The sequence below is a fragment of the Halorubrum xinjiangense genome (assembly GCF_900102375.1).
GTDB lineage: Archaea > Halobacteriota > Halobacteria > Halobacteriales > Haloferacaceae > Halorubrum > Halorubrum xinjiangense.
Map to the genome: position 1 here is coordinate 1 of NZ_FNBO01000005.1, position 112,853 is coordinate 112,853.

Annotated in this window: 104 protein-coding genes, 2 tRNA genes and 3 pseudogenes (1 of these 109 running past the window's edge); 58 read left to right on the top strand and 51 right to left on the bottom strand. The window is 69.4% G+C overall.

Annotation, left to right across the window (positions count from 1 at the left end):
• Positions 1–214, bottom strand: a 214-nt coding sequence (tnpA, locus tag F3H13_RS07205; RefSeq protein ID WP_149798369.1) for an IS200/IS605 family transposase, incomplete at its 3' end; no start/stop codon positions are given.
• Between the two features lie 296 nt (positions 215–510).
• Here tnpA (F3H13_RS07205) and carB point away from each other — a divergent pair.
• A complete protein-coding gene (gene carB / locus F3H13_RS07210) occupies positions 511–3,732 on the top strand; it encodes a carbamoyl-phosphate synthase large subunit (RefSeq protein WP_149798370.1) in 3,222 nt (1,073 codons plus the stop codon).
• A gap of 12 nt (positions 3,733–3,744) precedes the next feature.
• On the opposite strand, the gene F3H13_RS07215 is transcribed toward carB, so the two are convergent.
• Positions 3,745–4,359 carry a nitrous oxide reductase accessory protein NosL gene (locus tag F3H13_RS07215; RefSeq protein ID WP_149798371.1) on the bottom strand — a complete coding sequence of 205 codons (615 nt, stop codon included), beginning with the start codon at positions 4,357–4,359 and terminating at the stop codon, positions 3,745–3,747.
• A 105-nt stretch (positions 4,360–4,464) separates the two neighbouring features.
• On the opposite strand from F3H13_RS07215, the gene F3H13_RS07220 reads away from it, so the two are divergent.
• From F3H13_RS07220 to F3H13_RS07230, 3 genes and pseudogenes are all read left to right on the top strand, one after another.
• A complete protein-coding gene (locus tag F3H13_RS07220) occupies positions 4,465–6,498 on the top strand; it encodes a NosD domain-containing protein (RefSeq protein WP_149798372.1) in 2,034 nt (677 codons plus the stop codon).
• Positions 6,495–7,292: pseudogene (locus F3H13_RS07225) on the top strand (ABC transporter ATP-binding protein). Before F3H13_RS07220 ends, F3H13_RS07225 begins: the two are co-directional and overlap by 4 nt.
• The gene (locus tag F3H13_RS07230; protein ID WP_149798373.1) at positions 7,289–8,152 is read left to right on the top strand and encodes a copper ABC transporter permease; all 864 of its coding nucleotides are present in this window, start codon (positions 7,289–7,291) and stop codon (positions 8,150–8,152) included. The pseudogene F3H13_RS07225 and the gene F3H13_RS07230 overlap by 4 nt, the downstream one beginning before the upstream one ends.
• Positions 8,153–8,206: 54 nt before the next feature.
• Here the strand turns inward: F3H13_RS07230 and F3H13_RS07235 are convergent, their stop codons facing one another.
• Positions 8,207–8,557, bottom strand: a complete 351-nt coding sequence (locus F3H13_RS07235; RefSeq protein WP_149798374.1) for a DUF7471 family protein — start codon at positions 8,555–8,557, stop codon at positions 8,207–8,209.
• A gap of 112 nt (positions 8,558–8,669) precedes the next feature.
• Here F3H13_RS07235 and F3H13_RS07240 point away from each other — a divergent pair, with 112 nt between their 5' ends.
• The 4 genes from F3H13_RS07240 to F3H13_RS07255 all read left to right on the top strand — a co-directional run bounded on the left by F3H13_RS07240 (position 8,670) and on the right by F3H13_RS07255 (position 11,707).
• Entirely contained in the window at positions 8,670–9,182 is a 513-nt protein-coding gene (locus F3H13_RS07240; protein ID WP_149798375.1) for a winged helix-turn-helix transcriptional regulator, read from the top strand.
• Between the two features lie 112 nt (positions 9,183–9,294).
• Positions 9,295–10,149, top strand: coding sequence for a sulfite exporter TauE/SafE family protein (locus F3H13_RS07245; protein ID WP_149798376.1), 855 nt, complete (start codon positions 9,295–9,297; stop codon positions 10,147–10,149).
• A gap of 137 nt (positions 10,150–10,286) precedes the next feature.
• Positions 10,287–10,976 (top strand): SCO family protein, encoded by a 690-nt coding sequence (locus F3H13_RS07250; RefSeq protein WP_149798377.1) that lies wholly within the window; start codon positions 10,287–10,289, stop codon positions 10,974–10,976.
• A gap of 80 nt (positions 10,977–11,056) precedes the next feature.
• Positions 11,057–11,707 (top strand): DJ-1/PfpI family protein, encoded by a 651-nt coding sequence (locus F3H13_RS07255; protein WP_149798378.1) that lies wholly within the window; start codon positions 11,057–11,059, stop codon positions 11,705–11,707.
• 48 nt (positions 11,708–11,755) lie between these two features.
• On the opposite strand, the gene F3H13_RS07260 is transcribed toward F3H13_RS07255, so the two are convergent.
• Positions 11,756–12,232 (bottom strand): universal stress protein, encoded by a 477-nt coding sequence (locus F3H13_RS07260; RefSeq protein WP_149798379.1) that lies wholly within the window; start codon positions 12,230–12,232, stop codon positions 11,756–11,758.
• A gap of 64 nt (positions 12,233–12,296) precedes the next feature.
• On the bottom strand, positions 12,297–13,274 hold the full coding sequence (locus F3H13_RS07265; protein ID WP_149798380.1) for an aldo/keto reductase: 978 nt from the start codon (positions 13,272–13,274) through the stop codon (positions 12,297–12,299).
• A 137-nt stretch (positions 13,275–13,411) separates the two neighbouring features.
• Between F3H13_RS07265 and F3H13_RS07270 the strand changes: the two genes are divergently transcribed.
• Positions 13,412–14,053: a ribonuclease HI family protein gene (locus F3H13_RS07270; protein ID WP_149798381.1), complete on the top strand. Its 642-nt coding sequence runs from the start codon at positions 13,412–13,414 to the stop codon at positions 14,051–14,053.
• A gap of 19 nt (positions 14,054–14,072) precedes the next feature.
• Here F3H13_RS07270 and F3H13_RS07275 read toward each other — a convergent pair whose 3' ends face one another.
• From F3H13_RS07275 to F3H13_RS07285, 3 genes are all read right to left on the bottom strand, one after another.
• Complete coding sequence (locus F3H13_RS07275) at positions 14,073–14,426, bottom strand: hypothetical protein (protein WP_149798382.1); 354 nt, start codon at positions 14,424–14,426, stop codon at positions 14,073–14,075.
• Between the two features lie 58 nt (positions 14,427–14,484).
• Positions 14,485–15,537 carry an HTH-type sugar sensing transcriptional regulator TrmB gene (trmB, locus tag F3H13_RS07280; protein ID WP_149798383.1) on the bottom strand — a complete coding sequence of 351 codons (1,053 nt, stop codon included), beginning with the start codon at positions 15,535–15,537 and terminating at the stop codon, positions 14,485–14,487.
• An 88-nt stretch (positions 15,538–15,625) separates the two neighbouring features.
• Positions 15,626–16,375 carry a proteasome assembly chaperone family protein gene (locus tag F3H13_RS07285; RefSeq protein WP_149798384.1) on the bottom strand — a complete coding sequence of 250 codons (750 nt, stop codon included), beginning with the start codon at positions 16,373–16,375 and terminating at the stop codon, positions 15,626–15,628.
• A gap of 231 nt (positions 16,376–16,606) precedes the next feature.
• Between F3H13_RS07285 and tnpA (F3H13_RS07290) the strand changes: the two genes are divergently transcribed.
• The 6 genes and pseudogenes from tnpA (F3H13_RS07290) to F3H13_RS07315 all read left to right on the top strand — a co-directional run bounded on the left by tnpA (F3H13_RS07290) (position 16,607) and on the right by F3H13_RS07315 (position 22,386).
• Positions 16,607–16,996 (top strand): IS200/IS605 family transposase, encoded by a 390-nt coding sequence (gene tnpA, locus F3H13_RS07290; RefSeq protein ID WP_149798385.1) that lies wholly within the window; start codon positions 16,607–16,609, stop codon positions 16,994–16,996.
• Positions 16,993–18,231: an RNA-guided endonuclease InsQ/TnpB family protein gene (locus F3H13_RS07295; RefSeq protein ID WP_149798386.1), complete on the top strand. Its 1,239-nt coding sequence runs from the start codon at positions 16,993–16,995 to the stop codon at positions 18,229–18,231. Before tnpA (F3H13_RS07290) ends, F3H13_RS07295 begins: the two co-directional genes overlap by 4 nt.
• Positions 18,232–18,393: 162 nt before the next feature.
• Complete coding sequence (locus tag F3H13_RS07300; protein WP_149798387.1) at positions 18,394–19,443, top strand: mechanosensitive ion channel family protein; 1,050 nt, start codon at positions 18,394–18,396, stop codon at positions 19,441–19,443.
• A 44-nt stretch (positions 19,444–19,487) separates the two neighbouring features.
• Positions 19,488–21,128 (top strand): MATE family efflux transporter, encoded by a 1,641-nt coding sequence (locus tag F3H13_RS07305; RefSeq protein WP_149798388.1) that lies wholly within the window; start codon positions 19,488–19,490, stop codon positions 21,126–21,128.
• 497 nt (positions 21,129–21,625) lie between these two features.
• Positions 21,626–21,945: pseudogene (locus F3H13_RS07310) on the top strand (toxin-antitoxin system TumE family protein).
• Positions 21,946–21,978: 33 nt separating this feature from the next.
• Entirely contained in the window at positions 21,979–22,386 is a 408-nt protein-coding gene (locus F3H13_RS07315; protein ID WP_149798389.1) for an HVO_A0114 family putative DNA-binding protein, read from the top strand.
• Between the two features lie 135 nt (positions 22,387–22,521).
• Here F3H13_RS07315 and F3H13_RS07320 read toward each other — a convergent pair whose 3' ends face one another.
• From F3H13_RS07320 to F3H13_RS07340, 5 genes are all read right to left on the bottom strand, one after another.
• The gene (locus F3H13_RS07320) at positions 22,522–22,749 is read right to left on the bottom strand and encodes a DUF7385 family protein (protein WP_149798390.1); all 228 of its coding nucleotides are present in this window, start codon (positions 22,747–22,749) and stop codon (positions 22,522–22,524) included.
• Between the two features lie 65 nt (positions 22,750–22,814).
• The gene (locus tag F3H13_RS07325; protein WP_149798391.1) at positions 22,815–24,011 is read right to left on the bottom strand and encodes a DUF418 domain-containing protein; all 1,197 of its coding nucleotides are present in this window, start codon (positions 24,009–24,011) and stop codon (positions 22,815–22,817) included.
• A gap of 598 nt (positions 24,012–24,609) precedes the next feature.
• Complete coding sequence (locus F3H13_RS07330; protein ID WP_149798392.1) at positions 24,610–25,674, bottom strand: Gfo/Idh/MocA family protein; 1,065 nt, start codon at positions 25,672–25,674, stop codon at positions 24,610–24,612.
• A gap of 88 nt (positions 25,675–25,762) precedes the next feature.
• Positions 25,763–26,254, bottom strand: coding sequence for a hypothetical protein (locus tag F3H13_RS07335; protein ID WP_149798393.1), 492 nt, complete (start codon positions 26,252–26,254; stop codon positions 25,763–25,765).
• 72 nt (positions 26,255–26,326) lie between these two features.
• Positions 26,327–28,114, bottom strand: coding sequence for a thiamine pyrophosphate-binding protein (locus F3H13_RS07340; protein ID WP_149798394.1), 1,788 nt, complete (start codon positions 28,112–28,114; stop codon positions 26,327–26,329).
• Between the two features lie 144 nt (positions 28,115–28,258).
• On the opposite strand from F3H13_RS07340, the gene F3H13_RS07345 reads away from it, so the two are divergent.
• Together F3H13_RS07345 and F3H13_RS07350 are read left to right on the top strand one after the other, a co-directional pair.
• Positions 28,259–28,543 carry a DUF5789 family protein gene (locus F3H13_RS07345; protein WP_149798395.1) on the top strand — a complete coding sequence of 95 codons (285 nt, stop codon included), beginning with the start codon at positions 28,259–28,261 and terminating at the stop codon, positions 28,541–28,543.
• Entirely contained in the window at positions 28,543–29,097 is a 555-nt protein-coding gene (locus F3H13_RS07350; protein ID WP_149798396.1) for an adenylate kinase, read from the top strand. Before F3H13_RS07345 ends, F3H13_RS07350 begins: the two co-directional genes overlap by 1 nt.
• Before the next feature lie 73 nt (positions 29,098–29,170).
• Here F3H13_RS07350 and F3H13_RS07355 read toward each other — a convergent pair whose 3' ends face one another.
• The 3 genes from F3H13_RS07355 to F3H13_RS07365 form a co-directional block, all read right to left on the bottom strand.
• Positions 29,171–31,081: a DEAD/DEAH box helicase gene (locus tag F3H13_RS07355; RefSeq protein WP_149798397.1), complete on the bottom strand. Its 1,911-nt coding sequence runs from the start codon at positions 31,079–31,081 to the stop codon at positions 29,171–29,173.
• A gap of 657 nt (positions 31,082–31,738) precedes the next feature.
• A complete protein-coding gene (locus F3H13_RS07360; protein ID WP_149798398.1) occupies positions 31,739–32,497 on the bottom strand; it encodes a hypothetical protein in 759 nt (252 codons plus the stop codon).
• Between the two features lie 33 nt (positions 32,498–32,530).
• Complete coding sequence (locus F3H13_RS07365) at positions 32,531–33,364, bottom strand: thermonuclease family protein (RefSeq protein WP_149798399.1); 834 nt, start codon at positions 33,362–33,364, stop codon at positions 32,531–32,533.
• A 427-nt stretch (positions 33,365–33,791) separates the two neighbouring features.
• On the opposite strand from F3H13_RS07365, the gene F3H13_RS16175 reads away from it, so the two are divergent.
• Positions 33,792–33,953: a hypothetical protein gene (locus F3H13_RS16175; RefSeq protein ID WP_188128020.1), complete on the top strand. Its 162-nt coding sequence runs from the start codon at positions 33,792–33,794 to the stop codon at positions 33,951–33,953.
• Between the two features lie 105 nt (positions 33,954–34,058).
• The gene (locus F3H13_RS07370) at positions 34,059–35,333 is read left to right on the top strand and encodes an RNA-guided endonuclease InsQ/TnpB family protein (RefSeq protein WP_149798554.1); all 1,275 of its coding nucleotides are present in this window, start codon (positions 34,059–34,061) and stop codon (positions 35,331–35,333) included.
• Positions 35,334–35,721: 388 nt separating this feature from the next.
• Here F3H13_RS07370 and F3H13_RS07375 read toward each other — a convergent pair.
• Positions 35,722–35,795: transfer RNA gene (locus F3H13_RS07375), tRNA-Tyr, on the bottom strand.
• Positions 35,796–35,957: 162 nt separating this feature from the next.
• Between F3H13_RS07375 and F3H13_RS07380 the strand changes: the two genes are divergently transcribed.
• Positions 35,958–36,842, top strand: a complete 885-nt coding sequence (locus F3H13_RS07380; RefSeq protein WP_149798400.1) for a hypothetical protein — start codon at positions 35,958–35,960, stop codon at positions 36,840–36,842.
• Positions 36,843–36,881: 39 nt separating this feature from the next.
• Here the strand turns inward: F3H13_RS07380 and F3H13_RS07385 are convergent, their stop codons facing one another.
• Entirely contained in the window at positions 36,882–38,612 is a 1,731-nt protein-coding gene (locus F3H13_RS07385) for a S8 family serine peptidase (protein ID WP_149798401.1), read from the bottom strand.
• 119 nt (positions 38,613–38,731) lie between these two features.
• Between F3H13_RS07385 and F3H13_RS07390 the strand changes: the two genes are divergently transcribed.
• Positions 38,732–39,319 (top strand): NAD(P)/FAD-dependent oxidoreductase, encoded by a 588-nt coding sequence (locus tag F3H13_RS07390; protein WP_149798402.1) that lies wholly within the window; start codon positions 38,732–38,734, stop codon positions 39,317–39,319.
• A gap of 52 nt (positions 39,320–39,371) precedes the next feature.
• Here the strand turns inward: F3H13_RS07390 and F3H13_RS07395 are convergent, their stop codons facing one another.
• Positions 39,372–41,030 carry a succinic semialdehyde dehydrogenase gene (locus F3H13_RS07395; protein ID WP_149798403.1) on the bottom strand — a complete coding sequence of 553 codons (1,659 nt, stop codon included), beginning with the start codon at positions 41,028–41,030 and terminating at the stop codon, positions 39,372–39,374.
• A gap of 122 nt (positions 41,031–41,152) precedes the next feature.
• Complete coding sequence (locus F3H13_RS07400) at positions 41,153–42,193, bottom strand: AI-2E family transporter (protein WP_149798404.1); 1,041 nt, start codon at positions 42,191–42,193, stop codon at positions 41,153–41,155.
• A gap of 661 nt (positions 42,194–42,854) precedes the next feature.
• Between F3H13_RS07400 and F3H13_RS07410 the strand changes: the two genes are divergently transcribed.
• The 4 genes from F3H13_RS07410 (at position 42,855) to speB (ending at position 45,679) form a co-directional block, all read left to right on the top strand.
• The gene (locus tag F3H13_RS07410; protein ID WP_149798406.1) at positions 42,855–44,009 is read left to right on the top strand and encodes an aminotransferase class I/II-fold pyridoxal phosphate-dependent enzyme; all 1,155 of its coding nucleotides are present in this window, start codon (positions 42,855–42,857) and stop codon (positions 44,007–44,009) included.
• A complete protein-coding gene (locus F3H13_RS07415) occupies positions 44,009–44,293 on the top strand; it encodes a hypothetical protein (RefSeq protein WP_149798407.1) in 285 nt (94 codons plus the stop codon). Before F3H13_RS07410 ends, F3H13_RS07415 begins: the two co-directional genes overlap by 1 nt.
• A 142-nt stretch (positions 44,294–44,435) precedes the next feature.
• Positions 44,436–44,813 carry a translation initiation factor IF-5A gene (locus tag F3H13_RS07420; protein WP_017344606.1) on the top strand — a complete coding sequence of 126 codons (378 nt, stop codon included), beginning with the start codon at positions 44,436–44,438 and terminating at the stop codon, positions 44,811–44,813.
• 5 nt (positions 44,814–44,818) lie between these two features.
• A complete protein-coding gene (speB, locus tag F3H13_RS07425; RefSeq protein ID WP_149798408.1) occupies positions 44,819–45,679 on the top strand; it encodes an agmatinase in 861 nt (286 codons plus the stop codon).
• A gap of 55 nt (positions 45,680–45,734) precedes the next feature.
• Here the strand turns inward: speB and F3H13_RS07430 are convergent, their stop codons facing one another.
• The gene (locus F3H13_RS07430) at positions 45,735–45,986 is read right to left on the bottom strand and encodes a SelT/SelW/SelH family protein (protein ID WP_149798409.1); all 252 of its coding nucleotides are present in this window, start codon (positions 45,984–45,986) and stop codon (positions 45,735–45,737) included.
• A gap of 100 nt (positions 45,987–46,086) precedes the next feature.
• On the bottom strand, positions 46,087–47,730 hold the full coding sequence (locus F3H13_RS07435) for an amidohydrolase (RefSeq protein ID WP_149798410.1): 1,644 nt from the start codon (positions 47,728–47,730) through the stop codon (positions 46,087–46,089).
• A gap of 80 nt (positions 47,731–47,810) precedes the next feature.
• Here F3H13_RS07435 and F3H13_RS07440 point away from each other — a divergent pair, with 80 nt between their 5' ends.
• Positions 47,811–48,260 (top strand): universal stress protein, encoded by a 450-nt coding sequence (locus tag F3H13_RS07440; RefSeq protein ID WP_149798411.1) that lies wholly within the window; start codon positions 47,811–47,813, stop codon positions 48,258–48,260.
• Positions 48,261–48,308: 48 nt separating this feature from the next.
• Here the strand turns inward: F3H13_RS07440 and F3H13_RS07445 are convergent, their stop codons facing one another.
• Entirely contained in the window at positions 48,309–49,256 is a 948-nt protein-coding gene (locus F3H13_RS07445; protein WP_149798412.1) for an alpha/beta hydrolase, read from the bottom strand.
• 49 nt (positions 49,257–49,305) lie between these two features.
• Here F3H13_RS07445 and F3H13_RS07450 point away from each other — a divergent pair, with 49 nt between their 5' ends.
• Positions 49,306–50,688, top strand: a complete 1,383-nt coding sequence (locus tag F3H13_RS07450) for a DEAD/DEAH box helicase family protein (protein ID WP_149798413.1) — start codon at positions 49,306–49,308, stop codon at positions 50,686–50,688.
• Positions 50,689–51,170: 482 nt separating this feature from the next.
• On the opposite strand, the gene udk is transcribed toward F3H13_RS07450, so the two are convergent.
• On the bottom strand, positions 51,171–51,869 hold the full coding sequence (gene udk / locus F3H13_RS07460; protein ID WP_149798415.1) for a uridine kinase: 699 nt from the start codon (positions 51,867–51,869) through the stop codon (positions 51,171–51,173).
• A gap of 183 nt (positions 51,870–52,052) precedes the next feature.
• Here udk and F3H13_RS07465 point away from each other — a divergent pair, with 183 nt between their 5' ends.
• The 4 genes from F3H13_RS07465 (at position 52,053) to F3H13_RS07480 (ending at position 53,869) form a co-directional block, all read left to right on the top strand.
• Positions 52,053–52,787 carry a CBS domain-containing protein gene (locus F3H13_RS07465; RefSeq protein ID WP_149798416.1) on the top strand — a complete coding sequence of 245 codons (735 nt, stop codon included), beginning with the start codon at positions 52,053–52,055 and terminating at the stop codon, positions 52,785–52,787.
• A 66-nt stretch (positions 52,788–52,853) separates the two neighbouring features.
• Complete coding sequence (locus tag F3H13_RS07470; RefSeq protein ID WP_149798417.1) at positions 52,854–53,444, top strand: GNAT family N-acetyltransferase; 591 nt, start codon at positions 52,854–52,856, stop codon at positions 53,442–53,444.
• 82 nt (positions 53,445–53,526) lie between these two features.
• Positions 53,527–53,600, top strand: a tRNA-Thr gene (locus tag F3H13_RS07475).
• 65 nt (positions 53,601–53,665) lie between these two features.
• On the top strand, positions 53,666–53,869 hold the full coding sequence (locus tag F3H13_RS07480) for a hypothetical protein (RefSeq protein WP_149798418.1): 204 nt from the start codon (positions 53,666–53,668) through the stop codon (positions 53,867–53,869).
• Positions 53,870–53,907: 38 nt separating this feature from the next.
• Here F3H13_RS07480 and F3H13_RS07485 read toward each other — a convergent pair whose 3' ends face one another.
• The gene (locus F3H13_RS07485) at positions 53,908–54,327 is read right to left on the bottom strand and encodes a universal stress protein (RefSeq protein WP_149798419.1); all 420 of its coding nucleotides are present in this window, start codon (positions 54,325–54,327) and stop codon (positions 53,908–53,910) included.
• 71 nt (positions 54,328–54,398) lie between these two features.
• The gene (locus F3H13_RS07490; RefSeq protein ID WP_149798420.1) at positions 54,399–54,911 is read right to left on the bottom strand and encodes a CinA family protein; all 513 of its coding nucleotides are present in this window, start codon (positions 54,909–54,911) and stop codon (positions 54,399–54,401) included.
• Positions 54,912–54,971: 60 nt separating this feature from the next.
• On the opposite strand from F3H13_RS07490, the gene F3H13_RS07495 reads away from it, so the two are divergent.
• The 4 genes from F3H13_RS07495 to F3H13_RS07510 all read left to right on the top strand — a co-directional run bounded on the left by F3H13_RS07495 (position 54,972) and on the right by F3H13_RS07510 (position 57,871).
• Positions 54,972–55,643 (top strand): class I SAM-dependent methyltransferase, encoded by a 672-nt coding sequence (locus tag F3H13_RS07495; RefSeq protein ID WP_149798421.1) that lies wholly within the window; start codon positions 54,972–54,974, stop codon positions 55,641–55,643.
• Positions 55,640–56,272 carry a transcriptional regulator FilR1 domain-containing protein gene (locus F3H13_RS07500; protein WP_149798422.1) on the top strand — a complete coding sequence of 211 codons (633 nt, stop codon included), beginning with the start codon at positions 55,640–55,642 and terminating at the stop codon, positions 56,270–56,272. Before F3H13_RS07495 ends, F3H13_RS07500 begins: the two co-directional genes overlap by 4 nt.
• A 67-nt stretch (positions 56,273–56,339) precedes the next feature.
• Positions 56,340–56,621: a hypothetical protein gene (locus F3H13_RS07505; RefSeq protein ID WP_149798423.1), complete on the top strand. Its 282-nt coding sequence runs from the start codon at positions 56,340–56,342 to the stop codon at positions 56,619–56,621.
• Between the two features lie 68 nt (positions 56,622–56,689).
• Positions 56,690–57,871, top strand: a complete 1,182-nt coding sequence (locus F3H13_RS07510) for a PAS domain-containing response regulator (RefSeq protein ID WP_149798424.1) — start codon at positions 56,690–56,692, stop codon at positions 57,869–57,871.
• A gap of 65 nt (positions 57,872–57,936) precedes the next feature.
• Here F3H13_RS07510 and F3H13_RS07515 read toward each other — a convergent pair whose 3' ends face one another.
• The 5 genes from F3H13_RS07515 to F3H13_RS07535 all read right to left on the bottom strand — a co-directional run bounded on the left by F3H13_RS07515 (position 57,937) and on the right by F3H13_RS07535 (position 62,446).
• Positions 57,937–58,575, bottom strand: a complete 639-nt coding sequence (locus F3H13_RS07515) for a thymidine kinase (protein WP_149798425.1) — start codon at positions 58,573–58,575, stop codon at positions 57,937–57,939.
• 80 nt (positions 58,576–58,655) lie between these two features.
• Entirely contained in the window at positions 58,656–59,111 is a 456-nt protein-coding gene (locus tag F3H13_RS07520) for a hypothetical protein (RefSeq protein ID WP_149798426.1), read from the bottom strand.
• Positions 59,112–59,188: 77 nt separating this feature from the next.
• The gene (locus F3H13_RS07525; RefSeq protein WP_149798427.1) at positions 59,189–60,253 is read right to left on the bottom strand and encodes an amidohydrolase family protein; all 1,065 of its coding nucleotides are present in this window, start codon (positions 60,251–60,253) and stop codon (positions 59,189–59,191) included.
• 59 nt (positions 60,254–60,312) lie between these two features.
• Positions 60,313–61,092, bottom strand: coding sequence for a class I SAM-dependent methyltransferase (locus tag F3H13_RS07530; RefSeq protein ID WP_149798428.1), 780 nt, complete (start codon positions 61,090–61,092; stop codon positions 60,313–60,315).
• 31 nt (positions 61,093–61,123) lie between these two features.
• The gene (locus F3H13_RS07535) at positions 61,124–62,446 is read right to left on the bottom strand and encodes an HD domain-containing protein (protein ID WP_149798429.1); all 1,323 of its coding nucleotides are present in this window, start codon (positions 62,444–62,446) and stop codon (positions 61,124–61,126) included.
• A gap of 148 nt (positions 62,447–62,594) precedes the next feature.
• On the opposite strand from F3H13_RS07535, the gene F3H13_RS07540 reads away from it, so the two are divergent.
• On the top strand, positions 62,595–62,999 hold the full coding sequence (locus F3H13_RS07540; RefSeq protein ID WP_149798430.1) for a universal stress protein: 405 nt from the start codon (positions 62,595–62,597) through the stop codon (positions 62,997–62,999).
• A gap of 67 nt (positions 63,000–63,066) precedes the next feature.
• Here F3H13_RS07540 and F3H13_RS07545 read toward each other — a convergent pair whose 3' ends face one another.
• The 3 genes from F3H13_RS07545 to F3H13_RS07555 all read right to left on the bottom strand — a co-directional run bounded on the left by F3H13_RS07545 (position 63,067) and on the right by F3H13_RS07555 (position 66,854).
• Complete coding sequence (locus F3H13_RS07545; protein ID WP_149798431.1) at positions 63,067–64,269, bottom strand: HD domain-containing protein; 1,203 nt, start codon at positions 64,267–64,269, stop codon at positions 63,067–63,069.
• Positions 64,270–64,351: 82 nt separating this feature from the next.
• Positions 64,352–64,912 (bottom strand): helix-turn-helix domain-containing protein, encoded by a 561-nt coding sequence (locus F3H13_RS07550; protein WP_149798432.1) that lies wholly within the window; start codon positions 64,910–64,912, stop codon positions 64,352–64,354.
• Between the two features lie 631 nt (positions 64,913–65,543).
• Positions 65,544–66,854, bottom strand: a complete 1,311-nt coding sequence (locus F3H13_RS07555) for a phosphoribosylamine--glycine ligase (protein ID WP_149798433.1) — start codon at positions 66,852–66,854, stop codon at positions 65,544–65,546.
• Positions 66,855–67,010: 156 nt separating this feature from the next.
• Between F3H13_RS07555 and F3H13_RS07560 the strand changes: the two genes are divergently transcribed.
• From F3H13_RS07560 to F3H13_RS07600, 9 genes are all read left to right on the top strand, one after another.
• Positions 67,011–67,817: an alpha/beta fold hydrolase gene (locus F3H13_RS07560; protein ID WP_188128021.1), complete on the top strand. Its 807-nt coding sequence runs from the start codon at positions 67,011–67,013 to the stop codon at positions 67,815–67,817.
• Between the two features lies 1 nt (position 67,818).
• A complete protein-coding gene (locus tag F3H13_RS07565) occupies positions 67,819–69,429 on the top strand; it encodes an AMP-binding protein (protein WP_149798434.1) in 1,611 nt (536 codons plus the stop codon).
• Between the two features lie 54 nt (positions 69,430–69,483).
• Positions 69,484–70,185 (top strand): helix-turn-helix domain-containing protein, encoded by a 702-nt coding sequence (locus F3H13_RS07570; protein ID WP_149798435.1) that lies wholly within the window; start codon positions 69,484–69,486, stop codon positions 70,183–70,185.
• A 169-nt stretch (positions 70,186–70,354) separates the two neighbouring features.
• Positions 70,355–71,782 (top strand): ABC transporter substrate-binding protein, encoded by a 1,428-nt coding sequence (locus tag F3H13_RS07575; RefSeq protein WP_149798436.1) that lies wholly within the window; start codon positions 70,355–70,357, stop codon positions 71,780–71,782.
• Positions 71,782–72,750 carry an ABC transporter ATP-binding protein gene (locus F3H13_RS07580; protein WP_149798437.1) on the top strand — a complete coding sequence of 323 codons (969 nt, stop codon included), beginning with the start codon at positions 71,782–71,784 and terminating at the stop codon, positions 72,748–72,750. The genes F3H13_RS07575 and F3H13_RS07580 overlap by 1 nt, the downstream gene beginning before the upstream one ends.
• On the top strand, positions 72,747–73,445 hold the full coding sequence (locus tag F3H13_RS07585; RefSeq protein ID WP_149798438.1) for an ABC transporter ATP-binding protein: 699 nt from the start codon (positions 72,747–72,749) through the stop codon (positions 73,443–73,445). The genes F3H13_RS07580 and F3H13_RS07585 overlap by 4 nt, the downstream gene beginning before the upstream one ends.
• Positions 73,442–74,494 (top strand): branched-chain amino acid ABC transporter permease, encoded by a 1,053-nt coding sequence (locus F3H13_RS07590; protein WP_149798439.1) that lies wholly within the window; start codon positions 73,442–73,444, stop codon positions 74,492–74,494. Before F3H13_RS07585 ends, F3H13_RS07590 begins: the two co-directional genes overlap by 4 nt.
• Positions 74,495–74,666: 172 nt before the next feature.
• Positions 74,667–75,851 (top strand): branched-chain amino acid ABC transporter permease, encoded by a 1,185-nt coding sequence (locus tag F3H13_RS07595; RefSeq protein WP_149798440.1) that lies wholly within the window; start codon positions 74,667–74,669, stop codon positions 75,849–75,851.
• Between the two features lie 150 nt (positions 75,852–76,001).
• On the top strand, positions 76,002–77,075 hold the full coding sequence (locus tag F3H13_RS07600; RefSeq protein ID WP_149798441.1) for a 3-oxoacyl-[acyl-carrier-protein] synthase III C-terminal domain-containing protein: 1,074 nt from the start codon (positions 76,002–76,004) through the stop codon (positions 77,073–77,075).
• A 455-nt stretch (positions 77,076–77,530) separates the two neighbouring features.
• On the opposite strand, the gene F3H13_RS07605 is transcribed toward F3H13_RS07600, so the two are convergent.
• From F3H13_RS07605 to F3H13_RS07620, 4 genes are all read right to left on the bottom strand, one after another.
• Positions 77,531–77,941 carry a MaoC family dehydratase gene (locus F3H13_RS07605; RefSeq protein WP_149798442.1) on the bottom strand — a complete coding sequence of 137 codons (411 nt, stop codon included), beginning with the start codon at positions 77,939–77,941 and terminating at the stop codon, positions 77,531–77,533.
• 82 nt (positions 77,942–78,023) lie between these two features.
• Complete coding sequence (locus tag F3H13_RS07610) at positions 78,024–79,256, bottom strand: FAD-dependent oxidoreductase (RefSeq protein WP_149798443.1); 1,233 nt, start codon at positions 79,254–79,256, stop codon at positions 78,024–78,026.
• 179 nt (positions 79,257–79,435) lie between these two features.
• A complete protein-coding gene (locus F3H13_RS07615) occupies positions 79,436–79,669 on the bottom strand; it encodes a YgaP family membrane protein (protein WP_149798444.1) in 234 nt (77 codons plus the stop codon).
• A gap of 168 nt (positions 79,670–79,837) precedes the next feature.
• On the bottom strand, positions 79,838–81,448 hold the full coding sequence (locus F3H13_RS07620) for an FAD-binding domain-containing protein (protein ID WP_149798445.1): 1,611 nt from the start codon (positions 81,446–81,448) through the stop codon (positions 79,838–79,840).
• Between the two features lie 270 nt (positions 81,449–81,718).
• On the opposite strand from F3H13_RS07620, the gene F3H13_RS07625 reads away from it, so the two are divergent.
• Complete coding sequence (locus tag F3H13_RS07625; RefSeq protein WP_149798446.1) at positions 81,719–83,617, top strand: S9 family peptidase; 1,899 nt, start codon at positions 81,719–81,721, stop codon at positions 83,615–83,617.
• A gap of 68 nt (positions 83,618–83,685) precedes the next feature.
• On the opposite strand, the gene F3H13_RS07630 is transcribed toward F3H13_RS07625, so the two are convergent.
• From F3H13_RS07630 to F3H13_RS07650, 5 genes are all read right to left on the bottom strand, one after another.
• Positions 83,686–84,558: a sulfurtransferase gene (locus F3H13_RS07630; RefSeq protein ID WP_149798447.1), complete on the bottom strand. Its 873-nt coding sequence runs from the start codon at positions 84,556–84,558 to the stop codon at positions 83,686–83,688.
• 139 nt (positions 84,559–84,697) lie between these two features.
• Positions 84,698–85,120 carry a universal stress protein gene (locus tag F3H13_RS07635; protein WP_149798448.1) on the bottom strand — a complete coding sequence of 141 codons (423 nt, stop codon included), beginning with the start codon at positions 85,118–85,120 and terminating at the stop codon, positions 84,698–84,700.
• 69 nt (positions 85,121–85,189) lie between these two features.
• Positions 85,190–86,206, bottom strand: coding sequence for a Gfo/Idh/MocA family protein (locus F3H13_RS07640; protein ID WP_149798449.1), 1,017 nt, complete (start codon positions 86,204–86,206; stop codon positions 85,190–85,192).
• An 81-nt stretch (positions 86,207–86,287) separates the two neighbouring features.
• Complete coding sequence (locus tag F3H13_RS07645) at positions 86,288–86,863, bottom strand: GNAT family N-acetyltransferase (protein WP_149798450.1); 576 nt, start codon at positions 86,861–86,863, stop codon at positions 86,288–86,290.
• Positions 86,860–88,146, bottom strand: coding sequence for an ornithine cyclodeaminase (locus F3H13_RS07650; RefSeq protein ID WP_149798451.1), 1,287 nt, complete (start codon positions 88,144–88,146; stop codon positions 86,860–86,862). Before F3H13_RS07650 ends, F3H13_RS07645 begins: the two co-directional genes overlap by 4 nt.
• 315 nt (positions 88,147–88,461) lie before the next feature.
• On the opposite strand from F3H13_RS07650, the gene F3H13_RS07655 reads away from it, so the two are divergent.
• The gene (locus tag F3H13_RS07655) at positions 88,462–90,165 is read left to right on the top strand and encodes an ATP-binding protein (protein ID WP_188128022.1); all 1,704 of its coding nucleotides are present in this window, start codon (positions 88,462–88,464) and stop codon (positions 90,163–90,165) included.
• Between the two features lie 31 nt (positions 90,166–90,196).
• Here the strand turns inward: F3H13_RS07655 and F3H13_RS07660 are convergent, their stop codons facing one another.
• Together F3H13_RS07660 and F3H13_RS07670 are read right to left on the bottom strand one after the other, a co-directional pair.
• Positions 90,197–90,904 carry a type IV pilin gene (locus tag F3H13_RS07660; RefSeq protein WP_223174391.1) on the bottom strand — a complete coding sequence of 236 codons (708 nt, stop codon included), beginning with the start codon at positions 90,902–90,904 and terminating at the stop codon, positions 90,197–90,199.
• Positions 90,905–91,450: 546 nt separating this feature from the next.
• Positions 91,451–93,352 (bottom strand): site-2 protease family protein, encoded by a 1,902-nt coding sequence (locus tag F3H13_RS07670; RefSeq protein WP_149798454.1) that lies wholly within the window; start codon positions 93,350–93,352, stop codon positions 91,451–91,453.
• A 136-nt stretch (positions 93,353–93,488) separates the two neighbouring features.
• Between F3H13_RS07670 and F3H13_RS07675 the strand changes: the two genes are divergently transcribed.
• Both F3H13_RS07675 and F3H13_RS07680 read left to right on the top strand, forming a co-directional pair.
• Positions 93,489–93,920, top strand: coding sequence for a DoxX family protein (locus tag F3H13_RS07675; protein ID WP_149798455.1), 432 nt, complete (start codon positions 93,489–93,491; stop codon positions 93,918–93,920).
• An 86-nt stretch (positions 93,921–94,006) separates the two neighbouring features.
• Positions 94,007–94,246, top strand: a complete 240-nt coding sequence (locus F3H13_RS07680; protein WP_149798456.1) for a hypothetical protein — start codon at positions 94,007–94,009, stop codon at positions 94,244–94,246.
• Positions 94,247–94,282: 36 nt separating this feature from the next.
• On the opposite strand, the gene F3H13_RS07685 is transcribed toward F3H13_RS07680, so the two are convergent.
• The 3 genes from F3H13_RS07685 to F3H13_RS07695 form a co-directional block, all read right to left on the bottom strand.
• Positions 94,283–95,971: a methyl-accepting chemotaxis protein gene (locus F3H13_RS07685; RefSeq protein WP_149798557.1), complete on the bottom strand. Its 1,689-nt coding sequence runs from the start codon at positions 95,969–95,971 to the stop codon at positions 94,283–94,285.
• A 260-nt stretch (positions 95,972–96,231) separates the two neighbouring features.
• The gene (locus F3H13_RS07690) at positions 96,232–97,215 is read right to left on the bottom strand and encodes a 5,10-methylenetetrahydromethanopterin reductase (RefSeq protein ID WP_149798457.1); all 984 of its coding nucleotides are present in this window, start codon (positions 97,213–97,215) and stop codon (positions 96,232–96,234) included.
• Positions 97,216–97,217: 2 nt separating this feature from the next.
• Positions 97,218–97,973 carry a coenzyme F420-0:L-glutamate ligase gene (locus F3H13_RS07695; RefSeq protein WP_149798458.1) on the bottom strand — a complete coding sequence of 252 codons (756 nt, stop codon included), beginning with the start codon at positions 97,971–97,973 and terminating at the stop codon, positions 97,218–97,220.
• Positions 97,974–98,408: 435 nt separating this feature from the next.
• Between F3H13_RS07695 and F3H13_RS07700 the strand changes: the two genes are divergently transcribed.
• The 3 genes from F3H13_RS07700 to F3H13_RS07710 all read left to right on the top strand — a co-directional run bounded on the left by F3H13_RS07700 (position 98,409) and on the right by F3H13_RS07710 (position 100,940).
• A complete protein-coding gene (locus tag F3H13_RS07700) occupies positions 98,409–98,912 on the top strand; it encodes a DUF367 family protein (protein WP_149798459.1) in 504 nt (167 codons plus the stop codon).
• A 91-nt stretch (positions 98,913–99,003) separates the two neighbouring features.
• Entirely contained in the window at positions 99,004–99,477 is a 474-nt protein-coding gene (locus F3H13_RS07705; RefSeq protein WP_149798460.1) for a redoxin domain-containing protein, read from the top strand.
• Positions 99,478–99,683: 206 nt separating this feature from the next.
• A complete protein-coding gene (locus tag F3H13_RS07710) occupies positions 99,684–100,940 on the top strand; it encodes an RNA-guided endonuclease InsQ/TnpB family protein (RefSeq protein ID WP_149798461.1) in 1,257 nt (418 codons plus the stop codon).
• Between the two features lie 563 nt (positions 100,941–101,503).
• Here the strand turns inward: F3H13_RS07710 and F3H13_RS16710 are convergent.
• Positions 101,504–101,626, bottom strand: a pseudogene (locus F3H13_RS16710) (DUF5518 domain-containing protein); the annotation flags it as partial.
• A gap of 124 nt (positions 101,627–101,750) precedes the next feature.
• Here F3H13_RS16710 and F3H13_RS07715 point away from each other — a divergent pair.
• Together F3H13_RS07715 and F3H13_RS07720 are read left to right on the top strand one after the other, a co-directional pair.
• Positions 101,751–104,198, top strand: a complete 2,448-nt coding sequence (locus F3H13_RS07715; RefSeq protein WP_149798462.1) for a heavy metal translocating P-type ATPase — start codon at positions 101,751–101,753, stop codon at positions 104,196–104,198.
• Positions 104,199–104,296: 98 nt separating this feature from the next.
• On the top strand, positions 104,297–106,450 hold the full coding sequence (locus F3H13_RS07720; protein WP_149798463.1) for a GH32 C-terminal domain-containing protein: 2,154 nt from the start codon (positions 104,297–104,299) through the stop codon (positions 106,448–106,450).
• Here F3H13_RS07720 and F3H13_RS07725 read toward each other — a convergent pair.
• Both F3H13_RS07725 and F3H13_RS07730 read right to left on the bottom strand, forming a co-directional pair.
• Positions 106,444–107,814 (bottom strand): glycoside hydrolase family 68 protein, encoded by a 1,371-nt coding sequence (locus F3H13_RS07725; protein WP_149798464.1) that lies wholly within the window; start codon positions 107,812–107,814, stop codon positions 106,444–106,446. The two genes, F3H13_RS07720 and F3H13_RS07725, sit on opposite strands and share 7 nt — an antisense overlap.
• 108 nt (positions 107,815–107,922) lie before the next feature.
• On the bottom strand, positions 107,923–108,750 hold the full coding sequence (locus tag F3H13_RS07730) for a hypothetical protein (protein WP_149798465.1): 828 nt from the start codon (positions 108,748–108,750) through the stop codon (positions 107,923–107,925).
• 158 nt (positions 108,751–108,908) lie between these two features.
• On the opposite strand from F3H13_RS07730, the gene F3H13_RS07735 reads away from it, so the two are divergent.
• The 4 genes from F3H13_RS07735 to F3H13_RS07750 all read left to right on the top strand — a co-directional run.
• Complete coding sequence (locus F3H13_RS07735; RefSeq protein WP_149798558.1) at positions 108,909–109,883, top strand: aldo/keto reductase; 975 nt, start codon at positions 108,909–108,911, stop codon at positions 109,881–109,883.
• Between the two features lie 156 nt (positions 109,884–110,039).
• Entirely contained in the window at positions 110,040–111,473 is a 1,434-nt protein-coding gene (locus F3H13_RS07740) for an extracellular solute-binding protein (RefSeq protein ID WP_188128024.1), read from the top strand.
• A 149-nt stretch (positions 111,474–111,622) separates the two neighbouring features.
• Positions 111,623–112,627, top strand: coding sequence for a carbohydrate ABC transporter permease (locus F3H13_RS07745; protein WP_149798467.1), 1,005 nt, complete (start codon positions 111,623–111,625; stop codon positions 112,625–112,627).
• A gap of 1 nt (position 112,628) precedes the next feature.
• Positions 112,629–112,853: the 5' portion of a carbohydrate ABC transporter permease gene (locus F3H13_RS07750; protein WP_149798468.1), read on the top strand. Its footprint extends 753 nt past the window's final position; the window shows 225 of its 978 coding nt (coding positions 1–225); it begins with the start codon at positions 112,629–112,631; its stop codon lies beyond the right edge, outside the window.

Consider the following 112,853-nt stretch of genomic DNA (forward strand, 5'->3'; position numbering starts at 1 on the left):
GGGCGTTCTTGGGTGGACTTCCGATGAACAGGTGTACGTGATCGGGCATGACTTCGCACTCGACCAGTTCGAGGCCCTTGTCCTCACAGATTTCCGCGAAGATGGTTTCGAGACGTTCCTTCGTCTCCCCCGTCAGGTGCGAACGCCGATATTTCGGTACAAACACTATGTGGTAGTAGAGTTCGTATTTCGCGTGACGGGTACTCTTTACCATCTATGTATACTATCACGGTTGGACGGCTTAAAGACTGCGTTGGAACCCCGTCTATGCCATTGACGGCGGTTGAATACTGTTGGTTGGCTTCATCCCCGCGCTGAAGCGCGAGGCTTTCGCCTCGTATTTCCCGTAACCGGGGTTTGTCACGGGGGCGTCGTGCGGCGCCCCACCAACCACCGTGGTGTGTCGTATCACCGACCGTGGCACGCACTCACTTGCGAAAATCGCAAACTTGCTGCGAGATTCGTACTCTACCGCCGACCTTATTACGATGAGCGTATTCCGTCCGCGTAATGAGCGAGGACCGGACGATTCTCCTTATCGGCAGCGGACCGATCCAGATCGGACAGGCGGCCGAGTTCGACTACTCCGGGGCACAGGCGTGTCGCGCCCTCCAAGAGGAGGGCGCCCGCGTCGTCCTGGTGAACTCGAACCCCGCGACGATCATGACCGACCCCGAGACGGCCGACCGGGTGTACATCGAGCCGATCACGCCCGAGGCCATCGCGGAGGTCATCCGGATCGAGGAGCCGGACGGCGTCATCGCCGGGCTCGGCGGGCAGACCGGGCTCAACGTCACCGCCGAGCTCGCCGAGGAGGGAATCCTAGAGGAACACGACGTCGAGGTGATGGGGACGCCGCTCGACACCATCTACGCGACGGAGGACCGCGACCTGTTCCGCCAGCGGATGGAGGGCCTCGACCAGCCGGTCCCCAAGTCGACGACCATCTCCTTGGACGACGACGAGTCGGTCACCGACTTCGACGAGGAGTACTTCCGCGAGCGCGTTCAGGACGCGGTCGACGCGGTCGGCGGCCTCCCCGTCATCGCCCGGACGACGTACACCCTCGGCGGCTCCGGCTCGGGCGTCGTCGACGAGTTCGAGGAGCTCGTCGAGCGCGTCCGCAAGGGACTCCGCCTCTCGCGGAACAGCGAGGTGCTGATCACGGAGTCTATCGCCGGCTGGGTCGAGCTGGAGTACGAGGTGATGCGGGACGCCGACGACTCCTGTATCATCATCTGCAACATGGAGAACATCGACCCGATGGGGATCCACACCGGCGAGTCGACGGTCGTCACCCCCTCGCAGGTGATCCCCGACGACGGTCACCAGGAGATGCGCGACGCGGCGCTCGAAGTTATCCGGGATCTGGGCATTCAAGGCGGCTGTAACATCCAGTTCGCGTGGCACGACGACGGCACCCCCGGCGGCGAGTACCGCGTCGTCGAGGTGAACCCGCGCGTCTCCCGCTCCTCCGCGCTCGCGTCGAAGGCGACCGGCTACCCGATCGCCCGCGTCACCGCGAAGGTCGCGCTCGGCAAGCGGCTCCACGAGATCGACAACGAGATCACCGGCGAGACGACCGCCGCGTTCGAGCCCGCCATCGACTACGTGGTGACGAAGGTGCCGCGCTGGCCCATCGACAAGTTCGACGACGTCGACTTCGAGCTCGGCACGGCGATGAAATCCACCGGCGAGGCGATGGCGATCGGCCGGAACTTCGAGGAGAGCCTCCTGAAGTCGCTCCGCTCGTCGGAGTACGACCCGGCGGTCGACTGGGAGACCGTCGACGACGACACCTTGGAGACCGAGTACCTCGAGCGCCCCTCGCCCGACCGCCCGTACGCGATGTTCGAGGCGTTCGACCGCGGCTACACCGTCGCGGACATCGAGGACCTGACCGGGATCAAACCGTGGTACCTCGAGCGGTTCAAGCGCGTCAGCGACTCCGCGCAGGCGGCCCAGAACGGCGAGTTCGCGCAGGCGGCCACCGCGGGCCACACGAACGCCGAGATCGCGGCGCTCGCCGGTGGCGGGACCGACGTAGAGGCGGTCGAGGAGGACGTCCCCGGTCGGACGTACAAGCAGGTCGACACCTGCGCCGGTGAGTTCGCCGCCGAGACCCCGTACTACTACTCCGCGCGTCAGTCGGAGTTCAACCGGGGACCGCTGAAGGGCGACGCCGCGGCTGGCGAGCTCGTCGTCGACAAGAGCGTCGACAGCGTGGTCGTCGTCGGGGGTGGCCCGATCCGGATCGGGCAGGGCGTCGAGTTCGACTACTGCTCGGTCCACGCGATCCAGGCGCTCCGCGAGCTCGGCATCGAGGCGCACGTCGTCAACAACAACCCCGAGACCGTCTCGACGGACTACGACACCTCCGACGGGCTGTTCTTCGACCCGATCACCGCCGAGGAGGTCGCCGACGTGGCCGAGGCGACCGGCGCAGACGGCGTGATGGTCCAGTTCGGCGGGCAGACGTCGGTGAACATCGGCGAACCGCTCGAGGCGGAGCTCGACCGTCGCGGGCTCGACTGCTCGATCTTGGGGACGAGCGTCGAGGCGATGGACCTCGCGGAGGACCGCGACCGGTTCAACGTCTTAATGGACGAGATGGGGATCGCCCAACCGGAGGGCGGCACCGCGACGAGCGAGGCGGAGGCGCTCGAGCTCGCCCACGACATCGGCTACCCCGTCCTGGTGCGCCCCTCCTACGTGCTCGGCGGTCGCGCGATGCGGGTCGTCGAGGACGACGCGGAGTTAGAGGAGTACATCGAGGAGGCGGTCCGCGTCTCGCCCGACAAGCCCATCCTCGTCGACCAGTTCCTCGACGACGCGGTGGAACTGGACGTCGACGCGGTCGCGGACGGGGAGGACGTGCTGCTCGGCGGCGTGATGGAGCACGTCGAGAGCGCGGGCGTCCACTCGGGCGACTCCGCGTGCATGATCCCGCCGCGCTCGCTCGGCGACGAGACGCTCGGGCGGGTCCGCGAGGTCACCGAGGACATCGCCCGCGCGCTCGACACCGTCGGCCTGCTCAACGTCCAGCTGGCGGTGACGGGCGTCGAGGGCGAGGCGGAAAGCGAGGTGTACGTGTTAGAGGCGAACCCGCGCTCCTCGCGCACCGTCCCGTTCGTCTCGAAGGCGACGGGCGTCCCCATCGCCAAGCTCGCGGCGAAAGTGATGACCGACGACCTGACGCTCGCCGACCTCGACGCCGACGAGCAGATCCCCGAACACCGCTCCGTGAAGGAGGTCGTCCTCCCGTTCGACCGCCTGCCGGGTTCGGACCCGCGGCTCGGTCCGGAGATGAAGTCGACCGGCGAGGTCATGGGTACCGCGACCTCCTTCGGCAAGGCGTACGACAAGGCGCAGGACTCGACCGGGAAGCCGATCCCCGAGTCCGGCACCGCCGTCGTCGACCTCTCGGCCGAGGAGTTCCCGGACCCGGGCACCGAGGCCGGCGAGGCGCTCGTCGAGGGGTACGCGGCGCACTTCGAGCTGAGCGAGGCGACGGACCTGATCGAGGCGGCCAAGCGCGGCGACCTCGACCTCATCGTCTCGCGCCAGCGGGACCTGCTTGAGGTCGCCGTCGAAGAGGAGATCACCTACTTCTCGACGCACGCCTCCGCGACGGCCGCCCTGGAGGCGCTCGACCACGCGAGCGACGACCTCGACGTGATGGCGGTGTCTGACCGCCCGAAGCGCGTCGCGAAGTGGGGCGCCGCGGAGTAGTCCGCCCGGGCGCTACAACGCCTCCAGCGTCGCGCGGTCCACCTCGGTCGCGGGCATCTCCTCGCCGCCGTACTCCGCGACGAAGTCGTCGACGTCGCCGTCGTCGGTGAACGGGATCAGGTCCGGCCCCATCGCCCCGATGACCTCGCTGCGAACGACGACCGTGAGAGCCGACTCGCGGGCGAACGCCTCGCTCTCGACGTGCGAGGAGAACATCGTGTCGTCGCCCTCCTCGAACACCTCCTGATCGACCGCCGAGTAGTCGGTGAGGAACGTCGCGACCGGGCTCCGCCCCTCGTCCTCGGCGTCGAAGCGGTAGGTGTACGCGCAGGTGCCGCTACAGAACTGCGCCGGGCGGCCCCCCTCCGGCTCGTCGTCCTCGAAGTGGACCTGTCCGACCGTCCCGGGATGGTCGGCGACGATCATCCCGCACTGGTCACAGGCCTGGTCGTCGTCGATGGAGACGGGCGAGATCGACGCCGACTCCTGACCGGAGCAGCCGGCGACGGTCGCGGCGCCGGCGGCGGCGAGTCCCGCGAGCAGCCGGCGCCGGGGGAGCGTCGCGCCGCTTTCGGATCGGCTCGTCGGCGGGTCGGAGACGGGTGTCGACCGGTCGGATAGCGCCATGTGTAGATCTTACTAAACGGCCCTCTTAGCCCCTCGGGACGCGTTCAACGGCGCGTTCGAGGAACGAACCAGACGCCCTAAGTCGCGGCCGTTCGAAGCTGTCGCGTGGCAGTTTTCGACCCCGATACCGCCCGGTCGCGTCGCGTCCGGATCGCGGCAGTCGGCTTCGTCGCGCTCGCCGCGGTCGCGACCGCCGGCGCGTTCGCCGCCGACCCGAGCGAGTCGGTCCCCGAGCCGGTGCGGTTCGACGACGCTGTCGAACTCGGGCTCTCCTCGGAGACGGACGCGCTGATGGCCGGGGACGCGACCCTTCCGCGGGTTCAGGTGTTCTACTCGCAGCTCCAGTACGTCGTCGGCTACAACGGAGTCGGCGCGTTCGTCGACTCGCGCTCGGACGGGCGGACGGAGCGGCAGTTCGGCTACCCGCTCGTCGCGTACGTCGAGACGTTCGATCACAGGGACCCGGGGAGGACCGACTCCGGGCTGTTCTCGGCGACCGGAGCAGGGGGGTGGACGCCGGTCGGGGAGGCCCGGTACGTCGTCGGGAGCGACGCGCGGACCCCGGCGGGCGAGGTCGTCGTCCCCTTCCGTGACCGCGAGGCCGCGGCGGCGTTCGCCGCCGACCACGGCGGGTCGGTCGTGGGCTGGGAGGCGGTCCGGACCCGGTCGTTCGACGTCGACTCCGCGGCGACCGTGCGCTCGCTCGCCCCGGAGCGCTGGCGGACGGCGACCGGGCGGCTCGCGGCGGCGGAGGAGCGGGCGGACCGGCCGGTCTCCGTCGTCGTCGGCGAGGACGCCCCCACCATCGACGCCGCCGTCGCAGCCGCGCCGCCGAACACGACGGTCCGCGTCCCGCCCGGGACGTACAAAGAGAACGTGACGGTGAACCGGTCCGTGACGATCGCCGGGGCGGGCGCCGGCGGCGAGCGGGGCGACGCCGGCGCGACCCGCGTCGTCGGGAACGGGACCGGCTCGGTGATCACCGTCCGCGCGCCCGACGTGGCGCTCACGGGGATGCGGATCGCGGGCACCGGGAACGAGACTCGCGACCCGGAGGCGGCCCGCGAGTCACGGGACCCCGAGGGCGAGGCGTGGGACACGAACATCCAGCTCGGCTACGGCCACGGCGACGCCGGGATCAAGGCGGTCGGCGCGCCGGGGCTCGTCGTCGACGACGTCGCCATCGACGCGGGCGCGAGCGGGCTCCTGCTGCGGGAGGGCTCGCACGCCACCGTCAGGGAGCTCTTCGTCGACGGGACCGACGAGTGGCAGGAGGGGTTCATGGGGATCACCGGAATGGAGTCGCGGGTCACCGTCACGGACAGCCGGTTCGAGGGCGGCCGCGACGGGATCTACCTCCACCGCGCGGACGGCTCGGTCGTGCGGAACTCGACGTTCGCCGACAACCGATACGGGACGCACCTCATGTACACCGGCGACGCGCTCGTCGCGGACAACGCTTTTCGGAACGAGCTGTTCGCCGGCGTCACCGTGATGACGCGTCCGGCCGGCAACGCGATCGTCGGCAACGACGTCCGCGGGTCCAGCGCGGGCATCCAGGCGTCTGGCACGCGGACGTACGTCGGCCACAACACCCTGGTCGGGAACGAGCTCGGCTTCTCCACGAGCGCCCGCGGGTCGCTCTACGAGCACAACGTCGTCGTCGACAACGAGCTCGGCGCACGCGCGACGACCGTCGTCCCGTCGAGCCGCGTCGTCGCGAACGACTTCGTCGGCAACGACGACCACGCGGCCGCCGGCGCAGGCGCGCTACGCGTCTGGGCCGACGGCGACCGGGGGAACTACTGGGAGGGCGCGAACGTCGGCCCGCACGACCCCGGAAGCCGGGCGTACCGGCCGACGTCTCCGGTCGACGCGGCGCTCCACCGGGAGGCGGGCGCGGTCACGGTACGCGAGTCGCCCGCCGCGCGGCTCCTCGACCGCCTCCGCGGGACCGTCCCCGGGGCCCGGTCCGGGAGCATCGTCGATCCGGCGCCCGCGACAGAGCCCTACCACCCGGACCGAGTCGACGCGGTCACCGGAGCGGACGCCGGCGCCGACGGGCCGGTTCGGACGGACTGGCGGGTCGCGAGCGATCCCGACGGAAACGCCACGGCGACCGCGGAGGGGTCGGCGTGAGCGATCGCCCGCTCGCGGCGGTCGACGGAGTCGCCCGTTCCTACGGCGGCGTCCGGGTCCTCGACGACGTCTCGCTGTCGGTCGAGACGGGCGTCACCGCCGTCGTCGGCCCGAACGGCTCCGGCAAGTCGACGCTTCTCGGCGTGCTCGCGGGCGCGGTCGAACCCACAGCGGGATCGGTCCGGTAACGACGCGGCGACCACCGAGAGGAGACGGAGAGGCACGTCGGCTATCTCCCGCAGCGCGTGCCGTTCCGCGACGACTTCACCGCCCGCGAGACGCTCGGGTTCTACGCGGCGCTCGTCGACGGCGACCCGGACGAGGCGCTGGCGGCGGTGGGGCTCTCCGACGCGGCCGACAAGCGGGTGGCGGACCTCTCCGGCGGGATGCGACGGTTGCTCGGGATCGCGCAGGCGACGCTCGGCGACCCGGCCGTCGTCGTCCTCGACGAGCCGACCAGCGGGCTCGACCCCGAGATGCGAGAGCGGGCCTTCCGCGCGGCGGCCCGCGCCGGCGACGACGCGGCGGTCGTCGTCAGCTCGCACGACCTCGACCTCGTCGACGCGCACGCGGACGCCCTCGTCGTCCTCAGCCGCGGACGGGTCGCCGCGTCGGGACCCCGCGAGCGGCTCCTCGCCGAACACGGCGCCGCCGACGTTCGGGAGCTGTACCGCGCCGTCGCGAGCGGATCGTCCGACCGACCGACGACTCCCGACGGCGAGGAGACTGGGGACGACGCCGACGGTGACGCGACCGGGGAGTCGGTCCACGTCACGGGGGTATCCGACCGATGAGGTCCTCGCTCGGCGGCGTCTGGGTCGTCTTCCGTCGGGAGCTGACGACGGTGGGGCGGACGCCAGGCTACGCGGTCCTCGCGGTCGGACTGCTCGTCGTGCTCGGCGGGCTCGTCGCGGTCGGCGGTGGCGGCGCCACCGGGTTCGTGCCCGCCGTCGTCGACCTACTCCTACCGACCGAGGTGCTGGTCCCGCTGCTCGCGGTCGTGCTCGGCTACCGCGCGCTGTACGCCGACGCCGCGAGCGGCGAGCTCGCCGTGATCCGGACCTACCCCGTGAGCGCGGTCGCGTACGTCCTCGGCGTGCTGCTGGCGCGGACGGTCGCGCTCTTCGCGCTCGTCGGCGGCCCGTTCGCGCTCGTCGGGGCGTACGTCTGGCTCACCGCCGCGCCGGACACCGGGATCTTCGCGACGCACGCGGGCGTCGACTCCCCCGTGCTCTTCGTCCGCTTCGTGGCGCTCGTCGTCCCGTTCGGCGCGGCGTACCTCTCGCTGTCGGCGGCGGTGTCCACGATCGCGACGAGCCGCCGGAGCGCGGTCGCGCTCGGCGTGCTCGCGCTGCTCGCCGGGATCCTCGGCGGCGACCTCGCGGTGCTCCGGTCGCTGTCGGCGGGGGCGTCGCCGAGCGGTATCGCCGAGTCGATCGCGTTCACCCCCAACGGGGCGTTCAGGGGGCTCGTCTTCGAACACGTGATCGGGGTCGCCTTCGCGCCGGAGGGCGGCTTCGTCGACACGGGCCGCGCGGTGGCTTCGCTCGTCGGCTGGTGCCTCCTCGGGGCCGCCGCGGCGGTCGCGGCGGTCGCCTTCGGCTCGCGCGTCGACGTCGCGGTCGAGCGCCTCCGCGGGCGGCTCGGCCGGTAGACGGGACGGGCGGCCGGTAGACGGGACGGGCGGCCGGTAGACGGGACGCCCGGCTCAGTCCGAGGCGGCGTCGTCGCCGACGGCCCCGGGCGCGTGGGCGTACACGGCGTAGAGGACGAGCGCGGCGATCAGGAAGTCCAGGCTGTGCGCGATGAGGTGGTGGGCCGGCATCGGCACGACGCCGAGGACCGTGCCGGCGCCCACGACCGACCGGGCGAGGAGCGCGCCGACCGCGAGGGAGATCAGTCGGTACTGCGCCCGCCGCCGGCGGCGGTACGCGGCGAGGCTGACGGCGAAGAGGAGGGTCGTCCCGAGGCCAGCGACGATCACGACCGCCAGGATCGGGAGCGACCCCTCTACCGACCACCCGGCGAGCGCCGGCACCGACGCGAGCGGCTGCGTCACACTCCCCCTTCGACCGCGACGAATAAGAAGACGTTCCCCTCGCGGCGTTCCCAGACAGGGAGACAGCGCGCGCGGCTTTTATCCCGCGCGAGGGAAGGTCGGATAGTCACGAATGTCGGACACCAGATCCCGGATCCGGCGCCACGTCCGCGACACCCCCGGCGTCCACTTCAACCGGATCGGCCGCGATCTCGACATCGCGACCGGGCAGGCGCAGTACCACCTCCGGCGGCTCGTCCGCGACGGCGAGCTAGCGGTCGAGCGGATCGGCGGGCGCGCGCACTACTTCGATCCGGCCGTCGACGCGTGGGACCGCCGGACGCTCGCGTTCCTTAGGCGCGAGACGGCGCGCGAGATCGTCGTCCGCCTCCACGCGGGCGGTCCGACCCGGCCGGCGGCGCTCGCGGACGACCTCGACCTCGCGAAGAGCACGGTGTCGTGGCACGTCTCGACGCTCGCCGACCACGGGATCGTCGAGAAGTCGCCCGACAGGCCGATGACCGTCGCGCTGGCGCGTCCCGAGCGGACGGCGGCGCTCCTCGACGAGGTGTCGCCGTCGCTGCCCGACCGGCTCGTCGACCGCTTCGTCCGCACGGTCGATTCCCTGTTCGACGCCGAGAGCTGACGGCGTCGACGCCGACCGAGCGGCGACTCGCTCCGGACCGACGCCGCGCGCGGGCGCTCCCGTTCGCCATTCGCACCAGATCGGTTAGCGCCCTCCGGGCCGTTTCGCCGACATGTACGTTGCCAGCGCCGGGACGCTCCGTTCGCTCCTCGCTACCGCCGACCCGGCGACCTGCGAGCCGAGCGGCTCCCTGTACGCGACCGACTCGCTCGGCCTCGGCGTCTTCCTCCTCGTCGGGCTGCTCGGCGGCGCCCACTGTCTCGGGATGTGCGGGCCGCTCGTCACCACCTACGCCGACCGGATGCGGTCCGAGGACCCCGGCGGACGCGGCGGGCGCGACGACCTCACCGTGCGGCAGGTCCGACAGCACGCGTTGTTCAACCTCGGGCGGACGGCGAGCTACGCGGTCCTCGGCGGCCTCTTCGGCCTCGCGGGGAGCCTCGCCTTCGTCACGGGACGGACGGTCACGACCCTCGCCGACGACGTCCACGCGCTCACCGGCATCGCGGTCGGCGGGGTGATCGTCGCCGTCGGCGCCCGCTACGCGCTCCGACTGGAGTTCCGCTCCGTCCCGATACCGGGGTTCGACCGGGCGGCGTCGGCGGTGAGCGACCGGATCGTCGCCCGCGTCGACGCGTGGGTCGGCGACTGGCGCATTCTCGGGTTGGGTGCGGCCCACGGGCTCCTGCCGTGTCCGCTCCTCTACCCCGCGTTCCTGTACGCGTTCGTTCAGGGGAGCGCGCTCGGCGGCGCCGTCGCGCTGGGCATCCTCGGCCTCGGGACGGTGCCGGCGTTGCTGCTCTTCGGCACGGCCTTCCAGTCCGTGCGCCTCGAAACGCGGCTCCGGTTCCACCGCGTCCTCGGGGTCGCGTTCGTCGCGCTCGGGTACGTTCCGCTCCAGCACGGGCTCGCGACGCTCGGCGTCCCGCTGCCGCACCCGCCGATCCCGTACTACGCGCCGTTTTAAAAGGTGACTCGGCATGGTGAGTCGCCAGGTCGAATCACTGGGCCGGGCCGCTGCCCGATCGCCTTTGTAAGGCAGCGCCGCACGCGTTCGTCGATCGCACCAGACGCGTTATGCGCCGCTCGGCCGTTTGCCCGGGTATGAAGCGCCGAACGCTGCTCGCCGGCGTCGGAACGGCCGCGGCCGGCTCCGTCGCGGGCTGTACCTCGCGCCTGTTCGGCGGGAGCCCGGACGGGGTCGCGCTCGACCCGCAGGAGGACCAGATCGCGGACAGCGAGGACCTCGCGTACCCCGCCTACGGGCAGCCGCTCCCGTCGTTCGAGCTGCCGGCCCCGCTCGCGGACGAGACGTTCGACAGCGACGAGCTCGACCGGACCGCCCTCGTGACGGGCGTGTTCACCTTCTGCCCCGCGGAGTGTTCGATCCTGCTCCGACAGTGGGTGACGGTCCAGCGCCGCGTCGCGGACGCGGGACTGACCGACGACGTGTACTTCCTCCCGATCACGTTCGATCCGGAACGCGACGACGCGGCCGCGCTCCGCGACAACGCCGAGTCGATCGGCGCCGACCTCGACGCCGGCAACTGGATCTACCTCCGTCCCGAGACGCCCGAGCGCGCGAAGGCCGTGGTCGAAGACGAGCTGGGAATCGGGTTCGAGCGGACGACCGACAGCGACCGGCTCTCGGGATACGACTTCACGCATATCGTCGTGACCATGCTCGTCAACCCCGACGGCGTCGTCGAGCGGGCCTACCGCGGCGAGCGGCTCGACCCGGAGCGCGTCGCCGCGGACGTCGAGCGGGTCGTGGCCGCCTTCGCCGACGAGTGACGGGAGGTGGGCTCGGCCGCGCGGCGCCACCCGCCGGCGGGAGGGGAACGCACAAGCCGTCCGCCGCCCTGCGGACCGGTATGAACGTCGACATTCTGCTGTACGACGGGTTCGACGAGCTGGACGGGATCGGCCCGTACGAGGTGTTCGACTACGCGCTCGGTTTCGCCGCCGAGGAGGCGGCCGACGACGAGACCGGCGACGGCGGGCGGTCCGGCCGCGTCCGATACGTCACGCTCGACGAGCGCGACCGGGTGACGGCGAGCCACGGAACGCGCGTCGGGGTGGACGGAACGCTCCCCGACGCGGACGCCGCCGACGCGCCCGATCTGTTGGTCGTGCCCGGGGGCGGGTGGAGCGCGCGCGACGAGGAGGCGAGCGCGTGGGCGGAGGCGCGGAAGGGCGACGTGCCGCGGGCGCTCGCGGCGCACCACGAGTCGGGCACGCGGATCGCCTCCGTGTGCACCGGTTCGATGCTGCTCGCGGAGGCGGGCGTCACCGACGGGCGCCGGGCGGTTACGCACGCCTCGGCGATCGAAGAGCTCCGGGAGTCGGGCGCCGAGGTCGTGGACGCGCGCGTCGTCGACGACGGCGACCTCCTCTCCGCGGGCGGGGTCACCTCCGGGATCGACCTGGCGCTGTACGTCGTCGAGCGCGAGTTCGGCGAGGCGGTCGCCGACCGGGTGGCAACCGTCATCGAGTACGAGCGGAGATACGAGGTCGCAGAGTAGGCCGGCGCGGCGGACGTCTCCGCAGATGGAACGGACCGAGGGGGACGGTCAGTCGCCGCCGTCGTTCGGGAGCGGCACGTCGCCCCCGTCGTCCGGGTCCGCTTCGTCGCCCGCGGTTTCGCCGTCGGCGTCAACGGTGATCACGGTGCAGTCGAGTTCGCCCCGGAGGAACGAGTCGATGTCGGGGTCGGAGAGCAGCTTCTGGACCATCCGGCGCCACCGGCCGGCCTGCTTCGAGCCGATGACGACGACGTCGGCGCCCTCGGCGACGATCTCTTCGAGGATCGTCTCCTCGACGAGGAAGCCGCGGCGGACGACGTAGCGCGCGCGGTCGACCCGGCCGATCCGCTCTTCGACCGCGCGCTTGAGGTCGCTGCGCGAGACGCCCCCCGAGCGCTGGTATAAGTCGACGTGGAGGACCGTGAGGTCGGCGCCGCGCTCCTCGGCGATGCGAGCCGCTTCTCGGAGCGTCGCCGCCGAGTGCGACGAGGGAGGGAATCGGACCGGGACCACGACGAGAGTCATGTCAGGAAGATGGGTGCCGCGGCGTGAATACGCTGTCGATGTGGCGGCTCCCCCGGGGCCACGATTAGCTGTGCCCGTCTATCGGCACCGGCTCGTACGGTTCGGCCAGCCAGTCGAGGTCGGAGTCGGAGAGGTCGACGTCGAGCGCCTCCACGGCGTCGACGACGTACTCCGGTTTCCGGGCGCCGACGATCGGCGCGTCGACGGCATCCTGATGCAGGAGCCACGCCAGGGCGATCTGCGCCATCTTGACCCCCTTCTCCTCGGCGAGTTCCGCGACGCGCTCGTTGATCTCACGGCCGCCGTTCGCCGCGTACGTCGTCAGCCGCTCGTGGAGGTGCCGGTCCGTCTCGCCGCGGACGGTCGCCTCCAACTCGTCGTGCGGCCGCGTGAGGAACCCGCGGGCGAGCGGGCTCCACGGGATCAGCCCCACGCCCTTCCGCTCGCAGAAGGGGACCATCTCGCGCTCCTCCTCGCGGTACGCGAGGTTGTAGTGGTCCTGCATGGTGACGAACGGCTCGTACCCGTCCCGCTCGGCGACGTGAAGCGCCTCCGCGAACTGGTGGGCCCACATCGAGGAGGCGCCGACGTGCCGGACATCTCCGCGCCGGACGGCGTCGTCGAGCGTCCGCAGCGTCTCCGCGATCGGGGTCTCGTCGTCCCAGCGGTGGATCTGATAGAGGTCGATCGCGTCGGTGCCGAGCCGGTCGAGGGAGTTCCGGAGCTCCTGTTCGATCGCCTTCCGCGAGAGTCCGCCCGAGTTCGGGTCGTCGTCGTCCATCTGGAAGTACACCTTCGTCGCGATCACCTGCCGGTCGCGGTCGTACCCGTCGAGCGCCTCCCCGAGCACACGCTCGCTCTCGCCGGTGTTGTAGGCGTTCGCGGTGTCGAAGAAGTTGATCCCGTGGTCGATTGCGGTGTCGACGACGTCCTGCGCCTCCTCGGCCGAGAGGTGCCACTCCGCGTCTCCGCCGAAGGTGTTCGTCCCGATCCCGATCCGGCTCACCTTCGTCCCCGAGCTCCCGAGGGTGGTGTACTCCATACGACGGCCACGCGCGGCGGGGAGGAATTCGTTCGGGTTGCGCCGTGGCCCTCGCCGCGCCCGCGGCTTTTTGTTCTCGCCCTCGAACGTACCGGTGATGGATCGAGACGGAGCGCGCCGCGCGACGGGCGGGTAACATGGAGCCACTCCCGACGGACAGGCTCTCGCCGCTCGCGAGCCGAGTCGACGACGTCCTGGCGCTGTACGGCTACGAGATCGGCCCCGCGATCGAGGCGATAGACGGGGCCGTGGCGGGCTACGGCGGCCTGTTCTCGCCGGGAACGAGCGACGGTGAGATCCGCGCCGCCGTCGAGGAGGTCCTCGCCGCCGGGCCGCCGTCCGGGGGCGATCCGTGGCGATCCGGCGACCTCGACGTGGTCCTCTACGTGGACGGGAGCTCCCGCGGCAACCCGGGACCGGCCGGAGCGGGCGCGGTCCTGCGGGCCGCGGAGGGACCGACCGTTCGGTTGGGTCGACCGGTCGGCGCCAGCGCCGAGAACAACACCGCGGAGTACGCGGCCCTCCATCTCGGGCTGGAGGCGCTGGCCGCGCGCTGTGACCCGGCGACCGTCGAGGTCCGCATCGACTCGCGGACCGTCATCGACGACATCTGGGGCGACGGCGAGGGCGTCGCGGCGGCCGCGCCGTACAGGCCGGCGATCCGGGACCGCCTGGCGGCGCTGTCCGCCTGCGAGTGGACCCACCTCGTCGACAGCGACCCGAACCCGGCGGACGCGCGCGCCGCGGTCGGTGCCGACATCGCGGCGCTCGGTCCGTAACGGACCCGCGAGAAGCGTTCTACGACCCGTCCGGCGTCTCCTCGACGGAGACGGTTTCGGCGGCGCCGGTCGGCGGGTCGAGCCGGACGCTGTGCCGGGTGTGTCGCGCGTGGGTCCGGGCCCAGCGTCGCGCGGGCCGCTCGGAGAGGAACCGCTCGCCGCCGGGACAGCGGTCACACCGGACGACCCACGGGGTCACGTCGTCCGGGTAGTGGCCGGTGTGGCGCTCGTGGTCGAGCGCGAACTGCTCGATCGCGTGGCCCCCCGGACCGAGGTCGTCGAGGTCGCTGTCGAGGGTCCACTCGCGGCCGCACCGCTCGCAGGAAACGGTCGGTGCCTCCCGCGTATCGTCCGAAAGGGCGTCGTCGGTCACGGGCCCGCTTGGGGGCGCGGCTACTTCAACGGCGACCTCTGGCTGTCTCGAACCCGCCTCAAAGCGCCGGCGGTTCGCCGCGGCCGATGACGATCTCTTGGCCCTCGACGTCCTCTAAGGCGGCGACGCGGCCGCCGATCTCGACGCGGCCGTTCTCGGTCTCGACGACGAGCGAGGCCACCTCCTCGGTGTCGACGAACGCGACGTCGACGACCCTCCCGCGGACCGTCACCTCCTCGCCGGTCTCGATGTCGCGACCCTCGACGCTCGCGTAGAACTCTTCGTCGTCGAACTCGCGGACGTCCTTGACGGCGCGGCGGATCGACGCGTAGCGGCGGGGGAAGGGGCGCTCCTCGCCGTCGGCGGCGAGCGTCTCCGCGGTCGTCCACAGGACCGTCCCGAAGAAGCCGGAGACGAGGAAGCCGAGCGCGGAGCGGTTGAAGATGACGCCGTAGCGCTCGCGGTCGTCGCGCAGCGCGTCCTGCGTGGCGTAGACGGAGTACTCGCCGTCGCCGACCGCGAGGACCGGCGTGGTGATCCCGCGGCGTGCCCGGGCGATGGTCGCGACCTCCAGATAGTCGAACTCCGACGGGTCTGGCGCGTTCGACGCGGGCGTGACGAGCAGTTCGACGCTGACGCCCGCGGCGACCTTCGCGGCGAGCTCGTCGCGGAACCGGCGGAGGAGCCCGGGGGTGAGCGACAGCGCGAGCTCGTACTCCGCGTTCGCGATCACCTCCTCGAGGTACCGGAGGATCGTCGAGCGCGACTTCACGAGCGACACCGCCTCGGTCTCGCGGGTCGGCGCCGTGTAGCGGGCCTCCAGCTCGTCGACCATCTCCGCGAACGACGAGCGCAGGTCGCCGAAGGCGTCGTCGGGATCGACCGCGACGATCTTCATCGGTCGCGACTCGCGGAGCTCGACGAGCCCGCGGTCCGAGAGGCTCCGGACGGTGTCGTACACCCGCGGCTGCGGGATGTCGGTCCGATCGGCGATGTCGCTCGCCGTCAGTTCCCCGTGTTCCAACACCGCGAGGTACGCGTCGATCTCGTACTCGCCGAGGTTGAATCGGTCCCCGACGCGGTCGAGCGTGTCGCGGAGGTCGTCGGTCATGGGCGGAAGAAGGAGGGCGGGGATTATAGCTTTTTACTATGAGTCGAGTTGTACGCGTTTTCAGAGTTCGGTCCTCCCGTTCGGCCGACTACATGTACATCCGGTCGTACGTTCCCTCCGGCTCCCGCTCTTCGATCCGCTCGGCGAGGTCCTCGTAGCGGCGCCGGATCTCCTCGGCGAACGCCTCCAGCGGGGCCGCGTCGACGCCGACGTCGTAAATCGCGTTCGCCGTGTCGACCAGCCGCACCGCGGCGTCGACGTCGGGCGCCTGCGCGTGGACCGGCGTGACGAGCACCCCGACGCCGAGCGGCGAGTCGAGCCCGCGTTCGAGCAGCCCGGCGTTCGCCCCGTCGAGGAAGCCCGACTCCATCGCCGGCACGTCGACCCCGTCGCCGAGGCGCTTGTCGCGGTAGTCCTCGGTGGCGACGTGGAAGGTCCGGTGCGCGTCCGGGCCGTGCGGCACGGGGACGCCCGCCAACACGGCGATCTCTTCGACCCCGTTCGCTTCCGTCCAGTCGATGAGGGCGTCCGCGAGCAGTTCGCCCAGGAACGGCGGAACGAACTGCTCGGCGACCAGGACGGTGACGTCGCGGGCCGGGTCGGTGTACAGCCGGATCGGGTGCCGCGGCGTCCCCTTCGTGAACGGCGTGATGGACGGCGCGCCGCCGATCCGGACGTGGCCCGTCTCCTCGAGGTCGAGGTCGTCGACGAGGTAGTCGACGGCGGTCAGCCCGGCGAGCCCGAACGAGGAGAACCCGGCGATCAGCGTTTCGCCCGGCTTCGAGTCGTGTTCGACGCTGAACCTCGGTACCGTCGGATCCGCGGCCTGATGTGACATACTCCCCGTTCGCTCAGCCGGGCCATAGTGATTGTGCCGCGCTCAGCCGCGCCGTAGTGATTGTGCCGCGCTCAGCCGCGCCGTAGTGATAGAGTTACGAGCGCATACCCCCGTCTTTAGGCGGGGGTCGAGCGGACAATAGCGTACACTTCCACCGACGACGCTACGGCTGGATTTCCCACCGGTTCACCACCAGTATTAACACACCTTGATACATAGTGTGTAACGCAGATGAAGACCACACGGCACGCGACTTACAACCTCAACTACCACATAGTGTGGTTGCCGAAGTACCGCAACTCGGTACTCAAAGGCGATGTCGCTAACCGTGTGCGAACCATCCTCCAGGAAATTGCCGACGACAAGGGCCTCGAAATTCTCGATCTCACCGTACAGCCCGACCACGTTCACCTGTTCGTCAGTAGTCCGCCTAAGAACGAACCGGCGCTCCTCGCCAACTGGTTCAAGGGTATCTCCTCGCGCAAGTACAACCACCGATACGCCGACCACGACGGCGAGAAAATCGGATGGGCGAGAGGCTACTACGCAGGGACCGCTGGGCACGTTTCGAGTGAGACTGTCCAGAACTACATCCAGCGTCACGAGGTGGATGAGTCGTGACCGAACTCACGAAGACGCTGGAACTCAAATTGGTAGAGCCGAACGCTCACAAGCGGAGAAAACTCCGAGAGACGCGAGAGGCGTACCGACAGGCCCTTGATCACGCCTTCGACGCCCGATGTACCACGCAGACCGAAGCGAACGATGTGGTGGTCACCTACGACCTGAGTGGGTACGCGAAGAACGCGCTCAAACAATACGTTCCGCAACTCACGACGACATACAACGCGGGCGAACTTCACGACGACCACCCTGTTCGGTTCACCAACGAGGGGCTACGGCTCGACCACAAACCCGAGAATGAGATCGAGTGGTACGCCAAAATCCCGCACCACGAGGATTACCACCTCTGGATGCCAGCACAGCCGAACCCTGAGCAACGGGACTGGCTGGAAGCGTTGGACGCTGGTGACGCGGAAATGGGCGAGAGTCGGCTGTTCGAGCGAGACGGAACGTGGTTCCTCCACGTCACCGCCACCCACGACGTCGAGGAACCCTCCGAGGTGTCCGCCGAAGAACGGACGCCCATCGGAGTGGACATCGGGGAATCATCACTCGTCACGGTGTGTCACCGCGACGATCACGGTTCCCCGACCGCACCTGAACTGTGGGCCGACGAAGGGAAGACCGTTCGTCAGCTCCGCAAGACCTACTTCACCGTCAAGCGCCGACTCCAGACGCGGGGAAGCGAGCGTATCGCGGAGTCGTTCGGGGACGACCTGTGGAACCAGATAGACGATGTGTTCCACCGGGTCACCCGCGAAGTCGTGGAGTACGCCGAATCCGTCGAGAATCCCGTTCTCGTTCTGGAAGACCTGACGTATATCCGGGAGTCGATGGACTACGGCGAGTACATGAACCGGCGTCTCCACGGCTGGGGGTTCGCCAAACTCCACGCGCAGATACGCTACAAGGCCGTCGAGAAGGGAATCCCCGTTGAGACGGTACACCCGCGCAACACCTCGAAGGAGTGCCACGCTTGCGGTGAAGTGGGATACCGCCCACGACAGGCGACGTTTACGTGTACGAACGACGACTGCTGGGTGGATGAGTATCAAGCGGACGTGAACGGAGCGATAAACATCGCAGACCGCTACCTCAGCGGAGAGAGCCATTCAAGAGAACACACGGATGGGGATGACTCGGCTGAGGATGGGGGGCGTTTGACCGCCCCACAAGACACCCACGCCGATGCTGAGACCCAGCAAGGGACGCGTGGAACGTACGCGTCTTGAAACCGCCAGGCCACGCTCGGCCTGAAATCCCGTGGTGGGATTCCCGCGTCTTCAGGCGCGGGAGGAGGTCAATGTCCCGCTCGCTCGCCGTCGACGCGCCGCGCGTTCGGCCGACCAGCCGCGGGGAGAAACGCTTTTTCGGATGGCCGACGGCAGATTCCCATGGGCTTCCCGGAGGGGGCGGCGGTCGCGGGGGTCGTCTCGCGGCTCGACGGGCTCGTCACGCGGCTCTCGGACCTCCCGGGAGCGGGCGTTCTGACCGTCGTCGCCGCCGTCGCGGTCGGCGTCGTCGTCGCCAACTTTCTCGTCCGGCTGATCGGTCGGCCGGTCGCGCGCCGCGTGTCGCGACAGAGCGTCGCGCAGACGATCGTTCGCGGGGTGCGGGCGGGAACGATCGGAATCGCGCTGCTCGTCGGGCTCAGCGCGGCCGGGTTCCGGTTCGCGGACCTCCTCCTCGGGACGGCGGTGTTCTCGGCCGTCATCGGTATCATCCTCGCGCCGCTGGTGGGGAACTTCATCAACGGCGTGTTCATCCTCGCCGACCAGCCGTTCGAGATCGGCGACATGATCGAGCTAGAGGACGGGACGACGGGGTTCGTCGAGGATATCACGATCCGGTACACCAAGATATTCACCCTCGATAACACCTTCCTCGTCGTGCCGAACGGGACGATGCGCGAGCGCGACGTGACGAACTTCTCCGCCGAAGACGAGCGCACGCGCCGCTCGATCGACGTCTTGGTCACCTACGAAAGCGACATCCCCGAAGCCCGGCGGCTCGTCGAGCGCGCGGCGCGCGACTGCGACGCCGTCGTCGACGGCGGGCCCGACATCCGCATCGGCGTGGCGCGGTACATGGCGGGCCCGGACTGCCGGCTCCACGAGTTCGGCGACAACGGGGTCCTGCTCCGGCTCAGGTACTGGGTCAAAAAGCCCTACAAGCTGGCGAAGGTCCAGTCGGACGTGAACACCCGGATCCGGGAGCGGTTCGCGGATGCGGACGTCGAGATGGCGTACCCGCACCGGCACCTCGTCTTCGACGACACGTCCGGGGTCGCCCGCGTCGACGCCGACTCGGCGGCTGCGCACGGCGATGCGGACGCTGCCGCGGGCGCGAGCCGGTCGGCGGCCGCCGTGTCGGAGGGCGGAGCCACGGACGCCGAGACCTCCGACGGCTCCGCCGACCGCGACGCTGACAACGCCGACCGCTGACCGGATCGGAAGCCTGATAGAGCGCGCGCGGCGTTTATATATCAGTGAGCGACGAGCCCGCTGCCGACCCCTCCGACCCGTCAGACCCCTCCGACGGAGCGAGCAACTCTCCCGGCGACGCCGCCGACGGGCGCCACGGGGCCGACGGCCCCGGAGACGCGCTCGGGGACGGCGACGACGGCCCCCTCGACGACGAGTCGATCACCGAGGGGAGCCTCCTCCGGCCGCTGTTCCGCCTCGCGTGGCCGATCGTCGTCATCCAGCTGTTACAGGTGACGTACAACATCGTCGACACGCTGTACCTCGGCCGCCTGTCGGCGGAGGCCGTCGGCGCGATCAGCCTCGCGTTCCCACTCATCTTCCTCCTGATCGCGGTCGCCGGCGGGTTCACGACCGCGGGCGCGATCCTCGTCGCGCAGTACACCGGCGCCGACGGCGAGGGGTCCGCGGGGCTCGTGGCGGGACAGACGATATTCACCGTCTCGGTGCTGTCCGTGCTCATCGGAATCGGCGGCTACTTCTACACCCGGCCGGCGCTCGAGATCCTGCCGAGCGACGCGGACACCGCGGCGACGGTGATCCCGCTCGCGGCTGACTACATGGAGGTCATCTTCGTCGGCATCCCCCTGATGTTCGGCTTCTTCGTCTTCTCGGCGCTGATGCGCGGCTACGGCGACACCCGAACGCCGATGGCGGTCATGTTCGTCTCCGTCCTCCTGAACGTCCTGTTGGACCCGTTCTTCATCTTCGGGTTCGACGGGAACCCGCTGTTCGAGTGGCTCGCTGCGGTTCCGGGCCTCGCCGCGCTCGACCCGGTCGCGCTGGAGGCGACGCTCCTCTCGGCGACGGGGATCACCGGGATCGGGATCCAGGGCGCCGCGCTCGCGACGATCCTCTCGCGGGGCGTCGCGACCGCCATCGGGCTCTGGATCCTGTTCGGGACCGGCTACGGCCCCGACGTGACGTTCGGCCACCTCGTGCCGGACCTCGATTTCATCCGGGACATCTTCCGGCTCGGGCTCCCTTCCAGCGTCGAACAGACGACGAGCGCGCTCGCGATGATCACGCTGACCGCGATGATCGTCACCTTCTCGCCGCCCGTCGTCGCCGCGTACGGGCTCGGCAACCGGCTCATCTCGCTCGTCTTCCTCCCCGCGATGGGGCTCGGCCGCGCTATCGACACGATGGTTGGGCAGAACCTCGGCGCGAACCGTGCCGACCGCGCCGGCAAGGCGGTGAAGTTCGCCGCCACGACCGGCGCGGGCGTGATGTTCCTCGTCGCCGTCGTCGCCGTCGCGTTCACCGAGCCGATCGTCGGGGCGTTCCTCGGCGACGTGCCGGACGCGCCCGCGACCATCTCCTACGCGGTCGAGTACGTCCGGATCCGGTCGGTCGAGTTCGCCTTCATCGGCGTCTCGCAGGTGATCTTAGGCGCGTTCCGCGGCGCCGGCAACACGAAGACTGCGATGGTCATCTCGATCCTCACCCTCTGGGTGGGTCGGGTCGCGAGCGTGGCGTACCTCGTCTTCGTCGCCAACTGGGGCGAGACCGGCGTCTGGGTCGGGATGGCGCTCGGCAACGTCCTCGGCGCCCTCGTCGGCGTCGCGTGGTTCTCGCGCGGCACGTGGACCGAGCGCTACATCGACGACCCGGAGCCGGGCGTCGACCCCGTGAGCGACGACTGAGCCGCTCCGGATCCGTTGAAATCCGTAGCAAGTGAGATATTCCGACCCAATGGCGCTCAATATAGGGAGAGCAAAGACCGATCTGCGGTGCGGTGGCGCGCGCCTCCGAGTGGCCGCCGAAGGCGGCCGCGAGGTGCGCGTGCGAGGGAGTCGGTCGCCGGAGCAACGCGGAGCGACCGACGAGGCTGGGGAGGCGTGAGGTGCGGTGCTGTGCGGGGGCGGGACTCGAAGGGGCAGCCGCGAGGCGGGCGCAGGCGACGGAAGCACCGCAGCGAGGGAGCGAAGCGACTGAGCGAGGAGCGCACCGAGCATGCGCCCGCCTCGCGGCTGGGGCTTCGGTAGTGTTCGTGTCGATCGGGGGTTTATAAGTAGTGACAACATCGTACAACCTCGCTGCTGGGACTTCGGAAGTTTTCACCGCGCTCGCATCGTTCCCGTTTGGTGTTGGACTTCTGCCCAACGCCTATGCCGTTGGGTGGTGTCCCAACATGTAAGGGATGCCCTCAGAGCCGTTCTTCCAGTACACGCACACGTCGAAGCCGGCCTCGTCGAGAACGTCGTGCTTCGACCGATCGACGACACCGAGACGTACCCCTCGGGCTGGAAGTACACGCTCCATCTGGGCACCCTCGACGATCTCACGCTCGTCCGGTACGACAACTCCCACGAGGATACGAAGGGGCACGAGCATCACACCGCAGCTGGCGATCTCGACGGCGTCGGGTTCCCTGGGATAGAAGAGCTTCTCGTCGAGTTCTGGGCGAGTGCGGATGAGTACTGGGACGCCGTCGGCGGCAACCCACCCCGACAGCACTGATCGAACACCACCAGACCCACCGCCACCCCAACCATGACCACACTCCACATCACCGTCAGCGACCGAGAACAGCTCCGTGAGGACGCACTCCAGTTCGTCCATGACGTCGAGAACGACAACCAGGACGGAAAGGCGACGCTCCAGTTCGGAACCTACGACGACTTCGTCGACAGTCTCACCCCCCTCCGCCTGCATCTCATCCGAGCGATCGCCGAGGAAGCTCCCGGAAGCATGCGCGAAGCGGCGCGGCTCGTCGAGAGAGACGTATCCGACGTCCACTCTGACCTGAAGCAGCTGGAAGTACTGGGTATCCTTACGCTCGAAGAGGGCGGCCCCGGCGGCGCGATACAACCGGTCGTCCCATTCGACCGCATCGAAGTCCACATCGACTACCCGCTCATCGATGACAGCGATGCCGACAGCGCCCCCGCGAGTGGGTAGTCGGTTCGCCTCAAGCTGGGAGGATTCTCAGCGATCAATTCGCACTCTTCAGCGACCAGCCGTTTCAGGCGAATATGTGTCTGAAGAAGGGATTTCAACGGAGCCGACGCTCCGTATAGCCGATCGCCGGTGCCCTCAGTGCCTAAACAGGTAGGCCGCGTCGCCGTCGCGCAGCAGGCAGAACCGCGCGCCGTCGTTCTCGGGGAACGTCGTCCCCGCCTGTCGCGTGACGAACAGCCGCGAGAAGGCGTCGTCGCACACCGGACACGCCATCCCCTCGCGGTTCTCCCAGAGGCTCGTTCGGCCCGAATCGCGGAGCTGTTTCAGCTCGTGGCGGTGGTCGTGGACGTCGAATCCGGTCATGGACGGGAGTTCGACGGGAGGGTGTTGAACGTGTCCTCGCGAGTCTCAGTTCGGAGAACGAGAGCTCACTCCGCCAGCCGCATCGGCTGTGCCTCCCCGTATGTGAGCGTCCGCCACACCCACTCGACGGGACCGAACCGGAAGTAGCGCAGCCATATCACCGAGAGCGGCACCTGGACCGCCCAGATGGCGAGGACGACGCCGTACTGTTCGACGCGGCTCACGGAGCCGAACAGCCCGAGGCCGTGGCCGTAGAAGACCGTCGTGGCGATGACCGTCTGGAGCAGGTAGTTCGTGAAGGCGGTCCGCCCGACGGCGGCGAACGCCCGCGTCACGGGACCGGCCGGGCGGCGCTCGGCGTACAGCATGACGAGCCCGAGGTACCCGCCTGCCACGAGGAAGCTCCCGACGAAGTTGAACTGGAGGAAGAACAGCGCGGCGTCGGCGCTCCAGTCGTTCGCCTGGATATACGCGACGCCCGCGACGACGATTCCGAGGCCGACGACGCCGACGGCGACGAGCCGCCGGTACAGCTTCCGCGACCGCTCGCCGGTCAGGACGCCCCACTTGTACAGCGCCATGCCGAGCAGCATCGTGCCGCCGATCTGCCAGAAGCTCTCGACGATCCCGATCTGCCGGTTGAACGCGGCCGACACGCGGTGGTCGAGCTGTTCGAGCCAGCCGCCGCGGTAGGCCGCCACCTCCTGTCGGATCGCGGCCTCCGAGGGCGCCCAGAACCCCCCGACCGCCTCGGCGCCGAGCGACACCGCGGCGAACAGCCGCAGGCCGACGAAAACCAGCAGGCAGGCGACGCCGAGCGCGGCCAGCTTCCGCGCTTCGAGGTCGCGAGCGAACACCAGGAACAGCCCCGAGAGGCCGTAGGCCACGAGGATGTCGCCGTACCACAGGACGTAGGCGTGCAGGAGGCCGATCGCGATGAGGACCGCGGTCCGGCGGTAGTGGAGCCGGACGGCGTCCTGCCCCTTCCGCTCCTTGCTCTCCGTGAACAGGACGATGCCGGCGCCGAACAGCGCCGAGAACAGCGTGATGAACTTGTTCTGCGCGAACACGTGGCCGACGAACCACGCCCAGTAGTTCGCGCCCGTGAAATCGCCGTAGGAGGTGGGGTTCGTCAGGGTCGACTCCGGCATCGCGAACACCCAGACGTTGATGACGAGGATGCCGAGCAGCGCGAACCCCCGGAGCGCGTCGAGGCTGGTGATGCGTTCGGAGGGCGGCGTGGGGCCGGGATCGCGGGTCACGAGTTATCCGCGGAAACGACCCGCAGCACCGAATAGGTTCCCATCGCGGAGGGCGCGACTGGCGGCCGGGACGGGCGCCGTCGTCGGCCGGGCCCGCCGACTTCGTCCGTCTCGGTCGGCGCTGTTGAAATCCCATTCTTCAGACGGATTCTCGCCTGAAACGGTCGGTGAAGAGTACATCTTGATCGGCGGCGGGAGAAGATGCGTCGGATCGCTCGGTAGTTGTTTATAAGTAATTCGCGACTGCGCGGAGAACGCCTCCAAAGCCCCAGTCGCGAGGCGGGCGCACGCTCGCTGCGGTCCTCAGTCAGTCGCTGTCGCTCCGTCCTTGCGGTCCTTGCTTCGCCTGCGCCCGCCTCGCGACTGCCCCTTTGAGTCCCACCCCGCACCGCTCCGCACAGCACCTCACGCCTCCCCAACCTCGTCGGTGGTTCTCCGCTTCGCTCCGAACCACCGACTCCCTCGCGCGTGCTGCCTCGCGGCCGCCTTCGGCGGCCACTTGGAGGCACGCGCCACCGTATCGGTTATTTATAAGCAATTTGTATTGAACAAAACCAAGTGCGAATAGATCACTCGTAGCGAATGTCAACAGGGCCGCTCAGTCCAGCTGGACCGCCGCGCCCGTCTCCGAGGACCGATAGATGGCGTCGATAACGCGCTGGACGCGTAACCCCTCCTCGACGGTGTTTATCGCGGGCGCCTCGCCCGCGGCGACCGCTTCGAGGAACGTCACCTGCTCGGCGGCGTGGCCGTCGCCCTCGCGCGTCTCGACCGTCGCGTCCGCGAGGTGGTGGCCGCCGCCGACGCCCGCCTCGTGGATCGTGAGGTCGTCGCTCCCGCGGTCGAACGTCGCCCCTGCCTCGGTGCCCCGGACCACGAACTCGTCCGTCGCGGCCCGGTTCGTCGCCCACGCGACCTCCAGCGAGACCGTGGAGCCGTCTTCGGCCCGGATGAACGCCGACGCGGAGTCCTCGACGTCGAACCCCTCCGGACCGGCGTCGTCGCCCCACATGTGGACGTACGCGTAGTCGTCGCGGCCGCCGAACTCCGAGCGCGTCTTCCCCGAGACCTCCACGACCTCGGGGTGATCGAGGAAGTAGAGCGCGAGGTCGATGGCGTGAACGCCGATGTCGATGAGCGCGCCGCCGCCGGCGACGTCCGCGGACGTGAACCACGACCCGCGGCCGGGGACGCCGCGGCGGCGAACGTAGTTCGCCTCGACGTGAGTTGTCTCGCCGAACCGCCCCTCGTCTTGGTAGTGTTTGATCACCCGGACCGGCTCCGCGAACCGGTTGTTGAACCCGACCATACAGAACCCCTCGGCGGCGCGGGCGGCCTCCGCGATGCGCTCGGCGCTCTCGAGCGTGTGCGCCAGCGGCTTCTCTAAGAGGACATCGAGCCCGGCCGACAGCGCCGAGACCGCGTACTCCTCGTGGAAGCGGTTCGGCGTAGTGACCAACACGGCGTCGCAGTCGTCGTAGAGGGCCGCCTCGTCCTCGTAGGCGGGCAGGTCGAACTCCTCGTGGAACCGGGCGCGGGCGTCGGCGTCGATGTCCATCCCGCCGACGAGGTTCATGCCGCGCTCGACCAACTTCGTCGCGTGGTGGGACCCGATACCGCCGAGGCCGACGATCCCGACGGCGACATCGTTCGGATGCGTCATGTGCGGGATTCACAACGAGTGCGGTTAAGACTCACGTCCGCCCGAACACGGGAGAAAGGAGCGGCGAACGCGACACCGCAGGCCCCGGTCACGCGACCGGGACAGCGACGGCCGCTGCCGTCACGACGTCGATTCCCGCCGTCGCGCCGTCGACCACCGCGGGCGACATCGAGTCGACGAAATCGAAGAGGCCGCCGAGCGAGTCCGCGTTTTCGACGAGCTGGTCGCGCGCGTCGAGCAGGGCTCGGAACCGCTCCGGCTCGCGAGCGAGGACGAACCGACCGACCGTCGCGCCAGTCGCGAGGAACGCGAGGAGGGCAAGCGCCCGCGAGATCGCGAGCAGCTTCAACAAAAGCGGGAGCGCCAGCGCGAGCGCGAGCGCGGCGACGACCCCCGTGACAACCTCGCCGAGCGACCCCCCATCGGCGAGGTCGACGACGCCCGCGCCGGAGAGCAGGACGAACCCGCCGACGAGCAGGGCGAGCGACCCCCACATGAACGCCGCGAGGAGCCGGACCGGGCCGTCGTACCCGTTCCCGGTGTCGTCCGGCACGTCGTCGTGGACCCACGGGTTTCGCATACGCGCAGTCGAGCGTCGACCCTGATATAGATCGCTTCAGATCTCGGAAACGCGCGGCGTGAAACCGAGCGGCTACTCTCCGGGACGCCGTCCGGTCATCCACTCGCTTGCCTGCGGTTCGGCCGGGTCGGTGACGACCTCGACGAGCGCCGGGCCCTCCCGGGCGCGGGCGCGCTCAACGGCGTCGCCGACGGCGTCGCGCTCGCGGACGCGCTCAGCGGGCAGGCCCATCCCGGACGCGACCGCGACGAGGTCGAGCCCGGCCTCGGCCCAGCCGTAGGCGCCCTCGGGGAACGCGTAGGATCGCGACGCCTCCTCGCTGATGATCGCGTAGTCGTCGTTGTTAAGCGCGACAACGGTGACGTCGACTCCCTCGCTCGCCAGCGTGTGGAGCTCGTGGACGCACATCATGAGCCCGCCGTCGCCGGTGAGGGCGACGACGTCGCGGTCCGGGTTCGCCAGCTTGGCGCCGATCGCTGAGGGGAGACCGGTGCCCATCGTCGCCCACGAGCCCGGATTGACGTACGACCGCGGGCCCGCCGCGGGGAACGAGACGAGGGTCCACAGCCTGAATCCGCCCGCGTCGGCGGTGACAATCGCGTCCTCCGGCGCCGCGTCGCGCACCGCAGAGAGGACCTCGACCGAGCGGAGAGGGCGGTTGTCGCCGCCGCCGTCGTGGCCCTCGTCGCCGCCGCCGTCGCGCCCCTCGTCGCCGCTCGACCCCGACAGCGCCGCGAACCGCTTGCGGTCGGCGGCGCGGACCGATTCGGCGCGCTCGGCGCCAGCGCGGTCGGGAGCCGCCGCCCGTTCGTCGTCGGCCGAAGCGGCGTCGAGCCGCTCGTCAAGCGCGCGCAGGAAGCGGTCGGCGTCGGCGACGACGCCGAGATCGGTCTCGTAGCCGAACCCCACGTCGTCGCCGTCCAGCGTGACGTGGACCAGTGTTTCGGGCATGGAGACGGACCACGAGGCGGTCGCGACCGCGTCGAGGTCGGATCCGACGACGAGGCCGACGTCGGCGTCCGCGAGGAGGTCACGGAGCTCAGTGCTGGCGCCGCCACAGAGGACCCCTGCGGATAGCGGGTGTGTCTCCGGAAGCGTCCCCTTCCCCTTGTACGTCGTCACGACCGGCGCGTCCAGCCGTTCGGCGACCGACCGGAGGGCACCGCTCGCGCCCGAGCGCCTGACGCCGCCGCCGGCGAGGACGACGGGCGAGGCCGCGTCGGCGAGCAGGTCCGCGGCCTCCGCGACAGCCTCTGCGGGCGGCGCCGGCGGCGGCGACGGGTCTCGGTCGCCGACCGCCGGCTGCGGGGTCCGGCCCGCGAGGACGTCCTTCGGGATACCGACGCGAACCGGTCCCTGTGGGTGTTCGCGGGCGGTCCGGATCGCCTCGAGGACGGCCGGGACCGCGCCCGCGGGCGAGTCGACAAGGACGTTCTCCTTGACCACGGTGTCGTACGTCTCCGGCGGCGTCTCGTGGATGCCGTCGCCGCCGCGGACCGACCGCTCCGTCTCGACAGCGAGGTGGAGCAGGGGGACGCAGTCGTTCAGGGCGTTTTTTAACCCGTTCATCGCGTTCGTATCGCCCGGGCCGGGGACGACGCAGGTGGCGGCCATCGCTCCCGGGTCGCTCGTCTCGGCGTACCCCCACGCCTGGTGCGGGACGGCGGTCTCGTGGCGGGCGACGACGAACCGCGCGTCGCGGTCGGCGAGCGCTCGGTTCAGCGGGAGGGTCTGCTTCCCGGGGATCCCGAAGACGGTGTCGACGCCGCGGTCGAGCATAGCGTCGACGACCGCCTCGGCGACTGTCGGGCACAGGTCGGCGTCCCCGTCCGCGGCGTGCGAGGGCTCGTCAGCGTCCATGTCGCGAAGTCGCCGGAGTGCGTGTTGAAAGCTTCGCCCGCCGCCGGTCCGCGAGCGGTACCCGGTGACCGGCGCGGGAGGCGCGACGGCGAGGCCCCGCGGTACATGCACACTTATCTTCACGTGCGCTGTCATATGGTATGTATGCGCTTACCAGAAACTCGTGACCTGTTCGCGAGGAAGCTACAGTTTCCGGCGCCCCGAGAGGAGGTGCTGGAGACGGTCGGCGACACGGAGCTGTCGCCGCCGGACGGAGAGCCGACGACGATCAGGGCGGTCATCGACCGCTCAGACGTCGAGTCGTTCGACTCGGCGGACGACCTCTACGACACGCTGATGATGCTCGTCGGCGCCCAGTTCATCGGCCGCCGGTACTACGACGACCGCGGCGGAATGCCGGGGGACGAGGAGAACGAGGTGAGTTTCTGATGTCCGTCACGCTCGTGTCGGGGGTCAACGGCGTCGGCCTCTCAAGCGTCTGTCAGGCGGTCCGACGCGGACTCGGAGACGGGTACAAGCTGATCAACTTCGGGGACGTGATGCTCGAACAGGCGGCGGCGATGGGTATCACGACCGAGCGGGCCAAACTCGGCACGCTCTCGCAAACCGAGACGCGTCGCCTCCAGCGTCGCGCGGGCGAGTTCGTCGCCGAGGAGGCGAAGACGACGAACGTGATCCTCTCGACGCACCTCGCGGTCGAAACGCGGACCGGCTACGTTCAGGGGCTCCCGGTCGAAGTGCTTCAAGACGTCTCCCCGGACGCGTTCGTCCTCGTGGAGGCGGAGCCGGCGACGATCCTCGAACGGAGGCTGGAGAGCGACCGCGACCTCGGCGGGGTCACGGAACGCCAGATCGACTTCGAGCAGGACCTCAACCGGTCCGCGGCGCTCCAGTACGCGAGAGACCAGAACGCGCCCGTCCGGTTCGTCCAGAATGAGGGGGAGATCGAAGAGGCGGCCGAGCGCCTGGCAGACTCGCTGTAACCGGCCAACACGGGTTGGTCAGCGCCCCGAACCGAGGGGCTAGCGCCGGGTGGCGGGGGGACCGCGTCCCAAGTCACTCCGCGACGTTCGTCTCGCGGACGCGAACGCCCTTCCGACCGAGGTGCCGCATCTGCCGCTGGGCGAACTCCTCCTCGCTCGACCCGCGCGTCGCGAGGACGTAGACGAGCGCGGAGCCGGTCGGTCGCATCGTGCGGCCGGCGCGCTGTGACCCCTGTCGCCGGGAGCCGCCGAGGCCGCTCGCGACGACCGCGAGCTCCGCGTTCGGGAGGTCGATCCCCTCGTCGCCGACCCGGGAGACGACGAGGACGTCGAGGTCGTCGGCGTCGGTAGCCTCGGTGTCGCTTTTCTCCGCCCGGAACCGCCGGAACAGCTCCGCGCGCTCGTGGTGGGGGGTCTCGCCGCTGATGAAGGGGGCGCCAAGCGCGTCCGCGATCGCCTCGCCATGGTCGAGGTACTCGACGAAGACGAGCGCCTTCTTCTCGCGGTGCGCGGCGAGCAGGTAGCGGACCTCTTCGACCTTCGCGGGGTTCTCGGCCGCGAGCCGCCTGCGATCCCGGCCGTCCGCGGCGGCGTACTCGTTGCGGGCCGTCTCGTCGCGCCACGGGACGTACCGGATCTCGACCTCGGGCTCCTGGACGAAGCCGGCCTCGAAAAGAGAGTCCCAGTCGGCGCCGATCGGCTGGCCGATCAGGGTGTAGATCTCCTCCTCGCTGCCGGTCTCGCTGACGGGAGTCGCCGAGAGCCCGAGGCGGTGTTTGCTCTGGAGTTCGGCGGTCCGGGAGTAGACGGGGGCGCTGACGTGGTGTGCCTCGTCGAAGCAGATCAGCCCCCACTCGCGGGAGTCGAAGAGGCTCCGGTGGCGGTCCATCCCGGCGATCTGGTAGGTCGCGATCGTGACCGGGCGGATGTCCTTGGTGCCCCCGTGGTAGAGCCCAATGTCCGCGGGGTCTATCGTCGAGTGGTCGAGCAGCTCCTCGCGCCACTGGTCTGCGAGTTCGCGCGAAGGGACCAGGATGAGCGTCTCGCCGCCCACGGCCGCGATCGTCGCGATCGCGGCGACGGTCTTGCCGGACCCGGGCGGGCCGACGTACACGCCGGACTTGCGGTCGAGGAACTCATCGACCCACGTCGCTTGGTAGTCGCGGAGGTCGGTCGTGAGCTCGATATCCACGGGATCGCCCGTCTCCAGGTCGCGGTCGTCCTCGACGGGGTAGCCAGCGTCGTAGAGCGCGCGCTTCACGGCGGCGACGGCGTCCTCGTTGACCCACGCTTCGGTGTCCGAGATGGGCGCGCGGAGGTGGTCGTCGGCGAGGTGCTGGTCGGCGACGTTCCCCATCAGGGACTCCGAGGCGGCTTCGAGGACGACGTAGTCGTCGGCGTGAGTGTACAAGCGAAAGCGGTGCGCGCGGCGCCACTGATCGCGGACCCAGTCTTCGAGGTGGTCGTAACGCCGCGGGAGGACGGAGCGGAGCGCCCCCACGAGCGCCTCGGCGTCGTCGAACGGCGCGGCCCACACGTCCTCCTGCCGGATCCGATAGAGGTACCCGCGGGTTCCCGGCTCGGTGCCAGTGGTGTCGACGAGGTTCGCGAACTGCGAGAGCCGCGCCCGGGTGTACTGCGTGGGCCGGTCGACGACGATCTCGCGGCGCTTCGGGAAGACCACGACGCGCTCGCGGCTCGCTAACGCGCCCCAGTCGCGCGGGTAGAAGACGACGGGGTCGGCCTCGACGTCGAGCCGGTCCACGTCGCCGCGGTCGACGAGCGCGGCGAGCGCGTCGCGGGCCGCGGCCTGCGTCGTCCCGAGTCGGCGGGCGACCTCGCTCGCGGTCGCGACCGGGCGCTCCTCGGCTTCGAGCGCCTCGTGGAAGCGATCTAAGGAGAGGTCGTCCTCGGGGGTGTCGGAGTCGGTAGGCGCGTCGTCGGTGGGAGCGTCGCCGGCGTCGTCGCCGGTGTCGTCGGTCATCACCGCCGCTTCGGCCGCGACGCGGAAATGGATAGCGTCACCGGGCGAGCGGAATTGGTGACAGTCGGTAGATCGTGACGGGTGGCTACCGCGGTGAACACCGCCAAATCCCCAGCCACTCGCTTATAAATGGTCGATGACGGCTCGAGGGCGAACACCGCCAAAGCCCTAGCCGCTTGCTTATAAATCGTTGACTGCGGATCGGTACCGAACGCCTCCGAAGCCCCAGCCGCTCGGTGTTACGTGTTCGGTTACGCTCCGGAGAACATCTTCAAAGCCCCAGCCGCTCGGTGTTACGTGTTCGGTTACGCTCCGGAGAACATCTTCAAAGCCCCAGCCGCGAGGGCGCCGTACGCTCGCTGCGGTCCTCGGTTGGTCGCTCGCTTCGCTCGCTCCCGCCCTGTGGTCCTTGCGTCGCCTACGGCGCCCTCGCGACTGCCCCTTTGAGTCCCACCCGCGACCGCACCGCAGCCTCGCGCCTCCCCAGCCTCGTCGGGCGCGTCTTCGGGCTTCCTTCGGTCGCCCTCGTCGCGCCCGACTCCCTCGCGCGTGCTGACTCGCGGCCTGTCGGCCGCTCGCAGGCACGCGCCACCGCATCGCGTAGCCACTGGCAAAGAGCGTGACCACTCGGGTGCCTCTCATAAATAGCGGCGCCGACTACCGGCCCGGCGACCGCTGCCGACACCGCCGCGAGGTGATCCCCTCTTTCGAACGGAACCGGCAGCCGCAGTCGGTACAGCGCACGAACGGCTCGCCCGGCTCGGTTTCGAGGCGATGTTCGCCCACCTCGAAGGGGCGAGTCACGGTCCGGGGCCGGATCCGGTCAGGTATGGGGGTCGACGCTGACTCGCTCAGGGCGGCCCGCACGGCGATGGTGTCGACGTCGACGCCGTCCCACCGCGAGGCTTCGAGGGCGGCCTCGCGGTTCGCGACCTCGGTCCACCCCGTGACGACGACCGGGGAGTTCGTCTCCGTGTCGCTCACGACCACGACGAAGCGGACGCCCCCTTCGACGAGGGCGAACCGCCAGCCGTCGGTGCTGTTCCACCGCAGTTGCCCCTCCCGGATCGCGTCGCTCACGGTGCGCGTCGAGACGTACCGACCCGGCTGTTCGAGCCGCTCGCGGAAGTGGTCGGTGAGCGCGTACAGGGAGGGGTCGCGCACGGGGGGATCCTCCGGCGTCCGGGCCGCGGCCTCCCCGCCGTGCGGCGAGTCGACCGACCGATACTCCCCGCTTCGGCCGGTCCGGCCGGATCGGCCGGCCCGTTCGCGGCGGCGCGCTGGCGACTCCGGCGGCGACCGGGGGCGCGCGTCCGGCTGCCGGGTCGCGGCGGCGGTCGTGGAAGCGGTCCGACGCTCCGTCGATCCGGGCCCGAGGGGCTCCGCGTCCCCCGACCCGCCCTGTCGGGATGCCACTACGACACCGTACCGAGCGCGCTCTTAAGTGTGTTACGGCGACACAGGGAGCGCGGCCGCGCCGACCTCGTACCGCGGGAGCGACTCGCACGCCTCGCCGTCGCCGTCGGCGTCGAGGTCGTGCGGATCGTCCGGAGACCGATCGAGGACCGCGTTCGCCTGCGCCTGCGTGTCGAAGTCGCCGCAGTCGTAGTCGCCGTCGTCGGGGAGCGGCGGGAGGTCCTCGTCGTCGACCTCGCTCGCCTCGGTGGGGTAGTCTGACTCGTTGAATTTCCAGAGGCCCACCCCGCGCTCCCTCGCGTCCGCCTCGGCCGCGGCGTACGCGTCCCGCTTCGCGAACTCGGTGTCGTACAGCCGCGCGTACCCCTCGGTCAGCAGGCGCTCGTTGAAGTCCTCGCCGTCGACGTACAGCACCGCGAGCAGGCGCCCGTAGCCCCCGCGGCGGTCGCCGCCGGTCACGACCGTGACCTCCTCACCGGCGAGCTCCGACTCCGCGAACGCCGACGCCTCGGCGCCCCACGCCCGGAGGTGCGCCCGGCCGGCGTCCGTCTCCGGAATCCCCTCGAACTCGTCGGGGGAGGTCGACTCCGCGCTCGTCTCGGGCGTGTCCACGCCGAGGAGCCTGACGGTGTCGACCTCGCCGTTCGGGAACTCGACCTCCATCGTGTCGCCGTCGACGACCCGTACGACCGTGCCCGTCCAGGCTGTGTCGTCCGGATCGTTCGGGTCGATGCCCGTCGGGTCGGCCGGCGGCGAGTCGAGGTCGGCGGTGGGGGAGTCCCCATCGGTTACAGGAACGGGAGCCCCGGCACAGCCGGCTAACGCGAGTACTGCGACGAGCCCAACCAGTCCTCGACGAACACGCATGGAACCCGTGTTATGTCGGTTTCAGTATAAGTGGGTAGGGTAGCCATCCAGTCCACCTGCGTGTTATTACTGAACCAATCCCTCGCCGAAAAGAAAGCCCATACCCGATCGCTGTCGCTCACGAGTCGAAAATCCAGTCCGCACTCCTCGAATTGAACGGTGACTACGGCGCGATATCAGGAAGCGATCGGACCATCTACTTGACGCTCCCGACCGACGTTGTGGGTTCGCAGGGAACCCTACACTCGCTTGAATCCAAGGACTTCCGCTCGGAAGAGCAGTAGCCCCAGACGTTTGGCTGGACGCACCGGAAGGGAGGCAACTGTCCGAGAGATCTGACCACCAATACTCCCCCTCACGAGCGGCGACTGAGACCGGCGTATTGTGGAACGGTAATATTTTTGTCCATTGCTGAATGTAACACCGTATGCGAATCTTCGACACGTTTGGGCACGCTTTTGCCGATATGAAGTCACCACCCGATAAGGAGACGTATTTTCCGACCGATAATCAACCGGTGGTCGATGACCGAATTTTGACATTTTATAGAGAATCAAGGAGAATACCTGACCCTTTAGGGTCAGGATGAATCCGCCAACTCCTACGCAATCAACCGTCGATAGCAGGGCCGGATATTCCACGCCAACCGCCACTATTAACAAAACAGCACGCATAACCAGTTATGAAGCTAGAGATGAGTCGGACCGTCCGAACCTTCGAGGCCACCATCACGAACCAGCAACAGGTTCGTGACGACCTTGATCAACTCGGATGGGCCGCCTCAAAACTCTGGAACGTCGGTCGCTACTACGCACAAGAACAGTGGGACGAAACGGGCGAGATTCCCGATGACGGGGAACTCAAAGCCGAACTCAAACGCCACGAACGCTACACGGACTTACATTCCCAGTCCAGTCAGCGCGTTCTCGAAGAACTCGCTGAAGCGTTCAACGGCTGGTTCGGTAAGCGTCGGAACGGTGATGACCGTGCCAGACCGCCCGGCTACCGCAAAAATGGAGACTCCCACCCGCGTTCAACCGTGTCGTTCAAAGCGGCTGGCTTCAAGCACGACGCACAGTTCACCCGTGTCCGCCTCTCGAAAGGCCGCAACCTCAAAGAACACCGTTCGGACTTCATCCTGTGTGAGTACCAGACTCGCCCGGATGTTGACCTAGCCGAGTGGGACATTCAACAAGTTCGCGCGATCTACAAGCGTGACGAGTGGCGGCTTCAATTCGTCTGTCGCACCGTCATCGACCCGGAACCACCGGGCGACGAGGTGGCCGGTGTTGACCTCGGGATTTGTAACTTCGCCGCCGTCTCGTTCGGCGGTGAATCGGTGTTGTATCCCGGTGGCGCACTCAAAGAGGACGAATACTACTTCACGAAAAAGAAGGCTAAGTGCGACGATTCCTCGTCTCGTGAGGCCGCCCGACTTGACCGCAAGCGGAGGGGTCGTCGGACACACTTCTTGCACGCACTCTCGAAAGCGATTGTCGAGGAGTGCGTCGAACGAGGTGTTGGAACGCTTGTCGTTGGCGACCTCGGCGGCATCCGAGAGGATAATGAGAACGGCGAGTCTCGGAATTGGGGCGATCACGGCAATCTCGACTTGCACGGGTGGGCGTTCGACCGCTTCACGACGCTGCTCGACTACAAGGCGGAAGCCGAAGGCATCGACGTGGAGTTGGTGTCGGAACGCGATACGTCGAAGTCGTGTTCAGCATGTGGTCACACGGATGACAATCAGCGTGTGGAACGTGGGTTGTACGTCTGTGAGGTGTGCGATACGGTTGCGAACGCGGACGTGAACGGTGCGGAGAACATTCGACAAAAGGTACTCCCGAGTCTCGCCACGGATGGCGGCGATAGGGATAACGGCTGGTTGGCACAGCCGGCGGTTCACCTGTTCGACCGCAGCGAGGGCAGTTTCGCCCCGCGAGAACAGGTCGTGAACCGCGAACCGTAATATCCCAACTCAGCGGTGCGGTGCCGTGGGATTCCCGCGTCTTCAGGCGCGGGAGGATGTCAACACTACAGAAGACTGTACGTGAGAGCGCTGTGAGGAAGTCCGCCCTCCCCGAATTGAACTCGCCGAGACAGTCCGGGCGTGCGGCTCGCTTCGCTCGCCGTTCCGGGCTGTGACTCGTCTGCTCAATTCGGGTCGGTCGTCCCTCTCAATCAGCAACCGTTCGCTGTCGCTCACGGTTGCTGAGGTTCAGTCCGCCCTCCCCGAATTGAACGCCGGAAGACGCGCTCGCTTCGCTTCGCGCGACTTCCGAGCCCTCGTTCGCTCCGCTCACGAGGACGGGGGACAAGTCGATCTACAGTCGGCTACGAATCGGCTGGAAAGGAAGTCCGCCCTCCCCGAATTGAACGGGGGACAAGTCGATCTACAGTCGACTGCTCTACCAGGCTGAGCTAAGGGCGGTTACCGAAACATAGCCACCGGATTCGACTTAAGGGTTCCCTTTCAGAGCAGGTGTGATCCGCCGTGCCGCGGCCCCGATCGCCGGACCTGAACGCCGTTCTCGTCGCGTCCGGACCGCCCTCAGCGCGCGGCAATTAAGTCGCTCGCGGCGGGAGCGGGGACATGGCCGACGGTGACGACAGACAGGCGACGTTCGGGTCGGACGGGAGCCTCGAAACCGAGACGACGCCGGACGCGACGGGCGAGAACGACTTCGGCGAGGAGAAGGCGGCCAACGAGACCGACGGCGGGTACAGCCGCTACGTCGTCTCCAGCCTCCTCCAGAAGGCGGTCCGGCGCTCCGACGAGGAGGTGGCCGCGTGGGCGGCCTGGGAGCTGGCCCGTTCGGGGTACGCGTGGAACCTCTGGGACCGGCTCAACCTCTACGTCGTCGAGGACCTCCGCGCCGGCGACGAGGTCGCGCTCCTGATCGAGCGCTACGAGGCGCTCGCCACCGAGCGCTGGGAGCCCGACGCGTGGAAGGGTCGCCTCTGTGCGATCCACGCCGCGCTCGCGGCCGCCCGCGCCCGCTCGACGCGAGAGGCGTCGAACGCGGACGCCTACTTCTCCGCCGTCGCCGACGTTCGGGCCGAGGCCCGCGAGCGCGGCGAGGCGCCCGCCCACGACTTCCCCGTCGGCGACCTCGAACCGGAGGGGAGATTCGACGCCGTCTTCGACGGCCACACGGGCGAGGGATCGAAGCGCGGGCGCGGCACCCGGTTCTTCAAGACCCACGGCGCCCGCGTCGGCCCGGAGGGCGAAGATGACCAGAGCGCGCGCTGGCAGCGCCTCGCGATGCTGCTCGACGGGGAAATCGAGTACGACGCCGACGAGCTCGACCGAGCCGTCGAGCCCGTCGACCCCGACGACCCGTGGGGCGAGTCGAATTTGGAGGCCGAGAGATCGAACGGGAGCGACGCGACCGGATCGAGCGCGAGTGACGACGACGAGGATACAGACGACGACCGCGGCGACGACGACGGTTCGCTCAGCGACTTCGCGGAGTGACCGGGAACCGGTTCGTCGACGCCGTCGAGGATTTCGGCCTCACGCCTTCCCGGAGCGAGCGACCGCGGTCAGGGTCGCGAGCGCGACGGCGATCGCCCCGGCAGCCGCGCCGAACCCGGGCGCTCCATCGTCGGTGGCCTCGCTCGTCCCCTCGGCCTTGTCCGTCTCGAGGTCGCTCGTCTCGGTCCCGTTCGCGCCGCTCGCTTCCGACTCCGGTGGCGTCTCATCGACGGCGGCCCCCACGGCGGCGGGCGCGTCGACGACGCCGTGCCCGTACCGGTGGTCGGGCGCCGTCTCGTTCTCGGGGTGGACGGCGGTGTCGACGAGCGCCGACTCGATCGCGGGAGCCGCGACGCGACCGTCGGTCGCCGCCACCGCGAGCGCCGCGACCCCGCTCACGTGCGGCGCCGCCATGCTCGTCCCCTGCCGGAAGACGTAACTACCGCGCGTGCCGGCAGCGGCGCTCGCGATCCGGACGCCCGGCGCGGTCGCGTCGGGGACGACGTACGTCGCCGGCCAGTCGTCCGGATGCTCGCCGAACGCGGCGCTCGCGTTGATCCGCTGCCCGCCCGAGAACGGCGGGACCCGTCCGTCCTCGTCGACCGCGCCGACGGCGACCGCGTCGTACGCGTTGGCGGGCGACGAGGACGTGTTGGCGCCCTGGTTGCCGACCGCCGCGACGACGACGGTCCCTGTCGCGCGGGCGTTCCTGACCGGCCCGACGAACCCGCGGAACGTGCCGTTCGCGCCGAGGCTCAGTTGGAGCACGTCGGCGTCGGCCGCGACCGTCGCGTGTTCCATCGACGCGACGACGCCGGCAAACGTCGCCGTCCCGTTCTCCTCGAACGCGTCGATCCCGTAGAGCGTCGCCTCGGGCGCGACGCCGATGTATGTCCCCGAGGCGTTCCCGCCCGTCGCCGTCCCCGCGACGTGGGTCCCGTGGCCGTCCGGGTCGCTCGCGTCCGCGACGTCGTCGCTCACGAGCGTCCCGTTCCCGTCGAACGACGCCCAGCCCGCGAGGTCGACGTCCCGGTGTCCCGGGTCGACGCCGGTGTCGACGACCGCGACAGTCGCGCCCGCGCCCCGAGTGTCGAACCGCTCCCACGCGGTCGGCGCGCCGATCCGCCGCACCCCGGCAACGGCTCGGCCGCTCGGGTCGGCGCCGATCTGCGGGTTCGCGGTGGGCTGGGCCCCATACTCGGCATCGGCCTTGATCGGCTCGATGGCGACGTTCTCGTGGATCCGGGTGACGTTCTCGACCGCGCGAAGGTCGGCCGCCGTCACGTTCTCCGCGTCGACGGAGACGAGCAGCGCGTTCGCCAGCCAGAACTCGCGTTCGACCGCGATCCCGGGACGCGAGGCCGCGAACGACTCGAAGGCCGCCCGCTCGGCGGCGGCGTGGTCGCGCAGGTCGGCGACGGTCGCGCTCGCGTTCGCGCCGGGGGCGGGGACGCCCTCCGTCGCGCCGAGCGCCGCGGGGTCGTCGACCGGGTCGAACCGCACCACGAGTTCGACCGTCCCGTTCTCGCCGTCGAGCGGCGACCCGGTCCGCTCGGTCGTCGAGGGTGGCCCGTCGAGCGTCGACGCGGCGGGGTCGGCGGCCGCGACGCCGGTGGCCCCGGCCGCGAGCGCGACGGCCCCGGCCGCGAGCGCGACGACGCCGACCGCGAGCGCGAGCGCGACTGCGACGCGGACCCGGGGAGTGCGGAACCGGGACCGGCCCTGCCCGAGTGACCCCCGCGTCGGCTCCTCTCGCGACGGACGCTCCATTACCCGTGTCCTTCGAGGGTCGGCGCAAATACCTTCTGCTCAGGCGGGCGGAGAGCGCCGCGCGTTCGCCGATCCCCGCTTCCGCCAACCCTTATCTGTCGGGCCGCGTTATGTCGAGTATGACAAACGTCGTAATCGTCGGCGGTGGACCCGCCGGGCTGAGCGCCGGACTGTTCGCGGGCAAGAACGGCCTCGACGCCACCCTCTTCGACACGGACGGGACGTGGATGCACAAGGCGCACCTGTTCAACTACCTCGGCGTGGGCTCCGTCGGCGGCAGCGAGTTCATGGCGACCGCGCGCCAGCAGGCCGACGACTTCGGCGTCGACCGCCACCAGGGCGAGGAGGTCACCGGCGTCGAGGACGCCGGCGACGGCTTCACGGTCTCGACCGAGGACGGCGAGTACGACGCCGACTACGTCGTCCTCGCGACGGGCGCGAACCGCGACCTCGCGGAGGCGCTCGGTTGCGAGTTCGACGACGACGACACCGTCAGCGTCGGCGTCTCGATGGAGACCAGCGTCGAAGGCGTCTACGCGACCGGCGCGATGGCCCGCGCCGAGGAGTGGCAGGCGGTCATCTCCGCGGGCGACGGCGCCGCCGCCGCGCTCAACATCCTCTCGAACGAGAAGGGCGAGCACTACCACGACTTCGACGTCCCCGACACCGCGGCGTCGGTGTTCGGCGACCTGATCGACGACGAGTAATACGGCTCTTTTCGGGCGCGTCTTCCCACACTGGCGGTCCTTCCCCCTCCGCTCAGCGGCGCGACAGGCGACGACGGAGCGCTCCCGCCGCGCGTCGAACCCCCTGGCCGACCCGCATCGCACCGAACGCGCCGCGCACGAACCAGTCTGTCGGGATCCGCTCGGGGAACGTCAGCGGGCCGACCCGCGAGACACCGACGGTCCGCGTCTCAGTGTATCGCCGGATCCCCTCCGGACCGTGCCGGCGCCCGAGCCCGGAGTCGCCGAACCCGCCCATCGGCGCGTCGTTTGCGCCCCACGTCGCGAGGAACGCGTCGTTGACGTTCACCGTGCCGCAGTCGATATCGCGAGCGAGCGCGGCGCCGCGCTCGCGGTCGCCGGTCCAGACGCTCGCGTTGAGGCCGTAGGGGGAGTCATTCGCGGCCGCGACCGCGGCCTCGGCGTCCGGGACCGGTGTCACCGCGGCGACCGGGCCGAACGTCTCCTCACAGGCGAGCGTCGCGTCCGGGTCGACGCCGGTCAGGACCGTCGGCTCGTAGCAGTACGGCGCCACGTCGGGTCGAGCGCGACCCCCGGTCTCGACGGTCGCACCGCGCTCGCGGGCGTCCTCGACGTGCGACTCGACGCGCGCCAACTGGTCGCCGTCGACGAGCGAGCCGAGGTGGGCGTCGTAGTCGTAGCCGATCCCGAGGGTCAGCGCCTCGGTCTCGCGGACGAACGCGTCGAGGAAGGCGTCGTAGGCGGACTCGACGACGTAGATCCGCTCTGCGGAGAGACAGAGCTGGCCCGCGTTCGAGAAGCAGGCCTGGACCGCGCCGCGGGCGACCTCGTCGACGTCGGCGTCCCCGAGCACGACGAGGGGGTTGTTGCCGCCGAGCTCCAGCGAGCAGCCGATCAGGTTCCGGCCCGCGCGCTCGGCGATCGTCCGCCCGACCGCCGTGCTGCCGGTGAACGCGACGTAGTCGACCGCGTCGATCAGCGGCGGCCCGACGGTCTCCCCCTCGCCGGTGACGACCTGGAAGAGGTCGTCGGGGAGGCCGGCGAGCTCCAGCAGCTCGGAGAGGAGCAGCGCCCCATAGGGGGTCTTCTCGTCCGGTTTCAGCACGACCGCGTTGCCCGCGGCCAGCGCGGGGATCGCGTCGGCCATCGACAGGGTGAGCGGGTAGTTCCACGGCGAGATCACCCCGACGACGCCGACCGGCTCGCGCGTGACCGTCGCGGTCGTGATCCCGGGCGCGACTCCGCGCCGACGCTCCTCGGCGAGCGCGTCCGGCGCCTCGCTCGCGACGTACGCGCAGCCGCTCGGCACGTCGAAGAGCTCCTCGACCGCGGTGCGCCGGGACTTCCCGGTCTCCAGCTGGAGGACGTCGAGCAGCTCCTCGCGGCGGTTCGCCACGAGGTCGCCGAACCGGTCGACGATCCGCGCGCGCTCGGCGGCCGGTACCTCGGCCCACGCCGACTGCGCCTCGCGGGCGCGCTCGACCGCGGCGTCGACGTCGCTCGCGTCGCAGGCCGGGACGCTCCCGATCCGCTCGTCGGTCGCCGGGGCGAACACGTCGAGCGCGTCGGGGTCGCCCGCCGGGTCGTCGGCCCGGTCGTCGGCGTCGGCTGCGGGACGTGAGCGCGCCACGCGCTCGGCGAGACCGTCGAGCCGCCGCGCCGCGAGCGTCGGGGCGTCACCGACCGCGGTTGGGGGATCCGTCGAGGACATCAGATACCGATCGAACGGTCGGCGGAGGGAAAGCCGTACCGGCGGTTGATGGAAAGCCGTACCGGCGATCGAGGAGAAATCCGATCTGCCGTCGAGAGGGGGCGGACGTGGCGGCCTGTCGGTCAGTCCGTCGACGTTCCGGTTTCGTCGACGGATTCGACGTCCGCCGCGACGGCGTCCGGCGACGCGCCGTGTTCGGAGAGCATGTCTGTCACTTCGAGCAGCAGGGACACGACGAGGGGGCCGACGATGACGCCGACGGCGCCCACCGTGAGGATGCCGCCGACGAACCCGACGAAGTAGAGCCCGGGGGATATCTTCCCGGTCCAGCCGGCGAGTCGGGTTCGGATCACCGCGTCGGGGACGAAGGCGACGACGACGAGCCCGATCACCAGCACGGCGACGGCCCGCACGGTCTCGCCGACGAGGAAGTCGCCGGCGCCGAGCGCCACGACGAGGACGCTCGGGCCGACGACGGGGATGAACTGGAGGATGCCGGCGATGACGGCCAGCAGGACCGGCGAGCCGTACCCGAGGAGCCGGAACACCGCGAACGCGAGGACGAAGGTCCCGGCCGCGGTCGCGGCCTGGAGCACGTAGATCGAGTACAGCGTCCGTCGCGTCCGCTCGTGGAGCCGAGACGGGATATCGTGGTACTCTTCGGGGACGATGCCGAAGACCGCCGTTTCGACGGCCGTCGGCCGGTAGAGGATCCCGTACACGAGGAACGTGAACACGACGAGCTCCAAGACGAGCACCGGCGCCGCGCCCGCGACCGCGAACGCGACTCCCCTGACCCACGTCTCGGCGGCCGCGGCGAACGGCGCGATCTCGACGACCGTCTCGAACCCGCCGACGCTGATCGGGACGACGTCGGGGATCGCTTCGAGGATGTCGATCAGCTGCGACCGCCGCCGGTAGAGCGCGTACAGCAGCGGCGCCACGAGGAGCGTGGCGCCGACGAACGCAACGGCGGTGGCGGCCGCGCACGCGATCCGGCGCGAGAGGCCGCGTGCGACGAGCCGTTGACGGAGGGGGTAGAGGACGTACGCGACGGTGACCGCGAACACGACGGTCCGCAGCACCTCCGCCAGCACGACCGCCGCGAGCGCCGCAAGGGCGAGGAGCAGCACGCCCAACAGCCGTTGCCGGTTGAGAACCATGCCGTCGTGTCGCGATCGGCGAGGAAAGTCGTTGCGGTGGGGGCCCGCGACCGCGAGCCGCAATTTAAATATCCGCGACCGGCAGCGACGATAGCTTATAAACAACAATGCGGTGGCGCGTGCCTCCGAGTGGCCGCCAAAGGCGGCCGCGAGGAGCACGCGCGAGGGACGTGGTGAGTGAGGGGCGACCGCAGAGAGCCCCGAGCGAACCGCGAGGCTGGGGAGGCGTGAGGTGCTGTGCGGTTGCGGTCGGGTGGGACTCAAAGGGGCAGCCGCAAGGCGGGCGCAGGGGAAGCAAGCACTGGAGCGAGGGAGCGAACGGAGTGAGCGACCGAGTGAAGCGCGCAGCGAGCGTGCGCCCGCCTTGCGGCTGGGGCTTTGGCGGTGTTCACCGTCGATCCACGGCCAACAATTTATAAGCGAGCGGCTGGGGCTTCGGCGGTGTTCACCGTCGATCCACAGCCAACGATTTATAAGCGAGCGGCTGGGGATTTGGCGGTGTTCACCGCCGATCCACTATCAGCTGTTTATAAGCAATCCACGAAGGTTTGGAAGCGTTCCTTGTCAAATCAATGAAGCACCAATACCGAACACGCCGGCCCGCACCTCGATTACCACCGGCAACCACAGCACCTAACCTCGCGCCCGCCCGATACCGGGTATGCGCATCGACCCGTTCGGCCTCGAACGCTGGTTCGCGGAGTACGAACACGAGGCTGACATCATGCTGGCCGAGAGCGGCATCCGGTCGCTCGACGCGAGTCGGTTCGACCTCGACCCGGGGAAGCTCGGCTACGTCATCCCGACGAACGGCGACCCCGAGTTCCGGGCATCCGTCGGCGACCGCTATGAGCGATCCGCCGACGAGGTGCTGTTCACCTGCGGCACGCAGGAGGCGAACTTCCTGACGTTCCTCTCGCTTTTAGCCGACGAGGGCGCCGTCGACGGTGGAAATGGAGAATCCGGCGTCGGCTCCGGCACCCACGCCGTCGTCGTCACCCCCACCTATCAGGCGCTCCACGCCGTCCCGGACGCGTTCGGTGACGTGACCCGCGTCGAGCTAGAGCCGCCGGCGTGGGAGCTGGACCCCGAGGCGGTCGCCGACGCCGCCCGCGACGACACCGCCGTGATCGTCGTCAACAACCCGAACAATCCAACCGGGCAGTACCACGACGAGGCCGCGATGCGGGCGGTGTACGACGTCGCCGTCGAGCGCGACGCCTACCTGCTCTGCGACGAGGTGTACCGCCTGCTCGCCGAGGATCCGCAGCCGCCGGTCGCGAGCTACGGCGCGCACGGCATCTCCACCACCAGCCTCACGAAGGCGTACGGGCTCGCCGGGCTCCGCTTCGGCTGGATCGCCGGCCCGGAGCCCGTCGTCGAGCGCGCGTGGCGCTGGAAGGACTACACGACCATCTCGCCGAGCCTGTTCGGGCAGCACGTCGCCAAGCAGGCCATGGGGCGGCGCGAGGACCGCATCCTCTCGGAGAACCGCGAGCTGGCGGCCGCACACCGCGATCGGGTCGCGGACTGGGTCGACGACCACGACCTCGACTGGCTCGACCCGGTCGGTGTCAACGCGTTCGTGACGGTTCCAGACGGCTTCGCGGACGCGGAAGAGTTCTGTCGAACCGTCGTCGAGGAGGCCAGCGTCGTCCTCGCGCCCGGGCACTTGTTCGGCTTCCCGGACCGGTTCCGGATCGGGTTCGGACTGCCGACCGAGGAGCTGGAGGACGGCCTCGACCGCGTGAGCCGCGTGATCGAGGCGCACGCGACGGAGGCCGACTCGGCCGCGGCGTCCGGGGGTGACGCCTGATGGGGTTCTTCGGCGACCTCAAAGACGACGTGGTCGAGTTCGTCCGCGACCCCACCGACGAGCAGAAGATACTGCTGACGGCGGCGCTCGCCATCGCGGTCGCTGACCGGTTCCTCTACTTCAACGACATCCCGTTCGTCGTCCGGACGACGGCCGCCGTCGGGGTCGGCTTCATCGTCATGTTCCTCGTCAGCTACCTGTACACGGGCCAGCTCGTCCCGCCGGACGGCAACGTCGGCGACGACGAGGAGCCGGAGGAGTACGTCGACGAACTCGATCCCTGACCGGCGCGGGCACCGTCCGACGAGCCCTCGACCGTTGCGAGCAGCGCCCGGCCAACGCACGACCACTCCCGGCGCTGACCGGCGAGCGCCCGCCCGACGGCGTTCCAAACCGTTTATACCCGCCCCGCGGGAAATGGCGTTTATGCCGCGAGAGCAGAAGCAGGTTCGCGAACTCCAGGAGGGCAGCTACGTGATGATGGACGACGCGCCCTGTAAGATCAATCACTACAGCACCGCCAAACCCGGCAAACACGGCAGCGCGAAGGCCCGCGTCGAGGGGAAGGGCGTCTTCGACGATAAGAAGCGCTCGCTCTCGCAGCCGGTCGACGCGAAGGTGTGGGTCCCGATCATCGAGCGCAAGCAGGGCCAGGTCGTCAACGTCAGCGGCGACGAGGTCCAGGTGATGGATCTGGACACCTACGATACGTTCACCATGCGCATCCCCGAGGGCGAGGACTTCACCTCGGACGACAACATCGAGTACCTCGACTACGAGGGCCAACGGAAGATCATCGGGTAGTCGGCATGTTCCCCGGGGCGACGACCGACCGCGAAGCTGCTTCCTACGTGGTCGTCGGCGCTCCGCTCGACGCCACGACCACTTTTCAGCCTGGCACCCGGTTCGGACCGGACCGAGTCCGGCGATTCGCCGAGAGCTACGACGACTACGACCGCCGCACCGACAGCCGCTTCTCCGCACTGGGCGTCCACGACGCCGGCGACGTGCGCCCGTGGGACGACGTGCCGGCGTACCTCGACCACCTCGCCGCCGAGCTGCGGAGCGTCGTCTACGACGACGCCGTCCCGCTCCTCCTCGGCGGCGAGCACACCGTCACGTACGCGGGTGTCGACGCCGTCGACCCCGATGTCCTCGTCGTCGCCGACGCGCACCTCGACCTCCGCGACGCGTACGACGGAAATCCGTGGAATCACGCCTGCGTCACGCGCCGGTGTCTCGACGACCTCGGCGTCGACCGCGCCGTGATCGTCGGCGCCCGGACCGGCTCGGAGGCGGAGTGGGACCGCGCGGCCGACGCCGACGTCGAGGTCGTCGCGCCCGAGGACGCCCGCGAATGGGTTGACGGGCTCGACCGCGAGGACGAGTTCGGGGAGGACTCCGTCTACTGTTCGGTCGACATCGACGCCCTCGACCCCGCCTACGCCCCCGGAACGGGGACCATGGAGCCGTTCGGGCTCGAACCCCGTGAGGTCCGCGACCTCGTTCGGGCCGTCGCGCCCCGAGCCGAGGGGTTCGACGTCGTCGAGGTGAACGACCGCGACGGCGGGCAGGCGGCGGCGCTGGCCGCCAAGCTGCTGCGGGAGTTCGCGTTCGCGCACGCGACCGCGGCCGCGACCAACGACGGCCGCCCGGACGACGCGAGATAGCGGACGGCCTGACCGACGCGGGGCTGACAACGGGACGCGCCCGCGGTTCCGAGTCCTACGACAGCTCCGAGAGCCGTCGGCGCGCGGCGGTCACCGCCTCCATCGCGTCGATCCACTCGCGAGGGTCGGTACACCAGATACGGTCGCCCTCGACGCTGACACAGAAGACGGAGTCGCCGGAGGGCGACAGCGTGACGCGGTCGACGTCCGGGCGGTCGCCGAGGTACGCGTCGATGAGCCGTCGGGCGGTCTCCGCCTCCGACCGGAGGCGGTTCCCCGCGGCGTACTCGATGGCTATCTCTGCCATGGGCGAGCGTTAGTCCTACACGATTAATAACCATTGTTTTCTGGCAGCGATTGCGGCTACCTCCTAGGCCCGTCGCTCAGCGCCGCGTGCGGCAGCGTCGCTACCGTCCGTCAAACACGATCTCGCCGTCGACGACCGTCAGCGCGACGTCGATCTCGTCGATCGCGCCGTCGCGCTCCCACGGCGAGGCGTCGAGCGCGACGAAGTCGGCCCGCTTCCCGGCCTCGACCGTCCCGAGTCGGTCCTCGTCGAAGCCGGCGTACGCGGCGCCGCTCGTGTACGCGCGCAGCGCCTCGGTGACGGTGAGCCGCTGCGCCGCAGCGGGGGCGGTGACAGCTTGGTGGACGCCGAAGAGCGGGTCCATCGGCATCCCGTCGGAGCCGAACGCGAGCTCGACGCCCGCGTCGAGCATCTCGCGGTAGCGGTTCGTCCGGGCCGTCCGCTCTTCCCCCAGTCGCTCCTCGTAGAGGCCGCCCTCTCGGGCCCACTTCAGGAAGTTCGGCTGGACGCTCGCGACGATGCCCGTCTCCGCGAGCCGCTCGATCGCGTCGTCGTCGGCCAGTTCGACGTGCTCGACGCGGTGGCGCGCCTCGCCCGCGTCGGTCCGCGATGCCTCCTCGTAAGCGTCCAACACGGCGTCGACCGCCTCGTCGCCGATAGCGTGGGCGGTGAACTGGAAACCCGCCTCGGTCGCGTCCGCCACCGTCTCGTTCAGCTCCTCGGGAGCGACGACCCACTGGCCGGTCTCATCGGGCGCGTCCGCGTACGGTTCCGAGAGGCGCGCGGTCCGACCGCCGAGGCTCCCGTCCGTGTATGACTTGATCGCGCCGGTCTGGACCATCTCGCTCCCGGCGTTCGTCGCGAGGCCGACCTCCCGGGCCGCGTCGAGGTGGTCGCTCCAGTAGTTGATCCGGACGCGGGCGGTGAGCTCCCCCGCCGCGTCGAGGTCGCGGTATACTCGCGGGGCGTGCGAGTCCCGGACCATGTCGTGGAAGCCGGTAATCCCGCGTTCGGCGCAGTGTTCGAGCGCGGCCTCGACGACCGCGCGCGTTTCGGCCGGCCCCGGCTCGACGGCCCGGTAGATCGGGTCGATGGCGGCCTCGAGGAGGACGCCGCTCGGCTCGCCGTCGCCGTCGGTCGGCACCGTCTCGTCGGGCGCGTCGGCGAGGGCATCCGCGAACCGGTCGAGCGCGACGCCGTTGACGGCCGCGACGTGCATGTCCTCGCGGAACGCCGCGACCGGGCGCTCGGTCGAGACCCGGTCGAGGTCCGCGCGGGTCAGGTAGCGCGACTCGTCCCACGTCGACTCGTCGTAGCCGTAGCCCAGCACCCAGTCCCCGGTTTCGTCGCTCTCCCCTCCGCTCCCCTCCGATTTCACTTCCGCCGCGCGCTCGGCGAGCACGTCGACGGCGTCGTCCGGGGAGTCGGCCGCGGAGAGGTCGGCGTGGACGAGGTAGCGGCCGACGGTGGTCAGGTGGGTGTGGGCGTCAACGAACCCGGGGAGGAGGACGCGCCCGTCGAGGTCGACCACGTCGGTGTCGACGCCCGCGAGCAGCTCCACGTCGTGGGTCCGCCCGGTCCGAACGACCTCGCCGTCGCGTACGGCGACGGCCTCGCGGACCGCGTCGCCGCCGTCCGCGTCGCCGCCGTCCGCGTCGTCGCCGTCCGCGTCGCCGCCGTCATCCGGGTCCGCGAGCGTGTGTACCTCCCCGTTCACGAAGATCCGGTCCGCGGCCTCGGTCATGGGAATTCGGGGACACACAGCGTGTTAACCGTTCGGGAAACGGCGACCGATTTATTCGGTCGCCCGGCGAACCCCCGCGTATGTACGACAACGTCCTCTTACCCACCGACGGCAGCGTCGGCGTCGACCGCGCGATCGACCACGCGATCGACGCCGCCGACCGCTACGACGCGACGCTCCACGTCCTCTACGTCGTCGACAGCGACGTGGTGAACGCCTACTCGGGCGACGAGTTCGTCGACGGCGCCGAGGGCGCCGAGGAGACGCTCGAGGAGACCGGACGGGAGGCGCTCGACGCCGTGGCCGAGCGCGCCCGCGACGCGGGCGTGGAGACCGCCACCGCCCTGCGGTACGGCGTCCCCCACGAGGAGATCCTCCGGTACGCCGACGAGGAAGACGTCGACCTCACGGTGATGGGATCGAAGACGCGCTCCGGTGACTACCGCCGGATGCTCGGCTCCGTCACCGAGCGCGTCTCCCGGCAGTCCCCCGCGCCGGTGAGCATCGTGAAGACGACCGTCGACGCCTGAGCGGCGTCGACACCCGAGGCGCACGGGCGACGCCAGCCCCCGCGTCGTTTATAAATAGTTCCGCACGTCGCTCGCGACCGCCGAGAGCGCCGCCTCCGCGGCGTCCACCCGGTCCGCGAGGCTACAGAACCCGTGCGCCATCGCCGGATAGTGCCGGTGTTCCACCGGGGTCCCCTCGCGCTCGAACCGCTCCGCGAGCGCGGCGCCGTCGTCGCGCAGGGGGTCGAACCCGGCGGTGACGACCGTCGCGGGCGGCAGGTCGCCCAGATCGCGCGCTCGAAGCGGGACCGCGTAGGGGTTCGCGGCGTCGACCGGACTCCGGAGATACCGCTCGTAGAACCACCGCATGTCGTCGCGGGTGAGCAGCGGGCCGTCGGCGTTCTCCCGGTAGGAGTCCGTCTCGAAGTCGTAGCCGGCGATCGGGTAGAGGAGGAACTGGCCCGAGGGCCGGGGGAGGTCGCCGAACTCCCGGGCGCGGAGCGACGCCGCGACCGCGAGCGCGCCGCCGGCGCTGGTACCCGACACCCCGATCCGGTCGGGGTCGACGCCGAGCGCGGCCGTAGCCTCCGTTACCCACTCGACCGCCGCGGCCGCCTCGTCGACCGCGACCGGGAACGGGTGTTCCGGAGCGAGCCGGTAGTCGACGGAGACGACGACGGCGTCGGCGCGGACCGCGAGCTCGCGGCAGATCCCGTCGACGGAGTCGAGCGTCCCGAGCGTCCACCCGCCGCCGTGGAAGTGGACGAGTGCGCGAGGGTCCGCTGAGTGTTCAACGGTGCTTTCGGGGCGATACACTCGAACCGGCACCTCGCCGTGGGGCCCGTCGAACGCGAAATCCCTCACCTCGGCGACTGGCGGTTCGGGGGGCCCGGAAAACAGGTCGTCTTCCAGGCGGCGGGCGGCGTCGACGGAGAGGTCGCTCCACGCGGGGAGCCCCAGCGACTCGATCTCGGCGACCGCCGCGGCGAGGTCCGGGTCGAGTTCGGCCGCGCGCATACCGGTGCGAGGCGGTGGGCCTTTGTAAGTCGGTCGGCAACTGCGGGCGATGGACGTTCGCGTGACCTACGAGGACGGGACGATCCGGGTCGACGCGGACGCCGACCTCGCGCCCGACGCGCTCCCGCCGCTGCCCGGGGTCGAAACCGATCCCCGCACCGGGACCGGTCGCGCGCCGGCGCACCGCTACGCCGAGCTCCGGCGCGCGCTTCAGGTGGCCGGCGTCTCCGTCGAGGACCGTGTCCTCGCCGCGAGCGACCGCGCCGCCGAGGCGGCCGGGCTGCCGGACGCGCTCGTCACGGACTACGAGCTCCGCGAGTACCAGCGGGAGGCGTTGGACGCGTGGCGCGACGCGGGCGACCGGGGCGTGATCGAGCTCCCGACCGGCGCCGGCAAGACCGTGATCGCGATCCGCGCGATGGTCGAGCTCGGCGTCCCGACGCTCGTCGTCGTCCCCACGGTCGACCTGCTCGACCAGTGGCAGCGCGAGTTAGCGCGCGAGTTCGACGTGCCGATCGGCCGCTTTGGCGGCGGCGAGCAGCGCCGCGAGGCGGTCACGGTGTCGACGTACGACTCCGCGTACCTGAAGGCGGACGGCGTCGGCGACGCCTTCGAGCTCGTCGTCTTCGACGAGGTCCACCACCTCGGCGGCGAGGGGTACCGCGACGCCGCCCGCCTCCTCGCGGCGCCCGCGCGGCTCGGGCTCACCGCCACCTTCGAACGCCCGGACGGCGCCCACGAGGTCGTCGCCGACCTGGTGGGCGACCGCGTCTACGCGCTCGACGTCGACGACCTCGCGGGCGACCACCTCGCGCCCTACGACATCCGGCGGATCGAGGTGGAACTCACCGACGTGGAGCGTGAGCGCTACGACGAGAAGCAGGGCACCTTCGTCGAGTACGTCCGCGACGCGGGGATCACGTTCACGAGCGGGAGCGACTACCAGGAGCTCGTCAAGCGCTCGGGCAACGACCCGGCCGCCCGCGAGGCGCTCCTCGCGAAGCAGGATGCCCGCGAGATCATGATGAACGCCGACCGCAAGGTCGACCGGCTCGCGGAGATCCTCGACCGGCACCGCGACGACCGCGTGATCGTGTTCACGGCCCACACCGACCTCGTCTACCGCCTCTCCGACCGCTTCCTGTTGCCCGCGATCACCGCCGAAACGGGCGCGAAAGAGCGCCGCGAGATCCTCGAACGCTTCCGCGACGGCACCTACGGGCGAGTCGTCGCCGCGAACGTCTTAGACGAGGGGGTCGACGTGCCCGACGCCAACGTCGCGGTCCTGCTCTCCGGGTCGGGCAGCGAGCGCGAGTTCACCCAGCGGCTCGGCCGCGTGCTCCGCCCGAAGGAAGACGGCGGTCGCGCGACGCTGTACGAACTCGTCAGCGCCGAGACCGCCGAGGAGCGGGTGGCGAGTCGGCGACGATAAACCGGAACGGTCGAGATGCGACATTTAAATGACTGTGAGCGATGCCGACAATTGCTTATAGATGACGATGCGGTGGCGCGTGCCTGTGAGGCCGCTTTGCGGCCGAGCAGCACGCGCGAGGGACGCGGCGACCGGAGCGAAGCGGAGGGAGCCGCGAGGCTGGGGAGGCGTGAGGTGCGGTTGCGGTGTGGGGCGGGACTCAAAGGGGCAGCCGCGAGGGCGGCGCAGGCGACGCAAGCACCGCAGGGAACGAGCGCAGCGAGTGACCGAGGAGCGCAGCGAGCGTGCGCCGTCCTCGCGGCTGGGGCTTTGGAGGTGTTCGCCGTCGATTCAGCAGCGACGATTTATAAGCGATCGGCTGGGGATCTGAAGGCGTTCGCTGTCGATCTACAGTCAGACATTTATAAGCGAGCGACTGCGGTTGTGGCGATGGTTACCGTAGTTCCGACATCAATTATCATATATTCGACGTATCGAACTGATTAATCGTCGCCGTCGACGTCGAGCGAGCGCTTCTCGCCGAGCTCCTGTTCGAGGCTGCCGCGCTCCCAGCTCCGGACCGCGTCGCCCTCGACCTCGGCGCGGAGCTTCTCCTCTAAGAGGTTCACCGCGACGCTGTTCGCGCCCTCCGGGATGATCACGTCGGCGTGCTTCTTCGAGGGCTCGATGAACTGCTCGTGCATCGGCTTCACCGTCGAGAGGTACTGGTCGATGACGCCTTCGAGGTCGCGGCCGCGCTCGATGACGTCCCGACGAATGCGCCGAAGAATGCGCACGTCCGCATCAGTCTCGACGAACAGCCGGAGATCCATCATGTCGTTTATTTCCTCGTCGTACAGCGCCAGGATTCCCTCCAACACGATGACGTCGGTCGGCTCGACGGTGATGCGCTCGTCTTTCCGGTTGTGGATCTCGAAGTCGTACTGGGGCATCTCGACGGACTGCCCTTCGAGCAGCGCCTCCAAGTGCTCGCGGAGCAGCTCCCACTCGAACGCCGAGGGGTGGTCGTAGTTGACCTCCTGGCGTTCCTCGAAGTCGAGATGCGAGAGGTCCTGGTAGTAGTTGTCCAGCGGGATCCGGGTGACGCTGTCGCCGAGGTCGCGGGTGACGAGTCGAGAGACCGTCGTCTTCCCGGCGCCCGTCCCCCCCGCGATCCCGATCACGAACGAGGGAATTGCCATATCGACGTTCGAACGTCGGAGGGTTTGAACGCTCCCTTTTGCGCTTCGCGCGCGGTCGCCGTGTCCGCGCCGTAGACGCGCCACTTCTCCCGTCGGCATGCGAACCGATCGCAAGGATAGGACCGGCGCGGATAAAACGCTACCGGGGGCACCTTTTAGCCGGTCGGAGCGGATCCGACTCGTATGCGAACAGACACCACGGTCCGTGACGTGATGCACCGCGAGTTCCTCGGCGTCAGCGAGTCGGACTCGCTCTCGGACGCGGCCGCGCTGCTGGTCGAGGAGGGAACGAACTGCCTGGTCGTCGTGCGCGGCGGCGAACCGGTCGGGCGTCTGGAGTCCCGCGACGCGCTCGACGCGCTGCTCTCCGCGACGGGCGTCGCCGGCGGTTCGGAGACGGAGACGGCCCCGACCGATCTCACCGTCGGCGAGGCGATGGGGCCGCCGCTGCCGACGGTCTCGCCGGACGACTCGCTCGCGGCGCTCGAAGAGCGACTCGTCGCGGAGGGGACCGACCGCGTGGTCGCCGTCGACGACGGCGAGGCGGTCGGCGTCGTCACGGACGGCGACGCGCTCGCGGCGGGCGCCCCGCGGAGCGGTGCCGGCGCCGACGGCTTTGGCGATGAGGGGGCGGCCAGCGACCCCCGATCGGACGGGACGGTGCTGTCGACCGCGGCCGCCGCGGACTCCGACGCGGAGCGGGGCGCCGAGGCGACGATGGACCCGGAGGCGACGGCGGAGCGCGTCGCGGGCGAGTCGCGGGACGAGCCGGCGGGGACAGACGGCGGCGCCGACCCGGTCGCGGAGGCGGCGAGCGGGGCCTCGACGCAGGGCGTCTGCGAGAACTGCGGCGCGCTCGTCCCCGACCTCGTCACCGCGAACGGGCAGGCCGTCTGCCCGAACTGCCGCGATATCTGAACCGGCTTCGAAGCGGGCAACGCGCCGGCCGGCAGCCTCAACACGCCGCCGGCCGAAGGCGATCGCATGGGCGAGACGGACGCGCGGATCGAGCCCGCGACGACCGACGACGTCGACGCGGTCACCGACACGTGGGTGGCGCTCGCGGCCGGCCAGCGCGAGCACGGGTCCACGCTCCGCGCCGAGGCGAACCGCGAGACCGTCCGCGAGTGGGTCGCGCAGTCGGTCGTCACCGGGGACCTGCTCGTCGCTCGCGATCCGGACACCCCGGCGGAGACCGACGGAGAAGCGAACGGCGACGAGACAGACGTCGTCGGCTTCGTCGGCTTCTCGCTCGAACGCGGCGACTACGAGCGCGACGCCGTCCGCGGCACCGTCAGCAACCTCTACGTGGCGCCTGACCGGCGCGGCGAGGGGATCGGCGCGGCGCTGCTCGACGCGGCCGAGCGCGCGCTTGCCGAGGCGGGCGCCGACCGCGTCGCGCTGGAGGCGCTCGCCGACAACGACCGCGCGAGAGCGTTCTACGCCGACCGCGGCTACGGTCGCCACCGCGTCGAACTGACGAAGTCGCTGCGCGACGAGGCTGACGACGGCCGCAACGATGAGAGCGACGGACCGACCGACGAAAGCGACGGACCGACCGACGAAAGCGACTGACCGACCGACGAAAGCGACTGACTTCGGCCGGGTTCGCGGAAAGCGACACGCACACATAGGAGGACCGAGTACGGCCGCACGCGCCAGGGGAGCATGGGTGGTTCATGCACTCGACTTGTAATCGAGACTTCCGGGGTTCAAATCCCTGCCCTGGCTCTGTGCCGCTCCGCGGTCACGGTTTCGCGGGTATTTCTTAAGTATCCCCGACGCCCACGCTAGGTATGGACTCGTCGGACCGCGCGCTGCTCGGCGTCGCCGGAATCGTCGGGGCGCTCGTGCTGGCGATCGCGTTCGCCGCCGGCGCGCTCTTCGGCCTCGACGAGTCGGTCGCGCGGCCGCTCCGCCTCCTCGCGGTCGAACCACTCACGTGGATCGTGATCGCCGCGCTCGTCGTCGCGGTCGTGGGGAACGCCTACATCGAGTGACGACGGTGGCGCGGGCACTGCTCCGGGAAGAGCCCCGCTCACCGCACGACCGTCACCGGTACCGGCGACCGCTGGAACACCGTCTTGGCCACGTTGCCCACGAACAGGCGGTCCGCGAGCGACCCGCTGTGAGTGCCCAACACGACGACGTCGAACCCCTCGGCGTGATCGATGATCTGCCGCGCGGGCCGACCGACCTCGACGATCGTCTCGATCGTCGCGTCGTACTCGGCGGCGATCTCGCGTGCCCGTTCGAGCACCGGCTCGGCGGCCTCGGGGATACCGCCCTCCCCGGTGTCCGACAGGGCGACCCCCGTGGCCTGTCCCATCATCGGCGACGCGCCGCCGACGACGTGTAACACAGTCATCTCGGCGTCGGGGTGGCCGTCGAGCGCGTACCGGAGCGCGCGCTCGGAGAGGTCTGAGCCGTCCATCGCGACGAGTACGCGCTCTATCATAGTGGCTGTAGGCGCCGTCACCTGATAAACGCCCGTGGTGTCCGGGGCGAACTGGTCGATCTCTCCCGCTCTCAGCCGTCGACGTCCTCGATCGCTCGCACGAGCGCCTCGAGCGCGCGGTCGGCCGCCCCGCGCTTGACCCCGTCGCGGTCGCCGTCGAGGACCGCGCACTCGGCCCGCACGAACGACTCCCCGGTGCCCCACGGTGCGGCGTGCGCGACGCCGAACCAGACGAGCCCGACCGGCTTCTCGTCGGTGCCGCCGGTCGGCCCCGCGATGCCCGTCGTCGCGACCGCCCAGTCCGCGTCCGCCCGGTCGCGCGCGCCCGCCGCCATCTCGCGGACCACCGGCTCGCTCACGGCGCCGTGCGCGTCGAGCGACTCTCGGGAGACGCCGAGCAGCTCGCGCTTAGCGTCGTACGTGTACGTCACGAACCCGCGGTCGAAGTAGGCGCTCGCGCCGGGCACGTCCGTCACCCGCGACCCGACAAGCCCGCCCGTGAGCGACTCCGCGGTCGCGAGCGTCTCGTCGCGGTCGCCGAGGAGCTCGTTCAGGCGCTCCGCGGGGTCCGTCGCGTCTTCCATGCTTCGCACTCCGAGCGGTGCGCCCCTGAGGTTTACGCCCGGCCGCGCCGAAAGGCGACCGTGACCGACACCGACTGGGACGAGCGCTTCGCGTCGGGCGAGTACCCGCGAGCGCCGGCGCCGTCCCCCGTGCTTCGCGCCTACGAGCCGTCGCTGCCCGACGGCCGCGCGCTCGACGTCGCCGCGGGCACCGGCCGCAACGCGGTGTTCCTCGCGGACCGCGGCTACGACGTCGACGCGCTCGACGCCTCGGCGGAGGGCCTCCGGATCGTCCGCGAGCGCGCCGCGGAGCGCGGGATCGGCGACCGGATCGAGACGGTTCAGGGGGACGCCTCGACGTACGGGTTCCCGACGGAGGCGTACGACCTCGTCACGATGAGCTACTTCCACACGCTGGACCGGTTCGCGGACCTCGTCGAGTCGCTCGCGCCGGGCGGGTACCTGTTCGTGGAGGGCCACCTGCGGTCGGCCGAGCCGTCGCCGTCGGGGCCGAGCGACGACCGGTACCGCTTCGCAGCGAACGAACTGCTCCGCGCCGGACTGGGGCTGAGCGTGCGCTACTACGACGAGACGACGGCGGAACGCCCGGGCGACCGCCGGCGCGCCACCGCGCGGCTGCTCGCGCGGAAGTCGACCGGCGGCCGCCAGTCGTATCCGGAACGCCCCGACGCCCCGGACCGGTGGCCGAGCGACGAGAGCGAACCCGCCGCGGCGAGCGACCGGAACGCGTGACCGACGACGGCTCCGCGTCGCCCGCGGCGGTCCTCCGGTCGCTCGTGGCGCGCGCCGTCGACGCCGACCCAGCGACCCTCGCCGGACGCGTCGAAGTCGTCGAACGGGGGAGCGAGTCGGCGGGCGACGGCGCGGCCGGGAGCGACGCCGCGACCCCCGCGGGACGCCTCGCGGAACTCGTCGGCGCGGCCGACAGCGTCGTCGCCGTCGTCCCGCGGTTCGACGCCGACCTCGCCCGGCGACTGAACGCGACGCTGGCGGGAGACGACCCGGCGGACGAGGAGAGCGACGCAGAACTCGATGCGGACGAGGAAAGCGACGCCGAACCCGACCCGAACGCCCCGCGAGAGGTCCGCGTCGTGTTCACCGACTCCGCGGCCGACCGCCTCTCCAGACCGACGGGGCCGGTCGTCAGGCGCGCGCTCGCCGACCGCGGCGTCGACGCCTACCGCCACGCAGGCGAGTCGCCGGTGGCGCTGGCCCTCGCGGACGACCGCGCGGTCGTCGGACTGACCGACGAGGGCGGGGTCGCCGCGCTGCTGTGGACGGACGACCCGGCGGTCCGCGAGTGGGCGGCCGCGACCTGTCGGCGCTACCTCGAGGGCGCCGAGTCCGTGGGCGACGGCTGACCGGAACTCTTTCCGACCGACTGCCTGTCCCCCGTCCGCTTTTGAGGGTCGGCGTCGAAGGGCGCGTATGAAAGCGTTACTGCTGTTGGTGGCCGGAATCGGCGGACTGCTCGAAGCCGTCGCGCCGCGGCGCGCCGTCGCCCTCTGGACGCGCGCGCTCTACCGGAACGCCGGCGAGGCCGAGCCGCGCGAGTGGGTGTACACGGCCGCGAAGGCCGAAGGCGCGCTGGTGGCGGTGGGCGCGCTCGTGGGCCTGTTCCGCCTCGCGACCGCTGAAGACGAGACCGCGGACGCTGAGGCCACGGCCGTCGAGGAGACCACCGCGAACGGGCGCGACGGCGGGGAGTGATCCGGTGCCCCGCCCGCGAGGGCGGGCCGACCCGAACGTATATCTGACGGCTCTCGGTACGACATCGTATGACGGGGCCTCACGCGGACCCCACGTCGGCGGACGCGTCGACGGTTCGCGTCCTCCACGTCGACGACGATCAGGCCTTCCTCGATCTCACCGCGACCTTCCTCGAACGGATCGACGAGTCGCTGGCGGTGCGGTCCGAGACGGACGTCGACGCGGCGCTCGAAACGCTGGAGTCGGCACCGATCGACTGTGTCGTCTCCGACTACGACATGCCCGGGACGAACGGACTGACGCTCCTCCAGCGGGTCCGCGACCGCGGCGTCGAGGTCCCCTTCGTGCTGTTCACGGGCAAGGGGAGCGAGGAGATCGCGAGCGAGGCCATCTCGGCGGGCGCCACCGATTACATCCAGAAGCGCGCCGGCAACAACCAGTACGAGGTGCTGGCCAACCGGGTGCGCAACGCGGTCGACCAGCACCGGTCGCGGGTCGCGCTCGCCGCAAGCGAGGAGCGGCTCTCGCGGTTCATCGACCAGTCGCCGCTGGGGACGATCGAGTACGACGACGAGTTCCGGATCGTCGGGGTGAACCCCGCCGCCGAAGAGATCCTCGGCTACGAGGAGTCGGAACTGACCGGCGGGACGTGGCTCCCGTTCGTGCCCGAACAGGAACACCAGCACGTGGCGGCGCTCGAACGCGACCTCCTCTCGAACAAGGGCGGGTTCCAGAGCGTCAACGAGAACGTCCGCAGCGACGGCGAGCGGATCCGCTGCGCGTGGCACAATCAGGTGGTGACCGGCGACGACGGAACGGTCATCGGCGTCTTCTCGCAGTTCGAAGACGTCACCGAGGCGGAGGCCCGGAAACGCGAGATAGAGCGGACGAACGCCGTGCTGTCGACCGCGCTCGACGCGCTGCCCGTCGGAATGCTCGTCGAGGACGCCGACCGTGAGGTCATCCGGGTGAACGAGCGGTTGTACGACCTGTTCGACCTCGATGGCGACCCGGAGACCGCCGCCGGCCGCGACTGCGAGGCGCTCGCCCTCGAACTGAGCGAGGAGTTCGCCGACCCGCAGGGGTTCGTCGAGCGGATCGAGACGATAGTCGCGGCGCGACGTCCGGTGGAGGACGAGCGGCTCGCGCTCGCGGACGGGACCACGCTGGTTCGGACCTACCGGCCGATCGACCTGCCGGACGGGGACGGTCACCTGTGGGCGTACCGGCGGACGCGCCGACCGAACTGAGGCGACGCCGCGCGGCGGGGGACGACGGAGCGCGGGTGTCACGGTCGGCTCAGTCGTTCGCGGAGTCAGTCGTTCGCGGAGTCGGCCTCGGCGCTCTCGAACGACCGCTTCTCGGGCCGGTCGCCGGTCAACAGGACGTGGCAGTCGCGACAGCGGGCCTCGTAGGACTCCTCGGCGCCGACGAGGATCGTCGGGTCGTCGACGTGGGCGGGCTCGCCCTCGATGAGCCGCTGGTTCCGGGAGGCGGGCTCGCCGCAGACCGAGCAGATGGCCTGTAGCTTGTCGACGTACTCGGCGGTCGCCATGAGCTGCGGGAGCGGATCGAATGGCTCGCCGCGGAACGTCTGGTCGGTGCCCGAGACGATCACGCGGCTGCCGCGGTCCGCGAGGGCGTTACAGACCTCGATGAGCGCGTTAGAGAAGAAGTTCGCCTCGTCGATCGCGACGACCTCGGCGGGGTCGTCGTCGAGGATTTCGAGCGGGCCGTCGCCCTCGTTGTCGACGACGGTCGCCTCCCACTGGCGGCCCGTGTGGCTCCCGATCGTCGCCTCGCCGTAGCGGTCGTCGATGGCGGGCGTGTAGACGGCGACCGACTGGCCCGCGATCTCGGACCGCCGGAGGCGGCGGAGCAGCTCCTCGGTTTTCCCAGAGAACATCGACCCCGAAATGACCTCGATCCACCCGGATCGAGTGATGGCGTGCATACCCGATCGGGCCGGAGCCAGCGACTAAACCGTTTCTCTCCCGGCGGACGGTCGACGGCGCGACGCCCACCGACGCGGAGTCAGATCCCGGTCGCGACCGCGACCGCGACGGCGGCGACGAGGACGTACGTCGCCGCGGAGACCGCCCAGTCGCGCCGGATCGGACCGAGCCGCTGGCGCGGGAGCCCGGACGCACGCGGCAGCGGGACGAGCGCGAAGAAGCCGACCATCAGCGCGACCATCGCGTGGCCCGCGACCACCAGCGCGACGGCGGTCCCGACGCCGAGTACCGCCTGGATCCCCGAAAAGAGGCCGACGAACAACAGCCCCGAGCCGCCGCCGGCGACGTAGTGGACCCACGTCGCCAGCCGCTCGGACGCGTCGTCGACCGGGGCGTCCGTGAGCACGCTCGCGGCGACCTTCGGCGCCGTCTCTCCCTCGGGGAGCCGCGCCATCACCGGGTCCATCGCCAGCGTCGCGACGAGTCCGACGACCGGGCCCAGCGCGAGCCCGGCGAGCAGCGAGAGCGTCGTCATGAGAGAGGAGAAGAGCGGGAGCGGTTTCACTCCGTCGACGGGGGAAATCGGTCGGGAGGTCCCGGACTCGCGACGACTCAGTCGTCGCGCGGGACGACGGGCTTGCCGCCGATCACGACCCGCGAGACGTCCGCGTGGCCGGCGCGCCTCACGACGGCGCGGACGAGGTCGCGCGCGCCGGCGAGGTTGTCGGAGTCGCCGTCGAGGACGAGCAGGTCCGCGTCCGCGCCCGGCTCGATAACGCCGCGGTTCAGCCCGGCGATCGCGGCGCCGTTGACCGTCGCCATCCGCAGGATCTCCTGGGCGGGGAGGTCCGAGAGCTTCGCCGCGAACTCCATTTCACGGAACATCGACGGCGAGTCGGTCATCACGTTGTCGGTGCCGAGCGCGACGGTCGTCCGCTCGGTCAGCTCGCGGATCGGCGGCACGCCGACGTTCGTCACGAGGTTCGACCGCGGGCAGACGACGACCGGCGTGCGGCGGTCGTCGAGCCGTTCGAGGTGGATCCCCTCGGCGTGGACCATGTGAACGAGGAAGTCGGGATCGAGGTCCATCGCGGCGTTGACGTCGTCGGCGTCGCGCTCGCCGGCGTGGATCCCGAACAGCTTGCCGGCGTCGCGCGTCTCCGCCCGGACCGCGTCGAAGTCGGCGTCGCGGGCGCCGGAGGCCCCGTACCCGTCCGCGACCGAGAGCACGTCGGGGTCGTCGCGGCCGAAGACGACTGCCTCGATCGCGCGCTCGCCGAACGCGACCCCATCGCCCGCGAGCGCGTCGCGGAGCGCGGCGACGCCGTCGACGCCGCCCTCGCGGAACTCGAGGAACGTGCCCGTCCCCGTTGACTCCATGTACCGCAGGGTGCGGGCCATCGCGGCCACCTTCTCCTCGCGGTCGGCCGCCCGGAGGAGCCGGTGTTTCAGGCCGTCCGGCGGCGCGACGAGCTCGTCGAGCGAGAGCCCCTCGCCCGCCTCCTTGGCGATCGAGTCGCCGATGTGGGTGTGCGCGTTGACGAACGCCGGGAGGATCACCTCGTTGCTCTCGACGGACGCCTCCTCGATCCGGACGATCTCGCCGTCCGCGACGACGACCCGGCCCTCGATCGGGTCGAAGTCGGGACCGACCAGAATCGTCCCCTCCAGATGCATACCGGAGGCTCGCCAGCCGACTTTAAAACGTCACGGGAAGCGGCCCTAGATTGGCGGCGTCAGCGCCCGTCGAGCCGGGCCCAGAACCCGAGCGTCTGGGGGAGGAGCGCTCGCGGGTCGGCCGCCGCCGCGGCGTCGCCCTCGCTCGTCGTCTCGCCGTCCTCGGGGATCGGTTCGACGACGCGCTCGACGACGAACCCCGCGTCCACGAGGGCGCGGTGGAGGTCGGAGACGCTGCGGTCGAACGCAACCAGGTCCGCGCCGTACGTCTCGTCGATCTCGATCTCGCGCCGCGGCGGCGCGTGGTACCCCCGCCGCGGCCCGCCGGCGTCCGGGTCGATAAGCTCCCGGAACGGGTGCATCACCGACAGGTAGAACGCGCCGCCCGGCCGGAGGAGGCGGCGGGCCTCGCGCACGGCGGCGTCGAGGTCCGCCACCATTTGAAACGCCGCCTCCGAGAACGCCGCGTCGAAGGCGTCGGCTGCGAGGGGGACGCGGGTCACGTCGGCCTGAACGAACTCGGCGTCGACGCCGTAGTGGTCCCGGAGGCGCCGCGCGTGTCGGAGCTGCTCCTCCGAGATGTCGACGCCGACCGCGCGCTCGGCGTCCGCCAGCGCGGTTCCCACGCTCCCCTGCCCGCCGCCGCAGCCGAGCTCGACGACCTCCTGTCCCTCCACCGACGGCGGGAACTCGGGACCGGTCGCCGCGTGACCGTCCGGGTCGAACGGCGTCGGGACCGGCGGCGCGCCCCCATCGTCGGTGTCGGCGTTCCACAGCGCCTGGAACGCGTCGCTCCACTCGTTCCAGAGTCGTCGGTTCTCGCGGTGGGCGTCGGTCACGGCGGTGCGTCGGTCGGAAGTGACATAAACCTCACTCGAACTCGTCGAGCGTCGTCGGCATCGCCCCGCGCACCTCGGTCACGAGCGCGTCGGGGTCGAGCCCGAGCACGTCCGCGGCCGCGCGGCCGACGCGGTCGGTCGCCGGCTCGGGCGCGTACACGCCGAGCCGCCACTGGTTGCGCTGCGCGGTTCGGAGCGCGGAGACCAGCGGCGACTGGCGTTCCAGCCGCCGGATCTCGCCGTTGACGGTGACGCGCGCGGTCGACTCGCGCATCGTCGGCTCGGGCGGCACGTCTAAGATTACGTGGTCGCGGGCGACGCCCACCTCGGCGGCGATCTCGCGTTCGAAGGCGGTCTCGGCTGCGTGGTCCGCCTCGTGGACTCGGTCGGGGACGTCGTCGTACTCCGCCCACACCGCCAGCTTGTAGAGGTCGCGCTCGTCGTAGCGCCGGGAAAGCTCGGCGGTCGCCCGGCAGTCGCGGATGGCGGCGAGGAAGTCGTGGTCGTCCATCCGGCGGAGCTCGGCGGCCGTCGTCGCGGTCGCGTCGAGCAACTCGCTCGCGGCCCGGCGAAGCATTGCCTTCGAGATACGCGCGACGTGGTGGGTGTAGACGACCGGGTTCATCAGCGCGCGGGCAACGAGCAGGCTCTCCGCGGTCTGGACGTTCCCCTCGTCCAAGACGAGTTCCGGGCCGTCGCCGGCCGTCCTGTCGCCGGCCGACCCGTCCCCGGCCGACCCGTCTCCGGCCGACCCGTCTCCGGTTGCTCCCTCGCCGTCCGCGACAGCGCCGCGTTCGACGAACGTCAGCTCGCGGACGAACCGCTCGGTGTCGATGGTGCCGTACGGGACGCCCGTGTGGTAGGCGTCGCGAACGAGGTAGTCCATCCGGTCGACGTCGAGCTCCCCCGAGACGAGCCCGGCGTAACGCCCCTCGCCGGCGACGATGTCGGCGATCCGGGCCGGGTCGAGGTCGTGGTCGCGCAACACCTCGCCGACCGCGCCGGCGGCGAGCAGCCCCTCGACGTCGTCGTGGTACTTCCCGGTCCGGCGGTGGGTGAGCGATTCGAGGTTGTGGCTGAACGGGCCGTGGCCGACGTCGTGGAGCATCGCCGCCGCCTCGATGCGGTCGGCGCGTTTCCCGGAGATTCCGAGGTGGTCGAGCGCGCGGCTCGCGAGGTGGTAGACGCCGAGGCTGTGCTCGAACCGCGTGTGGTTCGCGGAGGGGTAGACGAGCCGGACCGTGCCGAGCTGTTTGACGTGGCGGAGCCGCTGGACGGCGGGCGTGTCGACGAGGTCCGCGGCGACACCGTCGATCTCGATGTGGTCGTGGACGGTGTCCTTGACCGTTATCATGGGGTCTCCTTCGGCGGCAACGGATAAAAGGGTGGGAGTGAGACGCGCCCGCTCCCGGACCGGAAGCGACCGACTGAGACCGGACCGCGTCGACGGCGTGTGCGAATCTGCGGTACGATTTATATCCCGCCTGTCCGAACACCGGTGTATGTACCACGTGTTGCTCGGCGTTGCGCTCGATGACGAGTCGCGGGCGATCGCACAGGCGAACGCGGTCGCCGACCTTCCGGGCGACCCGAGTGACGTGACCGCGCACCTCTGTCACGTCTTCCAAGACAACCCGGAGGGCGCCTCGGTCCACCAGCTCGGAACCGTGCGACGGGCCCGAGAGGTGCTGGAGGCGGCCGGCGTGACCTGCGCCCACTACGAGGCCAGCGGGGACCCCGGCGAGGAGCTCATCTCGGCCGCCGAGGACGTCGACGCCGATCTCATCTGCGTGTCGGGCCGCAAGCGGAGCCCGGCCGGGAAGGCCGTCTTCGGCAGCACCACGCAGACGGTCGTGTTGAACGCGGACCGCCCCGTGCTGGCGGTCCCGGGACCGGACGAGGAGTGAGGGAGGGCGTCGCCACGGGGCCGGCTGGCCGGTTGCGAGATTCGGCTCGCACGGGCGATCGCGGCGCTCACGCCGAGGGGTGCCCCGTCGCGCGCAGCCCGAGAACCTCCCGCGCCGCGGCCCCGACCGCGTCGACGTGTTCCGCGGGACAGTAGACCCCGAGCCGCCAGCGGCGGCGCTCGGCGGCCCGGAGCCCGGTCACGAGCTCCGAGGCGTCCTCCAACCGCTGCGGGACGCCGTCGACGACGACGGCGGAGCCGGACTCCTTGAGCGCCGGGCGCGAGGGGATGTCCACGAGGACCGCGTCGCGGTCGACCCCGACGGCGTCCGCGATCTCGCGTTCGGCGGCCCGCTCCTCCGCGCGGCCAGCGTCGACCGTCCCCGCCGGCACCTCGTCGAGTTCGGCCCAGACGGCGCGCTTGTAGAGGTCGCGCCGCTCGATGCGCTCGCCGAGCGCGGGGACGCGGTCGCGGAGCTCGACGAGGAGGTCGTGGTCGGCCATCCGGCGGAAGGCAGCCGCGTCGGTCTCCGTGCGGTCGAGGTAGCGCTCGCAGGCGCGCTCCAGCATCGCGCCCGCGACCCGGGAGACGTGGTGGCGGTAGACGACGGCGTTCATCAGCGAGCGTGCGACGAGCAGGCTCTCGGCGGTGGCGACGTTCCCCTCGTCTAAGACGAGGTCGGCGTCGTCCCCCGTCCCGTCGCCGCCGAGCAGCCTAAGTTCGGTGACGAGCCGGCCGGTGTCGACGGTGCCATACGGGACGCCGGTGTGATGGGCGTCGCGCACGAGGTAGTCCATGCGGTCGACGTCGAGCTCCCCCGAGACGAGGGGGCCGAGCGCGCCCTCGCCGTCGATCAGACCGGCGACGCGCTCCGGGTCGAGCTCGTTGCGTTCGAGGACCCGACAGACCTCGCGGTCCGCGTCGGTGAGGAGCCACCGCACGTCGTCGTGGTCGCGCCCGGTCGCGCGCCGGATGATCCCCTCGGTCTGGTGACCGTACGGGCCGTGGCCGACGTCGTGGAGCATCGCCGCCGCGCGGACGTGGGCGGCGGTGTCGTCGTCGACGCCGAGCCCGTCGACCGCGCGGCCCGCGAGGTGGTAGACGCCGAGACTGTGCTCGAACCGCGTGTGGTTCGCGGAGGGGTAGACGAGCCGGACCGTGGACAGCTGCTTGATGTGTCGCAGCCGCTGGAACGCCGGCGTGTCGACCAGCTCGGCGGCGACGTCGCCGAGCCGGACATGGCCGTGGACGCTGTCCTTTATCGCCTTCATTGGCGAGCGGTCGTCCTGGGGCCGATTGGTCGTTTCGGCTCGGCGCGGGTCACTTTCGGCTCGGCGACGGGGGCGACGGGCGTCACTCGTCGACGACGTCGATCCCGAACCGCTCTTCGAGCGCGCGCACGACCGAGCCGCCGACGTTGGCGGTCGCGGCCCGCCCGTCTTCGACCGCGAGGAGGTCGTCCTCGTCGACCTCCAGCTCGGCGGCGACCTCCTCGACGGTCAGCCCGGCGTCCCGCCGCGCTTCGGTGACGACGTCGCCGTAGCCGGAAACGAGGTACGGGAGGCGGTCCGCCTCGTAGCTCGTCCCCTCCTCCTCCCAGCGCTTCGAGTCGCCGGTCGCGGAGTCGTACATCTTCGCCTGCTTCCGGGCGAGCTCCTTGTTCCGGCTCTCGGTCGCACCCGAGCCGGAGCCGGCACCGGCGCCGCCGGGGCTTCCCCCGGAGCTGCCGCCGCGCGATCCGCCGCCGCCGCTCGGCGCGTTGCCGGCGTCGTCGTGGGGGCGGCAGTTCGAACACACGAGCAGCTTCGCGCCGGCGACCGTCGCCTTGCGGAGGTCCGTGGTCTCGCGGCCGCAGAGCTCGCACGCGTCGCCGTCGTCGCCGCCGCCGCCGCCGCCCGTCGAATACTTCGGCATACTCCGTGTAGTGGTCCGGACCGTTAAAAAGTCGTGGAGGGCAGCATCCGTAAATTGAGAAACTATTGCGGTGGCGCCGCCGGCGGCTCCGCCGCCGGCTGCAAGAGGCGCGTCGCGCCTCCCTGCGTGCCGACGAGCGCCCGAAGGGCACGAGTCGCACGCGCGAGGGAGTCGGCCGACCGTCGGGAGGCCGACGAGGCTGGGGAGGTGTGAGGTGCGGTTGCTGTGCGGGGTGGGACTCAAAGGGGCAGCCGGGAGGCGGGCGCAGGCGTTCACGAGAGCGGAGCTCTCGTGAGCCAATCAGAACGCTTCGCGTTCTGATGACGACGTAAGCACTGGAAGGAGCGAACGAAGTGAGCGACTGAAGCGCGTGGTCCGAGAGAGCAAAGCTCTCTCGTCATCCCGAAAATCTTTGATTTTCGGGCGACAGCGAGCGTGCGCCCGCCTCCCGGCTGGGGCTTTGGAGGTAGTCGTCACCGATCCGCAGTCAACGATTTATAAGCGAGCGGCTAGGGCCTTGGCAGTGTTCACCGCAGATTCTCCGATCCCGTATAAAAATCCGATGACGACATCTAACCTCTACTTATAAACTGCTACCCCGCCATAGCAATTCACCTACTCCCAATCTCGATCAGGGCCCGAGGTACCCCCACGCCTGGAGCCGGTCGCCGTCGCCGTCGACCCAGCGCTCGCCGATGTCGTCGCGGTAGTACATGTTCGGCATCACGACGTCGTCGACGCGGTCGTACGCCTCCTCGCGCGCCGCGCCCATCGTCTCCCCTTTCCCCGTGACGACGATGGGCATCCCGCTCTCGCCGGCGACGCGCCACTGGCCGTCCACTTTCTTCGCGTCTTCGAGGTGTATTCCCTCGCGGCTCTGCGTTTCGAACACCACGGCCGCGTTCCGCGAGTTCTCGTCGTACGTCTGCTCGTCGTCGAACGGGAACGGCGGGAGGACGACTCGCACGGCAATTTGGTACCCGTCGTGAACGTCTACATCCGGCTCGTTCCCGTGCGCGAGGTCGTAGAAGAACTCGGCCGTCGACGACTCGATCGACTCCTCCTGTAAGGCGATGGTCGGGTAGCCGAACCGCGGCGTGAACTCCAACGGGTAGATGCCCGTCTCGTTGACGATACAGTTGATGTCGATGCTGCCGACGTACCCCTCGCCGGCTAGCCACCCCTCGATCTTGCCGAGCGTCTCGCGGAACAGCCTGTTCTGTCCCGCCCAGAACATCGAGGTGCCCATCTCGCCGGTCGACGGCCCGATGTTCCCCGGAAACAACTTCTTATGTTCGAAGTTGAAGTTGACGCGGTCGATGAACTCGTTGCCGTCGAAGAAGCCACAGATAGCGATTTCGACGCCCTCGACCTTCCGCTGGAGCTGGAACCCCTTCATCCGGTGGCCCCACGCCTTCTTGTACGCCTTCAACACGTCGACGACGTCGCTGCCGTCGTCCTCGTTGCCGACGTACAGTAAGCGCTTGACGTTTTGTACCTCCCCGAGCGGCTTGATCACGTACGGGGCGGGGTTCGCTTGGACGTGCCGTATCCCCGCGTCGAACTCGTGGAACACGTGGTGTTCGACCGTGTTGACGCCGTGGTCTTCGAGGACCTCCATCGCGTAGCCGCGGTCCTCTTCGAGGCGGTCGGTGTTCGGTGTCCCGCCGACGACCGCGTGCCCCTCCTCGCGGAGTTCCCGCGCGAGCGCGCCGGTGCCGACCTCAGACCCCACCCAGATGTCGTCGAAGATTATCACGTCGGCCCAGTCGACCTCGGCGCGCCAGTCGTCCGTCTTCGGCACGAACCCGTCGCCGATCTCGCGGTCGCTTTCGGCCTCGACGTAGTACTTCACGTCGTGGCCCTCGCGGCGGACCTGCCACGCCAGGTCGGTGATAAGCGCCGCGTCGGCCGAGACGAAGAGGAAGTTAACGGTGTCCATGCGAGGCCGTCGCCCGGGGCCGACTTGAGTGTGGGTGCCCGCGCGGACGCGCCGGGTCACGCGTTGCCACGCCGTCGACCGGGGGGCGCCGGCGGGGCGGGGATGGTTGAAACGTTAACACCCGGATTGATGGAGGGCCGCGTGGTCGATCCTGGTATGCCAAGCGTGACACGGGACGGCGTGGCGATCGATTACGCCGTCGACGGGGACCCCGACGGACCGACCGTGCTGCTGCTCGAAGGGCTCGGGTATGGGCGGTGGATGTGGCGGTGGCTCGCCGAGGCGTTGGTCGACGACTACGAGGTGCTCCGCCCGGACAACCGCGGCACCGGGGACTCCGACGCCCCTGAGGGCCCGTACACCGTCGCCGAGATGGCGGCCGACGCCGCCGCGGTGCTTGACGACCACGGCGTCGACGCGGCCCACGTCTGCGGCGCGTCGATGGGCGGGATGATCGCGCAAGAGCTGGCGCTCGCCGACGACCGCGTCGCCTCGCTGACGCTGCTTTGTACGTCGCCCGGCGGCGACGACGCGACCCCGACGCCCGAGGAGGTACAGGAGCACATCTTCTCCGCGCCGGAGGACGCGGACCCGCGCGAGCGGATCCGCTACCTGATGGAGCCGGCCGTCTCCGACGGCTTCTACGAGCGCGAGCCGGAGCTGGTCGACCGGATCGTCGACTGGCGGCTCGCGGGCGACGCGACCCCGACCGGCCGCGAGGCGCAGGCGGCCGCGGTGGCGGCGTTCGACGCGAGCGACCGGCTCGGCGACATCTCGGTCCCGGCGCTCGTCCTCCACGGCACGGCTGACCGCGTCCTCCCGGTCGAAAACGCCGATCTGCTCGCGGACCGCCTCCCGCACGCCGAGGTCGAGCTGTTCGACGGCGGGCCGCACCTCTTCTTCATCGAGGAGCGCGAGCGCGTCAACGACCGGATCCGGACCTTCCTCGGCGAGGTCGCCTGAGATGGCGACCGAGAACGATCCGCGGGCGGACGAGCGTCCGGACGGGACCGCCGCCGGGTCCGACGCAGACCCGCGACCGCATCCGCACGGCGACCGTGGGTACGAGTGGGTCGGCGAGCTGTCGGCCCGCCGCGCGCGGCTCTCGCCGGACCGCGTCGCCGTCACCGACACGGCCGCGAACGCCGAGTACACGTACGCGGAGTTAGAGGAGCGCGCCAACCGCACCGCGCGCTTCCTCCGCGACACCGAGGTTGAGCAGGGCGACCGCGTCGCCGTGGTCTCGCGGAACCGCGTCGAACTGGTCGACCTGTTCTTCGCGACCGGGAAGACCGGGGCGGTCCTCGCGCCGCTCTCGCACCGGCTCGCCGAGCGCGACCTCGCCGCGGTGCTGGGCACCGTCGACCCCGAACTGCTCCTCGTCGAGGCGCCGTTCGGCGGCGACGTCATCGACGCGTTGGAGCGGGCCGACGTCGAGCCCGCGGTCCGCTCGATCCCGACCGACGGCGACGACGCCTGGCGCCCGTACACGCGGGACCTGCCCGCGGACGGCTCGCCGGTCGAGACCGCCGACGTCTCGCTCGCGGACCCGCACCTCTTCTTACACACCGGGGGGTCGACCGGGACGCCGAAGGAGACGGTGATCAGCCACGGCGCGATCCGGTGGAACGCGTTCAACACGATCACCGCATGGGGGCTCCGCGAGGACGACGTGACGCCGATGGTGTTCCCGATGTTCCACACCGGCGGCTGGAACGTCCTCACGGTCCCCTTCTTCCAGATGGGCGGGCGCATCCTCCTGAGTCCGGAGGTGGAACCCGGCCGCGTCCTCCGGGACGTCGAGCGCGAGTCGGCGACGACGCTCGTCGCGGTCCCCGCCGTGTTGCGGATGATGGCCCAAGACGACGAGTGGGCGGACACCGACCTCTCCTCGCTCCGGTTCGTGAAGAGCGGCGGCGGCCCCTGCCGCGAGAGCGTCATCGCCGCGTGGCGCGACCGCGGCGTCGAGATCTCGCAGGGATACGGGCTCACCGAGTGCGGGCCGAACAACTTCGCGATGCCCGACGACTTCCCGCCGGAGAAGACCGGCAGCGTCGGCGTCCCGGCGCTCGCGGTCGACGCCCGCGTCGTCGACGATGACGGCCCCGTGCCGGACGGCACGGTCGGCGAACTGGAACTCGCCGGACCGGCCGCGGCCGACCGCTACTGGGAGGAACCCGAGGAGACGGCAGCGACGTTCGGCGACTGGGTGTCGACCGGGGACCTCGCGCGCGTCGACGAGGACGGCTACTACCACATCGAGGGCCGGAAGAAGAACATGTTCGTCTCCGGCGGCGAAAACGTCTACCCGCCCCGCGTCGAGGACGCGCTCACCGACCACCCCGACATCGAGGAGGCGGTCGTAATCGGCGTGCCGAGCGAGCGGTGGGGGACGGTCGGGAAGGCGATCCTCGTCGGCGACGAGTCGCTCGCGCTCGACGACGTGGAGTCGCACCTCGCCTCGCGGGTCGCCCGGTACGCGATCCCCAAGGAGCTGGTGTTCGTCGACGAGATGCCGACCTCGGGCCCCTCGAAGATCGACCGCGCGGCGCTGAAGGAGCGGTTTGGCGAGTAGGCGACAGAGTTCTACAGGAACAACCATTATATACGCGGAAAATAAGGAGGGGGCATGCTCGACGTCACGATGGATATGGAGCAGTTCGACTGCCCGTTCATCGACACCTCCGCCGACCACGACGTCTCCTTCTCTGCGATGCACTGGCAGTTGGACACCGCGGCGGAGCAGCTAGAGACGCGGCTCCTCGTCGAGTCGCCGGACCGCTACGAGCTCGGCGAGGGGCTCTCGGCGCTCCGCGACCACGAGAACATGGCCGAGTACCGGCTGTTCTCGAAGGAGGACGGCACCGCCATCATCCGGACCGTCATCGAGGAGACGAACGCGATGTCGACCATCACGGACCACGGCGGCTACATCACCGGCCCCTTCCTGATCGCCGACGGCTCCGAGCGCTGGCAGGTCGGATTCGACGACGAGGCGACCACGGAGGCGGCGCTCCACGACTTAGAGAAGGGCAACGAGTTCGTCGTCGAGGACCGCTCGGAGCTGTCGATGGAGGCGCTGTTCGACACGATGCGGAACGCGAACGCGGCCTCGACGATGCTGGACGCCTGCCGCGAGTTGACCGACGTCGAGCGCGAGACCATCGAATCCGCGGCCGACGCGGGCTACTTCGAGTCGCCGCGCGAGGCGACGCTGTCGACGCTCGCGGACGAGTTCGACGTCTCGACCGCGGCCGTCTCGAAGAACATGCGCCGCGGCGAGAAGAAGCTGCTCCGCAGCGTCGTCGCCGCGCTCGATCGACTCGAGTAGGAGCGGGCGACCGGGGTCTCGACGCGGCCGTCACCGCGCTGGGCGGCGACAGCGCGCCCTTCGAAAGACACCGTCTCGACGCCGATTTGGGGCGAACTCCGTCGAATCCGCGCGGACTGTTAACATCTTAACTCGGCCCTTCATGGTGGTGTCCGTCCTCGAACAGTGTATGCGAGACGAGCACACACGGCGAGCGTATCTGCGAGGAACCGGCGCCGCGGTCGGCGCGGCTGGACTCACCGGACTGGCCGGCTGTTCCGGCGGGGGAGACGGTGGCGACGGCTCGGACGGGGACGACGGGTCGGACGGGAGCGACGGCGGTGACGGCTCCGACGGCGGCGACGGGGGCGACCTCTCCGGCGAGACGATCCGGATCGGTGCGCTCCAGCCGACCTCCGGTGACCTCCAGTACTACGGGCAGATCAGCCTCCGCGGGTTCTACTCCGGGCTGGCGTACAAACACGACCTGGACCCGATCGAGGAGGCCACACCGGGGACGTACACGGTCGAGCCCGAGGGGGGGCCGACTTACGAGATCATCGTCGAGGACACGGGCTTCAGCCCGGACACGGCACAGAGCGTCGCGACCGACCTCGTGGTCGACGAGGACGTCGACGTGCTGTTCGGGGCGTCCTCGTCGGACAGCGCGCGGCGCGTGATCGACACGGTCGTCGACGAGAGCGAGGTCCCGTTCCTCATCGGCCCCGCCGCCGACGCCGACATCACCGTCAGCGAGGAGTTCTGTCACCCGCTGGCGTTCCGCGCGAGCGAGCACACCGCGATGGACGCGCGCGCCGGGGGGACGTACGTGGCGCAGAACTTCGACATCGACACCGTCGCCATCTTCGCGTCGGACAACGCGTTCGGGCAGGGCGTCGCGAACAACTACACGGAGGTGTTGGAGGCACAGGGCGTCGAGGTCCTCGAACCGCGGTTCGTCGAGGTCGGGTACTCCGAGTTCGACGGCCTCTTCGAACAGGCGATCTCGGACGGCGCGAGCGGCGTCGTCGGGGGGTTCACCGCCGCGACGCTGCCGCAGTTCCTCTCGGCGGCGGTGTCGTACGACATCCAGGTGTTCGGCGGCTTCGCGGCGCTTTTGACGACGCAGCTCATCGGCGGGACGATCGAGTCGGCGCTGGGCGAGGACTTCACGGCGCAGGACATCAAAGACGCCGGGCTCGGCCCGTTCACCACGCGGTACCACTGGAACCAGTACGACAACGAGATCAACGATGCGTTCATCGACATGCACACGGAGGCGTACGGCATCGTGCCGGACCTGTTCAGCTCGGGGACGTTCACGATGGCCTCCGCGCTCTCGCAGGCCGTCGCCGAGTCGGGTTCCACCGACGGCGCCGACATCGCCGACGCGCTGCGCGGCATGACCGTCACGGACACGCCGAAGGGCGCGGACGGGTACACGTTCCAGGAGCACAACAACCAGGCGGCCTCGCAGATGACGGTCGCGTGGCCCGTCCCGACGAGCGACGAGTACGCCGATACCTGGGACGCCTCGATCATGCCCGGCGAGCCGGAGCAGCGCCTCGACGCAGAGGACGTGATGGTCCCCGAAGACGACGCGAGCTGCTCGCTGTAATGCTGTTGGAGACCGAGGGGCTCACGAAGCGCTTCGGCGGGATCACCGCCGTCGACGGCGTCGACTTCGCGCTGGAGGCCGGCGAGCTCTGCTCGATCATCGGCCCGAACGGGGCGGGGAAGACGACGTTCTTCAACCTGCTCACGGGCGTGTTAGAGCCCTCCGACGGACGGATTCGCTTCGACCCGCCGGCCGACGACGGCGCGAGGGCAGAGGCGGGCCCGACAGCGGCGGGCGGGGCCGCCTCGGCCGCGGCGAACGGGACCGGCTCGGCGGTCGACATCACCGCCGCCTCGCCGGATGAAACCGCGCTCGCCGGCATCCACCGGTCCTACCAGATCACGAACCTGTTCCCGACGCTGTCGGTGCTGGAGAACGTCCGTGTGGCGGCGCAAGCCAGCCGCGGAAACGACTCGTGGAAGCTGTGGCGCAACGTGACGGAGTTCGAGGACCACTACGCGGAGGCGACCGCGATCCTCGAACGGATCGGACTGGCAGCGGAGGCGGAGACCGTCACCGAGAACCTGAGCCACGGCGAGAAGCGGAGCCTCGAGATCGGCGTCGCGCTCGCCGGCGACCCTGACCTTCTCCTCCTCGACGAGCCGACCGCCGGGGTGTCGAGCGAGGGCGTCGACGAGGTCGTCGCGCTGATCGAGGACGTCGCGGCGGACCACTCGGTGATGCTCATCGAGCACAACATGGAGGTGGTGATGGACATTTCCGACCGGATCGCCGTCCTCCACCGCGGCGAGCTGATCGCCGACGGGCCGCCCGAGGACGTGCGCGGCGACGAGGCCGTTCAGGAGGCGTACCTCGGCGGGTACGGTCGCGAGGGGTCCGCGGGCGACGGCAGCGCCGTCGGAGGGGACGCCGACGGGGACGCCGACGGGGACGCCGGCGCCGACCGCGACGGCGACGCCGCGGCCGACGGCGGCCGCCGCGCGAGCGTCGGGGGTGACACGCGGTGACGACCCTCGAACTCGACGGCGTCCACACCTACTACGGAGAGAGCCATATCCTCCAGGGGCTCTCCCTGTCGGTCGAGGAGGGCGAGATCGTCGCCCTCGTCGGGCGCAACGGCGTCGGGAAGACGACGACGCTCCGCACCGCGCTCGGCCTGACGCCGCCCCGCGAGGGGACGGTCTGGTTCGACGGAACGGACGTGACGGGGATGGAGCCCCACGAGATCGCCGCCCGCGGGATGGGGTGGGTGCCGGAGGAGCGCCGTGTGTTCTCGCATCTCACGGTCGCGGAGAACCTCCGCGTCGCCGCCCACTCGGCGGCCGATCCCGACGCTCGGATCGCGGAGGCGTACGAGCTGTTCCCGGCGCTCGACCGCTTCGCGGACAAGGAGGCCGGCGATTTAAGCGGCGGCCAACAGCAGATGCTCGCCATCGCCCGCGGCATGGTCGGCGACAACGACCTACTGCTCGTCGACGAGCCGAGCGAGGGGCTCGCGCCGCAGATCGTCGAGGACGTCGTCGAGGCCCTTCGCGCGGCCTCCGCTGACACCACGATGGTCCTCGTCGAGCAGAACTTCCGGCTGGCGATGGATCTGGCCGACCGGTTCTACCTCGTCGACCACGGCGTCGTCGTGGAGGCGGGCGAGACGGCCGGCGTCACGAGCGAGGACGAGCGAATCCGGAGGTACCTGACGGCATGAGCCTCGCACCGCTCGTCGCCGTCGTCTCGCAGGTCGCCCCGCTCGTCGACCCGGGCGCGCTCCTCGCGACCGGGGGCGCGGTCGAGGGGATTCAGACCGCGGCCCGCGTGCTCGCCGAGGGGATCGGCAAGGGCGCGGTGTACTTCACCATCGCCGTCGGGCTGACGCTCGTCTTCGGGCTGATGGGCGTGCTCAACTTCGCGCACGGCGCGGTCGCGATGGTCGGCGCGTACCTCGGCGGCCTCGTGCTGGTCCTCGTCGTCGGCGCGAACACCGGGACGATCGCGACGATACTCGTCTTCTTCGTCGCGCTGGCGCTCGTGTTCGCGGTCACCACCGCCGCCGGCAGCGCGATGGAAGTGGCGCTGATCCGTCCGATCTACGACCGCACGCCCACCTACCAGATCCTGTTGACGTTCGGCGTCTCGCTCATCATCGAGGAGGTCGCCCGGATCGTCTTGACGCTCCGCGGGATCCAGCCGGACCCGCAGTGGCAGGCGCCGATGGCCACGGCCCCGGACGTGTTGTTGGGTCGGACCGAGCTGCTCGGGATCGGCGTCAGGCGGCTCTACCTCTTCGAGGTCGCGATCGGCGCGGTCGTCGCGGTCGCGGTGTGGGCCTTCCTGACGAAGACGCTGTACGGGCTCTACATCCGCGCCGGCAGCGAGGACACCGAGATGGTCCAGGCGCTCGGCATCGACGTGCGGCAGGCGTTCACCGTCGTGTTCGGCGTCGGCACCGGTCTCGCCGCGGTCGGCGGCGTGCTGCTGATGTGGGACCCGATCTGGGGCCCGAGCGTCCTGTTGAGCATCGACGTGCTGCTGTACGCGTTCGTCGTCGTCATCATCGGCGGGCTCGGGAGCTTCACCGGGACGCTCGTCGCGGCCGGCATCGTCGGGATCGCGGACTCGGTGACGACGTGGCTGTTCACCACCGGGATCGTCACCTTCCCCGGCCTCTCCGAGGTGACCATCTTCCTCCTGCTCGTGGTGATGCTCATCATCCGCCCGCAGGGGCTCTACGGCGTCGAGGAGGTGGGGGGCCATTAGCGACCCCGACCGTCCGGCCGACGCGGACGCCCCTGTCGACGCGGACGCTCCGGCGGAGGAGGACGTCCCCGTCGACGAAGACGCGCCGGTCGACGAGAAGGATCCGCTCCCGCCGTCGAGCGCGACCGGCGGCCTCCGCGAGCACCTGCGGGACCACGTCGTTCACGCGGCCGTGATCGTCGGCTTCCTCCTGTACCCGCTCGTCTACGAGGCGCTGCTGGCGACGCCGGCCGCCCCGTTCGCGGAGGCGTTCCTCCCCGCGATCACGTTCATGGTTGTGGTGCTGTACATGGGGCTGTTCGCGATGAGTTTTGACTTCGTCAGCGGCTACACCGGCTACCTCTCGTTCGGTCACGCGGCGTTCTTCGGCACGGGCGCGTACTTCGTCGTCCTCGCCGCGAACGGGCAGGTGCCGGGGGTCCCCGGTGGGACGCCGTTCATGATCACCCTGCTGCTGGGGGCAACGCTGGCCGGCCTGCTCGCGCTCGTCATCGGGTCGGTGTCGTTCCGGCTCACGGGCGTCTACTTCGCGATGATCACGCTCGGATTCGCGCAGGTGATCTACGAGCTGATCCGCTCGTGGGGGTACGTCTCGACGAACCCGACCGAGGGCGCGACGGTGAGCGGCGACGCGCTCGCCATCGGCGTCCCCTACGTCGACGCATTGAGCCTCGACGTGGGCCGGCTCACGGGCGAGAGCGTCGAGAACCTGCTCGGGCTCGGGATCGACCTGTCGGCGACGGTGGTCTCGTACTACGCGCTCGGGGTCGTCGTGGTCGGCTGCTACTTCGCGATGCAGCGGATCATCCACTCGCCGTTCGGGCGCGTGATGATCGCGATCCGCGAAAACGAGGAGCGAGCGCGCGCCGTCGGCTACCCGACCTACCGGTTCAAGCTGGCCGCATTCGCCATCAGCGGCTTCTTCGGGGCGATCGCGGGCGGGATCTTCGCCGCCTACTCGCGGTCGGTCGCCCCCGACGGAACGTTCTACTTCCTCGTCACCGCCGACGCGCTGATCACGACGATCGTGGGCGGGTTCGGCACCCTCGCGGGGCCGATCTACGGGACCCTGTTCAATCAGGGGTTAGAGGACGTCCTCTCCACCGAGAGCGGCGGGATCGCGACGCTGCTGCGCGAGGGGCTTCCGCCGAGCGTCCTCGAAGCCGACCTCTTCGGGGTCAGCTTAGAGCTGTTCGTCAACACCGCGGTCGACGGGCGCGCCCCGCTGTACCTCGGGATCATCTTCGTGCTGTTCGTGCTGTTCGTCCCGAACGGCATCCTCGGGACGCTGCGCGACCGGCTCGGCGGCACCGTCGGGAAGCGGCTCCCGTACCACCTGCGGCGCTACCGCCGGTAGCGTCGCGGGCCCGCCGCGCCGTTGCGGCGGACGCGGAACGACAACACCCTGCGATTCGGATACACGACACATGACCGACACCACGCGACACGACGAATCGGACAGCGACCGACGCAACGAGTGGCACAGCGGCCGACCCGGAGGCGACCGATGACCGTCGGTATCACCGGCGTCGGGACATACGTCCCGGACGAGACGATCACGGGCGAGGCCATCGCGGCCGAAAGCGGGATCCCCGAGGGCGTCGTCGTCGAGAAGATGGGCGTCCGTGAGAAGCACGTCTGCCCGCCCGACGGCGACCACGCGACCGACATGTCGGTGAAAGCGGCCGAGGCCGCGCTCGCGGATGCGGCCGTCGACCCGACGGACCTCGACGTCGTCCTCTATCATGGCTCGGAGTACAAAGACCACGTCGTCTGGTCGGCGGCGGCCGCGATAACCGACCGGCTAGGGGCGACGAACGCGTACGCGACCGAGAGCTACACGCTCTGTGCGGGCGCGCCGATCGCGCTCCGGCAGGTGACCGCGCAGCTGGAGACCGAGCCGATCGATACCGCGCTGCTCGTCGCCGCCAGCCGCGAGGAGGACCTCGTCGACTACGGCAACGAGGACAGCTCGTTCATGTTCAACTTCGGCAGCGGCGCGAGCGCGTTCGTCGTCGAGGCGGCGGACGGGGGCGAAGCCGGCGACGGCGACGGGAGCGAAGCCGGCGACGGCGACCCCTTCGACGGCCGAGCGCGGGCGACCGTTCGGGCCAGCGCGGCCGAGACGGACGGCTCGTTCGCCGACGACGTGGTGATGCCCGCGGGCGGGTCGAAGCGCCCGCCGAGCGAGGAGACGGTCCGCGAGCGGCTCCACACCCTCGACGTCCCGGACCCGGAGGGGATGAAGGAACGCTTGGGTCCGGTGTCGCTGCCCGCGTACCTCTCCGTCGCCGACACCGCCTTGGAGCGGTCCGGATTCAAGCGCGACGACCTCGATTTCGTCGCGCTTACGCACATGAAGCGGTCGTTCCACGAGCGCGTGCTCGACGAATTCGGCCTCGACCCCGCGAGCGACGGCTACTACCTCGACGAGTTCGGCCACGTCCAGAGCGTCGACCAGGCGCTCGCGGTGGAGCGCGGCGTCGAGACGGGCCGTCTCGAACCGGGCGACCTCGTGTGCCTGCTCGCGGCCGGAACGGGGTACACGTGGTCCGCGACCGTTATACGCTGGCGAGGCTGACCGCTTATAAATGGTCGCTGGCGAATTGACGGCGAACACCGCCAAAGCCCCAGCCGCTCACTTATAAATAATTGGCCGGAAATCGACGGATGACATCGCCAAAGCCCCAGCTGCTCACTTATAAATGTCCGACAGTCGATCGGCAGAGACCACCTCCAAAGCCCCAGCCGCGAGGCGGGCGCACGCTTGCTGCGCTTCTCGTCGCTCGTTTCACTCGCTCCTGCGGTGCTTACGTCGCCTGCGCCCGCCTCGCGGCTGCCCCTTTGAGTCCCACCCCGCACGGCACCGCACCTCACACCTCCCCAGCCTCGCCGCTCGCTCCCTCCGGTCGCTCGCGGCGTCCCTCGCGCGTGCTGACTCGCGGCCGCCGGTGGCGGCCGCTCGCAGGCACGCGCCACCGCCTTGACTCGTCGCTTGTTTATATACTGTATCGGCCGGGTGTGTGGCTTCGTCAGTCAGTCGTCGGTTCCGTGCGGAACGGACAACACTGTCGCCTCGCCCGAGAGGACGCGCTCGTCGCGCTCGGGGACGGTCGCGGTCGTCTCGGCCTTGAGGCGGTCGCCGCCGAGGTCCTCGGTGACGCGGACGGTCGCCTCAACCGTCTCGCCCGGGTAGACCGGGTTCTCGAACGTGAGGTCCTGCGAGAGATAGACGATGTCGCCGGAGAGCCGCGCGAGCGCTCCGGAGACGACCGCGGCCGAGAGGATTCCGTGGGCGACGCGGCCGCCGAACATCGTCTCGGCGGCGTACTCGTCGTCGAGGTGGATCGGGTTCTCGTCGCCCGAGAGCGACGCGAACGTCTCGATCGTCTCCTCGGTGATCGGTACCTCGTGGGACGCCGTCTCGCCGACCGTCGCGACTGGCATACCGATCGGTCGCGCTGTCGGGGCCTCAACCCCGTGGTTCAGCCTCGAACCCCGTTTCTTTCTCGGGGACGAGCCCCCCGAATCAGTCGTCCGCCGGCGCGTCGACCACGTCGACGTCGGTGGGGTTCGCGCCGCCGTACTTTTCGACAAGCTCGTCCAACCGCTCGGGGTCGTCGGCGTGCGCGAGCGGCTCCTCAGCGGTCACGCAGTCGGCGTCGACGCCGAGCCGCTCGCAGACCCGGTCGGCGGTCGTCTCGGCCATCTGCCGGTAGGTAGTCAGCTTCCCGCCCACGACGCTGTAGAGGCCAGCCGCGCCGTCGCGCTCGTGTTCGAGCAGCGTGAAGCCGCGCGAGATGCCGCGGCGGTCCTGTCCCGTCTCGTCCGGCGCGTACAGCGGGCGAACGCCCCACCAGGTCCGGACGGTCGGCGCGTCCGCGACCGCCGGGAGCATCGCGGCGCACTCCTCGATAGAGCGCTCGACCTCCCAGTCGGCGCGCTCGTAGTCGTCCGGGTCCGAGACGGGAACGCTCGTCGTCCCCAACACGACCTCGCCGTCGTGGGGCACGACGATGTCGCCGTCGTCCGGGTCGCGACACCGGTTCAACACCGGGCCGAGCCCCTCGTGTTCCACGGAGACCATAACGCCGCGGCTCGGCGCCATGCCGACCTCGACGCCGGCCATCTCGGCGATCGCGTCGGCCCACGCACCGGTGGCGTTGACGACTACGTCGGGCGTCAGCGTCGCGTCGACCGCGCCGCCGACGCTGACGGACTCGACCGCGCCATCGCGCACCGTCACGTCCTCGACGGGCGCGTGCGGGTGGACGGTCGCACCGCGGCGCTCGGCGTCGGCCGCGTTGGCGGCGACCAGCCGCGACGGGTAGATGACGCCGTCCGGGACCCGGAACGCCGCCTCGACGTCGTCCGCGAGCCCCGGGGCAGCCTCGCGGGCGGCGTCGCCGTCGAGCCGCTCGGTCGGGATGCCGACCGCCTCGCAGGCAGCGACCTTCTCCTCGAAGTAGTCGGGGTCGTCGCCGGCGAGCCGGACGAAGAGCCCGTCGGTCTCGCGGACGCAGGCCCCGGCTATCTCGCGGAGCGTCCGGTTCTCCGCGATACATTCGCGGGCCCCCTCGGCGTCCGCCTCCGCGTACCGCGCTCCGCTGTGGAGGAGGCCGTGCGAGCGCCCGGAGGTCCCGCTCCCGAGGCCGCCGCGGTCGACGAGGGTCGCGTCGACGCCGCGGGCGGCGAGGTCTCGGGCGATTCCCGTTCCCGTCGCTCCCCCGCCGATCACGAGAACGGTCGGATCGGCGCTCACGCGGCGGTCACCACGGTTCGGGTGCGGTCACGGTCCACCGCGAGACGCCGTCTGCTCGGGCTGTTATCGCGCATGTTATCAGTACGCATCCCGGACACTTGAGACTGCCGTCGCCCCCAGTGGAAACCGGTTTCAAAAGCCTCCTACCGGCTGGTTCGCCGCCTGTCCGCGCCGGCTGCTCAGCGCGAGCCGCCCGCGTCGGCGGGGCAGGTGTCGACGCCGAGCAGGGCGTACAGGCCACAGGTCCCGGTCGCGGCGGTCGCGAGCATCATGAGGGCGACGACGCCGAGTACAGGAGCCGCGAGGTCGGGGAGCGGCGCGGCGCCGGCGAGCGTTGCTAGCGAGGCGACACCGGCGAGGGCGCCGACCGCGGTCCTGAAACGCTTGTCCGTCGCACCGACGTTCTGGTTCATACAACACAATACGGCGCACGACCGTATGAACCTTTCCACCGTCGGTATCTCTGGCCGTCACTCCCGCGCCGGGCGGGCGAGAGGTCGCATGGTCGACAGCAGGGATCGGTGGGGCGGGCGAGGGTTCGCGGTGTGGACGGCAGGGCTCGGCGGGGCCCCCGACCGCACTCACTCGAAGTCGTCGAGACCGGTCTGGGCGGTTCCGCCAGCGTCGTCGCCGGCCGCTCCGTCCGGGTCGCCGCGGTCGGCCGCGATCGATCTCGCGGCCTCGACGCCGCCCGACAGCGACGCTCGGCGCGCGATCTCCTCGTCACCGAGGCGGGCGGCGGCCACGTCGAAGACCGCGCCGTAGCGCTCGCGGAACTCGCTGCGGGCCGCCTCGTAGTCGACGATCGGGTACGGGTACGTCTCGCCGATGCGGACGCCGACCTCGCACTGGACCGCGAGCGGCGTCTTCTCGGGGGCGTCGAGGTGAACCGAGGGGAGCGGTTCGAGCTCGGGGATCCACCGCGTGACGAACTCGCCGTCCGGGTCCTGATCGCGCACCTGCTTGCGCGGATCGTACAACCGCAGTCCGGGTCGACCGATCAGGCCGCACTGCGACTGCCACTGGGTGTAGTTGATCGCGGCGTCGCCGTCGATCAGGTGTTCGTAGAAGTGGTCGGCGCCGATCCGCCAGGGCTGCTGGAGGACGTGGAAGTAGACGCTCGCGCACAGCGCCCGCATCCGGAAGTTGAGCCACCCCGTCTCCCGCAGGCAGCGCATGCTCGCGTCGACCATGGGGAATCCCGTCTCGCCCTCCTTCCACGCCGCCACGAGGCCGGGGTCGTGCCGGTCGCTGTTGAACCCCTCGTAGACCGGGTTCACCGCGCGGTCGAGCCACCCCGGCCAGTCGAGCAGCTTCTGGGTGTAGTGGCGGTTCCAGAACAGCCGCGAGACGAACATCGACTTCCCGCGCCCGTCCGGCGCGCGCTCGTCGACGTGGCGGTGGACCTCGCCGACCGACAGACAGCCGAACCGCAGATAGGGGGAAAGGCCGCTCGTCCCCTCCCGGGCGTCGAGCGGCGAGGAGATCGATCCCGGGTACGCCGCGATCTCCTCCGCGAACGCGCGGAGGCGTTCCCGCGCCGGTCCCCGCCCGCCGATCGGCACGTCGGTCTTCGCCGAGTCGACGCCGTAGGCGTCGCTCATGCGGTCGGGGTCGACGGGCGACCCGACGCGCTCGATCGCGACCGACCGAGGGTCCCAGTCGAGGGGCTCCGCCGCGAGCCACGACTCGACGTGATCGCTCCACCCCTCGCGGGGCCGGTCCGCGTCGCGGACGAGCCCGTCGCCCGCGACGAACCGAACGCCGAGTCGCTCGCGGGCGCGGTCGTCTCGCCGCCGGCCGTACCGACCCGACGCCGTCGCGGTCGCGACGACGTCCCAGCCGGCGTCGACGAACCGCTCGAGGACGTCGAGCGGGTCACCGTGAGCGTACGTCAGGCCGGCGCCGCCGACGTCGCGGTACTGCCGGTCGAGGTCGCGCAGGCAGTCGTGGAGGAACTCGATCCGGGCGTCGCAGGCCATCCCCCGTTCGCCGTAGAACGCGGGGTCGAAGACGAAGAGCGGGAGGACTCGGTCGGTCTCCGCCGCGGCCGCCGCGAGCCCGGGGTTGTCTCCGATGCGCAGGTCGTCCCGGTGCCAGACGACGGTGCCGGCGCCGCCGGCCGCCGAAGCCGACCGGACTGCCTCCGCGTCGGGGGCCGTTGGGAGCGGCGCGTCATCGCCCGGTACCATCTCTTGAGAGTGTAGGGCCTGCCGGCGCATGGGCTTGTCGCCCGGCGGATGGGCCTGTTAGCCGGCGCATGGGCTTGTCGGCTGGCGCATGGGCTTGTCGGCTGGCGCATGGGCTTGTCGGCTGGCACATGGGCTTGTCGGCTGGCACATGGGCTTGTCGGCTGGCACATGGGCTTGTCGGCTGGCACATGTGGCTGTCAGCCGACGCCGGTCCGAGCTGTCTCGGCGGCGGGAAACGTTGAAGAGGATTCCCTCGCCGTGTTGATACGGATGTCAGACTCAGACGACACCGACGTACTCCGCGAACTCGCTTCCCTCCCGACGATCGCGAGCCCGCGCGTGTCCCCGGACGGGGAGACCGTCGCCCTCTACTACGACATCACCGGTCGCAACGAGCTCCACCTCTGCGATCCGACGGACGGCTCGCTGGAGCAGCTGAGCGACGGCGACGTCCCGCGCTCGGTCCGCGCCGGGTTCGAGTGGGACCCGAGCGGCGACCGCCTCTTCTACCACCGCGACGAGAGCGGCGACGAACAACACGACGTGTGGGCCATGTCGCTCGACGGCGAGAGCGAACCGGTCGTCGAGATGGACGGCCAGATCCACCTTCAGGACGTGGGCGAGGACGGTGAGACGCTCCTGTTCGGATCAAGCCGCGACGGGCAGATGAACCTCTACCGCCACGACGTCCCGAGCGGCGAGACGACGAAGCTCACCGAGTACGAGCGCGCCACCGGGTCGGGTCGCCTGTCGCCCGGCGGCGACCGGTTCGCGTACTCGACGAACGAGACCGACGCGTACGAGAACAGCGACGTCTACGTCGCCGATATCGACGGTTCGAACGCCCGAAACCTGAACGTCGGCGAGACGGGCGCCGAGGCGCGACCCGTCGACTGGGGCCCGGACGGCGACCGGCTGCTCGTCGGCGACAACACGACCGACCTCGGCCGCTCCGGGATCGTCGACCTCTCCGCCGGCGTCGACGAGGCGAGCGTCACCTGGTTCGGCGGCGACGAGTTCGAGGAGTCGCCGAGCCATTTCCTCGAAGAGGGCGGGCGGTTCGTCGCGAGCCGGACACGTGGCGCCGTGACGGTCCCCGTGGTCTACGACGCGGACACCGGCGAGCGCCGCGAACTCGACTTCCCGGCCGGCGTCGCCAGCGTGACGGAGGGGCGGCTGGCCGACGATCGCCTGCTCGCGTATCAGACCACGTCGAGCCGTCGACCGGAACTCGTCGCGTACGACCTCGACGCGGACGAGACGGAGACGATGTTCGACGCGGAGTACGGCCCGTTCGATCCCGACGACTTCGTCGAGCCCGAGACGGTCTCGTTCGTCTCCGACGGCGTCCCCGAGACGCCGGCGCGCGCGGTCGACCACGACCCCTCCGAGGAGTTCGAGATCGAGGGGCTGCTGTTCGACTCCGGCCGCCGCCCCTCACCGCTTATCGTCAATCCGCACGGCGGCCCGCGACACCACGACAGCCGGCGGTTCAGCTACCGCGTCCAGTTCCTGCTCTCTCGCGGCTACTCCGTCCTCCAGGTGAACTACCGCGGCTCGACGGGGCGCGGCCGCGAGTTCGTTGAGGAGCTGTACGACGACTGGGGTGGCGCCGAGCAGGGCGACGTGGCGACCGGCGCGGAGCACGTCCTCGACGAGTACGACTGGCTCGACGAGGACCGCGTCGCCGTCTACGGCGGCTCCTACGGCGGCTACTCCGCGAACTGGCAGCTGGTTCAGTACCCGGACCTGTACGCCGCGGGGATCACGTGGGTCGGCGTCAGCGACCTGTTCGACATGTACGAGAACACCATGCCGCACTTCCGGACGGAGCTCATGGTCAAGAACCTCGGCGAGCCCGACGAGAACGAGGCGATCTACCGCGAGCGCAGCCCCGTGAACTACGTCGAGAACGTCGACGCGCCGTTCCTGATCGTCCACGGCGTCAACGACCCGCGGGTGCCGGTCTCGCAGGCCAGGATCCTCCGGGACGCGCTCGAGGACGCCGGCTTCGAGGAGGACGTCGACTACGAGTACGAGGAGCTCGGCGAGGAGGGCCACGGCTCCGGCGACATCGACCAGAAGATCCGCTCGCTGGAGCTGCTCGACGACTTCCTCGACCGCCGGATCGGCGCGGAGCAGACCGCGGTCGCGTCGGTAGACGACTGAGGGGGCGGCGCCGCCGCCGGGCGGGGTTTAAAAACACGCGACGGGCGTTCAGTGCGCGCGAACGCCGCTTATTCGCCCGTCTCGATCGGCGCGCCGATGAGGTTGCCCCACTCGGTCCAGGAGCCGTCGTAGTTGCTGACGTCGTCGTAGCCGAGCAGCTCGTGCAGGAGGAACCACTCGATCGACGAGCGCTCGCCGACCCGGCAGTACGTGATCGTCTCCCCGTCGCCGTCGGCGCCGGCGGCGTCGTACAGCTCGCGGAGCTCGTCCGGGCTCTTGAACGTCCCGTCGTCGTTCAGCGTGGTCCCGATCGGCACGTTGCTCGCGCCGGGGATGTGGCCGCCGCGCTGGGCGGTCTCGTTGAGCCCCTCGGGGGCGATGACCTCGCCGGAGAACTCCTCGGGCGAGCGGACGTCGACCATCGGGATCCCCTCTTCGATCGCTTCGTCGACGTCGTCTTTGTACGCGCGGATGTCCTCGTGGGGGCCGCTCGCCTCGTACTCGCGGGGCGTGAAGTCGGGCTCATCCGTGGAGAGCGGGTAGTCGTTGTCGACCCAGTACCCCTTCCCGCCGTCGATCACGCGGATGTCGTCGTGGCCGTAGTACTTGTAGATCCAGTAGCCGAACAGCGCGAACCAGTTGGGGACGCGGCCGCCGCCGTACACGACGACCGTCGTGTCGGCGTCGATGCCGGCCTCGCCGTTTCGGTTCGCGAAGTCCTCCTTCGAGACGATGTCTCGCTCCGTCTCGTCGGTGAACACCGCGTCCCACTCGAAGTTCAGCGCGCCGGGGATGTGACCCTCCTCGTAGGGCGTGTACTCCGACTCGTCGGTGACGGTCGGGTTGTTGATCTCGACGAGCCGGTGATCCGAGTCGTCGTCCTGAAACGCGTCGAGGTTCGATTCCACCCAGTCGGCCGTGACGAGTACGTCTTCAGGCATCACCCGTAGTAGCGCCTAAGACCGTTTTGAACGTCCGATAATGGCGGTTCTTTCCGGCGCCTGTGACGACCGGCAGCTGAGCGAAACGGGCCGGATTCGCCCGCCTCGCGGGTGTCTGCTCGTTTATTTCGCCTGACACCTAGCGGATCACCGTCACGGGCACGTCCGCCTTGTCGACGACACTTTTCGCGACGCTGCCGACGACCTGCTCGCGCTCCTCGCTCAGCCCGCGGTGGCCGACGTAGATCGCGTCGACGGACCCCTCGGCCGCGTACTCGGTGATCGCGTCCGCCGGGCGTCCCGTGAGCAGCTGCGTCTCCACGGTGATCGGCTCGTCGACCGCCTCCTCGGCGACGGTGCGGGCGCTCTCTAAGACCCCCTGTCCGGCCTCGACAGCGGCCTCCTCGCCCGGGAGGATGATCGTCCCGTCAACGAGCTCCGAGTCCGGCGTCAGCACGTGGGCGATCTCAAGCGTCTCGTAGAACGCGACCGCTTGTCGGGCCGCGTACCGGACGGCGTCGTCGCTCTCCGTCGATCCGTCGGTCGCAACGAGGTAGCTCATACGCGGAGATGCGTCCGAGAAACACATAATTCCTGTCGGCCGTTCCCGGCTCGCGACTCCGCGGGCGGTTTACGTCGCGTCGCCGCCGTCTCCCGGTCGACTGCGGTCGCCGCCGTCTCCCGGCCGAACCCGGTCCCCCTCGGAGGCGTGGACCGCGTCGAGGACCGCTTGGACGCGCGTCGCTTCCGCGAAGGAGACGAGGTCTCCCCCCTCGCCGTCGACCGCGCCCGCGAACTCCGTCAGGAGCGCGCGCACCGTGTCGCCGCGCTCGTCGACGAGCGTTTCCTCGCCCTCGCGACCGCGATTCCGCACGAGCCGGTGCCACTCCGTCAGCGACAGCGACGCCTCGTCGCCGACGACCGTGACGCTGTTCTCCTCCTCGCCCTCGTGGTCGCATAGCAGGTCGATCGTCCCGCGGACGCCGTCGGCCCGGAAGGTCCCGACGACGTCGTCCTCGTAGGCCTCGGGCCCCGAGTAGCCGACGTCCGCCGAGACGGACTCGATCGGCCCGAACAGCTCCTGAACGCCGAACAGAAAGTGCGTGCCGACCTCGCGTAACGGGCCGCCCTGTTCGCGGGACTCCAGCCACGCCACGTCCTGCCACTCGCGGGGCCACTGCGGGAACCGAAACCGGAGTTCGACGCGGCGCGGGTCGCCGACCTCGCCCGCGGTGACCGCCTCGCGCAGGCGGACGAACCCCGGCGTGTAACGAAGCGGGAGGTTCACGGCGGTGACGCGGTCGGTCTCTGCGGCGAGTGCGACGAGTTCTCGTCCCGTCTCCGCGTCCGCGGCGATAGGCTTCTCGCAGATGACGTGCTTGCCGGCCGCGAGCGCGTCGGCGACCACCTCGCGGTGGGCGAGCGGCGGCACCCCGACGTAGACGGCGTCGAGGCCGTCGATCTCGACGAGCGACGTGTGGTCCGTCGTCGTCGCGGTGCGGTCGGTGCCGTGGTCGGCCGCGAGCGACGCCGCGCGGTCGGCGTCGAGGTCGCAGGCGGCCGCCAGCTCGTAGCGGTCGTGCTCCTCGATGGCGGCCCCGAGCCGGTTCCCGATCACGCCGCAGCCGACGATCCCGATCTGTATCACGGCCGTCGAAAGCGGTCGAGCGCGCTTGTAGCTTCGGGAGTCGGAACGGCGCCAGACCGGATCGCGGACCGGTGCGGGGTCTCAGGAGTCGTCCAGCGGCCGCGCCACCATCTCGCCCCACGGCTCGAAGCCGTGGCGGTCGTAGAACGCTCTCGCGCGCTCGTTCGCGGCGTCGACGTCGAGGACCATACGGTCGAGCGGGAGGTCCTGATCCGCCGCGAGCGCGAGGGCGGCATCCATCAGGTCGTCGGCGACGCCGGTTCCCCGATACTCGAGCGCGACGTACAGTTCGTTCAGGACCGCGGCGTCCCAGATCATCGCGGTGCGCTCGGGGAGGACGAAGGCGTAGCCGACGACCGCTTCGGGGTCCGCCGCTCCGGCCTCAGCCTCGTTCCCGTCGTCGCGCTCCTCGGCCGCGCATTCCTCGGCCGCGCCCTCCTCGACCGCGACGGTCACGCACCGCGGGTCGTCGTCGACGCAGCGGTCGACCCAGTCGAGCCACCGCTCGCGGTACGCGTCGGTGAGTTTCCCCTCGTAGGCGGCCGCCTTCCCGTCGCCGCCGGTGTTCTCGCCGAGACCGCGCTCGAAGGCGAGCTTCAGGTCGTAGAGGCCGGCGGTGTCGCGGTCGGGGTCGTAAGGGCGGATGTCGACCGTCATGAATCGTTTTCTATCACGAACTCAGCGAGCGTCGGCACGAAGGTTCCGATGTCGGTGACCATCCCGACCGCCTGCGCGGAGCCGCGGTCGAGCAGCTGGGTGACGGTGGCCGGGTTGATGTCCACGCAGACCGTCTTCGTCGTCGACGGGAGGCAGTTCCCGACTGCGACGGAGTGAAGCAGCGTGGCGAGCATGAGGACGATGTCGGCGTCGTGTGCCTGCTCGCGGATCGCGTCCTGCGCCTCGATCGCGTCGGTGATCGTGTCCGGGAGCGGGCCGTCGTCGCGGATCGACCCCGCGAGGACGGTGTCGACGTCGTTCGCGACGCACTCGTACATCACCCCCTCCGTGACGATCCCCTCCTCGACTGCGGCCTCGATCCCGCCCGCGCGGATGATCTCCGAGATGGTCCAGATGTGGTGTTTGTGGCCCTTCCGCGGGTGTTCGAGCGTCTCGACGTTCATCCCGAGCGAGGTGCCGTAGATGGAGCGCTCTAAGTCGTGGGTGGCGAAGCCGTTGCCCGCCGAGAGCGCGTCGACGTAGCCCGCGGCCACGAGGTCGGCGAGCGCGTCGCCCGCGCCGGAGTGGATCACGGCCGGCCCCGCGACGACCATCACGTTACCCCCGTCTCTTTTCACGGCGCGTAGCTCTTCGGCGACCTCGCGAATCGTCGACTCCGAGGGGCGCTCGGCGGAGACGCCGCCCTGCATGAAGCCGAACGCGCCGCCGCCGTTCCGCGGGCGCTCGGGCGGGTTCACCCGGATCCCGGACTGGTCGGTCGCGATCAGGTTCCCCTCCTCGACCGCGTTGAGCGTCTTGGTGTAGGCGCGGGGAGAGCCGTCCTCCGCGCCCGAGGCGTCCGCTCGGTTCCCCTCGCCGGCGTCCGCTGCCGGCTCGGGTTCCACCACCAGCGCGCAGTCCATCTCGATCCGTTCGACGTCGATCCACTCGCCGTCGTACAGCACTTCGGTCGGGTGGTTCGTCGTCGAGTAGAAGTCCGGCGGGACCACCTTGTCCGCGGGCGCCGCGACGAGGTCCACCTCGGAAGGGTCCTCCAACACCGCCCCGTTCTGGTGGAGCTCGTGGAGGATGTCCCGCAGCGTCTCGGGGTCGTCCGCGGAGACAGTCAGCCGGCAGTACGACTCCTCGGTCTCGTGTTTCCCGACGTCGAACCGCTCGACGTCGAAGGAGCCGCCGAGGTCCATCACCGCGCCGAAACAGCGCTGCATCGTGCCGCTGTCGATGATGTGGCCCTCCAGCTCGACCGTCCGCGAGTGGGTCATACGGTGGCGTCGCGCCCGCCCGGGAAACGCGTTTCCCTCGCTCCGTGAGACCACCTCGACAGCGAATGTATTCTGACTGCGCTGTCGAAATCCTCAGAGTCAGACCGGAACCGGTTGCCGAGTACAGCGGTTGCGTTCAGTTCGCCATAAGTAAAACAAGAACTGCCAGTTTTTCGAACTGTTTCAGCAACTCCGAAGCAGAAACTGCGAACAGTGGCTAAGACCGTTCGCTTTCGCATGGAATCTGTTTATCTAAACGCTACGACCGTAGCAGAGCACACAATTATATATTCACAGATACCCAGCATGACAGATGTGTATCTGACTGTCATAGGTTCATCCCTCCTTTTTATCGGGGCTATATTCTGTATCACGGCAGCTATCTCGTGGTATCGAATACAGTCGCCATCGGTAGGCCTGTTCGCCGCGCTCGCCGCCAGTGCCGGTATCGGTGCTACGGCCCTCTCTATCGGTGTACTGACTGAACAGCCGGTAGTTGTGCTTTTGACGGCGATAATCATCGGTCTGTTCTTGCCGATCCCGTGGATCATCTTCTGCTTCGATTACGTTGGCCGGGAGTCACTAGTCTCGCTCCGGGTTGCAGGTGTCATCTCACTTCCGTCAGTTGTCGGACTCTTTTCGACACTCATCATCTTCGGTGAGCGGCTGCTTCCCTGGTTTACCCTCCCGTTCCAATCGGATACGAGCCTCTTGGCGACGACCTTGACTAGTATCCTCAATTTGATCCAATTTTTCGGATTACTGTACGCAGGAGGGGTCATGTTAGTGGGAACGGGATTAATACTACAAACATTTCAACGGTATCTCCATCTCGACTCAACGACCGGCGTCATGCTCGGCACGTTCGGTACCATCCCGTGGATCGCGATCCTATTCGGCTTACAGTTACAGCCCGCTTCGTTTCTCGTGTTCATCACGACTGTCGCAATCGGGTTTGGCCTCGGTTCCGTCTCGGGAGTCGCACTCGTTGGACCGTACCCGCTTTTTAATCGGGTCCCGACGGCAGGGAACGTCGGCCCGAAGACCGTCGTCGATGAGCTTGCGGAGATGATCATCGTAACCGACGGCGATGGGACCGTCGTCGAACTGAACGACGCCGCCGAATCGTCGGTTAACTCGGTCGGAACGTCGATCGGCCAGTCCGTCGACTCGCTGTTCGATGCGTCGCTCGAGGAACTGGACCAGAAGCAGGTCATAAGTCTCCACTCTAAGTCCGGTCGTAGGCTCTTCGAGCCGACCGTTTCGGAGGTGACTGACCAACACGGACAGCCGTTGGGATACGCAATTGTCCTCCGCGACGAGACCATCCGGATGACCCGGCAACGGCGACTCGACGTGCTCAACAGAATTCTTCGACATAACGTTCGCAACAGCATGAACGTCATCGTCGGACACGCAGAGATGATTCAGAACCGTGCGGAAGACGAATCAGTCCGCAGCTCAGCCGACCTGATCGGCGAAAGAGGCGATGAACTTGTCGAGATATCCCAGTCCGCGAGAGACACGGAAGAGATTCTTAATCTCGAGGCGGAAAGCCACCAACGCACCTCGTTCGGCCCAGTAATACAGACGGTTCTTGAATCGGTAAGGACGAAGTACGAGGGCGAGTTCCAGTACGACGATCCGGACGACATTGTTGTCCCAATGACTGAAGGGGCGATCGAGGCCGTACTGCAAGAACTCGTCGAGAATGCGATTAAACACAACGACGATGACGACCCGTCTGTTACGATCGAGGCGCGGTATGAGCCAGACGAACTGTATCCGATCAAGATTTCCGTTATCGACAACGGACCGGGGATTCCCGAACTGGAACGACAGGTGATCGAGTCGGGAGACGAGACATCACTGGATCACGCCTCCGGCGTTGGACTCTGGATTATCCGGTGGATTTCGACCAGTGCTGGCGGTAAACTGTCTATTGCGGATCGAGACCCTCACGGCTCGATCGTGTCGCTTTCCTTGCCGAGCGCAGACGAGGTAGAACCGAACGCGTGACGTCCGGTCTGTTCCGACGACCGAACGGGGTTTACCGTGTGAACGACAGCGTCGGGCGCTGGCGTGCGAGGATACTCTTGACGTCGTCGACTATCTCGAGGTCTCCTTCCTTCCTATCGTCGCCGTTGAGTTCGACGTCGACGTCGTAATTCCCGGGGTCATCGGGGTTATCCACGCCGGAAAAGATCAGCGTGACTTCGTCACCCTCTGTGGGGTCGTACACGACGCCGTCCATCTCGATATTCAACTCGGCTCCACCGCTATCCGAATCCCACGTGATCTCGCTCTCGCTGACGTCCTGCTCTTCACCGTTGATCTCCAGACGTTCGAAGTCGCCTGCCGCGACGTTGGTGAACATGTCGCCGCCGTCGGTAACGACGACGTCAATGTTGCTCAGTTCCTCGCTGTCTTCGCTGACGCTGTCTTCGGATTTCACCTCGAACAGGAGACGGTATCGCACGCCTTCGGCTCCCGCAGTAGCGTCTTCGGGTGCGAGCAGCTCGTCTTCCCCCCATGGGTTCCCTGCGCTATCCGGTGTGTTCTCGTCAACGTCGAGATCCGGCTCCTCAAGCCGGTCGTCGAACGACAGGACGAACCCCGCGACGGTACCTGCCAGTACAACGACGATCACGACCATCAGCACTACCCCAATTACCGGGCTGACAGCGCGCCTAAATTGGCGAAGGTTTTCATCAACTAATTCGGTTAGATCTTGGATACAGGATACATTATATCTCAACTTTTATATCTTTCCTGTGCGAGCAGGGCGTACCGCTTGAGACGAGACGAAGTAACTGTGGAAAGAACCGCTCAAACGTGGCTACACAGACATTCCCTACCATGTGCCACTTTAGAAGGGCCTGTGTTGAGTATGTTATCAATATATCACTTTGACGATTGCTAAAATCGGGAAGACAGCGGCGTCTCGAAAGCGTCAGTCATTCGTTTATAAATCCGTACTGACGGATCGACGGCGGACTCCTCCAAAGCCCCAGCCGCTCGTTTAGAAATGCCTGATCGCGGATCGACGGAGACCACCTCCAAAGCCCCCGCCTCCCGGCTACCCCTTTGAGTCCCGCCCCGCACCGCACGGCACCACCGGAAGACGGTCGCCTCGCTTCGCTCGGCGCTGCGTCTTCCGTACTCCCGCTCGCTTCCTCCGGTCGCTCGCGGGACCGCAGCCTCAAACCTCCCCAGCCTCGCGGTTCGCGCTCTTCGAGCGCTCACCGCTCCCTCGCGCGTGCTCCTCGCGCCCGACGGGCGCTCGGAGGCGCGCGCCACCGCCTCAGATCAGCCCGAGCGCGGTGAGGATCTGGTTGCCGAAGATCATCGCGATCAGCCCGGCCAGCATCACGAGCCCGGACGAGACCGTGATCGTCCGCACCGCGGCGTGCCGGTCGCTGATCGGGACCCGGCTGATCACCGCCTCGGCGACCATCCGGAGGATGCGGCCGCCGTCGAGCGGGAACGCGGGCAGGCAGTTGAAAAGCGCCAGCTGGATGTTGATCCATCCCGACCAGAAGAGGAGGTTCGCAAGCAGGAAGATTCCGCCGCCGAGCGCCGCGAGCGGCCCATCGACGACGAAGAAGTTGGTCAGGTCGCCGGTGAACCCCGCGAAGTTGAACGGGAGCCCGAACAGGCTGCCGAGCGGGAGGATGAGCGCGACGAAGACGAGGCCGAGCGGCGACTCGGTGACGCCGCCGAGCGGGAGCCCGTCCGCGGCCTCCGCGCCGCCGTCGCCGCCGAGCAGTTCGAGGTACGCGCCGGCCGGGTACTCGGTGACGCCCACGTCGTCGAGCGCGAGCCCGCTCGTGCCGGGGAAGACGCTGACCCCAATGAACCCGCCGTCGCGGTTCGGATGCGGGTCGAGTTCCACGTCGTACGTCGTCCGCTCGCCGTCGCCGTCGAACACGGTGACGGGGACGGTCTCGCCCGGCTCGCGCTCGCCGAGGACCGCCGAGAGCGCCTCGTTGTCGACGACGCGCTCGCCGTCGACCGAGACGATCGTCAGCGGCTCGCCGAGCGCTGCGCCCTCGTCGTGGAGCGGCCCGTCCTCCTGAACGCCGACCACGTAGGCCCCGACCGGGGCGTCGGGGACGGTGACGGCGCCCTCGCCGTCCGCGGCGTCGACGCCCGAGGCGTTCTCGGCGCCGGGCGCGTCGCGGACCTGATCGAGGACGGTCGCGTTCCCCGTCACCGTCAGCGTCGCGCGCTCGTCGCCGCCGACCGCGTCGAAGAAGTCGGACTTGGTCGCGACCGACTCGCCGTTCACGGCCGCGATCGTCACCGGCTGCTCCTCGATAGTCACCCCGAGGGGGTTGCCGCCCGCGGAGCCGACCACCTGTAGCTCCCGGTCGACGGTCACCGTCTCCCGCGCGTCGCCGTCGTCAACCGTGAGGTCGACGGAGTCGCCCGCGTCGGCGATTTCGGACTCGAACTCGCCGCTGGTCTCGATCGGCGTCCCCGCCACCTCGACGATCCGGTCGCCCTGCGAGAGGTCGGCCGCGGCCGCCGGTGAGCCGGGATTCACCTCGCCGACCGCGTAGCCGGCCGCCGGCGAGATGGCGCCGACGACGGGGCCGAAGAGGAGGGCGAAGACGACGATAGTAAGCACCGTGTTCGCGGTGACGCCGGCCGCGAACATCCGGGCGCGGGCGCCGCGGGAAGCCTCTTGGGTCGCCTCCTCGTCGGGCTCGACGAACGCGCCGACGGGGAGCAGCGCGAAGAAGACGAGCCCCATCGAGTCGATGTCGATGTCCTCGACCCGACAGAGCAGGCCGTGGGCGCCCTCGTGGACCACCATCGCGCCGGCGAGGCCGGCGACGATCTCGGGGGCGACAGACAGCGGGAGGAAGTCGTTGACGCCGGGGATGATCAGGAAGTTCTGCGGCTGCTGGATCGCGGAGGGCTGCGCGTTCGTGAACGCGGACGTCGCCGACGAGAGGATAAGCGCGAACGACGCCACCATCGCCACCAAGGCCCCTCCGAGCCCGAGGTTGGCGACCGCGCGCCAGAACCGCTTCGGCGCCGCCAGCCGGCCGAGGAAGGCGCGTCCGCGGAGCGTCCGGAGGGTCAACACCGGACCGGAAACTCTGACCGCGTCCGGGAGGATCCCCTCGTTCCGCAGCCACATCGCGACCGCGGAGTAGGCGAGGACTCCCGTGAGCACCCAGAACAACGTGTTCATTACGACGGGGTAGGGGTCGCCCGTCTGTAAGGGGTTCGGTTCCCGGAACTCTGGGGTGCCGACGCGCCGCGCGAGCCGGTCGGCGCTCCGCGCCCGCCGGCGAGGACTGATACGCGTCCCGCTCGTGTGGCGAGGTATGACCGACGCAGACGGGACGGAGTCCGACCGCTCGCTCGCGCCCCTCATGGGGGCGACGTACGTCGTCGCCGGAATCGCTCACTTCCCCGCTCCGAAGCGATTCGCCGAGGCGATTCCGCCGGCGTTCCCGCGTCCCGTGGGACTCGTCTACCTCTCCGGGATCGCCGAGATCCTCCTCGGGATCGGGGTCGCGATCCCGCGGACGCGACGCCCCTCGGCGTGGGGGATCGCCGCCCTCCTCGTCGCGGTGTTCCCGGCGAACGTCCACCTCGCCCGGAGCGACACCCTGAACGACCTCGTCCCGGACCGGCTCGTCGGCCCGGCGCGGATCGCGGCGTTGATCCGACTACCGTTTCAGGGCGTCCTGATCGGCTGGGCGCTGCGATACGCGCGCGCTGACGAGGCGGCGCCGAAGGCTTCGGAGGCGTAGCCGTCGGCCCGTTCGCGACGCGACCGGGTGCGCGAATCACCGCCGCGAACTCAACACCCAAGTACCCCCCGGTCCAAACGCCGTCCATGATGGCGCTCATCGACTTCGTCTCCCGGCTGGTCGGCGACGTCGGCCGGTTCGTCGACATCTTCCTGAACGACCTGATCCTCGGCGCGGGCGACCCGCTGTCCGCGCTGCTCGTCGTCGTGGGACAGATCATACTCGTCGGCGCCGTCGCCGTGTTGGGGTACGCCGCCGTCGGCGCGCTGCTCAACGAGATCGGCGTGACGCTCCCCTCGCTCGGCGGTCGCGGCCGCTCGGAATAAAAAGCGAAACGCTTCGCGGCGCTGCCGGTCCGCTCCTCAGTCGTCGTCGCCCGCAGCCGAACGCGCCCCGGGACCGTTCCCCGGACCGCCGACGCGTCCGGTCTCGCCCTCTCCGTCCGCACCGTCCGGCACCTCGAACTCGTTCAGCCGCGCGAGCAGCTCGTCGGACTGGTCCGAGAGGGTGTGGACCTGCCCCGTCACCTCGGAGACGGTCGCGGTCTGCTCCTCGGCCGCGGCCGCGACGGTCTCGGACTCGGTCGCCGTCTGTCTGCTCACGGACGCGACGCCGTCGACCATGTCGACGACCTCCTGGGTCGTGCGCGCCTGGTCGTCGGTCGCGTCGCTGATCTCCTGGACGGTCTCGTCGACGGTCGTCACGTCCTCGACGACCCCCTCGAACTCCCGCAGCGTCGACTCGATCGTCTCGACGCCCTCGGCGACCTGCGTCTCCATCTCCTCGGCGTCGGCGGCGGTCTCCGCGGACGCCTCCTGGACCGCCTCGATGCGGCCCGATATCTCCGCCGCGGACTCGCGCGTCTCCTCGGCGAGCGACTTCACCTCGTCGGCGACGACCGCGAACCCGTCGCCGGAGCCGTCGGCGCGCGCCGCCTCGATGGAGGCGTTCAGGGCGAGCAGGTTGGTCTCCTCGGCGATCTCGTCGATCACCGCCGCGATCTCGTCGATCTCGCCGACCCGCTCGGCGAGGTCGGTCACCGCTGCCGCCGTCTCGCCGATCCGGGTTTCGAGGGTCTCCAGCTCCGCGATCGCCTCGGCGGCCTCCTCGCGGCCGGAGCGACCGCGCTCGGCCGCGTCTCGGGCGGTCTCGGCCGCGTCGTCCGCGCTCGCCGCGATCTCCTCGACCGTCGCCGACAGCGTGTTCATCTCGCCGGCGATCGCCTCCAGCTCGTCCGTCTGCTCTGCGGCGCCGTCGGAGATCTCCTGGACCGACCGGGCGACCTCGCCGCTCGCGTCGTCGACCTCGTCCATGCTCGCGCTCACGTCGCCCGCGGTGTCGGCCACGTCCGCGGTGAACGCGCCGACGTCGCCGAGCGTCTCGCCGAGCGTCGCGACGAGACGGTTGTAGTTGTCGACGAGCTCGGCGTACCGCCGCTCGTCCGTCGCCAGCGCGTCCGCGTCGATCGTCGCCGTCAGGTCGCCGTCCCGCGCCCGCGCCGCGGCGTCGCCGAACGCGTCGACGAGCGCCTCCAGTTCGGCCGTGTAGGCGGCGAGGTTCTCGGCCATCTCGTCGAGCGACTCGCCGAAGGAGCCGGGGACGTCCTCGTCGAGCGCCGGGTCGTCGAACTCCTGGGCCGCGAGCGCCTCCGCCTGCGCGGAGACGGTGGTGAGGTAGCCGTGGACCTCGCCAAACGCGGCGACGAGGCTCCCGACCTCGTCGGGCTGCGTCGGGTCGAGGGCGTCCGCGGCGTCTCCTCCGGACGAACCGGCCGTGTCGAGGCCGCTCGTTCCCTCGATCTCTCCCGCGGCGATCGCCTCCGCCTCGCGCTCTAAGGCCCGGATCGGGGCGACGAAGTCGCGTCGGACGATGAGCAGCGTGTTGTAGATGGCGACGACCGCGCCGAGGAAGAGGGCCCCGGAGACGACGTACGCGGCGGTGCCGGAGAGCACGAACTGCGTGGCGAAGATGCCGACGGTGACGAGAAACTGGATCCCGACCGCCGCGACGACCTTGCGCTCTATCGACTCCGAGACCCCGAGAGCGTCCATCGTCCGCCATAGGAGGGCCTCGTACCGCCCGCCGCCCCCCGGGCGGCGCTGTCGTGTCGTGAACATGATCGGACGTCGATGAGAACGCCATATGAACCTCCCGCCGGGGTTATCACGAGCGATTCTCGATTGTCACGGGGTGAGAACCTGCCGTCGGTGCGGGAGGCGACCGCGGGCGTCGTCGCGACCGATCAGGAGGAGCCGTCGCGGCCGATCAGGAGGAGTCGTCGCGGCCGATCAGGAGGGGCCGTTGCCGCCGCTCAGAAGAGCCCGTCGACCGCCTCGGCCGCGAGGTCGACGGCGCCCTCTAAGTCCGGGCCAAGCGGCGACCCGACGACGAGCCCGTCGGCGTGGTCGGCGACCGCGGCGGCGCGCTCCCTGACGGTCTCGGGGGTGCCCGCCATACAGAAGGCGTCGATCATCGCCGGCGTCACGCGCTCGAAGGCGGCGGAGAACTCGCCGGCGGAGACGCGCTCGCCGATCTCCGAGGCTGCGTCCGGGTCGATCCCGTGGCGCTTCAGGACTGGCGGCGCCGCGCCCGCAGTGATAAAGGCGACCGGGGGGCGGGCGGCCTCGCGAGCGGCGGCCCCGTCCTCGGCGACCGAGACGGCGGCGTACGCGATGAGGTCGAATTCGCCACGATGGTCGGGCCGGTCGGCGAGGCCGTCGTCGACCTGTTCGCGGGCCCACGCGAGGTCCTTGGGGTGCGAGCCGTTGTACAGCAATCCGTCGGCGTGCTTCGCGGCCATCCGGCACATGTGCGGTCCCTCGCCGCCGACGTGGACCGGGATGTCGGCTCCCTGCGGGGGCTCGTAGTTGAGGCCCGCGTCCGCGGCGTCGAAAGTTCCCTCGTGGTCGATCCGCTCGCCGGCCCACAGCTTCTGGGCGGTCTTGAACGCCTCCAGGACGGGGCGGAGGCCGCGCTCGTCTTCGAGGCCGAGGTTCGCCAGCGTCGAGGGGTCGCCGGGGCCGAGGCCGAAGACGGCGCGGCCCTCGGAGGCCTCATCGAGGGTCGCGACCTTCGAAGCGAGCGTCACGGGGTGGGTCTCGTAGGGGTTCGCGACGCCCGGACCCAGTCGGACCGAGTCCGTGGCGGCCGCGAGCCGCGAGAGGAACGCCCACGGGTCGCGGTTGTTGTAGTGACACGTCGAGTAGACGGCGTCGTAGCCGGCGTCCTCGGCGCGGACGCCGAGGTCGACGAGGCGGTGCAAGTCGTGTTCGGGGGTGAGTTCGATGCCGAGCATGATTATTCGTCGAAGGTCCACTCCCGCAGCGCCTGCCGGACGAAGTCGCCCTCGACCTCGCGGAAGTGGTTGTCCGAGCCCTCGTGGTCGCCGAACGCCCAGTCGCGGACGACGACGACCGGGGTGCCCCCGTCGCCCTCGCCCGCGACGAGGTTGGCGGCCGCGGCGAGCTCGTCGATCACGTTCTGGACGGTGACGCCCATCTCGCGGCCGTCGCGGTCGCGCTCGCCGCGCCAGTCGCGGCTCGCCGGCAGGCCGGCCCAGCCGATCGCGACGCCGCGCTGCCCGTGGCGGAACGGGCGCCCGCAGGTGTCGCTGACGACGACGCGGTCGGCCGCGAGCCCCTCGCGGATCCGTTCCGCGCTCTCGGAGGGGCGCTCCGGGAGCAACAGCAGGTCGCCGTCGGGGACGTTCGAGCGGTCGATTCCGGCGTTGACGCCGATGTGCCCGAAGCGCGTCGCGGTGAGAAGGAACGGCGCCTCCATGACGAGCTCGGTCGACTCCTCGATGACGGCCTGCGCGAAGCGCGGGTCCTTCTCCTCGCCAGCGATCTCCGCGAGCCGGTCGGCGATCTCGTTCGCCCGGGGGCCGGCCGGGAAGTCGTCGAGGTCGAAGACCCGGCCCTCCGCCTTCGAGACGACCGTGCTGGCGACGACGACGACGTCGTCCGCGCGGAGGTCGACGCGCTCGCCGATCATGGCCGCGAGGTCGTTCCCCTCCCGGATCTCCGGGAGGTCCGGAACCGCGAACAGCTCCATGCGATCCCCTGCGCGGCGACGAGGAAAAACCCCGCCGGTACCGGGCCGGTTTGACGGTATCAGGGGTGTCGTGTGGGCGATGAGAGACGACAACATAATATAAGCATCAATTAGATACTTCGGATGCGACACCACGTTATTGGTGGTATATACTGTCTTATTAAACGAATATTAGGAGGTACTCGGAATAACGAGAGATTCAGCCGAATGCTTTTCAGCGGCGAAGCGAGACTTTAACATGCGATGTGTGAACAATCGACGAAAGACGAACCCGAGCCGATCGGAACGCAGACGCGCGTCCCGACGGAAACCGACGACGATGAACCGATCGTGACGCGGACCCGCGCCCCGTGACGCGTCGCGGGCGTCGACTTCGCTCATTTTTCTGCTGCCCCCGTCCGCACCGCTTATACGCGGCTCCGCCGAACGCGGGGTGTGGACCTCCACGTCCGGTACGAGGGCGACGACGACCCCGACAAGTGTACGGCCCGGAAGCTCGCGCGCTTCGACCTCGCCGAGCTCTACCGCTCGGACCGCGCCACCCCGTACGGCGTCGTCCTCAACCCCCACGCGGAGCGGGCCCTCTCGCCGGCCGACGCCGAGCGGGCCGCGGAGAACGCGCTCGTCGCGCTCGACTGCTCGTGGGAGTCGGCGGGCGAGAAGACCTTCTCGCTGCCGGGCGATCACCGCGCGCTCCCGTACCTCGTCGCCGCCAACCCCGTGAACTTCGGGCGCCCGATGCGGCTCACGACGGTCGAGGCGTTCGCGGCCGCGCTCGTCATCCTCGGCGACCGCGACCACGCCGAGCGGATCTTGGCGAAGTTCACGTGGGGCGAGACCTTCCTCGAACTCAACGCGGAGCCGCTCCGGCGGTACGCCAACTGCGAGGACTCGGCCGACGTCGTCGCGATCCAGCAGGAGTACCTCGACCGCGAGTAGCCGCGACGCGGTCCGGGGCCCCCCGCGCCGATACCGGCACCGAACGCGGTCGCGGCAAGCCTTTTGCGTGAATCGCCCGTACTGTGAGGCGATGGTATCCACAGGCGACGCCGCACCCACGTTCACCGCGACGGTCGGCACGAGCGATCACGAGCCGTTCGACCTCGACGAGGAGATCGGCGACGGGCCGGTCGTGCTCGCGTTCTTCCCCGGCGCGTTCACGCCGCCGTGTACGAACGAGATGGTGGCGTTTCAGGAGCGCGCCGACGCGTTCGCTGACTCCGGCGCGACGCTGTTTGGGGTCAGCGCCGACTCACCCTTCTCGCAGGGCGCGTTCCGCGAGGAGCACGGGATCGAGTTCGACCTCGTGAGCGACATGGCCGGCGACGCGATCGGCGCCTACGGGCTAGAGATCGACATCGCCGAGCTGGGCCTCCACGGCATCGCCAACCGCGCCGTGTTCGTGATCGACGACGACGGCCAGGTCGTCTACGACTGGGTCGCCGACGACCCGACGAACGAACCCGACTACGACGCGGTCCTCGACGCGGTCGAGAGCGCGTAATACGAGACTCGTCGTGGAGTAGTCGGCTCCAGTGTCGTTCCGGTCATCTTTTTATAAAAAACAAGGAGAATACCCGCGCCTTTAGGCGCGGGATGAATCCGACATTCCAGCCAACAACCCACAAACGACACTCTCAGCGGATATTCAACTTCCAGTCCCTAGTTTTAATTTCCATGCTCTCATAACTGGTTATGAATCACAGAACGATGCTGAAGACAACCCGCACCTACGTCGCACGCATTACGAACCACAGTCAGGTTCATGATGACTTGGACCAGTGTGGGTTCGCCGCATCGAAACTGTGGAACGTCGGACGCTACTACATCCAAGATCAGTGGGACAAAACCGGTGAGATACCCGACGAAGCCGAGTTGAAATCGGAGTTGAAAGACCACGAACGCTACAGTGACCTACATTCTCAGTCAAGTCAGCGAGTTCTCGAAGAGCTTGCTGAGGCGTTCACGGGCTGGTACAACTCCGACGACGGGAACAACCCACCCGGCTACCGGAAATGTGGCGACGACCACCCCCGCTCCACTGTCACGTGGAAGAAACGGGCCATCAAACACGACGACAAACACGGCCAACTCCGCCTCTCGAAAGGGTGGAACCTGAAAGAGTCGCGGTCTGACTTTATCCTCGCAGAGTATGAAACCCGTCCTGATGTAGAAGTCGAAAACATCCAGCAGGTGCGGGCCGTCTGGAACGGCAACGAATGGGAATTACACCTTGTCTGTAAGAAAGAGATTCCAGTCGAAAACGCACCGAGTGACAAGACGGCGGGAATCGATCTCGGCATCAGCAACTACCTCGCCATCGACTATGAAGACGGGGCGAGTGAACTGTATCCGGGGAATGTGCTGAAAGAGGACAAGCACTACTTCACCCGCGAGGAGTACCAGACCGAAGGGGAAAGCGGACCGTCGAAGCGTGCGCGGAAAGCCCGGCAGAAACTCTCCCGACGCAAAGACCATTTCCTTCACACGCTCTCGAAACACATCGTTGAACGCTGTGTCGAAGAAGGAGTCGGGAAGATTGCGGTTGGCGACCTCAGCGACATCCGCGAGGATGAGAACGGCGATTCGCGGAACTGGGGTGCCTCGGGGAACAAGAAACTCCACGGTTGGGAGTTCAACCGATTCGCTCGTCTCCTTGAATACAAGGCCGAAGAACACGGTATCCTCGTTGACCGTGTAGATGAGAAGAACACGAGCAAGACGTGTTCGTGTTGCGGACAGATTCGTGACAGCAACCGAGTGGAGCGTGGTCTGTACGTCTGTTCGTCGTGCGAGACGACGATGAACGCAGACGTGAACGGAGCGGTGAATATCCGCAGAAGGATAACTCAAAATCCCCCGACGGGGGATATGAGTAACGGCTGGTTGGCACAGCCCGGAGTCTTCCTGTTCGACCGCGAGAGCGGACGGTTCACACCGAGAGAACAGGGAGACTGTAAACCCTAATATCCCAACGCTCGGGATTCCTCCGCCTTCAGGCGGAGGAGGATGTCAAAAAACGTTGCGGCGCCCGTAGTGACGGATCTTTCCAAAGCCCCAGCCGCTCACTTATATATTGTTGCTCGCTGACCGGCGGAGAACGCCTCCAAAGCCCCAGCCGCTCACTTATATATTGTTGCTCGCGGACCGCCGGAGAACACCTCCAAAGCCCCAGCCGCTCACTTATAAATTGTTGCTCGCGGACCGGCGGAGAACGCCTCCAAAGCCCCAGTCGCGACGGCTCGCGCGCCTTGCTGCGCGCCTCGCTCGTTCGCTTCGCTCACTCGCTGCGGTGCTTACTACGGCGTGCTTCGCCCTCGCGACTGCCCCTTTGAGTCCCGCCCCGCACAGCACCGCCCCGCACCTCACGCCTCCCCAGCCTCGTCGGTGGTCCTCCGCGTCGCTCCGGACCACCGACTCCCTCGCACGCGCTCCTCGCGGCCGCCGATGGCGGCCGCTCGGAGGCGCGCGCCAGTGTGGAAAATACCCCTTCCGACTCCTACAAAACGGACGGTCTCGAAAAACCGCGTTCACTCCCCGACGACGCCGCCGATAGCGCCCGCGAGCGCCGAGTCGACCGCGAACAGCAGCGTCAGGAACAGCCCGACGACCAGCACGCCGGCGCCGCCGAGCAGGCTCCCGAGCGGCCCGCCGACCCGCGGCTAAATACTCGCCGTCTTGGTTAGCATAATCGGCTCAGTTTTTAATAACTATTTATATAATCCGCCGCTAAGATCGTAGCCGAATTAATAACGCTGCGGCCGATAGGGTGAGACAATGAGCGACTCACGCGAATCGACTGGTCCCGACGACGGGGCGACAGATCGACCCGCCGGCGGGGAAATAGACGGCCCGGACGGCGCGAAGCTCCGGCTCCTGGTGCCGGACATGGACTGCTCGTCGTGCGCGGGGAAAGTCGAGGGTGCGCTCGACCGCGAGGGGGTCCTCTCGCTCGATACCCGGCCCACGACGGGCGTCGTCGTCCTCACGTACGACCCCGACGTGACGGACGTCGAGGCGCTGACGGCCGCCGTCGAGGACGCGGGCTACGCCGTCGCGGACGCGGAGTCCGACGGCGTCGCCGACGACCTGTTCACGAGCCCCCGGGCGATCGGCACCGCGGTCGGCGGCGTCTTCCTCGCGGTCGGCCTCGTCCTGGAGTGGCTGCTCCCCGGACTCGACCCGACGTTCGCCACTATCGGCGGCGCCGGCTTCCTCGGCCCGTGGGCGGTCACCGGCGCCTCGGTCGCGTTCCTGCTCGCGGTCGCGGTCGCCGCGCCGCCTATCCTCCGGAACGGGTTCTACTCGCTCCGGGGGCTGAGCCTCGACATCGACCTGCTGATGAGCGTGGGCGTCGTCGCCGCGCTGCTCGTCGACCTCCCGTTCGAGGCGGCGACGCTCGCGGTGCTGTTCTCGGTCGCGGAGCTGCTCGAACGCTACTCCATCGACCGGGCGCGCACCTCCCTGCGCGAGCTGATGGAGCTGTCACCCGACGAGGCGGTCGTCATCCGCGACGGCGACGAGGAGACGGTACCGGCCGAGAGCGTCGCGACGGGCGAGCGATTGGCGGTGCGGCCCGGCGAGCGCGTCCCGCTCGACGGGGTCGTGAAGGAGGGCTCCGGCGCGGTCGACGAGTCGCCGATCACCGGCGAGTCGGTCCCCGCGGAGAAGGAACCGGGCGACGAGGTGTACGCCGGCTCGATCAACGAGGCCGGCTACCTCGAGATCGAGGCCACCGCGCCCGCGAGCGAGTCGACCATCGCGAAGGTCGTCGAACTCGTCGAGGCCGCGAACGGCGAGGAGACGCGCGCCGAGCGGTTCGTCGACCGCTTCGCGGGCGTCTACACCCCGATCGTCGTGGCGGGGGCGATCGCCACGGCGACGCTCGGGCCGGTCCTCGTCGGCGGCGGCGCGGAGACGTGGTTCGTCCGCGGACTCACGCTCCTCGTCGTCGCGTGCCCATGCGCGTTCGTTATCTCGACGCCCGTCAGCGTCGTCTCCGGCGTGACCGCGGCCGCCCGCAACGGCGTCCTCATCAAGGGCGGCGAACACCTGGAGGCCGCGGGCGACGTCGACGCCGTCGCGCTCGACAAGACCGGGACGCTCACGCGCGGCGAGCTGTCGGTGACCGACGTCGTCCCTCTCGGCGACCGGGACGCTAACGACGTCATCGCGTGCGCGACCGCCATCGAGCAGCGGAGCGAACACCCCGTGGCGGCGGCGATCGTCGCGCGCGGCGCGGGGGCCGGTGCCGAGCCCGACGACGCGGACGCAACCGACGACGTCGAGATCACGGGCTTCGAGGCGCTGACCGGCGAGGGGGTCCGCGCCGACCTCGACGGCGAGACCCACTACGCCGGCAAGCCCTCGCTGTTCGAGGACCTCGGCTTCGACCTGAGCCACGCCCACGTCCGCCCGGACGGCGGGGTAGTCCGGGAGCGCGGCGCGGGTGAAGAGGACGCGTCCGACGACGCCGGCACGGGCGTCGGGGCGGAACCCGAACCCTGCGACCACGGCCAGTACCTCGACCTCGCGAGCGAGACGATCCCGCGGCTTCAGGCCGAAGGGAAGACGGTCGTCCTCGTCGGGACCGAGACGGAGCTTGAGGGCGTCATCGCGGTCGCGGACACCGTCCGCCCGGAGGCGGCGTGGGTCGTCGACCGGCTCCATGACCTCGGTATCGACCGCGTCGCGATGCTTACCGGCGACAACGAGCGGACCGCCCGGGCCATCGGCGACCGCGTCGGCGTCGACGAGGTGCGCGCGGAGCTGCTCCCGGACGAGAAGGTCGCGGCCGTGCGCGAACTCGCGGCCGAGACGGAGGGCGGCGTCGCGATGGTCGGCGACGGGATCAACGACGCGCCGGCGCTCGCGGCCGCTGACGTCGGGATCGCGATGGGGGCCGCCGGCACCGACACCGCCATCGAGACCGCCGACGTGGCGCTGATGGCCGACGACCTGACGCGGCTCCCGTACGTCGTCGACCTCTCCTCGCGCGCGAGTTCGACGATCCGGACGAACATCGGCGCCTCGCTCGCCGTGAAGGCGCTGCTCGCCGCGGGCGCCCCGCTCGGCTACGTGAGCGTCGCGATGGCCGTCGTCGTCGGCGACATGGGGATGAGCCTGGGCGTCACCGGCAACGCGCTCCGCCTCGGCAACGTCGAGCCCGCCGAGCCGCCGACGGCGGACGCAGAGGCCGCAGAGTCGAACGCGGAGGCAGCGTAAGCTCGGGTGACGACCCCCACGCCACAGGCGACGGCGCCGATGGGTCCGCGTTGACCGGAGGCGATACGACTTTTACTCGGGAGAAAGTTATCTTTGCCATGATAGGCCGCGGGACACGAGTCGGGTTCGTCTGTGACGGCGCGCCGTCGGACGAACAGCGGGCAGCGCTGTCGTGGCTGGAGACGCGGTCGATCGAGACGGTGCGGGTCTCTCCCGCGGAGATCGGCGAAGTCACGGACGGGTGCGACGTGCTGTGGTGGCACCGCGACGCGCCGATCGAAGACGGTCTGCTCTCGGAGGAGACCAGAAACGCTTTCGACGCCTTTCTCGCAGACGGCGGCGGGCTGCTGCTCACGCTTCGAGCGATGGCCGTCGTCGACGACATCGGGATCGATCCGGTGGCGCCGGACGTGGTCGGGACCGAGAGCGTCGCCGAACCGACCGGCGTGCTCTGGCGGACGCTCTACGACGACCATCCGGCGGTAACGGCGTTCGATTCGATTCGGATCCCGACCTGCGATCGGGGTGCGGTCCCGACGGCTCACTACGAGAGCGTTGTGCCTTCGCACGGCGAAGTACTCGCGTCGACCGTCCGCGGTGACCGGGACGTACCGAACGAGATGACCGCGGTCTCGTGGGACCGCGGCGGTGGCGTCATCGGCGTCGGTGCGCCGGTGGCGTTCGACGAGCCCGCGGCCGAGCCGATCGCCGACGCGCGCTCGGAGCTCGTCTCCGGGTGTCTGTCGGCGGTCGACGGCGGCGGCGACCAGCCCGGCCGTCCGAAGACGGCGGACGAGCTGACGGCGATGCGAGAGGCGTTCGCCGACGACCCGACGCGGCCGCGCTATCACTTTACCCCGCCGGCGAACTGGCTGAACGATCCGAACGGGCTGATCCGGTGGGACGGGCGGTACCACCTGTTTTACCAGTACAACCCCGCGGGGCCGTTTCACAACGCGATCCACTGGGGCCACGCCGTCAGCGACGACCTCCTTCACTGGACCGACGAACCGGTCGCGCTTTCGCCGTCTCCAGACGGTCCCGACCGCGACGGCTGCTGGTCGGGATGTGCGGTCGACGACGACGGAACGCCGACGGTCCTCTACACGGGCGGCGACGGACGCTGGCAGCTCCCGTGTCTCGCCACGAGCGCGGATCCTGGCCTCCGCGAGTGGGACAAGGACTCGGGGAATCCAGTGATCGAGGAGCCGCCGTCCGATCTCGACCTTCTGTCCACGGAGGACTGGGAGATCGAGTTCCGCGATCACGCGGTCTGGCGGGACGGCGATACGTGGTACCAGCTCATCGGTAGCGGCGTCGCCGACCGAGGCGGGACGGCCCTCCTATACGTGTCGTCCGATCTCCGCGAGTGGGAGTACGAGAGGCCGCTGCTGACGGGAGACGACGGACACGGTGCCGTCTGGGAGTGTCCGGAGCTGTTGGACCTCGGCGAGCGGTCGCTCCTCCACGTCTCCAACTACGAGGAGGTCGTGTATTTCGTCGGGGAAATCGACGACGGGGGGTTCGATATCGCCCACCGGGGCGTGCTGGATCACGGCGACTTCTACGCGCCGCAGTCGCTCCGAGACGGCGATCGATACCTGACATGGGGGTGGCTTCCCGAAACGCGCGGGACGAGCGCCCAGTGGGACGCCGGGTGGTCCGGGGCCATGTCCCTCCCGCGGGTGCTTTCGCTCGGCGACGACGGACGGCTCCGGCAGCGGCCCGCCGCGGAGGTGGATCGGCTTCGACGGGACCGACTGTCGACCGCGGTCCCGACGGTCCTCGACGAGCGCCGCCACGCGCTCGATGTCGGCGGCCGGACGCTGGAGATCGAACTGGAGGTGTCGCTGGAGGACGCCTCGGCGTTCGAACTGTCGGTGTTCGAATCGGCTGACCGAGACGAGCGGACGGCGATCCGCTACACGCGCGAGAGCGAACTGCTAGTCGACCGCTCGGAGTCGGACCGCGAAGGAGTCGGGACGCCCGACGTCCAACGGATGTCCGTGACGCCGTACGACGAGCCCCTGTCGCTCCGGGCGTTCCTCGACGGATCGGTGATCGAGCTGTTCGCCAACGGCCGGCACTGCCTGACCAGCCGGGTGTATCCCGCCGAGGAGAGTACCGGACTGTCGGTGACGGCCGAAGACGGGCGGGCGACGGTCGCCAAGTTCGACGTCTGGGAGCTCGAATCCGCGATCACGCCCGTGACAGGGTTGGCCTCCGCGGCGCCCGACACGGAGTCTCAGTAGTTGCTCTCTGGGTATCCGACGGTCCGGTGGCGATCCATCCGGGCGTCCAACAGATCGACGTAGCCGTCGTCCGAGCCGACCGCTTCGGGAGGCTGATACTCGTCGGTGTCCGGGAGGTCCTCCTCCGACGTGGGGATATGCCAGTGCGCGAGCGTGCCGTGGATCCGCGTTCGATCGTCGGTGACGTCAAGCCGGAGCGTCGGACTCAGTGTCCCGCCGAACCAGCGTCGCTGCTCGGCCTCCGAGAGGTCCGCGATGCCGTCGAGCGAGTCGCCGGCGAACTCGCGGTAGTTGTAGAAGCTCTGAACGAGTATCTCGTCCCGGTACGGAAACGCCATCCAGGAGTACGCCTGGAAGGGGACGCTCGCCGGGTTGGTCACGACCAGCCCGGACCCGTTCAACGGCTCGTACTCCCCTCGGAGCGAGTCCGCGACGAACCCGTAGAGGCCGTCGAAACCGCGGAGACCGGGCGAAAAGGTGTGCATATGGCTCGAGAAGAAGAGGTAGTATCGGCCGTCCCGGATCACGACGTGGGGGCGTTCGAGCTCCTGGTTGACACAGACGCCGTCCAGGAGCGGCGGCTCGAGCTCCCAGTCGAGCGGGTCGCCGCTCGGGGACGTGGCGACCCCGACGCACCCGTTGAACTCCGCCTGGGCCTCGTCGCCGTCACACCGGTCGCTGTCGACGGGGACCGGCGTGTTCGCCTCGAACAGGAGGTTCGTTTCGCCCGTCTCCGGGTCCTCGAAGAACCAAGGGTCGCGGAACGTGTAAATCATCCCCTTCGATTGGTTCTCGTTCTCGTACCACTCCCCGTCGGGTTCGAGAATCGTCTCGTGGCGCCAGGGCCCCTCGCTCCACACACCGTCCTCGTCGGCCTCGAACCGGCCGCCGTGGCCGACGGCGATGCGCTGCGTGTAGTTCAGCTCGTCGGCCGACTCGTCACCGGCGGCGGTGTAGTACAGGTACAGCTCGCCGTCGTCGTACAGCGCGGAGCCGGCCCACTGACGCTGGCCGAGCGCGTCGGACTCGAACACGGTGTTGCCGCCGTGCCACTCGGTCCCGTTCCGGGAGTAGAAGAACCGGATCTCCGCGACGTCGTGGCGCTTTCCGGGAAGGAGTTCCTCCGAAGCGGTCAGTGAGAAGAGCACCCGCCAGCCGTTGATTTCGGCGATTTCTCCGTGTCGGTCCCGGAGTAACCACGTGTCCCAGATGTGGAGGTCGGCGGCGGGGTCCTCTGGCGGCGGTTCGATGACCGGTGCGACGGTTTCGGGCGTGCGTTCGAGCCGGCCGGCCTGCGATCTCGTCCACTGCGGCGGGAGCCAGCCCTCCGTGCTCCGTCGGCTGTCGGTGTTTCTCTCGCTCATGTTCAGTTACGCTCCAGTCCGTGGTAAATTCACTTATCGTTCCCGGTCCGAACTGTGCGAGCCGCACGTCGACCCCCCGACGCGCTCGGCCGCGGCGCCGGATCGGGGTTAGTCGTACGTGTACAGCCGGACCTCGCAGTCCGGACAGACGAGCGTCTCGGACGGCTCGTCGCCGGCGCCGGTGTGGCCGCCACAACACGACATGTCCGTGCCCCGTTCCAAGGCGGTCCCGCAGTCCGGACACGAGTCGAGGAACAGTCGGTTCGTCCGCGCCGCCGCCAGCCGAGTCTCGTCGTCGTCGAGGTGCGGTTCGGTCGCCCGGTAGCCGGCGAGCTCGGCGATCGCCACCGGGCGGCTGAGCCAGGTCTCGTCCGTCACGCCGCCGTCCTCGGGACCGAGCGCGATCCAGTCGTCGTCTATCGTCCGCGCCTCGGCCGCCGGGGAGATCGCGAGCGCGGCGCGAGCCAGCTTCTCCGTGGTGCCGTCGCGAAGTCGGTCCATCTCCGCCCGCCACCGCTCGTCGAACGCCGCTGTGGGAGCGACGGTGTCCCCGCCGACCTCGAGGACGCCGGTCTCGACGAGCCGGTCGAGCAGATCCTCCGGATCGGCGGGAGCGCTTTCGGTCCCCAGCGACCCGCCGCCGTTCGGAGGCTCGTCCGCACCCCGCGGCGGCTTGTCGAAGAGGGTCTCCCCGCCCGGGACGGCGGCGACCAACGGCGGGGCGAACCGCGGGGTGCCCGGAATCAGGTACCCGCGAAGCCAGACCAGCGCCAGGCCGCCCACCGCGACGGCGACACCCACCGACGGCGTGACGACGGCTCCCAGCGCCGCGCCGGCGACACCGACGAGGGCGACGTTGACGACCGTACACGGCCAACAGCGGTTTTCGCCGGTGTGGTCCGACCGCCGGAGACCGGAGACGAACGACGAGCGCATCCAGCCCAGATACCCGCCACCGGGGCATCAACGTTCCGCCGCCGCCGATCCTCCACCGACGGTCTCACCGCTCGGCCGCGTACCGCCGTTTCGGCGTGGCTCTCGCCCGCCGGCGTAATTTTTTGTCGCTCGCCTCGGTACCGCGGGCAATGACCGAGATGGAGTACACCACGCTCGGCGAGACGGGACTGGAGGTGTCTCGGCTCTCGCTCGGGTGTATGAACTTCGGGACGGCGGAGCCCTGGATGATCCACGACGAGTCGGACTCCCGGGAGGTCATCGACCGCGCGCTGGAGCTCGGGATCAACTTCCTCGACACGGCCAACGTCTACTCGCGAGGCGAAAGCGAGGAGATCGTCGGCCGTGCTATCGAGGGGTACGATCGCTCGGAGCTGGTGGTCGCGACGAAGGTGTACAGCCGGATGCGCGAGGGGCCGAACGGGAGCGGGCTCTCTCGGAAGCACGTCCTCGACCAGGCCGAGGCGTCGCTCGACCGGCTCGGGACCGACTACATCGACCTCTATCAGATCCACCGCTGGGACGACGACACGCCCGTCGAGGAGGTCCTCTCGGCGCTGGACCACCTCGTCGAGGAGGGAGTGGTCCGCTACGTCGGAGCGAGTACGATGCCGGGATGGAAGTTCGCGCGGGCGCTGTACGCCGCCGACGTCGAGAACCGCGAGCGGTTCGTCTCGATGCAGCCGGAGTACAACGCCGTCGACAGACACGAGGAGGCCAACGTGTTGCCGCTTTGCGCCGCGGAGGGGATCGGCGTCCTCCCGTGGTCCCCGCTCGCGGGTGGCTTCCTGACGGGGAAGTACGAACGAGACGAGGAGCCCGAATCGGGGCGGGCGGCGAGCGACGAGTACACCGCGAGCCGGTTCACCGACGAGAACTGGGAGGTGTTAGCGGAGATCCGCGACATCGCCGACGCGAAGGGGGCGACGCCCGCGCAGGTGAGCCTCGCGTGGCTGCTCCACAAACCTGTCGTCGACGCGCCAATCGTCGGGCCGCGGTCGGTCGAGCACCTCGAGGAGAACGTGGGGGCGCTCGACGTCGACCTGACCGACGCGGAGCTGTCGCGGATCGAGGCGCCGATCACGCCGCGGTGGCCCGCCCCGGGAAAGGACTGATCCGGACGCGGCGTCGCGCCCGCGCCGCGAGCGGGTTCGTCCCGTGCTGCGGTCCGAGCCGCGCCCGTGTCGCCACCTCCCTCTGTGAACTAATTTTTACAACACCCGTTGTAATCCGCAGTAATTATATTAATGATTATTCCTTATGGCCAGGTGATGTCAGACGATACCACACCAAAGGGCGTCTCGCGGCGACAGTACCTCGCGGCGACGGGCGCGGTGGGAGCGACCGGCCTCGCGGGCTGTTCCGGCGGTGGAGACGGCGGGGAGAGCGGGGCCACGGCGGGTACGTCGGGCGACGGCGAGATCGGCGGCACGGTCACGGTCTTCTCGGGGCCCCAGTTCGTGGACGCCGGGTTCCCCGAGGTCCTTCACGAGGCGGGCGTGCCGGACTCGATCACGATCGAGATGACCCGGCCGCCCCAGGACACGGGCAGCAAGCAACAGCAGCTCCGGACCGCGATCAACGCGGAGGAGCCCGACCCCGACCTGGTGTTGACGGACAACGGGTGGACGCTTCCGTTCATCGTCCGCGGCGACCTGGTCAACCTCGAGGCGGAGATGGACGAGGAGTTCATCTCCCGGGTCAGGGACGAGGGGGTCCAGTCGATGATCAACACGGGGACCCACCCCGAGACGGGCGACCTGTACTCGGTTCCGGTGTTCCCCGACTTCCCGACCATCACGTACCGGAAGGACCTGCTTCGGGACGCGGGCTACGACGACTCCGACTTCGACACGTGGCGGGGAGAGCCGCCGACGTGGGAGGAGTTCTCCCAGATCGTCTCGGAGGCCATGGACGGTGCCGACGTCGACTACGGCCACCTCTGGCAGGGGAACAACTACGCCGGGCTGGCGTGCTGTACGTTCAACGAGTTCCTCACGAGCATGGGCGGCGCCTTCTTCGGCGGCCAGGAGAACCTCTTCGGGCCGATCGGCGACCGTCCGGTCACCCTCGACACGCAGGAGTCCGTCGACGGAATCGAGGCCGCGGTCGACACCATCCACGGCACGGGCAGCGCCCCGATGGACATCGGAAGCATCTCGCCGCAAGAGGTGGCCGGCTGGTCCGAGCCGGACACGAAGAGCCTCTTCGAGGACGGCAGCTCGGTCACTCAGCGCAACTGGACCTACTCCATCGGCGGGGCCCTGACCGCCTTCGAGGGGACTGACATGGAGCTCGGCGTGATGCCGCTCCCGCAGGGGCCGAACGGGTCCTGGCACGCGCAGGGCGGCTGGATCATGTCGATGAACCCCTACACCGACAACATGGCGTCGGCGAAGGAAGTGATCAAGGCGTGGTGGGAGGACTCGGTCCTCGAGTACCAGTTCGACACGGCGAACTTCATGCCGCCGAAGCCGGAGCTGTACAGCTACGTCGAGCAGAGCGACACGTACGGCCCGTACTTCGAGGCGCTCCAGTACTCGGCGGAGAACCTCATCCCGCGGCCGACGACGTCGGTGTGGCCGAACCAGCGGGACACCATCGCCAACGAGGTCAACGCGGCGCTTCGTCAGGAGAAGACCCCCCAAGAGGCGGCGTCGGCGATGCAAGAACAGATCTCGGCCGTCGAAGAACAGTCCGGATAAGAAAGCCAGGGATCGGCCCCGGTTCGAGGGGACTCGGGGGCCGAACACACATGTAACATAGACAATAATGATAAATATTCGCACGAGAAACACGCGGGCGATGCTCGTACCACGAAAGCGGGCAATAGCACAGGGAGGTGTTAGTCGGGATGGCAGTTGAACAGGGCAGACCGGAAGTGTCGAGCGGATCCGGCGGGGTCCTGACGCGACTCGGAACGTGGACGGAGAACTTGAGCGAACAGGCGTACGCGTACCTGCTCCTGACTCCGGCGTTCGTGGTTCTGCTGTTGTTCGCGTTCTGGCCGCTGGCGTCGGCCGTCAGGATGTCGTTTTTCGCCGACGTGATCACGGGCGGGAACTTGGGGGAGTTCGTCGCGGTCCAGAACTACGTCCAGCTGCTCACCAACAACAACGCGCTGGCGCCGGCGGCGTTCGTCGACCTCTCGTTTCAGACGCCGATACTGGAACAGGCGCTGTTCATGACGGTCCTGTTCGCCGTGTTGAGCGTCACGGGCGAGACGCTGCTCGGGTTCCTCTACGCCATGCTGATGAAGGCCGAGTACAAGGGGCGGCGGCTCGTCCGCCTGCTCATCATCCTGCCGTGGGCGATTCCGATCGTCATTCAGGGGATGATCTTCTTCCTGCTGTTCCGGCCCGGCTACGGACTCTTAACCGAGCCGCTCCAGCAGATCGGGCTCTTCTCTGATCTCCCCCTGAACACGACGTTCGACAGCTTCGTCATCGTGACGGTGGCGGACATCTGGAAGACGTCTGCGTTCATGGCCCTGCTGATCTTGGCGGGGTTAGAGAGCGTCAACCAGGACCTCTACGAGGTGGCCGACGTGATGGGCGCCTCCCGGTGGCAGCGGTTCCGCTACATCACGTTCCCGCTGGTGTTCCCGGTGTTGATGGTCGCGATGCTGTTCCGGACGATGGGCGCGCTCCGGGTGTACGGCATCATCGAGTCGACCACCGTCGGCTGTTCGACCGTCCCGTCGATGACCTGCCTCGTCACGCAGATGATGTTCGGGTCCTCGACGCTGTACGGCTCCGCGGCCGCCGTGAGCGTGCTGATCGCCATCGTGGTGGGCCTGTTCATCACGGTGTACCTCCTGTTCATCAAACAGAGCAACCAGAGCCTGGGGTTAGCCTAACATGAGCATCGACGCACGCGACCACGAGGACGCGGAAGTGTTCGACGGATCGGGCGACGACGCCGACGACGACGGGGATAACAAGTCCCGCGTCGCGCGGTGGGCGGACGACTGGATCAAGCACCCGGAGAAGGCGTACGCCGTAATGCTGGTGTTCCTCGGCGGCGTCCTGTTGACCACGTCGCTGTTCCCGCTGTACTGGCTGTTCAACGTCGCGATGGCGGCG

Bases quoted from the DNA above. Each gene is read 5' to 3' on its own strand.
- F3H13_RS07710 (WP_149798461.1), top strand. From the start codon at position 99,684: ATGCTGAAGACAACCCGCACCTACGTCGCACGCATTACGAACCACAGT.
- F3H13_RS07480 (WP_149798418.1), top strand. From the start codon at position 53,666: ATGGACTCGTCGGACCGCGCGCTGCTCGGCGTCGCCGGAATCGTCGGG.
- F3H13_RS07230 (WP_149798373.1), top strand. From the start codon at position 7,289: ATGAGGTCCTCGCTCGGCGGCGTCTGGGTCGTCTTCCGTCGGGAGCTG.
- F3H13_RS07505 (WP_149798423.1), top strand. From the start codon at position 56,340: ATGAAAGCGTTACTGCTGTTGGTGGCCGGAATCGGCGGACTGCTCGAA.
- F3H13_RS07400 (WP_149798404.1), bottom strand. From the start codon at position 42,193: ATGGTTCTCAACCGGCAACGGCTGTTGGGCGTGCTGCTCCTCGCCCTT.
- F3H13_RS07590 (WP_149798439.1), top strand. From the start codon at position 73,442: ATGAGCCTCGCACCGCTCGTCGCCGTCGTCTCGCAGGTCGCCCCGCTC.
- F3H13_RS07580 (WP_149798437.1), top strand. From the start codon at position 71,782: ATGCTGTTGGAGACCGAGGGGCTCACGAAGCGCTTCGGCGGGATCACC.
- F3H13_RS07525 (WP_149798427.1), bottom strand. From the start codon at position 60,253: ATGCATCTGGAGGGGACGATTCTGGTCGGTCCCGACTTCGACCCGATC.
- trmB (WP_149798383.1), bottom strand. From the start codon at position 15,537: ATGACCGACGACCTCCGCGACACGCTCGACCGCGTCGGGGACCGATTC.
- F3H13_RS16175 (WP_188128020.1), top strand. From the start codon at position 33,792: ATGCGAATCTTCGACACGTTTGGGCACGCTTTTGCCGATATGAAGTCA.
- F3H13_RS07745 (WP_149798467.1), top strand. From the start codon at position 111,623: ATGGCAGTTGAACAGGGCAGACCGGAAGTGTCGAGCGGATCCGGCGGG.
- F3H13_RS07435 (WP_149798410.1), bottom strand. From the start codon at position 47,730: ATGACCGAGGCCGCGGACCGGATCTTCGTGAACGGGGAGGTACACACG.
- F3H13_RS07440 (WP_149798411.1), top strand. From the start codon at position 47,811: ATGTACGACAACGTCCTCTTACCCACCGACGGCAGCGTCGGCGTCGAC.
- F3H13_RS07605 (WP_149798442.1), bottom strand. From the start codon at position 77,941: ATGCCAGTCGCGACGGTCGGCGAGACGGCGTCCCACGAGGTACCGATC.
- F3H13_RS07390 (WP_149798402.1), top strand. From the start codon at position 38,732: ATGACAAACGTCGTAATCGTCGGCGGTGGACCCGCCGGGCTGAGCGCC.
- F3H13_RS07635 (WP_149798448.1), bottom strand. From the start codon at position 85,120: ATGAGCTACCTCGTTGCGACCGACGGATCGACGGAGAGCGACGACGCC.
- F3H13_RS07550 (WP_149798432.1), bottom strand. From the start codon at position 64,912: ATGCCGAAGTATTCGACGGGCGGCGGCGGCGGCGGCGACGACGGCGAC.
- F3H13_RS07270 (WP_149798381.1), top strand. From the start codon at position 13,412: ATGGAGCCACTCCCGACGGACAGGCTCTCGCCGCTCGCGAGCCGAGTC.
- F3H13_RS07535 (WP_149798429.1), bottom strand. From the start codon at position 62,446: ATGATAACGGTCAAGGACACCGTCCACGACCACATCGAGATCGACGGT.
- F3H13_RS07650 (WP_149798451.1), bottom strand. From the start codon at position 88,146: ATGACCCACTCGCGGACGGTCGAGCTGGAGGGCCACATCATCGACAGC.
- F3H13_RS07680 (WP_149798456.1), top strand. From the start codon at position 94,007: ATGATGGCGCTCATCGACTTCGTCTCCCGGCTGGTCGGCGACGTCGGC.
- F3H13_RS07515 (WP_149798425.1), bottom strand. From the start codon at position 58,575: ATGCACGCCATCACTCGATCCGGGTGGATCGAGGTCATTTCGGGGTCG.
- F3H13_RS07485 (WP_149798419.1), bottom strand. From the start codon at position 54,327: ATGATAGAGCGCGTACTCGTCGCGATGGACGGCTCAGACCTCTCCGAG.
- F3H13_RS07615 (WP_149798444.1), bottom strand. From the start codon at position 79,669: ATGAACCAGAACGTCGGTGCGACGGACAAGCGTTTCAGGACCGCGGTC.
- F3H13_RS07365 (WP_149798399.1), bottom strand. From the start codon at position 33,364: ATGCGTGTTCGTCGAGGACTGGTTGGGCTCGTCGCAGTACTCGCGTTA.
- F3H13_RS07705 (WP_149798460.1), top strand. From the start codon at position 99,004: ATGGTATCCACAGGCGACGCCGCACCCACGTTCACCGCGACGGTCGGC.
- F3H13_RS07385 (WP_149798401.1), bottom strand. From the start codon at position 38,612: ATGGAGCGTCCGTCGCGAGAGGAGCCGACGCGGGGGTCACTCGGGCAG.
- F3H13_RS07520 (WP_149798426.1), bottom strand. From the start codon at position 59,111: ATGACGACGCTCTCGCTGCTCGCCGGGCTCGCGCTGGGCCCGGTCGTC.
- speB (WP_149798408.1), top strand. From the start codon at position 44,819: ATGTTCCCCGGGGCGACGACCGACCGCGAAGCTGCTTCCTACGTGGTC.
- F3H13_RS07560 (WP_188128021.1), top strand. From the start codon at position 67,011: ATGCCAAGCGTGACACGGGACGGCGTGGCGATCGATTACGCCGTCGAC.
- F3H13_RS07345 (WP_149798395.1), top strand. From the start codon at position 28,259: ATGCGCTTACCAGAAACTCGTGACCTGTTCGCGAGGAAGCTACAGTTT.
- F3H13_RS07470 (WP_149798417.1), top strand. From the start codon at position 52,854: ATGGGCGAGACGGACGCGCGGATCGAGCCCGCGACGACCGACGACGTC.
- F3H13_RS07415 (WP_149798407.1), top strand. From the start codon at position 44,009: ATGGGGTTCTTCGGCGACCTCAAAGACGACGTGGTCGAGTTCGTCCGC.
- F3H13_RS07465 (WP_149798416.1), top strand. From the start codon at position 52,053: ATGCGAACAGACACCACGGTCCGTGACGTGATGCACCGCGAGTTCCTC.
- F3H13_RS07265 (WP_149798380.1), bottom strand. From the start codon at position 13,274: ATGGAGTACACCACCCTCGGGAGCTCGGGGACGAAGGTGAGCCGGATC.
- F3H13_RS07330 (WP_149798392.1), bottom strand. From the start codon at position 25,674: ATGACGCATCCGAACGATGTCGCCGTCGGGATCGTCGGCCTCGGCGGT.
- F3H13_RS07625 (WP_149798446.1), top strand. From the start codon at position 81,719: ATGTCAGACTCAGACGACACCGACGTACTCCGCGAACTCGCTTCCCTC.
- F3H13_RS07395 (WP_149798403.1), bottom strand. From the start codon at position 41,030: ATGTCCTCGACGGATCCCCCAACCGCGGTCGGTGACGCCCCGACGCTC.
- F3H13_RS07315 (WP_149798389.1), top strand. From the start codon at position 21,979: ATGACCACACTCCACATCACCGTCAGCGACCGAGAACAGCTCCGTGAG.
- F3H13_RS07215 (WP_149798371.1), bottom strand. From the start codon at position 4,359: ATGGCGCTATCCGACCGGTCGACACCCGTCTCCGACCCGCCGACGAGC.
- F3H13_RS07355 (WP_149798397.1), bottom strand. From the start codon at position 31,081: ATGACCGACGACACCGGCGACGACGCCGGCGACGCTCCCACCGACGAC.
- F3H13_RS07380 (WP_149798400.1), top strand. From the start codon at position 35,958: ATGGCCGACGGTGACGACAGACAGGCGACGTTCGGGTCGGACGGGAGC.
- F3H13_RS07565 (WP_149798434.1), top strand. From the start codon at position 67,819: ATGGCGACCGAGAACGATCCGCGGGCGGACGAGCGTCCGGACGGGACC.
- F3H13_RS07370 (WP_149798554.1), top strand. From the start codon at position 34,059: ATGAGTCGGACCGTCCGAACCTTCGAGGCCACCATCACGAACCAGCAA.
- F3H13_RS07620 (WP_149798445.1), bottom strand. From the start codon at position 81,448: ATGGTACCGGGCGATGACGCGCCGCTCCCAACGGCCCCCGACGCGGAG.
- F3H13_RS07300 (WP_149798387.1), top strand. From the start codon at position 18,394: ATGGGCTTCCCGGAGGGGGCGGCGGTCGCGGGGGTCGTCTCGCGGCTC.
- udk (WP_149798415.1), bottom strand. From the start codon at position 51,869: ATGGCAATTCCCTCGTTCGTGATCGGGATCGCGGGGGGGACGGGCGCC.
- F3H13_RS07725 (WP_149798464.1), bottom strand. From the start codon at position 107,814: ATGAGCGAGAGAAACACCGACAGCCGACGGAGCACGGAGGGCTGGCTC.
- F3H13_RS07730 (WP_149798465.1), bottom strand. From the start codon at position 108,750: ATGCGCTCGTCGTTCGTCTCCGGTCTCCGGCGGTCGGACCACACCGGC.
- F3H13_RS07740 (WP_188128024.1), top strand. From the start codon at position 110,040: ATGTCAGACGATACCACACCAAAGGGCGTCTCGCGGCGACAGTACCTC.
- F3H13_RS07735 (WP_149798558.1), top strand. From the start codon at position 108,909: ATGGAGTACACCACGCTCGGCGAGACGGGACTGGAGGTGTCTCGGCTC.
- F3H13_RS07645 (WP_149798450.1), bottom strand. From the start codon at position 86,863: ATGACGGTCGACATCCGCCCTTACGACCCCGACCGCGACACCGCCGGC.
- F3H13_RS07245 (WP_149798376.1), top strand. From the start codon at position 9,295: ATGTACGTTGCCAGCGCCGGGACGCTCCGTTCGCTCCTCGCTACCGCC.
- F3H13_RS07630 (WP_149798447.1), bottom strand. From the start codon at position 84,558: ATGCCTGAAGACGTACTCGTCACGGCCGACTGGGTGGAATCGAACCTC.
- F3H13_RS07450 (WP_149798413.1), top strand. From the start codon at position 49,306: ATGGACGTTCGCGTGACCTACGAGGACGGGACGATCCGGGTCGACGCG.
- F3H13_RS07445 (WP_149798412.1), bottom strand. From the start codon at position 49,256: ATGCGCGCGGCCGAACTCGACCCGGACCTCGCCGCGGCGGTCGCCGAG.
- carB (WP_149798370.1), top strand. From the start codon at position 511: ATGAGCGAGGACCGGACGATTCTCCTTATCGGCAGCGGACCGATCCAG.
- F3H13_RS07685 (WP_149798557.1), bottom strand. From the start codon at position 95,971: ATGGACGCTCTCGGGGTCTCGGAGTCGATAGAGCGCAAGGTCGTCGCG.
- F3H13_RS07335 (WP_149798393.1), bottom strand. From the start codon at position 26,254: ATGCGAAACCCGTGGGTCCACGACGACGTGCCGGACGACACCGGGAAC.
- F3H13_RS07285 (WP_149798384.1), bottom strand. From the start codon at position 16,375: ATGTCACATCAGGCCGCGGATCCGACGGTACCGAGGTTCAGCGTCGAA.
- F3H13_RS07720 (WP_149798463.1), top strand. From the start codon at position 104,297: ATGATAGGCCGCGGGACACGAGTCGGGTTCGTCTGTGACGGCGCGCCG.
- F3H13_RS07670 (WP_149798454.1), bottom strand. From the start codon at position 93,352: ATGAACACGTTGTTCTGGGTGCTCACGGGAGTCCTCGCCTACTCCGCG.
- F3H13_RS07555 (WP_149798433.1), bottom strand. From the start codon at position 66,854: ATGGACACCGTTAACTTCCTCTTCGTCTCGGCCGACGCGGCGCTTATC.
- F3H13_RS07260 (WP_149798379.1), bottom strand. From the start codon at position 12,232: ATGACTCTCGTCGTGGTCCCGGTCCGATTCCCTCCCTCGTCGCACTCG.
- F3H13_RS07250 (WP_149798377.1), top strand. From the start codon at position 10,287: ATGAAGCGCCGAACGCTGCTCGCCGGCGTCGGAACGGCCGCGGCCGGC.
- F3H13_RS07510 (WP_149798424.1), top strand. From the start codon at position 56,690: ATGACGGGGCCTCACGCGGACCCCACGTCGGCGGACGCGTCGACGGTT.
- F3H13_RS07675 (WP_149798455.1), top strand. From the start codon at position 93,489: ATGACCGACGCAGACGGGACGGAGTCCGACCGCTCGCTCGCGCCCCTC.
- F3H13_RS07490 (WP_149798420.1), bottom strand. From the start codon at position 54,911: ATGGAAGACGCGACGGACCCCGCGGAGCGCCTGAACGAGCTCCTCGGC.
- F3H13_RS07600 (WP_149798441.1), top strand. From the start codon at position 76,002: ATGACCGTCGGTATCACCGGCGTCGGGACATACGTCCCGGACGAGACG.
- F3H13_RS07575 (WP_149798436.1), top strand. From the start codon at position 70,355: ATGCGAGACGAGCACACACGGCGAGCGTATCTGCGAGGAACCGGCGCC.
- F3H13_RS07570 (WP_149798435.1), top strand. From the start codon at position 69,484: ATGCTCGACGTCACGATGGATATGGAGCAGTTCGACTGCCCGTTCATC.
- F3H13_RS07695 (WP_149798458.1), bottom strand. From the start codon at position 97,973: ATGGAGCTGTTCGCGGTTCCGGACCTCCCGGAGATCCGGGAGGGGAAC.
- F3H13_RS07320 (WP_149798390.1), bottom strand. From the start codon at position 22,749: ATGACCGGATTCGACGTCCACGACCACCGCCACGAGCTGAAACAGCTC.
- F3H13_RS07545 (WP_149798431.1), bottom strand. From the start codon at position 64,269: ATGAAGGCGATAAAGGACAGCGTCCACGGCCATGTCCGGCTCGGCGAC.
- F3H13_RS07340 (WP_149798394.1), bottom strand. From the start codon at position 28,114: ATGGACGCTGACGAGCCCTCGCACGCCGCGGACGGGGACGCCGACCTG.
- F3H13_RS07715 (WP_149798462.1), top strand. From the start codon at position 101,751: ATGAGCGACTCACGCGAATCGACTGGTCCCGACGACGGGGCGACAGAT.
- F3H13_RS07540 (WP_149798430.1), top strand. From the start codon at position 62,595: ATGTACCACGTGTTGCTCGGCGTTGCGCTCGATGACGAGTCGCGGGCG.
- F3H13_RS07420 (WP_017344606.1), top strand. From the start codon at position 44,436: ATGCCGCGAGAGCAGAAGCAGGTTCGCGAACTCCAGGAGGGCAGCTAC.
- F3H13_RS07255 (WP_149798378.1), top strand. From the start codon at position 11,057: ATGAACGTCGACATTCTGCTGTACGACGGGTTCGACGAGCTGGACGGG.
- tnpA (WP_149798385.1), top strand. From the start codon at position 16,607: ATGAAGACCACACGGCACGCGACTTACAACCTCAACTACCACATAGTG.
- F3H13_RS07430 (WP_149798409.1), bottom strand. From the start codon at position 45,986: ATGGCAGAGATAGCCATCGAGTACGCCGCGGGGAACCGCCTCCGGTCG.
- F3H13_RS07690 (WP_149798457.1), bottom strand. From the start codon at position 97,215: ATGCTCGGCATCGAACTCACCCCCGAACACGACTTGCACCGCCTCGTC.
- F3H13_RS07350 (WP_149798396.1), top strand. From the start codon at position 28,543: ATGTCCGTCACGCTCGTGTCGGGGGTCAACGGCGTCGGCCTCTCAAGC.
- F3H13_RS07410 (WP_149798406.1), top strand. From the start codon at position 42,855: ATGCGCATCGACCCGTTCGGCCTCGAACGCTGGTTCGCGGAGTACGAA.
- F3H13_RS07240 (WP_149798375.1), top strand. From the start codon at position 8,670: ATGTCGGACACCAGATCCCGGATCCGGCGCCACGTCCGCGACACCCCC.